The sequence below is a fragment of the Saprospira grandis DSM 2844 genome (assembly GCF_000275825.1).
Classification (GTDB): Bacteria; Bacteroidota; Bacteroidia; order Chitinophagales; family Saprospiraceae; genus Saprospira; species Saprospira grandis_A.
Genome location: NZ_JH719942.1, coordinates 1486246 through 1601588 on the forward strand (window position 1 = coordinate 1486246; position 115343 = coordinate 1601588).

The window sequence follows — 115343 nt, forward strand, 5'->3', positions numbered from 1 at the left end:
GGTACCGTCTAATTTGGTAATGGCTAGCGAGCTTACATCTGTTGCTTTGGTAAACTCCTCGGCCTGAATGAAAGCATTTTGGCCTACAGAGCCATCGAGGACCAACATAACCTCATGAGGAGCATCCTCAATTTGCTTAGACAAAGAGCGCTTAATCTTAGAGAGCTCGGCCATCAACTGCTTATTGTTGTGCAAGCGCCCGGCCGTATCAATAATAGCAATATCACAATTATTTTGGATAGCGTACTGGGTAGTTTCATAGGCTACAGCGGCAGGGTCGGTATTCATGCCCTTGCTATAAAAATCGCAGCCCACTCTTTCGGCCCAAATGCCTAGCTGATCTACAGCGGCGGCACGGAAGGTATCGGCTGCACCCAAGACCACCTTATGGCCCTGATCTACAAAACGCTTGGCCAATTTGCCAATAGTGGTTGTTTTGCCCGCTCCATTTACACCTACAATAAGAATAATATAAGGACGCTTAACCTCTTGGGGGATAGAAAAGAAATTGGTCTCCTCTGTCGTGTTTTCGCCCAATAACTGAACAATCTCGTCTCGGAGAATCTCATTGAGCTCAGAAGTAGACATATACTTATCACGAGCTACTCGCTCCTCAATCCGCTCAATAATTTTAATGGTCGTTTTTAGTCCTACATCAGACTGAATCAGTACAGACTCTAATTCATCTAGTACCTCATCATCTACCTTAGTTTTACCGGCAATAGCCCTAGACATTTTATTGAAGAAGTTAGTCTTCGTCTTTTCTAGGCCTTTATCCAGGTCTTCTTTTTCTTTCTTCCCAAAAAGTTTATTAAAAAATCCCATACAAGACTGCTTAATCTAGATGAACAATAAGGAGCACCCCTAAAGAACGCAAAAAAAGGTCAAATAAAAAAACAGAAAGGGCTCATCCCTCAACAGGAAGAGCCACTTTCATAATTTGCCTTAATTACCTGATTATTTATTCTTGAAGAAGTCTTCCACTTGATCTTTGTGGACAATAACTTCCTTATAAGAATACTTTCCTGTGTTGGGGTCCTTTACAGACTTAACAACTCTCACGTGATCTTTACCACTGCCTGCATTCGCAGCACGTTGGGCTACACGCGCGTTTTTTGATACTTTCTTAGCCATGACGATTTATTTTTTGTCGAGCGGATAGTTCTCGAAAAATTACTTAATCTCCTTATGGATAGTGTAACGCTTCAAGATGGGATTGTATTTCTTCAACTCCATACGAGCAGGTGTGTTCTTACGGTTCTTCACAGTGATGTAGCGTGAAGTGCCAGAAAGACCAGAATCTTTGTGCTCTGTGCACTCCAAAATCACCTGTACGCGATTACCTTTGCTTTTCTTAGCCATAATGTGTGATGATTTTTTCTATTTACTTAATAACAGAAGAGAGACGCACTTTGCGGTTATTATCTGCGGCCTCAGGCTCAAAAGTGATGCTGTAGCTCTTGTTACCCTGAGCATCAGTCTGCTCTAGGCGGCGGTAGCCACGCTCATTACTCTTTTCAGCAGCTTTAGGATCTTCTACCCAAATAAAGGGATCGTATCCTTTAGCGATCTGACGCTTCAAGAAGTTATATACCCCCAATTTGTTCATCGTACGTAGAGCACGCATGCTCACCTTTACTTTGATCCAAACATTTGATTCGGGTACAAAAATACGCTTGGTTTTAATATTCGCATTGAAACGACGTCTGGTCTTGCGATTAGAGTGAGAAACATTATTTCCCACCATAGCTTTCTTTCCGGTCAATTGACAAATTCTCGACATGACTGCTCTTTCTAATTTAAAAAGTTCCACAATCGCTTGTGGAACCTAATCAATTCTTTAAAACAATAAAGATGTGACCCTGAAGGGAGTCGAACCCCTAACCTTCTGATCCGTAGTCAGATGCTCTATCCAATTGAGCTACAGAGCCATTTTACAACTAGTGCATTTTCTTCGTTGCGGTTGCAAATATAAGATGGTTTTTTATATCTACAAAACTTTTTGAAGTTTTTTTCACTATTTATTTTCTTAAGCCGCTTGTGGCCTTCCCTTTTGGGCTTTGCAAAGGTATGAAAGCAATTGCTAATAGACAAACTTTTCTGTCTTTATTAAGCGGTCTTCTTCATAGAGCGAGATAAACAAAAGTTGCCGCCCCTCAAAAGGCCCTAGTTCCCAAATAGTTAACGCCCCTTCTCCCAAGGCTTTTTCTGCAAAAAAAACTTGCCGCCCCCCTATATCTGTTATCCGCAAATGGTAAATTCCCGCTCTTTTGGTCCGATAACTTAAATATATTTGATCCGAAGCCCGCCGCCACAAAAAAGAATTTTCCTCCTCTTTTGGCCCATATAAGGATTTTAATAAGCCAAAGGCCGCCCCCAAATCTAAGCGCCCCCCAGATTTTAATTCCTCCATATCGCCCTTTTTACTCACGCTGGCCAATAAGATGTCGCGCAATAAGTACATAGCCGCCTGCGGCTCGGCCTTGAGGTAGGCCTGCCAATCTGCTGCCGGATAACTCGCCAATAGGGCGATGCCCCCCGCCAAATGAGGCGCCGCCCCAGAGGTTCCCCCAAATACATTATAAGTATTGTTGGGCCGAAGCGTATAGACCGCCCCAGGCGCCGCCAAATCTAAATGCAAAGGGCCATAGGGCGCATTGCGGTCCAATGCATCATAACGATTGCTCAAACTTACAGTCATTAAGGACTCGGAGGGACAAAGACAGGGCATGTCGCCTACCTCATCTATGTTTTCTTTCCGATTCATACTGGCCGCCACACTCAAAATGCCCGCCTGCCCCAAACTATCATAAACCCCACACCAAAGCGGATGATCCTCGGGCCGCCCAAAGTCTATGCCCGCCGATAAATTGCTCACAACAATATAGGCCCCCTCTTGCCCCCCACTAGCCTCATAAAGCTGCCGCATTTTCCAGATGTAGTAGTAGCTCGCCAAAATGTTGCTCTCCTCCAAAAGGCTGTTGGCCGATTGCCCCGAAATCAACATGATTTTTATGTCCCAGTTGATGCCCGACATGCCAATCCCATTGTTTCCCTTGGCCCCAATAATGCCCGCTACCGAACTAGCATGGCTGTCGGCCAGATGATCATCATCTCCACTATCCCCTCGCCAACCCCGATAATCATCGATGTAGCCGTTTTGGTCGTTGTCTATTCCATCATCCGGAACTTCCCCCCAATTGATATATATATTTTCTGCCAAATCCTCATGCTGCCAGTCTCCTCCCCCATCAATTACAGCCACAACAAGGGTATCAGAGCCCGCCAAACCGCCAGTGGTTTCTTCCCAAATTTCGGGCAAACCCAATAATTCCATGTTCCACTGCCAAAAATCATATTCGGGGTCGTTGGGCCTAGCCCGATACTGCAATTGATGCTCCCACTGCCAGTTTTGAGGCCCCAAGCTTTGGTCCAAATACTGCCGCACCTCCGCACTGTCTTCTGCCGCTATGCTGTAGCGCCAAATACCCCAATCTTTGGCCAAACAATCTTTTTTTTGCGCCAATAGGTTCAAGGATTGCCCCGGCTCTAGCCGTAAGAGCAGCTTTTTTTGCCCCCATAAACTCCCCGATAAACATATTAGGAATAGCATTATTTTTAGTCGCATATCTTTTCATTTTTTTCACTCACTAAGTTACAAAGTTTTTTGTTCTGGGGCTGCCCCGCCCTGCGGGCGGGTCGGGCTGTGTCAGGGCTCGCAGGTCTGCTCGGCCCTGCGCAAAATTTCGCTACGCTCATTTTGCTGGGTCTGCGGCTTCGCCGCCCCCTTAACCATCCCTCAGCCGGCGGCTTCGCCGCCTCTAGACGCATAAAACGAGACTGTTTAAAATTTTGTGTTTCTCCTTTTTGCTGCCTAGGAAAAAGCTAGCTCGAGCTGGTCAAATGCTAAGTCGAGCTAGGAAAAAGCTAGCTCGAGCTAGTCAAATGCTAAGTCGAGCTAAGAAAAAGCTAGCTCGAGCTAGTCAAATGCTAAGTCGAGCTAGGAAAAAGCTAGCTCGAGCTAGTCAAATGCTAAGTCGAGCTAAGAAAAAGTTAGCTCGAGCTAGTCGAATGCTAAGTCGAGCTAGGAAAAAGTTAGCTCATTAGCCTTTGGGAATAAGTTCACTAAGTCAGCATCTTAACTTATTAGTAACAATTGGGCATAAAAAAGGCGCAAAACCTAAGTTTTGCGCCTTTTAGGCGGCCAAAGCAGAATGCCCAGCCTAAAAATGGCCGTTGAGCGGTCACAACAAGGTCTTTAGACCGCAGTTCGACGACCGAAGGGAGTAACCGATGTGCAGCAGTGGCCCGAAGGGCCACAGGCCTAGCGATGTGCAGCAGTGCGGCGAAGCCGCAGACCAAGGCCGTCAGGCCGCAGGGCCGAGCGAACAGCGAGCTGCGAAACGTAGCGCCGACGAGCGAAGCGAGGCGGAGGCCCCAAAACAGCAGCGAACCCCAAAGCGACAACAAGCCCTTTAGGGCGCAGTTCGACGACCGAAGGGAGTAACCGATGCGCAGCAGTGGCCCGAAGGGCCACAGGCCTAGCGATGTGCAGCAGTGCGGCGAAGCCGCAGACCAAGGCCGTCAGGCCGCAGGGCCGAGCGAACAGCGAGCTGCGAAACGTAGCGCCGACGAGCGAAGCGAGGCGGAGGCCCCAAAAGCTACCACAATTTATAACGAACGGCCAACTGCCAGCCCCAAAACAAGCGCTGTTCCCAATCGCCTTGTTTTTTTTGCCAGAGCAACTGCTGCCCCAAAGCCTGGCTAGCTTCTATATTTTGCTGAACAAAATTGAGTTCGGGCCCCGTGAGCAGCTCCAGCCCTGGCCCCAAAGAATGAGAAAAAAGGGCTCGTAACTGCAACAAATGCCCCTGTCTATTGGTCCAATCGGGCCCCTCTTGTAAGCTATAAGCCAGTAATTCGGGCTGCAAATAATAGCCTTTTTCCATGGGCAGGCGGCAGCCCAAGCCAAAGCCCCAGAGCCAAATCGGTTGATCTAGGCGCTGGCCAATTTCATAAATTGTATAAAAGCGGGGGTGGCCAATTTGCAGACTTTGCTGGGCGTGCAAAGCGGCAGAGCCTCCTAGACTGATGCGGTTGTAGCCTCCTTTTTTGTAGATATTGAGCAGACCGATGCCTAGGCCAGCAGCAGCCGTATCGCAAATATTCAAGAGGCCCAACTGGCAGCCCTGCAAATGGCCCGTATAGTTGATGCTGCCTAACTGCAAGCCCTGCAGGCTATCTGTATCATTGAGGCCCAAACTGAGTTGGCAGCCCTGCAATTTGGGCGCCCGATTATAGTAGCCGCCCAGCTGCGCATGCGCATTGGACCGGCTATAATTGAAGAGGCCTGCCAACTGCAAACTATTGGCCGCATAGCCTTGGCCCAAGGCCAAATTTCCGAAAAGCGCAAACTGCGAGCCCGACAAGCTGCTATCGACTCGATTTAGGCCCAAAGAAAGCTGGCTTCCATAAAGCCTAGCCGTCTGATTGTAGAAACCAGCGGCCTGCAAGCCCATTAGTTCCCCCTTCACCTGATTGGCCAAAAGTGCAAACTGAAAGCCCATAGCAGACTCCTCGACTCGGCTAGCGCCCAAGCTCAGCTGCAGGCCCAAAAGCTGTCGGCGGCGGCCCCAACCAATATCTAGCGCTAACACCTGCGCCTTGACGGCCTGCTCCTCGGCTGTACCAAAAAAAGACAGCTGAAAAATGGACAACTCCTCTAAAAACTGACGTTCTAGGGCCTCCTTCCAAAGCGCTCCCCAGTCGACCAAAATGCCTTGGGCTTGAGGTTGGGCATCTAAAGAAATCAGTAAGCCCTCGCTATAAAGAGGCGGTAAAACCACCGAACTCAGGCGGATTTTGGGAGGCAGTGGGCGGCTATAAGGTAGAGGCGACTGTGGGGCTAGGGCTTGTTGTTTTGGGGCCAAAACGGGGGCGGCCAAGCTCCATTGTTCCTTGGGCGTACTATCCTTAAGGGCCCAGAGCTGACCTAGCTTTTGGTAGGCCAAATTATTCTTCCCCAATAAATCGACTAGGGCCGTATCTAAGGGCAAATTATTGGCCCTATGAAAAATAGCTTTGGCCAAAGTCAAGCGACCTTGGCCATAGGCAAAGCGCAATCCATAAGACTGCTCCAATTCAACTAAGACTTCCTTTAAAGTTTCTCCCTTAAAGTCCCATTGAGCTCGCTGCCCCAAAATAAAAAGCGGCAGACTGCCCAAGAAAAACAGCAAAAGGAAGCGGGCAAATAAACGCATGACAATACATTAAAAGGCTTTAATCTAAAGCAGAAGTACAGGCTGCTCCAGAGAGCAAATAGGTTTTATCGGCTACTTTTTTCACTGATAAATTGAGGGTAAAGCTAACTGCTTGTAGGACCTCCTCCACCTTAGGTGACTTAAAGCTGCCATTAAAAAGGCATTGGCCCAAAGCTTCGTCTTCAAACTCTAGATGCACTCCATATTTTTGTTCTACATCTTGGCGCAAATCGGCTAGGGCAAAATCCTTATAATTTAGGAGGCCATCTCGCCAATAGGTAGGATTGACAGGGCTTTTCAGTTTGGCCCTTTTGTCTTTATAATTATAATAAACGGCCTCTCCTTTTTCCAGAACGTACTCCTCTCCTTCTGGGCTGCGGTAGCGGACCTTTCCTGTGCTTACCGACAGGCACATTTCGCTTTCATTTTCATAGGCCCGAACATTAAAGCTAGTGCCCAGCACTTCTAATTGTCCAGCTTTGGCAATTTGCAAAACGAAGGGATGTTCTAGATCTCGGTTAATCTCAAAAAAGGCCTCTCCGGCCAAAAGCTCTACCTCTCTACGATCTTGGAAGCGATCGGGATAGCGGAGTTTACTCTTTTTATTGAGGAAAATGATGCTACCATCGGGCATTTGCAAATTGCGGCTATCTTGGGCCTCTAGTTCTAGCCAATTGAGCTCGGCCACCGCTTCTGATTTCCAGTTAAAGCTACCGGTTCCATAAAGGACAAAAACCACCAGCAGCAAGCTAGCGGCTACAGCCGTCAGATTGGTATAGCGTTGCCAAAAGGTTTTTTTCGGTCTTCTTTGCTGTAGCTTTTGCTGTAGCTGCAGCCAAACCTCTGCTTGGCTGCTGGGGGGCAAGTCTGCTTCTGGCAGGCTCCAAATGCGCCCTAGCTCGGCTTGTAGGGCCTGATGTTCTTTTGAAGCGGCCAGCCATTCGGCCAGGGCTTCTTCCTCTTCTTTTGCTAAGCAATTTTGGACGTCCTTGGCTAGTAAGGACCATGGAATATCTTCGCCATTGTATAATGTTGCCATATTATTCTTGAATCTAATTTGGGGCTCTGCCTTTGGTTTATTGCTGGATGTCTTAGAAGAACTTAGCCCCTATGCTAGAACAAACTTTAACAATAAAGAGCGCCAAAGGCAAGTAGGGGCTCAATAATTTGCGCATTACCTTTAGGGCCTTGCCCATTTGGTTCTCTACGGTTTTTACCGAGATATTCATGCTCTCTCCAATTTCCTTATAAGAGAGTCCATCAAATCGGCTAAGAACAAAGACAGAGCGACAGCGAGGCGGCAAACTCTTAATCGCTTTATTTAGGGCCTGCTTCAATTCTTTTTCTGCATAAACTGCTTCTGCATCGGCAGTTGGGGCTGCGGCCAGATCGTGTTGGTCCTCTATATCTTCTATAAAGTACTTTTTGTGCTTGCGCAAATGGCCCAAGGCCTCATTTACCGCCATCCGACGCAAATAAGGCCCTATTGGTCCACGTATATTCAGCTTTTCTCGCTTTTCCCAAAGTTTGAGGAAGACCTCTTGAGAGAGGTCTTCAGCCGTAGCTTTATTTTGCAACATCCGATAAATAATGCGGTATATCGACTGATAATGCTGCTCAAAAATGGCCTTGAGGGCCAGCTCTTGGCCCATACTCAATTGCTCTAGCAAAAGTATTTCGCGATCTGTATTCATGCTCGCTCCCTAAATGGTTTGGCCTAGGATAATTTCTCCATGGCCTTCAAAATCTGCTCTGTGTGTTCTGCAGTTTTGGGGCGCTTAAATACTTTTAAAATGACGCCCTCTCCATCTATGATGAAGGTGGTCCGCAATACCCCTAGTTTGATTTTGCCATACATGTTTTTCTCGCCCCAGGTCCCATAAGCTTCCATAATGACTTTTTCCTCATCGGCAATCAATGGAAAGGGCAGGCTATATTTTTCAATAAACTTCTGATGCGAGGCTTCGCCATCGGGGCTTACGCCAACTACCGCATAGCCTTGTTCCAATAAAGCCTCATAGTTATCTCGGAGGTTGCAGGCTTCTTTGGTACAACCAGGGGTGTCGTCTTTGGGATAAAAGTATAAAATCAGGGTTTTGCCCGAAAAATCGGCCAAGCTGATGCTTTTCCCACTCTGATCTTTGCCCTCAAAGTTAGGGGCCTTATCTCCTGCTTTTAATGTAACAGCCATTTTGTTTCTTGTTTTTGTTTTCCAAAATAAACGTAGATTCCTTACTCCTCTGCTGCGGCCAAGCGCACCAGCAAGCCCTCTAGATTGGGCCGCAACTGGATTTGACAGCCCAAACGACTATTGTCCTCCACAAAAAAGGCTTGGTCCAGCATATCTTCTTCATCATCAGAGGGCTCATTCAATTCATGATCGCTCTCTATATACATATGGCAGCTTGCACAAAGCGCCATCCCCCCACAGGTCCCTTCTACAGGCAATTCATAGGCCTTGCAAAGCTCCATCATGTTCATATTCATATCGGTGGGGGCATCCAGTTCATGGGCCTGCCCATTTCGGTCAATCACCGTTACTTTGATTGTATCTGACATTTCTTTTTATTTTTTTGGGGCCTCCTGCCTGCGGCAGGCGCTACGCTTTGGGGCTCGCAGGTCTGCTCGGCCCTGCGGGCTCCACTTCGTTCCGCCCTGGGTCTGGCCTGACGGCCACCCCGCCGCATCGCTAGGCCAACAGCCGCAAAGTTAGGCTTTTGTTCGCATTCTAAAAATCTAGCTTCAGCTTTTATGCTTTTACTAGGAGTTTGCCTTTCTCCATTGGTAGTAAAATAGCAGCCCTAAAGAGATAATGGCCCAGGCGGCTAGTCCCCAAATATAGCTCCCCAAAGGAAAGAGGAAATAAAGGGCCAAGGGAGTAGCGAGCAGCCGTAAATACTCGGAGGGCAAGCCCCATTTTTTGAGGTCCAATAAGCCGCCCAAATTGCCTAGTGCCCAAAGTATGACAACATTTAAAGCCAAAAGTTTAGGCCAATCCAACTGACTTTCAACCATCAGAAAGACCGTGGCCCCCAAAAGGATAATGACATATTGTATGAGCACATAAATGGGTAAAAAGGGCGGCAGGGGGGGATTATATTTCTCGGTCTTTTGTCGGTCTACTGCGGGCACCTTTTGCTGCCCGCCCATATCTTCAGGTAGCCAGCCCGGCCGCTCTACCCAAAGCCGCAGACGGTCTTTCCAACGAGGCATTTGCCCCGCCGCCGCCCATAAATCGGCATAATAATCAAAATTGGCCCAAATGGGATTATATGTAGCTAAGGGCTTAGTTACGCCATAGACCACCTCGGCTTTTTCGGGCTCAAAGGTGCCAAACCAACGGTCAAATAAAATGAGGGTGCCCCCATGGTTTTTATCAATATACTCTGGATTGCGGCCATGATGCGCCCGATGATGAGAAGGCGTATTAAAGACATACTCAAACCAAGCGGGCATTTTGCGAATGGCCTCCGTATGAATCCAAAATTGGTATAAGGTCTGAAAGGTCCCAATGATAAAAAAGGGAACAGGATCAAAACCCAAAAAGGCCAAGGGCCAGTAAAAAACGGTCGAAAAAACGCCCTGAAATGCACTTTGGCGCAAAGCCACCGACAAATTATAGTCCTCACTTTGATGATGCACCACATGCGCCCCCCAAAAGCTATTGATTTCATGTGAATAGCGATGAAACCAATAATAAAAGAAGTCGATCAAAATAAATAGTAGGATATAGCTGGCCCAATGATTTGGTACCGATAATAAGCGCCAGTGCTCATAAATATAAACATAGCTGCCCAGGCCAATAATTTTGATAAACACCCCAGTGACCTGTTGTCCTACTCCACAACTAATATTGGCTACAGTATCGCCCAAGCGATACAACTGTTGTTGACTAAAATAGCCAATCAATAGCTCTATTCCAATAAGCAAGAAAAATACTGGAATTGCATAAATCATGATGTCCATAAGGCAATAGTTTAGCGATGAGGATAACTATGGGTTCCTACAGGCGGCAAAGCCGCCGCAGGCCCAGCGCTGCGGAGCGGGTGGCCCGCAGGGCCAGACCCAGCGGGCGAAGCCCGCGCAGGGCCGAACAGACCTGTGAGCCCCGCAGCATAGCGGCGGCCAGCTTGCTGGCCGCGGGCCCCAAATTATCTTACTGCATGATAAATATGGCCGCAGAAACCTCAAAAATGAGGTTATAGACCTTTTGTTCTTGGCTCATAATGGCATTTCCGTTTTGGTCTACCGTGCCCGTAGAGTAGCCAGCGGGCACAAAAACCTGCCGTGTAATATCGGGGCTAATGCTGGCCTCTAAGCGCAGGCCCAGGCCAGAATCGGGCAAGCGCAAATCATAGCCGCCCGCCAATTTCACGCCCAAAAGCGCTCTGTTAACGCCCTCTACCCCAAAGCCCACTAATTGGTAGTCCATGGTGTATTCGGCCCGCAAACCGAGGAGAAAATAAAGACGATCTCGCTCTTCGGGGCCAGTTAGATAATTCTTTTTGAAGGCGCCTAAAAGGGTTAAATTGTGAAACTCATTGGCGGGGACCTTGCTGCCGCCCACAAACATATTGCGGAAACTACTGCCCTTTTTATGGTAGCCCAGGGCAAAGAGATAAGAAGTTTGTTGGCCATTTTCTGCGGCCCCCAAACTTTCGATAAACAGGCCCGTATGATAAGCCATCAAGGCATTTCGCTGAAAGTTATTCCAGTTTTGGGTGGCTACCGTTCCGCCCCCATAAAGGCCATAATAAAAGCCTCCGCTCTGCTGCTCCTCCTCTTCTTCTTGGGCCAAAAGCGCTGAGGAACTGCCCAAAAGGGCAAACAATAATAATAGATATTGGGCAAAGGCTAGCCCTATAATTGATCTTCTCATTGGCTAATTTTTTTTACAAAATAAGCCTTTTTTGTGGAGCAGCAAAAATAGAAAAGGCCCGAGGATGCTCCTCGGACCTTAAAGAAAACTTATTGCTCGATATGCAAAAAGAGCGTCAACTTGTTGGCTAGGGTCCAACTGCTGCCCCCCACCTCAAAATCTCTGCGGTTAATTTGCAGCTCGGTATCAAAAACCGTTTTGCCGTTCTTTTCACTAACCTTCACCTCAAAAACGACCTTTTTGCTCACATTCTTAATTTTCAGATTGCCCGCAATCTTTAGGCGGTTGGCCGAGACCTCGCTAACCGCCGTCGACTGAAAGCTCATTTCTGGATAAGTATCCACCTCAAAAAAGTCTTCATTGCGCAAATGCTTATCTCTGGCGTTGTTGTCGGTGTCTATAGATTTGACCTGAATGCTGCCATTAAAATAGCTTTGCCTAGGCACTTTTTTATCATATTTGATCTCGGTCTTGAAATCGGAAAAAGAGCCCGGCACCGTAAAGCCCGCATTCTTAATTTTAAATGTAACAGTCGATTGAGCTGTTAGGCTTGTAGCGAAGAGCAGCATGCTCAAACTTATCCATAGTTGTTTCATAGTCAATTAAATTTGGAAGGGAAAAAATCTTAGAAGGGACGATAATAGAAGGCCAAAAAGCCTAAAATCGCCTTATGCCGAAAGCGGTCGTTGTCTTCAGTTAGTTTTTCATCTGACTGAAATTCGACAAAAGTCATATTCAGGCCGCCACGAACACCCAGTTTTTCAGTGATGTCATAGGCAACATAAAACTCCGAAACCAATTGCCCAATGTCATTATCGCCAATGAGCAAAACAGAAGGGGTAGTAGGGCGGCCAGTTTGGTTAATGGCATACTGACCATTATTATCAGTACTTGTAAAAACGCCTGTTGTTTCTTTGCCAAAACCAAAGCCCAAAACATCAATATTAAAGCCCGCCTTGAGCTTGGGCGTAATCAAGTAGCCAACATGCAAAGAGGCGGCCAAAGCGGCACTAAAGGGCTTGTCCACCAACATACTATCAATCAAATCATCTTTGGTCAGTTTGTAGGGAGCCGTCGTATAGAGCAATTGATCGCTGGCCCCAAAGGCCGAAAACCGAAGGCCATAGCCCAATAATAATCGACGGTTTTTGAGCAGGGCATGCTCTCGCTGAAAAGAAAGGGCGTTAATATAAAGCGTACTCTCCGAGGCAGAGCCCGCCCCTATGGCAAGGTCCAAGCTGTTATAGATCTTGGGCAGCTCTTCGGCTTGCCCCCAGCTTTTTGGGCCGATAAAAAGGGCCATTAACAGGCCCAAGGCCATCATCCAGTTTTTCATAAGGTATTGATTTAGATAAGAAGCTGTTGATTAGAACGACAATATATACAATCAAAGTAAAAAATTGTTGTATATACATCAAAAAAAGCCTAACTCCTTTCATATAAAAAGAGTTAGGTCCAATAAACCAATGAAGATCTAGTACTTTTGCTTAGCCTAAGGCTTGTTTTTCCCAATGCAACGCCCCATTTAAAAAGACGGCCTCAATGAGGTCCGAACCAAAGCTATAGGGCAAATAAGCCAAGCTAGGCAGGGCTTCCGTTAGGAAGAAATTGGCCCTAGCGCCTGGGCGAATACAGCCCAGTTCTTGCTCTAGGTCCATGGCATAGGCCCCATGCAAAGAGGCGGCATTAATGGCCTCTTCGGGCAGCATCCGCAGCTGGATACAGGCCAAGGAGCAGACAAAGGGCATTCGGCCCGAGGGGGTGGTACCCGGATTATAATCACTGGCCAAAACAACAGCGGCTCCCGCCTCAATTAATGCCCTGGCTGGCGTCCGATGATCATCATTCAAAAAGAAGGGGGCCGTTGGCAAGAGGCAAGCTAGGGTATCGGCTTGGCCCAAGGCCTTCATTTCATCGGCATTGAGGACCTCTAGATGGTCCACAGAGCGAGCCCCAGCCGCTATCGCCGCCTCAATAGCGCCCATAGAATTGAACTGATTGCAATGTATTTTGGCCGGCAAGCCATAGGCCTTGCCCGCTTCCATAATCCGCTGCGCTTCCTCCAATGAGAAAAAGCCTTTCTCACAAAATACATCGATATAATCGGCCAGTTCTTCTTCGGCAATTTTGGGCAATAGCTGCTCTATTAATAGGTCCATATAGGCCGCTCGGTCTTCTTTGTATTCGGGCGGCAAAGCATGCGCCCCCAAAAAAGTCGCCTTGATGGGAATGGGTGCCCAGGCTTTGAGCGCCTTAATGACTCGCAGCATTTTGAGCTCGGCCTCATAGCTCAATCCATATCCACTTTTGATTTCCAAGGCGCCTGTCCCCAAACGCAAAAGGGCCAATAAGCGCTTTTTGGCCTCGGCCAACAACTGCTCCTCGGGCATGGCTTGCAAGCGCTTGGCCGAGTTGAGGATGCCGCCCCCCTTGGCCGCTATTTCATGGTAGCTCAATCCCTGAATCCGATAGACAAATTCCTCCTGCCGAGGGGCGGCAAACACCAAATGGCTATGCGAGTCGCAAAAGCTCGGAAATAGGTCTCTTCCTTGGGCATCATAAACGCTATACCCTTCTTTTTCGGGACAGTTATGCATGGGACCAAATTCTACAATTCGGTCGCCTTCCAATAGCATGTAGGCATCTTTCAAATAGGGTAATTGGGCCAATTCGGCGCCTCTGCGCAAGGCGGGTAGCTCTTGCGCCTGCTGCCAAATGCAGCCAATGTTTGTTAGTAATTGCATCTCGTTTTTATTGCTGTTTATCTTGTTTCTTTTGGGGCCCGCGGCCGCCCTGTTCAGGGGGGCGGCCGCCGCTAGGCTTCGCCGCTCGCAGGGCTGCTCGGCCCTGCAGCCCTGCGGGCTTTGGTCTGGCGCTTCGCGCCACGGCTGCGCAGCGCTGGGCCATTTAGGGCCTGCGGCCCTAGGCTACGCCCCAGCTAAAAAAAAACTCCCCCGCAGCCCATGGGCTGCGGGGGAGAAGATATTGAACTCTGGGCGGTATTACTTAAAATATCGCAAATCTTTAATCAATCCTTTGCGTATTTTCTTTTGCTGCAACACATTCTGAAAGCGTCTGGCGGCTGCCTGGCTCTCAAATTCACCCAGCAACAGCTGGTAGACCGTTTTGCCTCGCAGCTCATCGACATGCATGAGGATTTTGTGGCCAGGCAGCTGCTTTTGCAGGGCTTCCGCCTCTAGGGTCCAGTAATTGACTTCTTTATAGACGCCCATCTGCAAAGAAAAGCCTTCTGATTTTTGCCGTTTGAGCTCCACCTCATACAAACCTTTTCCGCTGGCCGGTATGCCCTGCTCAAAAATAGATAGGTTGCCCGATAAACGAGGCGACTCATTAGTTTTGGCTGGCGATTTTGCAGGCGGCAAAATGGGTTCTTCTGCAAGTGGTTGCGGGCTTTGCTTGGGCGTTGTGCTGCTGGGCACCGAAGGGCTGCCCTTGGGGCTGCGCACTTCCTCAAAAGCCTTGAGCAAATCTGCCGAAGACTGATAGCCCACTAAACGCTTAACCAATTTGCCTTCTTCATTAAAGATGAGTAGGGTCGGCAAGGCTTCTATCTCATATTTTTGGGACCACATGACGCCATCAAAATCTTGGACATCCAAGCGCAGGCCCACTACATTTTGGCCCATATAACTGGCCAAGCGGCTATCCTGATAGGTCGAGATATCCATATTGCGACAGGCGGCACAATAACTGGCGTCAAAGTCGACAAAATAGAGTTTGTTTTCTGTTTTTGCTTGTTGCTTGGCTGCCGTCCACTCCATTTCAGAAAAGCTCACTTTAAGCGATTCGGGCTTAAAGAAGGCCAACAAAGGCAGTAGGGCAAAAATAGCCAATAGACTTAGGGCAGTAAGGGTGTATCGTTTCATAAAAAAGGGTCTGTGCAGAGAAAAATTGTTCTTCCTTAAAGATACAAGTTCAAGAGAAAAAAACAACTACCGACTCCACAAATAGACATGACTGACCGCCAACTCTTCTACTGTAAACTGCGAGAAGTTCTGATCTATGGCCACTGTTTTTACTTCTTCGGGCCGGCCAGGGCGATGCTCTTCAGCCAAAAGGGCCAAGCCCAACTCTTGATAAAGGCCTAAGTATTGGGGCAGGCGCCAGCGGTTCTGTGGCTGCACCTCATTGTCTATGCGGGCCCATTGTTTGGGCGTAAATTGCAAGAAATTATAGATAGTAATATTGGGATCGGCATGCGCAAAATGGTCTGACATATCGACAAAGTGGGACATCAGGCCCTTGGGGTCCAGCAATTGCTGAAAACGCTGCAAAATCTGTCGTAAGGCCGCAGGATGCACATGCTCAAAGGTGTTATTGGAGTGGATCAGCTGTATAGATTGCTCCTTAAGTTCTCTCAATTCTCGAGCATCGCCCAAGAGGAAGGACAGCCTTAGTTGGGCCAAAAATGCGGCATCATCTAAATGGCTACTCTCCTTCGCCAAGGCTTGAAGAATGGCCCAGCGCTCTTCTAAAATGGGCAAACGTGCCCGAACCTCCCCTTCTTTCTCCAGAAATACTTGCAGGCAGCGCTCCCAATGCGCTCGATGCGTCAAGGGATTGAGGTCTAGGCTACGGACCTGCTCCGCCCCGACCAAAAACAAACTAATGGGCACCACCGGATACCAGCCCGTTCCCAATTCTAAGCTGTGTATACCCTGCAAACTGCCCGCATATTGCTGATAGGCAGCTATATGTTTTTGTGCATGCTCCAAACGGTCTAGAAAATAAGCATCAGAGAGCTGCACGCCCTTGGTCACATATTTTTGCATAAGGTAATTGACTTTGTGATCAAAGGGGGCGGGTAAAAAGGAGATCCCTTTTTGGACTACAGCTTTTAGCTTCCAGTTCATTTTTATGACTTTAGTTTTCGGGCCAAAGATAAGATAAGATAGAACAGAGACGTACAAAAAGCTATAGAAGATGGAAATTTTGCCCAGATTTAAACCTTGCTATGGGCCTAGCGTCTTTAGGGCAGATGAAGCAACTTGAGCTTGCTTTTATCTTCTTTGTTTTGGAAGCAAGGAGTTGGTTGTGGAGGCCAGCTCCTTTTTTTTTGGGGGGACTGTTCAACGTTTTGATGGGCTGTTTGATCTCTGTCAAATAGGGCATAAAAGTTTTGATGAGGTGTTTGATCTCTATCAAATAGGGCATAAAAGTTTTGATGGGCTGTTTGATATCTGTCAAATAGGGCATAAAAGTTTTGATGGGGTATTTTGCATCTGCAGAATAGGGCATAAAAGTTTTGATAGGCTGTTTTGCATCTGCAGAATAGGGCATAAAGGTTTTGATGGGCTGTTTTGCATCTGCAGAATAGGACATAAAGGTTTTGATGAGGTGTTTTGCATCTGCAGAATAGGGCATAAAGGTTTTGATGAGGTGTTTTGCATCTGCAGAATAGGACATAAAGGTTTTGATGAGGTGTTTTGCATCTGCAGAATAGGGCATAAAGGTTTTGATGAGGTGTTTTGCATCTGCAGAATAGGGCATAAAGGTTTTGATGAGGTGTTTTGCATCTGCAGAATAGGGCATAAAGGTTTTGATGGGCTATTTGATCTTTGGCCATGGCGGCTTTTAAGCTGCAGGCCAAGGGGTGGCCAAAATCTAGCTTAGTGGTTCCGAAATTGGCTGCGGGTTTCAACCTGCAGCTATGGCCGAAGGCCAAACGGCCTAGCGATGCGGCGGGGTGGCCGTCAGGCCAGACCGAGCCAGCTTGCTGGCGACAACAAGGCTGAAAGCCGCAGTTCGATGACCGAAGGGAATAACGGCCGAGCAGACCTGCGAGCCCCAAAGCGACAACAAGCCCTTTAGGGCGCAGTTCGACGACCAAAGGGAGTAACCGCCGCAGCTTTGCTGCGGAGGCCCCAAAAAAAAAGCCCCTATTCTTAGGCAGAATAGAGGCTATAAAATATATGTGTCAGGAGACTAGAAATCGAAATCTAGTCGTAGAGTAAAGTTGGCGGGAGCGGCTACTAGAGCTGGGCGCAGGGTATACTCTTGGTTGAGCAAGTTTTTGCCTACGACTGAGATCTTAGCGCCCCATTTTTCTTCACCTTCAGCATTTTTGAAAGCGTGGCGGTAGCCAATACGGGCGCTGAGGTTCACATATTCGCCACTATTAACGTGTTCACGGTAGCGGCCAATACCGAAGACATCAGCGGGGCCATAGCGTTCATAATCATTATCCGAGAAAACGAGATCTTGGAAAACGCGGTCGATAGCGAGCATACTACTGCTAGCGTTTACAGAGAGTCCGACTGAGAGGTTATTTTCTTTGAGGAAAAAGGCTTCGGCATCGAACTTAATAGTATGGCGGGCGCGGTACTTAAGGATATTGGTGGTATCGTTAGAGCTGAGGAGTTGTTGGCGTTCGTCAAAATCTTGGAAGCGGGGATCGAGGAACGTATAGCCAGCGAGGAGGTTCATATCTACGCCAGCGATTTTTCCGGTACCCATTACGCTAAATTCTGCACCACGGATGCTCGTATTTCCGATATTGGCTGATTGGAAAAAGACGGGAGTTGATCCGTCATTTGCCCCTCCTAATGTAATTCTGTTAATAGCCGCAGTATCTCCGCCACCAAAAGAGAACTCCATCATATTCTGGTATTGGGTCCAGAAGAAAGAGACATCAACAAAGCCCTTCCAGTTAGAAGTAATCATGAATCCTTGTTTGATCCCGAGTTCGGCAGACCAGCCAGTTTCAGATTCTAGTTCTGGGTTGGCGCGGATTTCGAGGCCTAGGCCTGCGGGGTCACCGACAAAAGTAGTGATATATCGTTCGGCGATTGTGGGATAGCGGTAACCTTGTCCCCAAGAGGCGCGAAGGAAAGTAAAGGGAGTCAGCTCATAGTTTACTCCAGCGCGGAAAACGGGTTTAGCTTCCACAGAACTAGGTTCGGGGTTCTCAATTTTGGGTTGAGAGACCGAAACTAGGATAGAGTCGGGGCTTGTAATGGCATTGCGTTCGATACGGGCGCCGAAAGAGAAATTGAGTTTACTATCGCCAAACTCATCGGTAAGGAAGCCCTTATCGAGTTGGACATAGGCGGCATAATTAGAGATATCGTATTCGGCATTACCATAGAGTTGAGATTGGGCGGCAGAATACTGGCCAACTAGGCCAGCCACCATTTTGAGGCCTTGTAATTGTTTGAACTCTCTTTGGAACTGGTACTCGCCATAGTAGAGCGTAGAGCTATTACTTTGGTTATTGCCATTCTCATTATTGATATAATAGATACGAGTTTGTAGGCGGTGGCGATTTCCTTTGCGATCAAAATAAGTGAGGTAGGGATCGACATTTATCCGAGAGGTTACTGATTCGGTCACAGAACCTGGGTAAGTAACTAAAGAGGCATTATCTATATATCGTCTTTCTCTGGCTAGGAGATAATAATTCGAGTTATTCCAGAGGAAGAAAGAAGAAGAGTTTCCAAAATTCACATTGATATTTGCGCCAACATTGAGGCTATCGGTAAAGCGGTAGCGGATATTAGCGTTGGCTCTGAGTTTGCGTTCATATTCTCCAGCTAGGTAAGAATCTTTATAGAAACCGTTGGCCCCTAGCGTCAGGTCGAGTTTACCAATTTTGCGGCGGTGGGCCAAAGAGGCGCCAAACTCGATCGGTTTGCGGTAGCCACGGGGGCCGGCTAGCCATTGGGGGGTAAAAGTTGTATCATAATAAGACGCTCCACCATCATCGGTAAGGCTAGCAGAGATAGAATCTTGGGCCCACCAAGCTTGGCCAGAGACTTCCACCATTGTGTCTGGATTATATACAGAAGGAATTTTTCTGCTGCTAGGTTGAACAAAAGAAGTTTGGAAGAGCGAGAACTTCGTCATGGGTTTAGCTTTGGCGTAGGCCGTGCGGATATTGATAATTCCGTTTAGGGCCGAAGAGCCATAGAGGGCAGAGGCGGCTCCTTTGAGGACCTCAATTTGCTCAATATTTTCTACGGGGATATCTCTCCAGTTGGCAAAGCCGGCATCGGCAGACATAAAGGGGAGATCATCTACGAGGATAAGCACGCGGCTACCGGCTCCATAAGAATAGCCAGAGCCCCCGCGGATATTGGCTTGGCCGTCTACTACCGTAACGCCAGGCACCTTATCGACCACCTCATCTACCTTTGTAGCGTTGGTATTATCGACCAAAGTGGGTTTTACCACATCAATAGAGACGGTATTTTTGGCCAGTTGCGTTCCGGCCTTAGAGCCCGTTACGGTAACCGTTTTCATGATATTATCCTCCTCTTTCATTTCCACATTGATCTCTTTAGTTTCGCCAGCGGCTAATTCCAGATCAAAAGCCTGATCGGCTAGGCCGATATAAGAGACCGTCATTTTATAGGTTCCGGCATCTACAGAGATCATATATTCTCCAGAAAGCACATTGGCCCCGGCGCCGGTAACTAACTTACCCTCAGTATCGAGGATCCGGAGGGTAGCTGGAAGGGGTTCTTTAGAGTTGGCATCAGTAACAACGCCCTTTACCGTGGCTTTTTGCCCATAGGCCCAGCTAGTCAGCAAACTGAGTAGCAGGCAAAGGCCCAATACGTTAAAGTTTTTCATTTCATCAAGTTTTAAAGTATATTTTGGATGTTCTGCATTTAGCGAAATGCCGACAAATTTAAGGCAAATAAACTAATTTCTAGGTAGATGTATAACTTTCTTCTATTTGGCGCTTCTCTTCTTATTTATTTTGGATAGGCATAGGCTGGCCAAACAAAAGTAGGGGAACGGATAAAAAAACCTTTGCTTCTAAAATTAAATGGGTAAAAAGGGGGGGAACTTCTGCCAAAATGAGCCATTTAGCCTCATTTTCCTTAGCTTGCTCTAGTTGCGGGCTTAAAAAAACTAAGGAAAAAGATTTTGTTTGCCGATAATCTTTAACTTTGTAGGCCTAACAAGCATTCTGACACCAAAATTATGAACCTTTAAATTTCATCTAATGAAAGGACTACAACTCACTCTTTTTTTGGCCCTATCACTTTTTGTTGGCCAACAACTTTTTGCTCAAGCGACTACTACTTGTAATAACAGAACTGCTCCCGAGGTACAAACTGGTATGAATAGTTATGAGGTGGGCGGTACGGTTTGGACCCCGGCTCCTCCTATGAGTGTACAGGGCGTTGGTTTTGCCAATGTAGAGTACCTCATCGTGAAGAAGGGAACCTGTGCCCTAGATAGCGCTCGTACAACCTGCGATACCACCAATGGCGGTGGCGATGTGATCATTGGTACCGATGCTGATGGTATCTTGGATCCTGCAACTCTTGGCCGCTATGGCGTAACGGTTGCTCCTGGCGATACCTTTGGTATGATTGCTATTGGATATGATATGGGGCAAGTACAAACACTCCTAGATAGTATTCTAAATGGACAATCTGCCCCCCCCTTCGTCAACCCTTGTTGTGATATTTTTAACCTTAGTGACGCTACAAGAGGTTTTTGCGATACACTTAGTAATCTAGGTATTACCTCTGTGAATGATATCAACACTCTTAGTGACGTATTGACTGTTTTTGACGCCTTTACTGATGCGCAGCTTTCTGCTCCTGCTTTGATTTCTTATATGAACCTTGTGAACAGCTATGCTACTACAGTAAATGATGTTGAATGTGGCGACCTTACAGACAACGTACTTATCTGCTACGGCCTGAATCCTTCTCAGGCCCACTACTACCGCACATCTACTACTGTAGCCACTACGCATATTGATGGCCTCAATGCCTTTAGCGTATTCCCTAATCCTGCCGCTGGCGATGTACAATTGTTCCTCGACCTTCAGGAAGAACAGGATCTACAGATCAATATCTACAATAGCTTGGGCCAACGCCTACACAGCCAAAACCTAGGCCAGCAAATGGGCCAACAGCAATTCCAATTGCCTACTGCTCAGTTTGCTGCAGGAATCTACCTCATCGAAATCAACAATGGCAGCGCTTCTAGCACACAGAAAGTTATCTTGCGCTAATTTGCCGCTATTAGGAATATTATCATAAAAGACTATTTGAGAAGGCTAGCTAATTAGCTTCTTTAATAGTCTTTTTTTTTGGGGCCTCCGCTGCGGCTTCGCCTTGCGGCGCTACGTTACAGGGCTCGCAGGTCTGCTCGGCCCTTCAGCGCTAAAGCGCTTCGGTCTGGCCTGCGGCCCCCCTTCCACATCGCTAGGCCGATTAGCTCCCGGCCCATATATTTAGCTAATCAATTAAACTATTATAATTATGCGTCAATTTTCTTTTTTCGCACTCTTGCTACTCCTTTGTAGCCAATACAGCTGGGCCCAATGCCCCAACTGTACCGTCAACCTACCACAAATGCCCGCCGATACGGTCTATTTGGACAGCATCCCCAACGCGATGCAAAATAGCGCTTATCAGGAAGTCATTAACTTCCGTTTGCCTTATACCACCACGCCCCTAGTGGCCCTAGATTCTACGATTCCTTCTGGAATCAACCTCTCTGGTTTTCAGATTGTAGGCGTTTCTGGCCTTCCTCTGGGCATGAATTTCTTATTTGACCGCCCACTTCCTGCCGTTTATGATGAGGATAGCCCCGATACCCGCGATGGTTGTGTTACGCTTTGTGGTACGCCCCTACAAGCCGATACCTTTACTGTGGTTATTTCGGTATTGGCCGAAACAGGCATCTTGCCTCCCCAACCCGCAGATATTCCCCTTACTTTTGTGGTAGACCCCGACACTTCTGCAGGCTTTACGCTTACGCCTAATATGGGTTGTGCCCCTCTAGAGGTCAATTTTACCAATAGTGTTCAAGTAGACCCCAACTTTAACCAAGCCGCTACTTATAGCTGGGACTTTGGCAATGGCCAAAGCAGCACAGATGAAAACCCTGCGGCAATCACTTATGCCGATAGTGGTACTTATGCCATTACTCAAGAGGCTATTATTAGTACAACAGAGTACTTTACCTACCTTAGCGGAATCACAATTACCGCCGCTAGTTGTCAAGATGCACTTGGCGATCCTGAAATCTTTTTAACGGTACAGGGCAGCCAGTCAGGTATTGATACCATTACAGGCGGCGGAGCGACCAATGTTCCCTCTAGTCAATTGCCTTTGGCTTTTAGCTTTGGGCAAGATATTCCCTTAATTTCTGGGACTCGCTACACCATTGATGTAGATGAGGATGACTCTTTTACTGCTCAGTTTCCCTCTATTCAGGATTGTGGCCTAGTTGACTTTGCGGCAGATACTGCGGCTAGTGTATTCAGCCTAACAGATGGTGCTCTTGAATTGACCGTTAACTTGAGCTACGACACCTTGGTAACTTATGATACGGTGAGCACAACAGAATATGTAGTGGTTCAGAACTGTACTTCTGTAGAGGAGGTAGAGCAAATTTTGGCTAGCTTTAAGGTCTATCCCAACCCCAGCCAAGGTCTACTTCATGTAGCCTTTGAGGTGCCTGGCCAAGAACAGGCGAGCAGCAGCCTTCGTTTGGTAGATCTATTGGGCCGTGAGCTCTTGTTCCTGCCCTTGGGCCAAAGAACTGGCGCACAAACGCAAAGCCTAGATCTTTCTGCTTATCCAGCGGGCATCTATAACCTACAATTGCAAATTGGCGATCGTCAGGTATATCGCAAAATCCAGTTGATGGACTAAGCGATAGCAAGATGTAAAAAGAGAAGGCCCAAACTAGTTATTCTAGTTTGGGCCTTTTTGCGTTGGGCAGGCGGCGAAGCCGCCGCAAAGGAGCGCAGCGACGCGGCTGAGGGGCTGTAGCAGGGCCGCCGAAGGCGGCAGACCAAAGCGCCTTTGGCGCTGCAGGGCCGAGCAGACCTGCGAGCTGCGCAATGGCCCGACCCGACCAAAGGGAGGGGCAGCCCCAAAATAACAGCTGTAAAAAAATGTACCCAAATGTTGGATTTTATTTGCGGCCCTGAAAACTTATCCTTATAATTGTATAAATAACAGTTATAAAACTACGTATTTTAGCTTAAAATAGGCTAAACTGCATTAAAGTCATCAGCCAATTATGAATCCAAAAGAAAGAAAGCGGCTTATTGCCAAGCTAAAGCAGATGCTGGATCATTTTAAGGAAAATCCATTTTTAGCGCTTATGTATCCTGGCTTAAAGGAGCAAATCAAGGAATTGGAGCAGGAGCTAGTCTATAGCCAAGTAGAGAAAAAGGACAAAGGAGGATTGTTTAACGGTAAAGCCTTGGCTCGTTTTCGGGAGTATGTCTCTGCGATTGAGGGTTTAGTTTTGAGTTTTAAGGAAGCTGGAACGGATTTCGGCTCGGAAGATTTTTTGCCTGCCAGATCTTGGGAAGATGGAAAAAGCCAGATCATGGCCAACATTCCCGCTGATGTAGACAGGGCATTTCAGCCTGCGAGAGAGGCCATTCAGCAGACCGTTGATCGTTTATCGGGGCCGGTTAATTTGGCAGATCTAAGCTCATCGATAAAGCAGGCGGTAGAAGCGGCTTATTCGGATCTAGATTTTTCGAATCTTAAGAATACGACGAGTTTGAAGGCGGTTCGCAAATTGGATATTCCGGTCTTAACTCATTTTCTAGACAACAAGAGTCGTTATAAGGTAGCGCCTAGCTGCGGCTTAAATGCCCAAGCCCTATTTGGTAGTCTTAAAGCTTTGCTTAAGGATAATAATGCTATGACGGTTACGGAACTGCATGCAGACTTGCGTACAGTAGTTCAAAACTGGTGGGGAGAGCTAACAAATTTAAAGTCTTCTCAATATGCCAAAGTGCCTGTAGATGGGCCAAAGATCATTACTGCACTATGCGCTGCGGTGACCTCCTTGGGGAATCACCCTATAGCAAACAATTTTGCCGAGGACTTGGGCAGCCTACTTCAGGCCGCTAATCAGCAATCACCTTTAATTTGGGAGAACTTCATTGCTGCGATTCTCTCTTCTTCTACAGATGAGTTGGTGTATCAAATGGCGAGTCCAGAGGAATTGCAAGATATCCAACAAACTACCTTTTTTAGTGACCGATTGGGCCGCCTGCAATTAGCAGATATTTTTGAGCAGGCCATAGATAAGAGCTCGCCTTATTATACTGCTGCGCAGTCTGGTTTTGACTCAAGCTTAAGTGTAAAATTAAATCACTGGAAAACTACTTTAGAACTAGCCTTGGGAAGTAGTGCAGATGCGGTCTTGCTATTGGATGGGGCTGATTTCAGTGCAAATTTATTCAAGACCTTTATTGCAAACAAGGTAGATAAGCGTTTTGAGGCTATTCGGCAGCAAATCATGGCTATCCCTATTGAGGACATTGTATTGAGTGGGCATAAGGATCTGGGGATTTTTAATGCTCAATGGATAAGCGTTTGGAGCAACAGCATTAAGAATTTGGACCTAAGCAGCATTAGTAGTTTGGAGGATATTCCCAAGAAAGTGGCTCTTTTTGAAAACTGGCAGCAATTTTTGCCCAATGATCAGGTTGTGGCGACAGCTTTATACTCGGCTATTTCCAACAAGCAAGATCTGGCTTTAGAAGCTGTAGGCAAGGTGAACCAAAAGGTGAATCATCTGCAGCAGAACCAGCAGCAAATGAAGGCCAAGCAAGATGCAATTTTGCAAAAGCAAGAAGACATTGCAGCACAACAGCGGCAAACAGCCGAAGATATTCAGGGCATCAAGAAAGAGATCAAGGAAATCAAGGGGAGCATTAAGGAAATGCAAGCTCAGATTGGCAGCCTACTCGATCAATCGATTGAAGCGGCCAAGGCCGAGAGAGTTGACATTGATAAATTGGTAAATCCGGAAGAGCTATTTAAGAACATAGCGCGGCCAGACTCGGCGATAGAAGCCAAACTCAAGGAGGTGGTCAATGAATACCTTGCGACAAAAACAGCCGATTTAGCGTACAAGCAAAATCTAGGAGAGGTGGGGACGCCTCCTATTAGCTACATGGGGCTTGTTACGGGAAACATCAGCGTTGAGGGATGCTTTTCGGCCAAGCTGAAGGCTGCCATGGCCAAAAACAGTCCATTAAACATAACGCTTTCGGGCCAGGCTGAATCTGAGCTCAGTCTTAACCTCAATCTGAATGTGGCCCAAATACCACTTACCAAATACAGTCTGGCAAAAGCTACACTCTCTGGCCATTTAAATCTGGCGGGCAAAGTCATTGCGGGTTTAACGATCACGGAAGTGACCCAAATGGTTGGGCGCGTCCAGGCGGGTTTGGTCTTATCAACCAATGCGACCTTGACCTTTTCCATTGCCGACAAGTGGCAGGTTTACGAATATACCAGCAGCAGTTTGAATCTACTGGTAGCTCGTACCCCTGTTTATCAGGCGAGTTTTAACATCAAAAATCTGAAGTTTAGCTGTAGCAGCCCAGAAGGGGGCTATCAGCTTAAGATGCACCCTGACTTAAAAGTCGCACTCAGCACAGCGGCCAATGCCCTTAAGCAGGCATCTACCTATGTCGGACATAGCATGCTTAATTTTGCCAAAAAGAAAATTAAGGCCTATGGGGATCTCATTGTAAGTGCTTGGAACAAGCTCCCCTCTTTTAGCTAAAAAAATTAATCAAGAGTTAGGGCTTGGCCCCTTCGCATTAGTTTTCAATCTCCTATTTGGGTTATTGACTAGCGGACTAATGTCTGTGGCCAGGCTACTTCCTCCTTTTTTATTCATTATTTAAACCCTACCCATGACAAAAGTAGAATTAGAATTGGCCTTGGCCCAAGCCATGATGAGCCAACCGCCTCAGTTATCTTTGGCGGAAGAGCTGGCCCAACAGGCCCTTAATGACTTCCCCAATGAGCCCTTTGGCTATCAGTATCTTATTGAGCTGGGGCAAAATCGCAAATATCCGCCCTATCAGATGTTAGAAGACTGTCGGATTAAGCTATATCAGTTGGAGCTAGAGCCTTTGGAGCAGCTTTTTCAGTTGGCTGCGCTTAAATGGCAACAATCGGACTTTGATGCGGCCCTCTTGATTTACCAGCAAATTTTGGAAAAAGACCCTCAGTATGTTGCGGCTCTATTGGGAGCGGGACAATACTTTTTGCAGATTAAGGAGGAGGCTCAAAAGGCCCTACACTTCTTTTATTTGGCCCTAGAAATAGAACTGAGCTACGAGGCTATGCGGGCCACGGCTCAGGCTCATTTTGCATTAGAGGAATATCAACGAGTGATTTTGTTTTTAGAAAAACTCCCGCTTCGAGAAGAAATAGATGCGGAAGTCCTGCGTCTACTAGCAGAGAGTCATGAAGCTTTGTCTCAATTTGACAAGGCCCTAGAACAATGGAAAGCGCTCTGCTTGGCTTTTCCGGAAGATGGCCGCTACTATCAGAGTGCTGCTTGTTTATTGATTCAGGAAAAGCGATATGTCTCTGCCCTACAGCATAGTCAGCAAGCGATGGACTTGCTTGGAGAAGAGCAGCTAAGCGATACTTTTCTGGAGGCTGCTTATCGACTTTATATGACTACGGGATTGCCTGCCAAGGCCATTGAGGTCATGCAGCAGCTTTTGCTGCGTTTTGAGGGGGCTCTGATTTATGAGCTGCAGTTATTGCAGGCCGAGCGAGCCGATAATCATGCTCGTTTTCCTAGCCATTTGGCAAAGCTCAAGCAGCTAGACAATCCTTGGATTTTTAACAACTGCTTGTTAGAAGAGGCGCTTTACCTCTTGCAGCAGGGCAAAATGGCCGAAGCGGAAGCGCAGCTATTTGGCATGCTAGAGCAAGAAGGGCAGGGCAGTTTGGCCAGCTATGGCTTGGGCATTTTGGAGCAAAAGCGAGAAAACTGGGATGCGGCTTTTTATTATTTGCATCAGGCGCAGGAGCATGAAGAAGAGCGGGCGGCAGAGCAGATTGCCTACTACTTTGGGAGCTACTTAAAGGAGAAAGCCCAAAAGATCATGGCGGAAAGAGCGGAGGAGATGAAAGCACTTTTGTCTTTAGATCGCTTTGCTGGCGTTCCTCGAAAAGCCTGGCAATTTAGCCGATTGAAGGAGGAGCCCCAAGAAGAGGGACATCCTACAGAAGAGCGCCTTGAACGTTTGGAAAAGCAACAACTCTATTTTGGTCCAAAGGCTGGTATCTGGAGAAATGAACAGGGCCATTACATTCGCTTTGCCTATGCTTTGGTTGCGCAGCAAGCGCCCGATGTTTTGGATATTCAGCTCTATCCGCTTAATGGCTTAACGCCTTTAAATTGCCGCCTAGCCTTGAGAGAGGGCGAGCTACTTTGTTGTATAGAGCTACAACCCATTATGGTTTACCGGGAAGAAGACTCTCTAAAACCTAGGCTAATTGATGCTTTGAGCCAAATTGGCTCGGCAAATTAGTCCTTTTTGGAGTTAGAAGGCGCGAAGCGCCTTGGCTGAGGGATGGTAGGGGGTGGCCGCAGGCCAGACCGAGCTTTTTTGAGCAAAGCGAAAAAAGCGATGGGCCGAGCGAAGAGCGAGCCCCCGCACAGCCCGACCCGGCCAAAGGCCGGGGCAGCCCCAAACTAATAAATTTACCTACAATCAAAATAACCCAAGATGAATAAGATTTTTTTGTTTAACCTATTGATCAGTTTACTATTTATGCAAGCCGCAGAGGCCCAATTGCTCAATCGGGTAAAGCGGGGCGAAAAGGCGGCTATTGTTCCAGATGCGCCCACAGTAGCAGAAGCTCGTTTGATGAGCAAAGAAGAGCGCTCGGATTTATATGCCAAGATATACCCTTTGCGGACAGATAGTGCGGCCTACTTTATAGAGGGGCTTGATTTGGGGGTACATATGGCGAATGGGAGTAAAGTAAAGCTAGCGGCGGCTGTTGCTAGCGGCAATCGTTTTGTACTACCCTTAGAGGGCTTTGCGATCTTTCATTTGACCGAAATTGGGTCGATAAAAGGCGATGAATATGTAGAATTTTATAGTCAGGCCAAGGATATTATTCCAGAAGGCAGCCTCCTTTTATCGGTAAACTGTCCTAAAACCAGCGTGTATAAAAATGGGCAAGAAGCCTATAGCTTATATGATGAAAAAGTGGAGCGTCGGATGTTGCAACTGGCCGATGGGCAATATATTTTATATAGTTTTAAGGAAGATGAGCAGGATTATAGCGAGGCGTTAAATGTGCTGGCGGTATTGGGTAAGGACAAGGCGGCGGCGCAGCAATTTTATGCTGATGGTCGGGCCGAGGCTATTGTTAAAGAAATTCTGGAAAAGAGAGACCAAAAAGTAAAAGCCTACCATGATGAGGTAGCGGCTCGGCATGCAGCGGCCAAAAAAGAGCGTTTTGAGCGGGCTAGTTCGGTTCGTTTTCCGGCCAAAGGGAAAGGCCAGCTACCGAAATCGGTTCGGGAGAAATGTTTGAACCAACTAATTTCCATTAGCAATAATGGCGGCTACGATATTGGCCCCCTACTCTACTTTCATATTACCGATGATGATTTTAGTGTTCAGCGACATAAAAACGGATACATTCTCTATCGTTATTGGCGGGGGGCAATGGCCACCGATGAAAAAGAGGAAGGCCTGGCTCGAATTATCAAGTTTGAGCTTAGACAGCAGTATTTGGGCGATGGAAACTATAGTAAAGAAGTGGGTATAGCCTTGATTCGTTACTATGAGCGCAATTATATGCTGGAGAAAAATATCCCTTTTCGGCGATAATCGATAGCTAAAAAAGCCCAATTTACCGAATAAGATTCTCCTAAAAAGGAAGCAGCCTCCTGAATTACGTATAGAATTCCCTATCTTTGCAGCCAATTTATAGTCTGAAAGAACGTATAGGTCCTATTGACCTACAATTGAATAACTTACAATTAAAATAATGGGAAATTCTAGGAGTACAGTCATTGGTTTTGCGCTGCTCTTTCTGCTTTGGATGGGTTATGTTTGGGTAAACAGCCCTTCTCAGGCCGAAATAGAAGCGGCTGCACAGGAGAAGAAGCGCCTTGATGATAGCACCGCCATGGCTGACAGTCTACAATTGGTACAGGCACAAGCTATGCAAGCCGCCAAAGCGCAAGCTAGCAGCAAAAAGGATGAAATTCTGGCCGATAGCAGCCTGAGCCAAACGAAAAAGGATAGCTTAATTGCTCAACTACCAACGGCCCCTCAGGCTAGCTCTTTGGAAAAAGAGCTTTTTGGTCCTTTTGCCGCTGCGGCTAGCTGCCAAGGCGAATTGCAAACCCTTGAAAATGACAAAATCAAAGTTACTTTCAATACCAAAGGGGGGCGCATTGTAGATGTAGAGCTAAAAGAGTTTAAGGGCTACGACCATGAAACAGCCGATAGCCGCGATAAAAAAGCCCTACACCTACTCAATAATGCCAAAGATCGCTTTAGCTATTTTATTCCTTTGGCCAATGTAGGCAAAGGCGGTATTGAAACCCAAGATCTCTGCTTTCAGGCAGAAGCAAAGGGGAATGTGCTCATTTTTAGAGCTTATGCCACCAACGATAAGGAGTTTATTGAACAACGCTACGAAATTGGCGAATCGGGCTATTTGCTCAATTATGATTTTGCCCTTCAAGGACTCGATCGCTATATCCCTAAAACGGCCAATAGCATCCCCTTTAGCTGGCAAAGTAACCTCAATAAAATTGAGAAAAACCCCAGCTACGAACGCCGTATGTCTTCTATCCACTTTAAGGAGGCAGAAAGCAGCCCTAGCTATTGTACCTGCGGTTCTGATGCCGAGGAAACCCTAGAAAATGACATTCAGTGGGTGAGCCATGCACAACAGTTCTTTAGTAGCTCACTCATTATTGACGGCAGCAACAAACCCAAAAGTGGCCAATTGCAAACCTTCATGATGCCCGATGATTCGGCGCATTTGAAAAGCTTGACCACTCGCCTAAACTTCCCCCTCGCCAATGCCAATGACCTAGTCTATAATATGCGCATCTATCTTGGCCCCAACGATTATGACGGCCTAAGTAGCATTGATGTAGGATTGGAGCGAATTATTCCCTTCGGCTGGAGCATCTTCGGCTTTATTAGCCGACATGTCATCCGCCCCCTATTTAATTTCCTCGCCTCTTTTATTCCTAGCTACGGACTCATTATCATCATCCTGACGCTACTCATCAGAGGCCTGATGTTCCCACTTCAATACAAAATGCTCAAGTCGAGCGTGAAAATGAGTATCCTCCGCCCTCGCCTGAGTAAGCTCAAAGAGAAGTATAAGGATGATGCACAAGGCATGCAGATGGAACAAATGAAAATCTATCAGCAATATGGCGTTAGCCCCTTGGGCGGATGCTTGCCGATGGTCCTCACTATGCCAATCTGGATCGCCCTCTACCGCTTTTTCCCGGCCTCTATCGAGTTCCGCCAAAAAAGCTTCCTCTGGGCCGATGACCTCGTTAGCTACGACTCGATTTTCGACTTTGGCTACATCCCCTTCATCTATGACTTTTATGGCGATCACGTGAGCCTCTTCACCCTCCTTTGGTGTGTGTCTATGTTTGCTTACCTCACCTACAATGGCCGCCAACAAATGGACATGATGGCAGATAACCCCAATGCCAAAATGATGAAGTATATGCAGTATGCCTTCCCCGTCATCTTCTTCTTTGCCCTCAATAGCTGGGCAGCAGGCCTTACTTGCTACATGCTCTTCTCTAACCTCTTTAACATTGGCCAAACCTTCTTGGTGAAATCCGTCCTTCTCGATAAGGATAAACTAGCCGCCGAAATGGAACAGCAACGCCAAGATCGCGAAGCTAACCCCAAAAAGAAATCCGGCTGGCAAGCTCGCTATCAAGATATGATGGAGCAACAACGCCAAATGCTAGAAGAACAAAAGAAGAATAAAAAGAAGAAATAATTTATTTTTGCCCCTGAATCCTTTTTCAGGGGCTTTTTTTGTCCCTTTCCCTCCTGTTTTTCGTCCAATTAGATACTGAGCTGCTGTATCTTTTGGGGCCTCCGCTGCGGCTTCGCCTTGCGGCGCTACGCTACAGGGCTCGCAGGTCTGCTCGGCCCTTCGCAGGCTTCGCCTGCTCGGTCTGGCCTAACGGCCACCCCTCCGCATCGCTAGGCCTGCGGCCCTATCGGGCCTGCAAACCGCAAAAAGGACCTCTTTTCGTCTTGCACTTAACTTTGCCACTGTGAAAAAACTCGATAAACTCTTAGTCATTAGCTTTCTCCCCCCTCTAATCATTTGGTTTTTGGTGGCCGTCTTTATCTTCAATATGCAGTTCCTCTGGAAGTATGTAGATGATATTGTCGGTAAGGGACTAGAGGTGTACATTATTCTCGAACTGCTCTTTTATCAAGCCCTCGCTATGGTCCCTCAAGCCCTCGTCTTTGGAGTGGTCATTGCCTCGGTCATGACCATGGGCAACCTCTCTGAACACTATGAGCTGGCCAGCATGAAATCCGCAGGAATTTCTCTTATGAGAATCCTTAGACCTCTCTTTTTCTTTGTGCTACTGCTCGGAGGCGCCTCCTACTTTTTCTCCAATGTGATTATTCCCGTTACCGCCCTGCAATTTAAAACTCGGCTCTACGATATCCGAAAACAACGACCCGCCCTCGATCTGCAAGTGGGCCAATTCAATAATGATTTTCGGAATATGACGATTTATATTGGCGGAAAAAATGGCAACCAGCTCGAAAATATGCGCATCTACGACCATAGCGAGCAAAGAGGAAATAGCAGCCAAACCAATGCCCACTTTGGCCAACTTAGCCTCTCTAAAGATAAACGCTACCTGCTCCTAGAACTAGAAGACGGCAAACGCTTTGAAGAAATGCAACAGGGCCTCGATAAAAAGACCAGCTTCTACCCTTTTATGCGGATGAATTTTAAAAGCTATCGCTCTGTTTTTGACCTCTCCGAATTTGATTTTTCTGAAACCGATAAGGACCTTTTTAAAAATCATTATTCCCTGCTCAATAGTAAACAACTCCTCAATGGAATTGACTCTATTCTAAGTAAAAGAGCCCGACGCCTGCAGGAGCTACAACGCAATACCGATAACTTCTTTTACTTCCGAAAAATGGGCGGCTCAACAGTGGATAGCCTAGGCAAACGGCCCGATAAACAATATATTCCCTTTACTCATTTGGCCCAAGCGCAGCCCTTGGCAGGCTCCAAAAACTGGAAAAGCATTGTGGAGCAAACTCCAAAAATGGACCGACATGCCATTTACCAGAGGGCCCAAAGTTTTGCCCGAAATATTAAAACGCAGGCTCAAAATATTAACCGGGGCCTCCCTCACTATGAAGAAGATGTGGCCGAGCATGAAAATGAACTGCATAAAAAAATCATTTTTGCCCTAGCCTGTGTACTCTTTCTCTTTGTCGGCGCTCCAATGGGGGCCATTATCAAAAAAGGAGGCTTTGGTTGGCCCATTTTTGTGGCCTTTGTCTTTTTTATGACCTTTTTTGTCCTCCATCTCACCGGAGAACGCTTGGCCAAAAAACTCGTTTGGCCCTGTTGGGCCGGCTCTTGGCTGCCTATTTTGGTTTTACTACCTCTAGCTATTTTACTCTCTAGAGCCGCATTAAGAGATGCTCAACTGATTAGCTTCTCTAGCATTTGGAACAGTATTAAACGTTTTTTACCACAAAAGAAAAAGGCCTAATATGCAAGGATTTTGGACCTTTTGGCAAAAGCATCAGCTTTATCTTCATCTGATGCTTTGGCCCATTTTATTGGGCTGGATTCCGGCCCTACTCTTTGATAAAGGAGATGGCGTTCACTTCTTTTTAGATTTTAGAGGACCAAAACTCAACCTCTTTTTTAGACTCTTCACACAAGCCACCGAAGGCTTTACCCTCCTCTTTTGTTTTGGCGCCCTGCTGTTTATTCGTCTGCGCTACAGCCTACTTTTTGTATTGGGGACCGGCCTAAGTTTGGTCCTGAGTCAGGGACTTAAACTCTTTTTTCAGTTTCCTCGCCCTCAACCCTATTTCCTACATTTTAGGGGCGAACTACTAGCTGCTATAGAACATCTACCTCAAAAAACGAGCTGGGTATCGAGCTTTCCTTCTGGCCATAGCATGGTTTCGGCCTGCTTGTTTGGCTTATTGGCCCTTTGGAGCCCTCGGCCCATTATGCAGGTGTTTTTTGCCCTAATTGCCTTAGGGGTCGCCTTTTCTAGAGTATATTTGGGCCAGCATTTTTTGCAAGATATATTAAGCGGTTGTGCTTGGGGGAGTTTACTGGCGGGCCTGATTCACTACTTTAGCCAAGATTGGTCAAAAACAGGAGGCCCAATGATCCAACTCCGATTTCCTTTTAGAAAAAACTAAGCAACAGCCTTCAGTTAAAAAAATGATTCATGGACCTTTTAGCAGAAATTAAAGCGCTAGAGCAACAAGCTCGGCAGCTAGAGCCCAATGCCCAAGAGCGGCAGAAATACTGGACCGCCGTACAAGATTATGCAGAAGATTTCCTGGAGCAAATAGAGGAGATTCCAGCCTATGTAGAAAGCGAAAAAAAGGGCCAGGAGCTGCTTGATGCAGAGATTGGTCCGGCCCGTTCGCTAAAAGAGCTTTTGGCCCTTATGGGGCAAGCCCTAGATAAGCCGGGGCTGAATCCAGCTTCGGGCGGGCACCTAGGTTATATTCCGGGCGGGGGGCTCTACCCATCGGCCCTAGGCGACTTTCTAGCTGCGGTTTTCAACCGTTATGCGGGGGTGTTCTATGGCTCGCCGGGGGCCGTGCGCATGGAAAACCAGCTATTAAAGTGGTTGGCTAAACGCCTTAACTTTCCGGATACCGCCGCTGGAAACCTTTGTTCGGGAGGGTCTATTGCCAACCAAATTGCCATTGGTTGTGCTCGGGATGCGGCCCAACTAAAAGCGAGAGACTTTGAGCGGGCCGTAATTTACAGCAGCAAGCAGGTGCACCATTGCGTGCATAAATCCATCAATATGGTGGGTTTGCGAGAGGCGCAAATCCGTTATATTCCGATGGATGAGCGTTTTCGGATGCGGGCCGATATTTTGGTCCAACAAATTGCGAAAGATAGAGCGGAGGGCCTTATTCCCTTTATGGTGATTTGTTCGGCGGGGACCACCGACAGCGGAGCGATAGACCCATTGGAGCAAATTGCCGACTGCTGTGCGGCTGAAGACATCTGGATGCATGTAGATGCTGCTTATGGTGGTTTTTTCTACTTAGTCGATGAGCTTCGCCCTAGTTTTAAGGGCTTGGAGCGGGCCGATTCTTTGGCCATAGACCCGCATAAAGGATTATTTTTGCCTTATGGCACGGGGGCGGTCTTGGTTCGGGATGGGCAACAACTCTTTGCGTCGCAGCATTTAGAGGCCAGTTATTTACAGGATGCCTATTTAGATACCGAAGAAGTATCGCCTGCGGATCTATCGCCAGAGCTGACCAAACACTTTAGGGGCTTGCGGATGTGGTTGCCCTTACAACTTTTTGGCCTTGCCCCTTTTGTTGCGGCCTTGACAGAAAAGCGGCGATTGACCCAATATTTTTATCAGAAGATACAGGAATTGGGCTTTGAAGTAGGTCCTCCTCCCCAGCTCAGCGTTATGTTATACCGTTATTGTCCCAAAAGCGGGGAGCACAACAGCTTTAATTTAGCTTTGGTCAAAAAAGTGCGGCAAGATGGTCGAGTTTTCTTATCTTCCACAACGATAGAGGGGCAAGTATACCTTCGTTTGGCGGTCCTTTCTTTTAGGACCCATTTGCAGACCATAGACAACTGTTTGCAAGTATTAGCAGAGGCCAAGGTCGCCTTATTGGCTAGTGGAGAATGGTCCGATTAGGCGGCGAAGCCGCCCTGGCCCGCAGGGGCAGAACGGCCTAGCGATGTGTAGGGGTGGCCCTTAGGCCAGACCGAGCTGGCAAAGCCAGCGAAGGGCCGAGCGAATAGCGAGCCCCGAAACGTAGCGCCCGCCGCAGGCGGGAGGCCCCAAAAGAACAACAGCATAAAACAACAGCTATGATAGAAAGAGATTTTTGGCTCCTGATAGATGCCGTCAAGCAGGCAGCGGGAGATGATCAGCAGAAGTATGTCACTTTATTGGAAAAGCGATTGGAGGCGATGACCTCGGATAGTATTCGGCGGCATGCGGTTTATTTGATGCAGCTTTTGCAGCAGAGCAGTACTGAAGAAGTTTGGGCGGCGCATTACTTAATCAATGGAGGATATGAAGAGTGGGGATTTGAGGATTTTCGGTATTGGTTAGTGGCCCAAGGGAAGCAATATTTTTATGATTGTTTGGCCAATCCGGCAGAATTTCTTTGCGAGCGGGTCAATATTGAGGAAGGCGAGAACCCAGAGCTCAGTTTTTATGAATTTTGGTCGGCCTTTAAGACCGCCTATGAGCGGAAGAGTCAGCGCAACCTCTGCCACACCCATGACTGGCTTAGAGAGTATGAAAAAGTGCAGCAAGCTGAATTTAGCTTAGAAGAGAAAATGCGTCCATTGGCGCAAGAATATAAACTACGGAGGCGTTACCCTGCTTTATTTAAGAAGTTTTTTCAGCACTTCTACTATCGTTTACAGAAGTACCAAGAGCAGCAATCTCCATCTACAGAACCCGCTTAATTGTTCCATCTATGCTTAGTCGATACGAACTTCAGTTGGCCGAACTCCTGGCCCAAAAGAGCCTTAAAAAACTAGATGCCAGCCGAAAAGGCTTGCAAGAGCTGCCCAGAGAGATTGGGCGTTCTAAGGGCATGAAACAGCTCAATATAGAAGACAACCGCTTGAAAGACCTTCCTGACAGCCTTGCTAATTTGGGGCAATTGGAGTGGTTAGACATTTCGGACAATCGTCTATCGCCCTTACCCAAGGTGCTATTTCAGCTTCGGAAACTGAATTGGTTGGACCTATCGAACAATGGCTTGAGCGAGTTGGGGGAAGAATTGGCGGCTTGGGAAGAGCTCATGCGTTTGGATCTAAAAAACAATCAATTGCAAGAACTGCCTAATAACTTTGGGCAACTCAAGGCCCTGCGCAAACTGCTATTGGAGCGCAACCAATTATCGGCCTTGCCGGCTAGTTTTGGGCAATTGCAGCAACTGCAGCAGCTTGATTTATCGGAAAATGCCTTCACTCAACTGCCAGAAGAAATTGGGCAGCTCAAGGCCCTCAAGCAGCTCAGCATTAGTGCCAACCCCATGCCTCAGTTAGCTAAAGTATTGGGCCAGCTCTCCAATTTGGAAGAGCTACAGGCCGAAGGCTTGGGCCTAGAAGAAGTTCCTGAGGAAATTGGGCAACTCAATAACTTGCAGAGCCTATTTTTGGGCTACAATCGCTTAAAAAGCTTAGCCGCCAACTTGGGCAGTTGTTCGGCTTTGGAGCAGCTTGATTTGGGGAACAACCGCTTAGAAAAGCTGCCCCTGAACCTGGCCCGTTGTCAGCAGCTTAAAGTCTTGAACTTAGAAGACAACCCCTTGGGAGAACTGCCCTTATTTTTGCAGGAAATTCAGGCCCTAGAGGAATTGGATATGAGCAACTGTAATTTGGTCAATTTGGGGGCAGGTTTAAGCTTGCCCGCCCTACATTGGTTAGACCTATCGGCTAATCAGCTGCGGGATTTGCCTAGTAACTTTGGGCAATTGACGGCCTTGAGTTGGTTAGACCTTAGAGACAACCAACTGCAAAAATGGCCCAAGGCCTTGGAAGAGCTCAGCCAGATTCGGCAGCTTCTTTTGGCGGGGAACTTCCTTCGTCAGATTAACCTCAGTGAGCTAGATTGGCCAGAACTGGAGGAATTGGACCTTAGTAAAAATGAATTGACCGAATTATCGGGGCAATGGGATAAGCTGCCTCAATTGCGCCAACTCAATCTAGAAAAGAATCAATTGGCCCAATTGCCAGAAGACTGGCAGCCCTTGAGTAATTTGGAAGAACTGGATCTATCAGACAATCAGCTAGATAGCTTGCCCCAGAGCTTGGGAAAATTGGATCAGATTCAGTGGCTAGACCTTAGAAACAACCAGTTTACTGAGTTTCCTCAGGCCCTGCTGCCTTTAGTGGGCCAGTTGCAGGCCCTTTACTTGAGCGAAAACAACTGGAGTGAGTCGGCCTTGGCCCTTTGGAAAACTCATTTTGAGGAAGTCATTGTAGACCTAGAGCTATAGGCCTTTTGCCTAATTTGGCCCTTTAGGCCTTTCACTAGTAAAAAAAGGATGCCCTTGCCCTATCTTTGTTATGCAATCGGGAGGGAACACCTCCTTAAATTGCACTTCAATTAAGTTTGGGGTAAATCATGGGGATTACAGAGCAGCAGCCTTGGGGAAGGTTGCTGCTCATTTTTTATGCCTATACCAAAGCAACCCCTAGGCGTTTGGCCAATTCTTGTTCCTTGATGCCAAATTCGGCAGCTAATGTCTGAAGCTCGACCAAAATGCGGTCCTGCTCCTCCCTTTCTATTCCCTGCGGGCGTTTTTGGGCCGCCAACATCAGGTTTTTGGCGGTATGCTGGCCCGAAATAAACTCAAAGGCCTTAGCCTGATAGCCCTGATGCTCTAATAATAAGGCCCGGATGCTATCGGTTAATAACTCGGCTTGCCGCTCCTGAAAAATGCCCTGTTTGAGCGGAAAGCGCCATTGTGGAGCCACCGCCTGAATCTGTTGGCGAACCTCTTTATGGCAACAGGGTGCCACCACTAATAGCTCGGCCCCTTGCAAAAGACCCTTATGCAGCGCATAATCTGTAGCGAGATTACAAGCATGCAAGGCAATTAAAACATCTATTTTTAGCTCCTTGGGAAAATCGGCAATATCCATAGCCATAAAGCGGATATTTTGCTGCCAGCCTAGTGTATGGCTCAACTGCTGGCAAAACTCCACTAGTTCGGGCCGAAGCTCTACCCCCAACAGCTCCACGTCTTGGCCTTGCTGCATCAAAAAATCGACTAAGGCAAAACTGAGGTAGCCCTTACCGCTGCCCATATCAACAATGCGCAAGCTTTCTTTTTGGCCCAGTAGCTTAGTTTGTTCCAATTGGGCCTGCATGATTTCTACATACTTATTGATCTGCCGAAACTTATCTTGCTGCTTGTCCTTCACCCGCCCCTTAGCATCCGTAATGCCCAAGGCCTGCAAAAAAGGCCGATCGGCAGTAATGAGATATTGCTTTTTGCGGTTGTGGCTGAGCGGAGCGGGAGCGGCCTCTTTGGCCATTTTTTTCCGTTGCAAACGGGCCTTTCCTCTGCGGTTAAAGAGCAGTTGAACCTCTTCAGTGGTCGTTTTCATATAGGCGGCTTTATAATCTTTTAGCCAAGCTTGCAACTTCGGCTCTAGTTCTGCCAATAGATAATTTTGCACCTTATCTTGCCTGGCGTAACGGTAGGTGGCTTGCAAGGCCAAACCTTTTTTTAGGGCAATCGGGCGGCCCAAAATCTTCTGGGCGCAGCCTTCTGGCCCCTTACTTAAGCTCAGTTTGATTAGGTTTTTTTGGGCCAAAGCCGCTGAGAGCAATTGTATAAATTGCTGGATGGCAGTATCTTTTTCAGACATAAATTTTCCTCTGATGCAAAAACTAAAGAATAACAGACTACCCAATTTGAGCAGCGGCCTCAAAATACTAATTTTATTAGTGGTTTTTTGACCCTTTTGTTTTGGGGCTGCCCCGCCCTGCGGGCGGGTCGGGCTGTGTCGGGGCTCGCAGGTCTGCTCGGCCCTGCGGGGCTTTCGCTTCGCTTCAGCCCCTTGGTCTGCGGCTGCGCCGCCCCCCTATCCATCCCTCAGCCTGCGGCCCTAACGGGCCTGTAGACCGCAGAAAGAAAGAACGGCCTCAAACTATAAACTACGGCCTAATTGCTAGTGGCCCAGAGTTGAGCCAGCCAATCCTCGGCAATAGTAAGATGCTTGGCCTGTTTTTCTGGGCTCATTTTATCCCAAAGGCGGACCATCATCGCCATCCGATAATTTTTTAAGAAGACCGCTCTATGCTTTTGAATGAAGCGCCAGTAGAGGCCGTCCCAAATGGCCATCCAATCCCCTTTGGGAAAGTCGCTCATTTTACGGATATAATTGGAGCCCGAAATATAGGGTTTGCTACAAATGAGGCCTCCATCGGCAAACTGGCTCATACCGTAAATATTGGGGACCATCACCCAATCGTAGGCATCTATATAGTGTTCCATAAACCAGCGATAGACCTCATCGGGATGAATTTCGCAGAGGAGAAAGCAGTTGCCCAAAAGCATAAGGCGTTCTATATGGTGGTTGTAGGCCCTAGATTTCAGCTTTTGAATAGCATGGTCCAAGGGCAGCAGGCCGGTTTTTCCGCTATAAAAAACAGCGGGCATAGGGCGTTTGGGAAAGCCCCAAAAGTTGGCCGTTCGCTCTTTGCGGCCTTCTCGCTCATAGATGCCTCGCATATATTCTCTCCAGCCCATTATTTGCCGAATGAAACCCTCTAAGGAGTTGAGTGGGAAATTTTCTTCTTCATGGGCGGAGAGTGCCGCCGAAACTACCTCTTGGGGAGAAAGCAGGCCCAAATTGATATAAGGGCTTAGCATAGAATGAAAGAGTTGGCTACCTCTTCGGCTGATGGCATCTTCATAGGGACCAAAAAGGGCCATGCGATCTTTTAGGAAAAGGGCCAGGGCTCGTCTGGCCTCGCTCCTTGTTGTGGCATAGCAAAAGGGCTCGGCCTTCCCTAGGTTTTGACCAAAATATTGCTTCACATAAGCTTTGGCCTCGGCCAGATAGTTGTCTTCTAGGGCTTGGTACTCTGGGGGAAGGGTTTGTTTGGCGGGCAGTTTTTTTCTATTCTCTGCATCAAGGTTCCATTTTTCGCCCCAGGGCTTGCCCTCGGCATCCAACATGATGTTCCATTCTTTGCGCAAATTGATATAGAAATCATTCATAAAATAGCGCTTTCCGAAGGCGGTATCTAGAGCCTTGAGCGAGAGCATAAAATTGGGGTTTTCAAATATCTTGAGCTGAACACCTGCGGTTTTGGCCCCTTCTTTTAGCCTTTGCAGCAGCCAGTCGTCGCTAGGGTGGCTAAATTGGAGCTGGCTGCCTTTGGGCCAATTTTGCTTGCTCAGCCAGTCTCCAATATGGTCCAACTCAAAGGCTTGGATATAGTGGAGCTGATGCCCCTGCGCCCGAAGCTCATCGGCATAGGCGCGCATACTGGCCCGATGCAAAATGAGCTTTTGCTTATGAAAATTATACTGTTTGAAAAAGAGCGGCAGCTCTATTAGATAGACCTGCTCTACCCCAGCTAGGGCGGCGGGCTGCTCATATAGTTGGTGCGGAAAAACGAGAGCTATTTTCATCTTTTTGTTTGCCTTAACAGTTTCTCTGGGCTTTTGTTTGCCTCCTTCGGCGGCCGAAGCGGAGCGCTATGCCTTAGTAGAACCGATGAGCGGCCCAGCGCTGCGCAGCCGTGGCCCGCAGGGCCAGACCAAAGCCGCCGCAGGCGGCTGCAGGGCCGAGCAGACCTGCGAGCGGCGAAGCATAGCGGCGGCCAGCAAAGCTGGCCGCGGGCCCCAAAAAAACATCGCCTGTCTTCTGATGAAAACAGGCGATGAATAAGCATTAAGCCGACTGAATTAGCGATGAATAATCAATTTGCGGCTCTGTTGTTTTTGGTCCAATTGCAGACGCAAATAGTAGACGCCAGCGGGCAGATCGCGGAGGTCAATTTGCTGCTGCCAGTTTTGCGTTACGGTATATTGGCGCAACTGCTGGCCCAAAGTATTGACCAAAGAAAGCTGGGCCTGTTCTGCCTGCTGCTCCAACTGCAACTGCACAAAGCAAGTTTGGCTGGCGGGATTGGGGAATACCTCAAACAAGCCAAGGCCATCAATCGCCTCCACCGCCGTGGGTTGGATACAGAAAGCGCGGCTGGTAGAATCGGTAAAATTGGCGCCCATTTCGGCCAAGACGGTAGCTGCGGTATCAGTGAGCAGAAAGTTTCCAGTATTCTGCCCGTCATTCAAACCATCTCCATAACTATCATAGATAATGAAGGTATAGCAACCTTCGGGCAGACAATTGGGCAAGCTAAAGGTTTGGTTGGCCGTACCATCCTGATAAGGGCCACCGCTAGCAATAGGAAAGTTCTGAGCATTGAGGATCTCCCAAGTTGTTTCGCTACCAAAGTTATCCGTGGTAATGGCTACGGTCACATCTTGGCCCGGACTTACATAGGTAAAGCTAGTGGCAGCTGTATTATTGCTCAAATCGCCATCGGTTTGTCCGTTAGGCGCTGTTAGCTCGACACTATAACTGTGTGTTCCTGCAGCTACGCTAATCTGCGGCAGGCTCACTGTAGTTGTGGCGTTGGTGGCGAGGGTACCGCTCCAGTTGAAGCTTTGCGGGCTGCCGCCATCTAGCGTATAGTTAATCGTTAGGCTAGTTAGAGTGCTAGCGCCAAAGTTGGCAATTTCGATTTCGGGAACAAAATCGCCTTGATTACAATAGCGGCCCGAAAGGTTAGTAATGTCTAAAAGAGCGGCATCATTGGCATTGCTAGGCGCGGCTACACAAACCTGTAGTCCCCAGCTATCTAGGCTTCCGCCGTCTTGGTTGGCCCCATCCGAAACGCTGAGGGTCCAGGTTCCTGCAGGGTTTTGGCCATTGAAAACAGACAAAAGGTCCTCGGCCTGATAAGTTCCTCCTCCAACAGGCGGACAAGGCAATTGGCTGCTGGCTGCAGCATCATCAAAATTGACATCAAAGTCATCATCTCCACCACAAATTTGGGCAAAAAGCGTAGCGCTACTATTGCTCGGGCTGTTCAACACAAAGGTCAAATCAGAAACCCAAGAGTGCGTACCCGTCAAGTTCACCACATTCAAATCAATGATGCTTCCCGCATTGGGGATATTGATATTGGAGCTAATAGTGGGCGCTCCTGAAGCTGGAATAGCGATGGGTAGATCGGCGGCGGCATAAATATTACAGTCGGCTGTAGTAAACTCAAAGACCGCAGAATTTGGCGAATTGCTACAGGCATTGCTCGCCGATACTCGCCAGTAATAAGTGGTATTAGAGCTCAGGTTGCCAGAGGTATAGCTAGGGCTGCTGAGGTTGCTGGCCGACTCTACAATATTTGTAAAGTTAGCATCTGTAGCGATCTCGATGCCGAAACTTTGGCCGGCGCTACTGCTGGCGGTCCAGCTAAAGTTAGCGGGACTAATCACGCCCTGGGCTTGGTTGGCGGGCAGTTGGGGCGTAGGCGCGGCCAAACTACCATCCAAAACAGAAAGCATCAAGTTGAGGCTTTGCGTATCCGAAGCATTCTGAGCAATGAGGTTAAGGCTATAGTCTCCAGCTGCCGCATTGCCCAAAGTAATAGCTAAAGTAGTGGTATCGCTGGGCGTAATATTGGTATTTCCAAAGCTAGCCATAGCTCCTGTGGGGAGGCCCGTTAGGCTAAGTTGAACGGGGTCTGTATAGCCCAAAAGTCCAGTTACCGTAATAAAATAGCTGCCGTTGCTATTGGGGCAGCCCGCTAGGCTATCCATAGCTACCGAGAGGTTGTAGCCAAAGCTAGCGCCTGTAATTTCAAAATCATTATCTGAAATATCAAAGAAGTTCCCTCCGCTAGCTCTAACCATAATGCGGCAAGTGCTAGAGGGAGTATTGGGGACCGTAATCACTTCGGAGCCGTCATTGGGAGTAGCTGTAGCGAGTACAGTAGGATAGGTCAAGCCACCATCGGTAGACAATAAAATATCGACTAGCGTACAGTTTATGGGCGCATTATTCGTATTAGCCACATCCCATTGCACGGTTTCTGGGGTGGTGCCGATCCAGCTAATGCCAGTAGCCGAAGGGTAGTTAATGATAAAAGGGCCAGAGTTAGCATCTACATTGACCGGAAGGTCTACATGATCGGTACAGCCGCCTCCGCTTGCATTATCGCGCACTGTTAGTCGGAAATTATAGCTTCTAGATACAGAAGAAAGGACCTCCCAAGTTGGGCTGATGCCTGCGCTTAGGTCGGCCAAATTGGGAAAATAGCGAGTAGGATTACTGCTTGGCGAAATCGAACGGAAGCTAGGCCCTACCGTAGCAGTAGGTAGAGGGGGCATAGTGGCCGTTTGGTTATCCATTTGCTCCCAGCAATAGGTCAATACATCGGCGGTGTCTTGGTCCTGGGCATCTGCAGTGAGGAAGAAAGGCGTATTGGCTGGAATCACTAGGGTGTTTGTACTATTATTGACCACTGGCGAATTATTGGCCAGGGGGGTTGTTATGGGACAGCTATGTCCGCTACTTGTAATAAAGGCCCCCATTTCTTCTAAGGATACCCCATGAAAATGGTCGTCGCTGTTGTTTTGCACATTGGGTGCACAAATGCCTGCATAGCCCATAATGGTCGAGGCGCTGCCAGGCTCCATGGCCGTGGCGCCATTGCGGTTACAAGCATTGTTTTGGGTATGGTTGGCCCCAAACTGATGCCCCATTTCATGGGCCACATAGTCAATATCAAAGGGATCGCCAACAGGGTTAGCGCTACCGGTCACGCCACCAGCCTTATTATTATTACAGACCGATTGTAGGTAGGCCACTCCCCCACCGCCAGTAGAAAACACATGGCCAATATCGTAGTTGGCCGTACCAATAGAATCATCGCAGATCGTCTGGTTTTCGCCCAGCATGGCCCCACCGCTAGCATTGCTATAGGGGTCGGTATTGCCATTGGTATAAATGATTTTGTAGTTATCGGCCACAATGACCATCCGAACGGCCAAATCTCTTTCATAGACGGCATTCACACGGTTCATAGACACCAGCTGAGCGGCCAAGGCATCGGCCACGGTTCCCCCATGAAACTGGGTATATTCGCCAGTGGCGGCTAGGGCCAGGCGGTAGGTCCGTAGCTCACAGCTGCCAAAAGACTTAGGCAAAAGTGGCCGCTTATTCGTTTGGCCTTTGCTCATAGGCGTTTCGGTTTGGCAGCTAAAATTCTTGGCTACCGTAGAGCGGAAATCGCTGCGGTAATAGACCTGATAATAGCGTTTGTCTCCCTTAAAATAGACAGGGTCAATAAAGATAGTGGGCCCATCGGCCTGCAAAATCATGGCATGAAAGCCCTCGGGCGTGAGGTCAAAGCGAAGCGATTTACTGGGGTCCGTCACCCCTCGCCCATTAAAGGTTTGGATATCGGGAAAACGCTCCGATAGGGCCGCTTCCATAATCGGCGACTCCTGTATATCAAAACTCTGCATACTGCCATCGGGCATCGGCAGGCTGATGAGGGTCTGGCTCATTTGCGCAATAGGCGTAAACTCCATAGGAGCCGCATCTAGGAGCTGCTGCAATTGGTCCAAATCTAATTGATAATAAGCTGCGGCCTGCGGCTGAATATAACGAACACCCAAAACGGGAATGCTCGCCTCTGTTTGGCTTTGCCAAAGCTCTTGCCCCTGAGCCCATAAGCCCGTCAGCATCAAACAGCTAAGAAAAATAGTGGATAAAATGCGCATAATCATTGTTTTTCGGTTGATGATAGCGCAATTTACAAACAATAATTTGCCTGCTTCAAGTTTACAGATATTTTATTTTGAGTTCAAATCTGGTATTTTAGGCCTTGGGGCGTTACTCCTTTTAGTCGTCGAAGACGCCCTAAAGGGCTTGTTGTGGCCGCTCGCTGTTGTTTTGGGGCCTCAGCTGCGGCTTCGCCTTGCGGCGCTACGGTTACTCCCTTTGGTCGTCGAACTGCGGACTAAAGTCCTTGTTGTTAGGGCTCGCAGGTCTGCTCGGCCCTGCGTCGCCTTCGGCTCCTTGGTCTGGCCTGACGGCCACCCCGCCGCATCGGTAGGCCGTTTGGCCTTCGGCCATAGCTGCAGGTTGAAACCCGCAGCCAGATTAGGACCCAATCAGCTAGCTCTTTATCGCCCCTTGGCCTGCAGCTTAAAAGCCGCAGGTCCTGAAAAACCCAAGCCCCTGCCTTCTATCACCAAAGCAGGGGCTTTTAAGCTCTTGCAGCGAGAAAGATGATGGCCCAACAAGATTGGCTGCGGCCTTTAGACTGCAGATAGCGGCGAAGCCGCCATAGCCAAAGGCCAAACAGCCCATCAATACCTTTTTGCCCTATTCTGCAACTGCAGAACGACATATTCCATTTAGAGGAAGCTATTCGGGGGACTGTTCGGGGTTTTGTGTATCCGAATAAAATTTGGGCCGTTAGCTTGTTAGGATTTGGCCAATAGTCGCCTAGGGACAAGCCCCTAGGCTAATCAAATGGAGTCAGCCCTAAAGGGCCTCAAAGGTTGATATACAGGGACTGGCTAAGTAGTTCTTGCAGAGAAGGTCCTTATCCAAAGGCCCTCTTTAGAGGGCTGTCTAAAAAAGCTAGCCTAGGGGCTTGTCCCTAGGCAGCAAAAAGGAGAAACACAAAATTTTAAACAGTCTCCTATTCGGAATTTGTGAAACCGTAGATCAAGACTTTGATGGACCATTCCAAAAATTCGTCCTACAGGCCCGAAGGGCCGCAGGCCTAGGGGCCTGAAAGGGTGGCCGCAGGCCAGACCGAAGCCCGAAGGGCTGAAGGGCCGAGCAGACCTGCGAGCCCTGCAAGGGCCCGGCCGCCGAAGGCGGCAGGCCCCAAAACAAGCTCCTACAGGCATAAAAAAGGGCCCAAACCCTAAGATTTGAACCTCTAACTATTATACTTTTCGAAATGGGCTATTGCTTTCTAAACTTTTGGTAGAAAACCTCTTGCTCTTCGTTCTCTAATTGTAGGATATAGAGTCCTGCTGGCAGATTGGGGACAGCAATCTGGTAGTTTTCTTGGCTGTTGCTAAGGCTCCCTTGCTGGACCAACTGCCCATTGAGTTGATAAATGGCGTAGCGCAAAAGGGGCTGCTGGCTCTGCAGGTAAAACTGCGCTTGAGTGGGGTTGGGAAACAGTTTAACCTGCTGAGCATTTTGGGCCATAGAAGGATCGGCCAATTGCGCTACGGTAGTAATGAGGCTCTCGCAGCCCCAGTCCTCTTGCACCTCATCAATGAGTACGCCCCGTTCATCATCTTGGTAGCAGACCAAGTCCGTAGTTTGGCCCTGAATGTAAACATTAGGGTCGCAAAGGCGTAGATTGGGATAGGGAAAAAAAGTAGTTTCTCCGCCAATATTGTGAATGATTTTCCCCTTAAAATACTGGCTAGTACTATCCTCTAAAACGCTAGAAGAAATATTGTAATAAGAGCGCTTAAAGGCCCATTGGCCCAGAGTTAAGGTATCTTGCTCCAAAATGGCTAAAGTATCTTGCAGCGGGTAATTACTATTGTTTCCGCAGGCATTTCGGTGCTGCTGAATGGCTAAACTATCGCCCACTAAGGCCGAAAAATCATGTAAGAGATAAAACTGCTGGCTGTCGGCCAGATGCTCATAGAGGAACTCATCGTTCTGCCAGCTAATCGTATGGCCAGCAATATAGGGCTGCATATTTTGGTATTGATAGTCATAGGCCACTCGATCATGGCGAATCTTTTTGACCGCCTGCCCATTGACCACCGTATCTTTTTCATAGCTAAACATGCTATAATGCGGGAAATACATCTGCACCGCATGCTTATAGACCCAGATACTGCCAGTAGGACAAAAGCCGCTAGTATCTTGTTGTTGGGCCATTAGGCCTTGAGAAATAAGGAAGAGGAGGATAAATAAAACTTGTTTCATATTCTTTGCGATTTAATTTGGGATAAAGTTATGTTTTTTTTTACAACAGTAATTTCAAGGCATAAAAAAACAGCCAATACCCTAAGATATTGACTGTTTTACTGCTATATAGTTATGCTAACTAGGCCTTGAGTTGAGCAATCAGCTCTTCTAGGTTACAGCTAGACTGTTCTCCTGTTTTCATATTCTTTAGTTGGAGCTGGCCGCTTGTTCTTTCGCTTTCTCCAATAATGACCACTTTTTGCAGCCCTCTTTTGTTGGCATACTTCATCTGCTTTTTAAACTTGGCCGCTTCTGGATAAATATCGGCCTTGATGCCAGCGGCTCGGCAAGCTTGTAGGCAATTAAAGCCATACTTGAGCGAGTCCTCATCCATGCAGAGGAAAAACAGCTCGACCTCATCGGCTGGGATCTGCTCAAAGCGGCCCAATTCCTCCATCACATCAAAGATGCGGGCGGCCCCAAAAGAGCAACCTACGCCCGAGTTTCCTTCCCAACCAAAGACCGCGGTCAGCTTATCATAGCGTCCTCCGCCGCCAATGCTGCCCATCTTGACCTTTTCTTGACCGGGGGCAGTTGTATCGACCACCACCTCAAAGATGCAGCCGGTGTAGTAGCTCAGGCCACGGGCCAGGCTAAAGTCGAGGACAAGATTATTGCTAAAGCTATAGCCCTCTAGAAAAGCCAGCACCTCTTGCAGCTCGGCAATGCCCTTTTGGCCCACTTCATTAGTTGGACCAAAAAGCTCGGCTAGTTGATCTAGGCTTTTGGCCTGAATAGCGGCTTGGATTTGCTGTTGTTGCTGCTCGTCTAGGCCTAGTTTTTCTAGTTCTTGGGCCACGCCTTCCCACTCCACTTTGTCCAGCTTATCAATAGCTACGGTAATGGGCATAAAGAGTTCGGGCTGGCCAATCATTTGGGCCAAGGCCTCGAGGAGTTTGCGGTTATTGAGGCGAATATCGACCTTCACATCAAATTCGGCAAAAGCCTGATCATAAACTTGGAGGAGTTCGGCCTCATAGAGCAGAGCATCCGAGCCAATTACATCCACATCACACTGATAAAACTCTCTGTATCGGCCTTTTTGGGGGCGGTCGCCTCGCCAAACGGGTTGAATTTGATAGCGCTTAAAGGGAAAGGCAATATCGTTGCGGTTGAGGACCACAAAGCGGGCAAAGGGAACCGTCAGGTCGTAACGCAAGCCACGGCTAGCGATCAGCGGGCTGAGGGCGGCGCTATCTTTCTCGGCCAAAATCTTTTCGAGTTCCTCGGGGCTACTTTGTTTGCGCACCTCTTTGCCATTGAGGTAATCGCCATTATTGAGGATCTTAAAGAGCAGCTGGTCGCCTTCATCGCCATATTTACCCTGTAGGGTACTGAGCATTTCTAGGGCCGGCGTTTCAATTTCCTGAAAGCCAAAGCGGCTAAAAATATCGCGGAGCGTATTAAAAATATATTTGCGTTGGCGGAGCTGCAAAGGACCAAAGTCGCGGCTACCTTGTACTAATTTCGGTTTCATGATATATAATAGGTATAACGGTCAAAAATAAGATGGAAAAAAATCGATCGCCTAATGATGCGTCCAACCTTGGGCCACCAAATCCATCAACTTACCGCCCTTAGTTTGTAGGCGGATGCCATCTGCGGCGGGCACCATCTCCCCAATGATAGAAATACCCATATTGTACTTAATTTTATCGGCATCTTTGGGGTCAATACAAAACAGCAGCTCATAATCTTCGCCGCCATGCATAGCACAAACCAAGGGATCGAGATTAAAATCTAGAGCTTTGCGGTACACCTTCTCCTTAATCGGCACATGCACTTCTTCGAGCAAGAGCCCTAGGCCCGATTGCTTACAAAGATGTAGGGCCTCCGAAGAGAGCCCGTCCGAAATATCAATCATAGCGGTAGGGACCAGCTTCTGCTCCTCAAAGAAATCAATAATATCTTGGCGAGCTTCGGGCTTGAGCAGGCGGCCCACCAATTCCTCTTCTCCATCAAAATCGGGTTCCATTTCGGGCTGCTCTATAAAGATCTGCTTTTCTCTTTCTAGCAATTGGAGGCCCAAATAAGCGCCACCCAAATAGCCAGTAACACAAAGTAAGTCGCCCGCTTTGGCCCCACGGCGATAAACCACCTTATCGGCGGCTTGTTCGCCCATAATGGTCAGGCTAAGGACCAACCCTTTGAGTGAAGAAGTAGTATCTCCGCCCACCAAATCGACCCCATAGATATCGCAAGCGAGCTGAATTCCCGCATACAATTCCTCCATAGCTTCTACCGAAAAACGATTAGATAGGGCCATATTGACCAGCAACTGCTTGGGGCGAGCATTCATGGCATAGATATCTGAAAAATTGACCACAGCCGCCTTATACCCCAAATGCTTGAGGGGCGTATAGGCCAAATCAAAATGGATTCCCTCCACCAGCATATCGCTAGAGACTAGGGTTAGTGGCCCTTCCGAAGCATAACGAATAGCGGCGGCATCATCGCCCACCCCCTTAATCGTAGAAGCATGCTTATGCGCAAAGGCCTTTGTTAGATGGTCAATCAAACCAAATTCTCCCAATTCTTTCAGTTCTGTTCGCTTCATAGCTATTCAATCGTCTTAATAATTTTTAATTTTTTTTGGGGCCTCCGCCTCCCTTCGGTCGTCGGCGCTACGTTGCGGGGCTCGCTATTCGCTCGGCCCTTCGGCAGCAAGCTGCCTTGGTCTGCGGCTGCGCCGCCCCCCTTCACATCGCTAGGCCAGTCGCTGCGCTCCTTTGCGGCTCGCTTCGCTCGCCTAATTTGGACCAACCAAAAAGGGGCTTAACGCATCTCTTTAATGAAAGGGTTCATTTTGCGTTCTCGGCCCACAGTCGTTTTGGGTCCATGTCCCGAATAGACCACTGTTTCATCGGGCAAAGGTAAAATCTCCTCCTGAATAGATTGCATAAGGACCTCATAATTTCCGCCAGGCAAATCGGTTCGGCCAATGCTACCCAAAAAGAGTACATCTCCAGCGAGCAGCAGATGGTCCTTTTCCGAATAAAAGCAAAGGCTAGCGGGCGAGTGGCCAGGGCAATAGAGCAGCTTAAAGCTCGTTTGGCCAAAGCTAAAGCTCTCGCCTCCTTTGAGGAGTTTATTGGGTTTTGGAGAAGGCGTAACATTGGGGATGCCATATTGTTGGGCCACTCGAGGAAAAGCCTCGAGCATAGCGGCCTCGCCTTCGGGCACATAAAGGGGAATATCCCAAGTTTTGCAGGCAAAGGCATTTCCAAAAACATGGTCCAAATGGCAATGCGTATTGACTACAGCCTCGGGCTTTAGGCCCCTTTCCTCCATGTATAGCTTCAGGCGATTTTGTTCTTGGGCCGTATAGCAGCCAGGGTCTACAATGATACAGGATTTGCTTTGGTCATATACTATATATGTATTTTCCTGAAACATATTGAAAGTGAAAGCTTGAACCACGGCCATAATTCCTTATTTTAAGATAGTTTTAAACGGTTGTTTTGGCCTCAAAACAGCCAAAAGCGACCTTTTGCCGCAAAAATACGTTTATTTAAGCAGAGAATCGATTTTATTGAGGCCCTAAAATTGTGGGCAATGGGCCTAAGGCCCTACTTTGGGGTTCTACAGGCGAGCGCAGCGAGCCGCAGAGGAGCGCAGCGACTGGCCTACTGGCCTGTAGCCGTGCCGCCGCAGGCGGCAGACCAAAGCGCTGAAAGCGCTGCAGGGCCGAGCAGACCTGCGAGCGGCGCAAGGGCAGGGCCGCCAAAGGCGGCAGGCCCCAAAAAAACAACCTCATTGGCCTCATTTAGAAATACCATAGCAGCACCAACTTATGCGACAACATCTCTACCTCTACCTTTTCTTTATTTTTCTATGGGCGGCTCCTCAGTTTGTGGCGGCCCAATTGGTCAGTTCTGAATTTGGGCAAAACCGATTGCAGCGAGAGCAGTACCAATGGAAGCGTTATGAGACCTTAAATTTCACCTTCTATTATCATAGCCAACAAGAGGGCTTAATGAAGACGATTTTGCCCATGGCCGAGCAAGATTATCGGCAGCTCAAGAGTTTATTTGAGTATCAGATTCGGCAGCCTATCGAGGTCATTGTTTATGATGACTACAGTGATTTGCTGCAATCTAATGTGGGCATATCGGCCCCGGCTTTGTTCAATTCGGGGCAGCAGGTCTATTTAGACAAAAAGCTATTGGTTCATTTTGATGGCAACCACCAAAAGCTGCACAAAAACCTGCGGGAGGGCATTGCTCGGGCGGTGTTGAACCGCATGCTATTTGGGTCTAATTTGCAAGAAATTGTGCAGAACTCGGTCCTTTTAGAGTTGCCTGACTGGTTTACGGAGGGCCTAATTGCCCATGCCGTAGAAGAGTGGAGCACAGAAAAAGACGATCAGCTTCGGGAGGCCCTTTTATCGGGTCGTTATGCCAACTTTTTAGAATTGGCCGAGGAGCATCCGCAGTTGGCGGGCCAATCCTTGTTTCATTATATCGCCCGCAATCATGGGCAGGCCACCGTATCGAATTTGCTGTATCTCAGCCGCATCAATCATAGTATTGAGGCGGGCTTTCGCTATGCTTTTGGCAGTAGTTTTTATACGGTAGCGGGCAGCAGTTGGTACAAATACTTCATGCAGCGCTATGAGAGTGACAATTTGGGCAAATTATTTCCGAATGCGGGAGAGCTCGAAGTGAAGCTGGGCAAAAAGGCCATTAGTCAATTGGTTTTGGCGCCCAATGCTAGGCAGCTCGCCTATGTAAAGCAGAAATTGGGCAAACAGCAAGTTGTTTTGCAGCAGGCTGAAAGCCAAAAAGCCAAAGTCGTTTGGCGGCAAGGAGCCAAGGACCATAGCAACCGCAGCGACCAGCATTATCCGCTTTTGGCTTGGCGCAACGACCAAGAGCTAGCCATTGTCTTTGAGCGGGCCGATAAAGTCTACTTGCAATTTTTGAATACCGCCAAGGGCAAGCTAAGCAAGGCCCAAGAAATAAAGGACATTGAGCGGGTGGGCCATATTAGCCATTATCAGGGCAGTCAGTTTTTGCTATCGGCTCAGGCCGAGGGGCAAAGTGATTTGTTTTTATATAGTAATGGGCAGGCCAAAAACCTGAGTCAGGATGCCTGGGATGATTTGAGTCCGACCGTTATGCGTTTTCAAGGCAAAAAGGGGGTATTGTTTAGCTCTAACCGCCCAGCGGCCAAGATGAAGCTCCCCTTGGGCCAGCAACTGCCCTTGCTTCAGTTTGATCTCTTTTTCTTGCCATTGGAGGAGAAAGGAGCACCCATTCGCCTGACCAACAGCTTTTTGGTCAATGAGAAAAACCCTCAGGCCTTGGGCGATGGGCAGTTTAGTTTCCTCAGTGACCAATCGGGCATTTACAACCGCTATATTGGCCAAATAGATAGTGTATTATTGGGCCAGCAAGTAGTGGGCTACCCCAAATCGGGAGAGGCGCCTATTGTTTTGCCCTTAGATAGCAGCTTTAGCGCAGCCGATAGCAGCCAACTGGATAGCTTTGGGCAGCAGCCGCTTTATGGCTGGCAGACCAAATTGATGGCCAACACCAATTATAGCCGCAACATTTTGGCCCAAAGCATTACCCCCAATGGCGAAAAAGTGGCCGATTTACTCTTCCGTGGAGGCAAGTACAAACTCTTTTTGAGAAACTTGCGCAGCGATAGAGAAATGCAAATGTCTTCTAGCCGTTATCGCCTCATCTTGGAGCGCCAAAATGGGCTGTTACAACAGCAAAAAACCCGTTCTATTGAGCCTAAGAAAAAGGAAGAGCCCAAAGAAAAAAAGGGCCCACAAACAGACAAAAGCTTAGAAGAAGAGCTCAAGGCTGTAGAGCAAGAAATAAAGTCAGATAGCCTGCCCCCCAGCCAAAGCGATACGGCCAAGGTAGATATAGACAACTACTTATTTCAGACTGAATTTGAAGAAGTAGAAACGCCAAAACTCAACAAAAAAGATAGTACGCCACCTAAAGCCATTGAGCTGGTAGAAGGACAAAATGGCCAAATTGTAGAAAAGGAAACGCCAGAGGAAAAAACCATTAAGGCCCCTAAACACAAGCTGCTCGTTTTTGATCCCCAAAAAGGCGAAAAGCAGGAAGATAACTTCTTCTTTGAGGGGGTAGAACTAAACCTAGACAATACCGTCCTCTACAATGGGCTAGACCTCTATTTAGGCGGCCCCTTCCGCCTGCCGCCTCTTGGCATCTCTGGCCAAATTAACTTTAGCGATGCCCTAGAAAACTACCGCCTAGAAGTGGGGATGCGCATCCCGATTACCTTTGATGGCATGGAGTATTTTCTTAACTTTGAAAATCGCAAGTATCGTCTGGACCAAAAATACAGCCTCTACCGCAGAGGCTTTAGCGAAGACTATATTTTGGAGGATAGCACGGGGACCATTCAAGAACAGGTAGAGGGCCGCACCCTCAAGCATTTGGCCATGGCCGAATTTAGCTACCCCCTTGGCCGCTTCCGCTCTATCCGATCTACCCTGAGTTTTCAGGCCGATAGAGTAGCCATCAGCCCCGAAGATTTGGGCAGCCTAAGCGTTCCTATCTATGATGAAAATCGCCTAGGCATTCGCCTAGAATATGTCTATGACAATAGCGTTATTTTGGGCCTCAATGCCCGCAAAGGCTCTAGAATGCGCATTTATGGCGATTATTTCCAAGGTATTCCCTTTAGCACTGGCGACCGCCTAGGGCAAGTAGCCAATACCCCCACTTTTGCCCTAGGCCTAGATGCTCGCCACTATATCTCATTGGACAATAAGAGCATTTTGGCCTTCCGCTTTGTGGGCGCTAGCTCTTTTGGCCAACAAAAGATTTTATACAATTTGGGCGGTATGGAAAACTGGCTCTTTAGTAGCCAAACCGAAACCATTCCCCTACCCGATGGTCAAGATTATGCCTACCAAACGGTGGCCGCCAATATGCGCGGCTTTGATGCCAATATCAGAAATGGAAACTCTTTTGCCCTCATCAATGCCGAATTGCGCATCCCCCTTGCCGAATATTTGGGCAACTCGAACAGCAATTCTAGCATTTTGCGCAACCTCCAACTCAGCGGTTTCTATGATGTGGGTACCGCCTGGCAGGGCAGCTCGCCTTTCTCCAAAGACAACCCCCTCAATAGTACCACCATCGACCCCGCCTCTGGGGTAAATGTGGTCTCGCCCATTCGCCTGCGAGTCAATTATTACCGCCGCCCCATTGTACAAGGCTTTGGTTTTGGCCTGCGTTCGGTGGTTTTGGGCTATTTTGTCAAGCTAGATTGTGCTTGGGGCGTAGAAACTGGCGATGTCCAACAAGCCAAAATCTACTTATCTTTGGGCAAGGATTTTTAGGGGCCTCAGCGGCGGCTACGCCTTGCTGCGCTATGTTGCGGGGCTCGCTCTCTGCTCGGCCCTGCAGCCGCCTGCGGCGGCTTGGGTCTGGCCTGCGGCCACCCCTCCACAGCGCTAGGCCAATAACAGCCCGCCCCTAGCTCCCCCCAGAAGATCAGATTAAAACAAGTTCTAAACAAGAACTTCTTTAATAATACTTAACTTAGCAGCGACTAATAAAAATGAGCAATTTATGAGGACTTACTTACTTCTCTTTCTGCTCTTTGCCTTTAGTGGGGCCAGCTTTGGGCAAGAGCGCATTAACAAACTTAGAAAAGCCAACAACCTCTTTAATGAAGAGAGTTATGTAGAAGCTCAAGAAATATATGAGCTTTTGATGGGCAGCACTTCGGGCCAAGGCGTGATGGGCGTAGATGCCCGCATCAATTTGGCCAAAAGCTATAATGAAACAGGCCATGTAGATAAGGCCGTTCCTCTTTTTGAGGACCTGCTTCCCAATGCCGATGAACGCCCCGATATTCTATTGGCCTATGGGCAATCTTTACTCTCTTTGGGCAAATTTGATGAGGCCCGCTCGCAGTTTTTGCAGTATGCCGACCAACGGCCAGAAGACCCAGCCCCAGCAGAATTACTCAAACGACTAGATGCCATTGAGTCTATTATTCCCGTTTATCCCGATGTGCAAATTAACTATCAAGCTGCGGTCAATGATAGCCTGAACGACGAATTTGGTCCCGCCTTTTATGGTACGGGCCTCGTCTTTAGCTCCGACCGTATCCAAGCCGCTGATATTAGCGCCAATTGGGGAGAGCAAGAACGCTCTTTCCTCAATCTGTACTTTGCAGAACTAAGCGCTGATGGCCAATTGGCCGCCCCAGCCGCTTTTGCCCGCCAGCTAAATGGCAACCGCCGACATGACGGTCCAGCTAGCTTTAGCCGAGACGGAAAACTCTGCTTTTATAACCGCTCGGTAAAAGAAACCCCCGATGCCGAAGCCTATACCCTACAAATTTTTGCCAGCGAATTGGTCGATGGCGACTGGAGCAAACCCTTGGTCCTAGAGTTTGTTACCCAAGGCTACCAATTTATGCACCCTAGCCTCTCCGCCGATGGCCGAGTCCTGTTTTTTGTCTCTGATATGCCGGGTGGACTTGGAGGAACGGATATTTGGATGAGCCGAAAAATGGGCGATAAATGGTCTAAACCCCTAAACTTGGGAGAGGGCGTGAATAGCCGCAGCAATGAGGCCTTTCCCTTTGCCCACCCCAATGGTACGCTCTACTATGCCTCTAAAGGCAAGGCGGGCTATGGTGGCTACGATTTGTTCCGCTCTAGACCTACGGGTAACGGAATTGACTGGACCGAGGCCGAGAACTTGGGCCAACCGCTCAACTCTGCCTTTGACGATACTTACTTCCTCTTAGATGACGACCAAACTAAGGGCTTTTTCTCTTCTTCTAGAAATGGAAGCGATGACCTTTATCAATTTATTTTGACCGGAGAAGAACCTCAGGACCTACCGCCTGGCATCGCCCCTAGAGGAAAGCTAAATTTTACCGACAGCCTCGCCGATTCTGGCATCGACGACGAAAAACTCATCGACAGCCTCATCAATGCTGGTTTCGTCGTAGAAGAACCCACCGCTAAAGAAAAGGTGGATTCTATGGACCTAGCCATGCTAGAAGATGGTGGAGAGCTAGACGGAAATGAAGGAACAGGAGGCCAGCCTACGCCCAACCCCAATAGTTCAGATAACTTTGACCCCGAAGTGGTGGTCGATAATGGCCAAATTGATGGGGACTGGAGTGACCCCAATGCGCCCAAAGAACCTTTAGATCCAGATGATCCTGACTACAATCCCTGGGCCCTTCCTGATGACCCTAATGAGGAAAATACAACAAGCGCAGAGGACCCTTACAACTATGAAAATACCGAAGGGGATCCGCCCATGTTGGAAACCCAAGAGGACGTTAAGGTAAAGCTGAGCGTAGACCTTCAGGTGGTGCAGAAAAGCAACCAAAGCGGGATTGGGCAAGCCACTATTGTCTTGACCAACCTGCTAGATGGCCGTGAAGAGCGCTTTACAAGCGATGCCAATGGTAAAATTAGTTTGCCCTTGCGGCCCGACCAAAAGTATATTATTCGGGCGGAGGCCGCTGGCTTTTATGGTGGAAACCTTCCGGTGGCGACCATGCAAGCCTATGAAGACCAAAACATTCCGGCCATTTTGCCTTTGATTGCAAAATAGGGGGAAGGCCCTAAGCGCCCCAAACTGCGGTTTGGGGCGCTTTTTTGGTCCAGATAGGCGGCGAAGCCGCCGCCAAGGCGCGCAGCGCCTCGGCTGAGGGATGGAAAGTGGTGGCCCGAAGGGCCAGACCAAGGCGGCTTTGCCGCCGCAGGGCCGAGCAGGCCTGCGAGCCACGACACAGCCCGACCCGGCCTTTGGCCGGGGCAGCCCCAAAAAAAGAAGAAAAAAGAAAAACTACCCCACCCTTTTGAAAAAGCCAGCGTTTGTAAAAGTGTAGTTGAAGTAAGGAGCAACTACAAAACAACAAGAATGAACTAGATATTTTTAGAATAGGGCAATGCTGTAAGGGGCATTGTCCTATTTTTTTTTGAACTTGCTAGCTGTAAACTTAAAATTATGCGAACGACCTTCCTTTTTTTTCTTGGGCTAATGCTAAGTTTTTCATTTCTGCAGGCGCAATCTTTGGCTCCTAAAGTGGGGATTGGGCAATGGGAATCTTTTCTGCCCTATGGGCAAACCAAAGCCTTGATAGAAACCCCAGACCATATTTATGCGGCCACGGATTACGGGCTTTTTTCGGTATTTAAGGCCAGTGGAGAATTTCTGCTTTACAATAAAATAAGTGGGCTTTCTGATGTGGGGATTAGCAGCTTGGCCTATAGTGCGGACTACCAGCGCATTTTTATTGGTTATGAAAATGGCAATCTAGATATTTTGGGCAGTGATGGCCGCATTATGAACCGGCCCGCCATTAAGCAAAATGCCAATATTAGTAGTGGGCGCAGCATTCGCCATATATTTTGCGATAGCAATCAGGTCTATTTATCTACAGAATTTGGTTTGGTTTGCTTTGAGCAAGAAAGCGGAGAATTTGCGCAGACCACCTTTACGAGCATGGAGGTTTATGCTAGTGATCGGCTGGGCCAAGAGCTCTTTATGGCCACCGCTATAGGTGTATACAAAGTGCCCGTAGAAGGCGTCAATTTGCAAGACTTTAATAATTGGGACAAGCTAGGCACTGCCGATGGTTTGGCCCTAGACTTTTATGAAAGCTTTACCTTGGGGAAAATGAATGGCCGTTTGTATGCTGATATCAACGATACCCTGATGCGCTATGATGGGCAAAGTTTTAGTCATCTGCCTCATAATGGCGAGAACTATATGTATACGGGGCGTTCTAAGTTGCGCATGCAAGTTAATGCCTTTGGTACTCGTTTAACCATGGCCACAGGGACCAACTACGTAGAGGTTCTTTTTGAGGATGAGCGTTTAGAAGGCTACTTCTTTGATGGCGATATTTCGGGAAATATTTTTGATGCTCTTTCGGACCGCAGCTCGGCCATTTGGATGGCTGGGGGGCGAGGGCTCTACCGCAACAATGCAGACGGCAGTCTTAGTCCCTACCTTCCTGAAGGGCCTTACAATGCGAATGTTTCGAGTTTGGGCGTAGATGAATATGGCGTACTTTGGGCCACTGGCGGTATGATTGATTACGTTAGTGTTTTCTTTGATGGTTTTGGGGCCTACCGCTATGAAGACTTTGATTGGCGGAGTTACCGCCCGGCCAACCGTTCTGAGCTCAATGGGGTAGATAACCTCTCTTGCTTGGCCATTAGCCCCAAAGACCGCAGCGTTTATATGGGCTCCTTTTTGGCTGGATTGGTCCAGATCACCAAGGAAGATAGCATCTATGTTTGGGACAAAGACAGCCCCAACACGGCCCTACAAGAGGCCCAAGGCGATGCCAACCGGACGCGTATCACGGGCCTCGCCTTTGATGACGATAACAACCTCTGGATGAGCAACCACAAAGCCGTGCAGCCCATTGTGGTAAAAACCGAAGAGGGCGATTGGAAGAGTTTTGCCAACCCCTACACTTCTGAAATTGGGCCGATTGCCATAGATCGCTACGGCTACAAATGGATTGTTCAGCTGAGAGGAAACAACCTGCTCGTTTTTGATAGCGGAGAGCTAGAAGTAGATGGAGACGAGCGCTATAAGGTCCTTACCCCCAGCAATAGCGAGCTGGCCTCTAGTAAGGTTAATTGTGTAGTCAGTGACCGCAGCGGAAGCATTTGGGTGGGCACAGATAATGGTGTGACTATTTTTAGCTGCTCTGTTTTTGATGATAATTGTTCTGGTCTTCGGCCCATCATCAATCCCGATGATTTTAATGGCCGTTTGTTGGAGAATGAAAACATTCGTAGCATTGCCGTAGATGGGGCCAACCGCAAATGGATCGCTAGCGATAATGGCGTCTTTTTATTAGATGAGGAAGACTACAGCCAAATTTATTATTTTACCGAGGAAAATAGTCCGCTCTTTAATAATCGGGTGGGGGCGATTGCCGTAGACCCCGAGTCTGGACAAGTATATATGGCCACAGAAAGCGGCCTACAAGGCTTTAGAGCCGAGGCCACCCAAGGCAGCAGCTTTGCCAATAAATCGGCGGTGCGGGTTTTTCCCAACCCCGTTCGCCCAAATTATGAGGGACAGATTGCCATTAGTGGCTTGGTTGAGGATGTCAATGTCAAGATTACCGATGCAAGGGGTCGCTTGGTCTTTGAACAAGATGCCTATGGTGGGCAAGCGGTTTGGAACGGCTACGATTATGAGGGACAAAAGGCTAGTCCTGGCGTTTATTTGGTCTTTACCGTCAATAGTGATGGCACAGAACGCCTCAACACTAAATTTCTTATTGTAAACTAATATATCTCATGCGATTCGCTAGATTTTTTTTCTGCTGCTTTTTGATGCTACCCCTTTTTTCTTGCCAAAATACTAGCCAAGAGGCCCAAGCACTTAAGGAGCAACTGGCCCAAGACAGTAGCGGGCAGCAAGAGCGCCCTCTTCAGTTGGCGGGCGAACGAACGGCCAAAAATGCCGGTATTGACACCCTGATTGGGCGCAATCGCTATCAGTTAATGATAAAAGGAGATAGCCTGCTGGTCCAGAAAAATAACCTGAGCCTGCCCTTGCCCCTAAAGGGCAAAAAAAATAAGCTGGCCGCCCTACTTTTTGAGGCTCCGCAAGCCGATTTTCGGGCCATGCACCAATTTAGCGACTCTCTTTTTGTTTGTGGTAGTTTTAACGGCAAACAGCAAGAGCTGCATATCTTTAAAGAAAGAGAAGGCCAACTCTTGGCCCTAAAAGAAGATGCGGCCCAAAATCCACTAGAGACTTTGGGCCAATATCTTATTTTTTTACCCTCCGAATCGGTTCTGGCGATTCCTTCCCTCCCCATTATGGGGGCCAAACCGATGGTGGTCATTCGCCGCTATAAGGTCAATGAGCTCGATATGCTCCTCCCCCTTCGCAGCGATACGATTTACCAAAATTAGGCTTCTTCTTGCAAGAGCGCATAGAGGCCTTCGGCCAATTTTGTATGGGTAGAAGCCGATAGTTGGACCCGCTTCACGGGGCTGTTCCAGCTTTTGGCTACTGCCGCATAAGCGTGATAACTGCCGTTTTCTTTGTAGCAATAGGCCCCCAAAGGCATCTGACAACCGCCATCAAAGAGCTGCAACAAGCGACGCTCTACATTGGTACAGGCCACCACCTCTTTTTTGTGCAATTTGGCTATAATTCGCTGCGTTTGTAGGTCCTCCGAGCGACATTGCCAAACCAAAACGCCCTGGGCAGGAGCTGGCACAAATTCTCTAGGATCAAACTCAAAAACCTCAAACTCATCTAAGGGAATTTCTAGGCGATTAACACCAGCCGCAGCCAACAAAATCGCATCAAACTGCCCTTCTTTGAGCTTATTGAGGCGAGTGGGCACATTTCCCCGAATATCCTTGATCTCCAAATCGGGACGAAAATCTAAAATCTGGGCCTTTCTACGGGCAGAAGAGGTCCCCACAATGGCATTGGGCGGCAAGCCCAATAGCTCCTTCGCGGCAACAACCTCCTTGCGAATCAAGAGCAAATCAGCCACCTTATCCCGATAAGATACCGCCGATAATTTTAGGCCTTTGGGCTGTGTGGTGGGCATGTCTTTCATCGAATGCACGGCCAAATCAATCTCGCCCTCCAACAAAGCGGCCTCAATTTCTTTGGTAAAAAAACCCTTGCCTTCCATCTTATCAAAGCTGAGGTGCTGAATGCGGTCTCCCTGCGTTTTGATAATCTTCAATTCAGACTCAAAGCCCAATGCCTTGAGCTGTTCTTGCGTATAATAGGCCTGCCAAAGCGCCAATTTGCTGCCTCTGGTCCCAATAATCAATTTTCTCATATTCTATTTATTCTGTTCGCCGCCAAGATACTGAAGTTTTTCTATTTCTTTTTTTGGGGCTGCCCCGGCCAATGGCCGGGTCGGGCTGTTCCGGGCTCGCTGCTCGCTCGGCCCTTCGGCAGCTTTGCTGCCTCGGTCTGGCCCTGCGGGCCACCCTCTCCATCCCTCAGCCGCGTCGCTTCGCTCCTTTGCGGGGCCTTTGGCCCCGCTCTAGACGATAATGGCTAGTCTTCTTTCAACATATTTTGTTTGGCCACTTGCAAGGGAATTGCAATGCAGCGTTTTTCCATATAGGCCATCATGCGGTCCAAAAGGGCCAAAGACTCCTCATCCAAATCGGCTAGTTCTTTCTTAAATACGTTATTGAGGGCATGTTGTCGGATGGCCTTCACCTGAATGGGCACTTCTCGGAGGGCCAGCTCAATTAGGCGTTCTTTAAAGGCCTGATAAAAGATATCTAGCTGTTCTTCTACAACTTCCTTGGCCCGCTCAAGTTCCTGCTCTCTAAAGGCCAAATTCTTTTGGGCCAATTCTCTCAGGCTCTCAATGGGAATATATTGGGCCTTGGGATACTGCTCGGCAATAGTGGGCTCAATATTATTCGGGATACTCAAATCAATCAGTAACTTGCTGCTTGTTGCAGCCTCTTGGCCCAAAAGCTGCCCATAAAGGCTGCTTGTTAATAGGGCTGATTTGGCGCCTGTGGCGGCCACCACCACATCAAAGCCCTTTCTATATTCTCCCAACTGGTTTAATAGAAGGCCCTCCCCATCAAAATCTTGGGCCAACTCCTGTGCTTTTTTTAGGCTACGGTTAAATACTGTGACCTTGTGGTAGCCGTATTTTTTTAGAAACTTGGCAAAAAGGGCGTTGGTTTGCCCTGCGCCCAACAACAAAAAGCGGGAACTGGGCGGCAATTGGGCCTGCATGAGTTTAGAGACCGCCAAAGACACCACAGAAACGGGCTTTTCGCCAATGCGCGTAGAAGAATAGACTTTTTTGGCCGTTTCTACGGTAAAGCGCATCAGTAAGCGGATGGCATCTCCCGTAAGGCCTTGCTCCAAATTATCTTGATAAGCTTCTCGGAGTTGGCGAAGAATTTCCCGTTCGCCCACCACCAAAGAATCCATAGAGGCCGAAACCCGAAAAAAGTGGTCAATTGCCTCTAGGCCCTCATACAAAAAGGCCTCTTTGAGGGCCTTAGCTTGTAGGGTCTCGCTCAAGTCTGCATATAGAGTTTGCATAAACTTTTGCTTAAAGGCCTTGCCTTTATCCTCTTTTTGGGCCAAGACAAGAAACAGAATGCGGTTGCAAGTAGATAGATAATAGATCTCTTTGGCGCCAATCTGCTGCTTAAAGGCATGCAATTGCTCCAAAACAGCTTGCTCCTCTGTTTTTGGTCGGAGTACAAATTGGCCAATCCCGTTTAAATCGGTTCGGCGATGGGTAAATGTGATAATTTTGTATTGTTCTATGGCCTTCATGGCGATATCTTTAGCAGCTGTTAAGAAAGGGGACGCCAACAAATTGTAGCGCTTTGGGGCCAGGGAGCATGGCAATCATGGCTTACTGAAGTACGGTAGATTCTGCATAATAGTTTTTACTTGGTCTTTAGGCGAAGCAATTGGGCTAGCTCATACAGAAAAGACCTATGTTTACAGTAAACAGCAAAGCACTACAAAAGTACGGTCGGAGCGTCATTTTACTGTCATATTTATGTAAGTTTAGCCCTAAGGAAACTTATTTATATTCAATCTTAACACATTTTAGCGTTAGCTTATTTTTGCGGTAGACAGGCCCGGAGGGCCGCAGGCAATAGCCAGATTTAAACGCGCTCACTTTTATAGTTTGCAGCAACTTCCTGCTAGTCGGCCCTATTTTTCTCGGCCATAGCGAAGGCTATGCCCTTAAAAAATAGCTAGCCTAGCCAAAAATTCATAGCAAAGATGGCCAAAGCAGCGCAATTAAATCTGGCTGAGGGATGGGCAGCAGGGCCGCCGAAGGCGGCAGACCAAAGCGGCTTTGCCGCTGCAGGGCCGAGCGAACAGCGAGCTGCGATACAGCCCGACCCGACCAAAGGGAGGGGCAGCCCCAAATCCTTTTATAAATGCACTATATTTGCTTAAAATTTATTGAACTGGACGACTTATGCAGGATTCACTTTTAATAGAATTGCAGCTTTTTCCTTCTTTGCAGTACCTTTCTAAATGGCTGGGATTTTCGGTTATTTTGGAGGGCGAGGAGCATTATCAGAAGGGTTCTTTTCGCAATCGTTATCATTTGGCGACGGCCCAGGGAAAGTTGGCCTTATCGGTGCCTTTAGAGAAGGGCAAGCATCAGCAATTGCCGGTTCGGGAGGTAAAAATTGACTATAAAAAGGACTGGCCCAAGCAGCATTGGCGCAGCATAGAAACGGCCTATGGCAAGGCTCCTTTTTTTGATTATTACGGGGAGGAAATTCGGGCCATTTTGGAGAGTCGGCCCAGTCATTTGTTTGCTCTCAATTGGGCGGCTTTGCAGTTTTTATTGGAGCATTTTCAGTTAGAAACGCCTAGTTTTACTGCGCAGTTTTCGCATCAATTTGAGGCGGGCATTGATTTTCGGAATCAGATTCGGCCACAGCAGGCCAAAGCCCCAGATCCCTATTTTGCGCCTCTGCCCTACCCGCAGCTTTTTGAGGACCGTTTAGGTTTTTTGCCTCATTTATCGGCTTTGGACCTCTTGTTTTGCATGGGGCCCGAGGCGCCTTACTATTTGGCTCAACAATTTAAAACCCCTTAATTTTATGCGTTTTCTTCTTTTTCCTTTGTTTGGCCTCCTTTTGCTGAGCAGCTGCCAGCAGCCGCCCCAAAAAGAGGGGCATCATGCCCTTTGCGACTATGAACTTTTATCTTTAGAAGCGGCCCAAGCTGCTATTGTTCAAGACCATAAGGAGGGTTATTTTGAGAAGGTGCAAGCCTTGGAGATGGCCATTCAGATGCAGTTAGAAAAGCCTACAAACCAGCGGTTAGATCTTTTGCCTCACTACAAAGAAATGTTGCAAAAGGATGTTCAGGAATTTAGTTCGAGCGAGCAAATTTTGCTACATAAAACCTTTCAGTCGGCCCTAGATCGCATTGCTGCTTTTGCGCCTAATATTGAGCTGCCCAAAATGCGGCTGATTAAGACTTTGGGCAGTTATTATGGGGCCTCAGTGTATTATACTCGAGAAAACTGCATTGTTATTCCAGCCGATCAATTGGCCAATAGCAGCAAGTTAGAACAAACCCTAATTCATGAGATTTTTCATGTTTATTCTCGCTATTCGCCCCAAAAAAGGAAGGCACTTTATGCGGCCATTGGCTATCAGCAAATAGACAGTTTGGTCTTATCTGATTTTCTGCAAAAGCGCATTTTCTATAATCCCGATGGCCTGGATTTAAATTATGCCATTCGGCTAAAAGATAAGAACGAACAAGAATTTTTGGCCACCCCTATTATTTTTTCTCGTTTTGGGGCCTATAAGGGCATTCCGATGCTACAAGCTATGCTTTTCCAGTTTTTTGAGCTAGAGGAGCTGCCCCAAGCGGGGCAATATCGCATAAAAAGTCCCGATTTGGGCCTAGAAGAAAAAGAGCTGAATAATTATTGGGAGCAAATTGGTCGCAATACCAATTACACCATTCATCCCGATGAGGTACTGGCCGATAATTTTACCTTTTTGGCCTATGCGGCTAGTGGTGAACCGATAAAATCATTAGGGCCCAAGGGTAAGGCTATTGCCGAGAAAATCAAGACGATTATTCAGGAATAGCGGCCAATCAAAAAGTAGCGGCCAACTCTTCTTAAAGAGTTGGCCGCTTATTTATTAACTAAGCAAAGGCTTAAAACAACTGAATGAGTTGTCGGCCCCAAGCTTGGCCCTCCTTATACAGGACCAAATAGTAGCTTCCTTTGGGCAGTTGATTCAGGCTTAGCTGCGCCTGCTGTCCTTGAATTTGACCGCTTAGAATGCTTTGGCCCAAGCTATTGAGCAGTTGGTAATCTAATTCTTGCGCTTGATCCAGCTCAATTTGAATTTGACCTTGGCTAGGATTGGGATATAGCTTGAAGCTCTGCAGTTCTGTTTGCCAAACCGAAACAGCAGGATCATATTGGCAGCTGCTGCTACCTTCATTGGTACAATAACGAGCAGAAAACTCTTGGAGGTACCAGTTGGCAATTTCGGCATCATGGATAATGAGCGTATTTTCATCATTATCGTCCTCTGCCCCCTGCGACCAGTTATGAGAACCCGTGACTACTTGAGGATCAGAGTTGGGCGTATTGGCATCAATGATTGCATATTTGTGATGAATGTCATGAGGCTGATTATCAGCATAAACATCCACACCTCCAGCATTTAAATCATTATAATCGCTACCTTGATCGCCAATATTCTCAATAATTCCAGCTACTTGCTCTCCAGACTGTTGACGGTCCAAAACGGCATCTCTCAACTCATTGTTGGTAAAGGTCAGTAGGGCAAAAGAAACATCTCCACCCGCAGAAAGAACCGCATTTTTTATAGCTGTAGTAGTATTATCTGTAGGCGAGAAATACTGCTCAACCAATTTGCCGCCAATCATAAACAAATGCGGCGTATTATCGGCTTTTTGGCTGCCTGCACGGCTAGCCACCACATCAAAGGTAGTGCTTGTGCTCCCCCACATCTCATTAAACTCTATGCTATAGGCCTTGGCCAAAGTTTGGTCTTGGACCAAAACGACATTATTAAAATCGTCATAGATATTTCCAGAAGTCAAGTTCATCGAGCCGGTCCAAACGTAGCTATCATAGACAGATCCCGCATCAAAAATAAGAAATTTGTTGTGCATTAGCCCCGTAGTATTCACTTCCTCATAAGGAAAGTTGGCATTGCTCAACGCACTGTTCGAGGTCCCATCATTAGCAATATAACGCACCACAACGCCTCTAGTTTGGGCATTGTTTAGGGCCGTTACAATGTTTGCTTGGTTGATATTATAGGCGGCCACATCAATGCTCGTTTGGGCGCTATCAATTCGCTTAATGAGCTCGGCAACAATAGCGGCTGAAGAGTTGTTAATATGCGGATAGGTTCCATTAGATACATTCACATCAATGCTCTTATTAAAGAAGATTTTGATCTGCCCAGTAGAGTTGGAGGCCGTAGCCATAATGGCCGTTTTGGTCGAGGGAATGGTGTCGCCGTTCCGAATCAAACTAGGGCGAACATAATAGACCTCGGCGGCTTGTAGGCCCGAAAGCGCTATTTGGTGGCTGCTCGCATTGGGACCAGCAGAAGAAAAGCCCATTTCTAGGCTAGGCGTTAGGCCATACTCCAAAATTCCCTCCCCCGACTGAGAGGTAGTGTAACTAACGCTAAATCCAGAATTGCTAATATTCGATTGTAGGGCCTCGCCAAAAATGACAAACTGAGCCGAAGCCCAGGGCGCAAAAGCCAGTACAAAAAGAATAGGTAGTAATGTTTTCATAAGTCGTGTTGGTTTTAAAATCAATTGGAAAGCTACAGCTATTTGTAGGGCCAAACAAAAGCCGCTCTTGTTTTTTTGTATTTTTTTGGGGCCTCAGCTGCGCTGCGCTTGCTGCGCTACGTTCCGGGGCTCGCAAGCCTGCTCGGCCCTTCGCGGGCTAAGCCCGCTCGGTCTGCGGCTGCGCCGCCCCCCTACACATCGCTAGGCCAAGCGCTCGACAAAGGCTGCCCAAGGGCAGCAAAAGCCAGTTGGACCAAAATAATGACGCTCCGCTTAGCTAAAAGGCTTGATTTTGCCAGAAGTTTACTAACTTTCATTTGTTCTTCCGTAATTTTGATGCGAAGAACTTCATTTAGGACCTAAAGATAGAAAATATGCCAACGCCTGTAGATGTTTATCGTAGAGCTTTAGATTTTGCTGCTCGCGCCCATGCCGGGCAAAAAATGTCGGGTAGTGAATTGCCATATTTACTACACCTTGCTCATGTTGGAGCAGAAATTAACTTCGCCCTAGAAAATGAAGCCGAGGGTTTTGACGAAAACCTCTGCTTGCAGGTCGGCATCCTGCATGATGTTTTAGAAGATACCGACATCCTGCCCGAGGAGCTCGCCCGGGAGTTTAGTGAGGAAATTTGCTTGGCCGTGCAAGCCCTAAGCAAAAATAAAAAGCTGCCCAAAGCGCAACAAATGGCTGACTCTCTCCACCGAATCAAAGCCAACTCTAAAGAAACTTGTTTGGTCAAATTGGCCGATCGCCTAGTCAATATGAGCCCTCCCCCTCATTACTGGAGCGCCGCAAGAAGAAAAGCCTATCAAGAAGATGCCCGAATGATTTTAGAGGTTTTGGGCGGCACTCATGCCTATTTAGAGGCCCGCTTGGCAAAAAAAATTGAAGATTATTCTAATTATATCGGAGAAGAAGATGGCGGGCAATAGTTTTGGACGAATTTTTAAAATCACTACTTACGGAGAATCTCACGGAGCTGGAATTGGCGTCATCATTGACGGCTGCCCAGCTGGCCTCTTGCTAGATTTAGACCTCATTCGCCGCGATTTGGCCCGCAGACGACCCGGCCAATCCGCTATTGTTACGCAACGCCAAGAAACCGAAGAGTTTCAGATTTTATCGGGCCTCTTTGAGGGCCATACAACAGGCACGCCCCTACACATTTTTATCCCTAACCAAAATGCTAAATCTAAGGATTATAGCGGCTGGGCCGATCTTTATCGCCCCTCTCATGCCGACTATAGCTATACCGCTAAATATGGCATCCGAGATTACCGCGGTGGGGGCCGCTCTTCTGCCAGAGAAACCGCCGCAAGGGTAGCCGCCGGAGCCATCGCTCGGCAGATTTTGGCCCAATATGATATTAAGATTTGGGCCTATGTAAAAGCAGTGGGCGAAATAAAATGTACTCGCCCCTACTGGGAACTAGACCCCTCAGAAGTAGAACGAAATCCCGTTCGAGCAGCAGATCCTAAAACAGCCCAAGCCATGGAAGCCCTCATCCGAGCCATCCGAAAAGCTGGCGATAGTATCGGGGGCCAAATTACACTGCTCATAGAGGGCGTCCCCCCCGGCCTAGGCGAACCCGTCTTTGATCGCCTCCAAGCCGATTTGGCCAAGGCTATGCTGAGCATCAATGCCTGTAAGGGCTTTGAATACGGCTCTGGCTTTGCCGGGACCAAAATGCGCGGCAGCCAACATAACGATCCCTTTGTCATGGAAGATGGAGAGGTCAAAACGACAACTAATTATTCTGGCGGAATACAAGGCGGAATTTCTAATGGAATGGATATCTATTGCAATTTGGCCTTTAAACCCGTAGCTACCCTCATGCAAGCCCAACAGACTATTAACCAAAAGGGCGAGCCAGTTACTTTAGCCGGCAAGGGACGCCACGACCCCTGTGTGCTCCCTCGGGCCGTCCCCATTGTAGAAGCTATGGCGGCTTTGGTTATCTTGGACCACTATTTTATTCATCAGTCTCGCCTTTAGCTATGCTTTTACTTATTCTCCTCCCCATTAGCCTGAATATTTATGCCCTGATACAAATGTATTGGGATAAACGACAGGCCAAAAAAGACGCTTGGCGAGTTCCCGAAAAACAGCTGTTGCGCCTAGGTTTTTTGGGCGGCAGCTTGGGTATTTTAGCAGGCATTTATTGGTTTCGACACAAAACCCGAAAACGCTCCTTTCTTTGGCGAGCTTGGACCGCCTTACTCTTGCACCTGCTTTTGTTGGGCTTCTTTTTATACTACTTCTATGGCTTAGAGTTTTAGTGTCAGGGGAGTTGTCTAATCTTTTAGTTTGTATAAAACTATTTTTTTAGAGTAGTTCAGGCCAGTTCTTCTGATCACAATTTTTCCTTTCCTGTTATTTACCTTTAGGAGCTCTATATTTGTAAGAAAACAGTAGTCCCAATGGTATATTGTTATAATTAAATCCTCCTGAGGATAGGCCCTTAAATCAATAGTAAAAGCTAGCTCTTCTGTAGAATAAGTCGAACTTACAATGAGTTTTTTTGGAGCCTCTTTTCTAAGAAAGGAAACTGTATTATTTCTTCCCACTTCAGAACTATCAGTAATCAGACGTGTACTGAGCTTACATTTAGTTACTCTTGATGTCAATTGCTCTAAAGACAGCCCATCTACTTCATAAAGAGGAATATACACCTCTGGAAGCACAAAAGACAGACGAATACTATCTGAATGCTTAGCGCTTTGAGTTGTTAATACAAAAGCTCTATTCTTCTCATGCTTAAAGCTAGCTCGCTTCTTATCTACTCTTATCGTTCCTTCTATTAAGCAAGGGTCCATAAGACCAAAACGGCAAGAAAAGCTATCATTTTCTTTTACTTCTAAAAGAGCATATGGCAGTGCATTGCTACTATAACGTCCTGGTACAGGTTTTTGATACGCACAAGAAGTTGCCAACAGACAGCAAGCAAGCAAAGCTATACTGATGCACAAATATTTCATTTAATTGCTTGTTTTATCGGAACAGCAGTCAATCTCGACCTTAAATTTATATCTATTCAGATGTTGCTTTTAAGGATTTTGGTGGAGCATGCTATCCATTTTTTTTTGGGGCCTGCCGCCTGCGGCGGCCGGGCCCTTTTTACAGTAGGTTGAAAGCTACAGCAAGCATGGTATTGCTTCGCAATGATTGATGAATGAGGGTTGAAACCCTCATAAAATTAACTTCTCGGCCATCCTTTGATAAAAATTTAAGGCTAGTCAAGGCATTTTTTATTTAAGAACGTCTTAATTAAAGCCTCATTAAGAAAATAATTGTTTTTCCAGACTTACTTCTTACACTCATTTTACCTTTTTGAAAATCAACTCTACAAACTCCTTTTTTAAAGATATCATTTAGCGCATAAACAAGAAAGAACTCATCAACTTCTCCTAAATTATCATCAGCACAAAACCACCCCCAATAATAAGAGCTAATATCAGATATAGAAGACATTCCCAACATAGATGAAGTACGATAATCACTGTACTTCCTCATTCTTTTGGCTCCAATCCATTCAAAAAAAACAGTTTGTTGTTCAGCATTAAATTTAAACGAAACATCATCTTCTTTCTCTACTATATAATAACGTCCACTTAAATATGAATACCCGAAATCTGCAATAGTTTCTCCACAACGATCAAACGAATCTACTTCAACAAATTCCAAAGTGTATAAGCCATTTTCATCAAAATTAAATATCAGATCAAATGGTAGCAGATAGATGACGTCCTCATAACTTACGGATTCTAATGTCCAAGAATCATAAAAACTAAAGGTCTCCACATCATTCTTACTCTCTTGGCCAAAAACAAGTGTAGACAACAGGCACAATAATACAACTAGTCTTCTCATCTAATAAAGTTTTTACCCCCCCCAACCCTTTAAATCTACTTTTCAACCTCCGTCCAATAATCATCAAGTATCCAGAGGTACATCTTTCCTTTTATACTCATCATACGATTGGGAAACAATTCCTTATCCAGCCCTTTAGATACAGCTGTTAATTTCCTAAAGTTATAGACTGTTACCGTATCGTATCCACTGAAATCAAATTTACTGCTATCTAAGGGAAAAACACCTTCTTTTGCTGTTTCTAAAAACGCATAAAGCGGTTCCTGCCAACAAACGGCTCTTTCATAAAGCACCGTATCTTTTCCATATATTAACTGCCCCTTCTTTATTTCGTAGCGCTTAGATTGCGCCTTTCTTAAGTCTTCTTTTGTAGACCGACCTAAATAATCTGCTCCCCACCTCAATGAGCCCAAACGAAGTCCCTCTCCCTGCTTATAAATCCCTATAAGGTCATTAAGCAAGCCCTTAGCACTATCTGTTGGAACCGTATTCGCCTCTTCCCCCCTAATCGGAGAAGGTTTCTTCTCCACAAAGTGGGTATACTCAAATTGCTCCTCTCTCTCTAACTCCATTAAATAATCCTCAATTGGGAAACTATAGTACCGGCCATTAATGACCATGATGTTGTAAAAATTGGGAGGATCTTCCTCTAAAGTCAATACATAATAATCTACGCTATCTCTCCATTTAAACCTAGATGTATCTACCGGAAATACCCCCGAGGTTCCTGTTCCAAAGAAGGTGGTAAGTGACAAGCTGACTAAAGCTACCTTTTTAAATGAAAAGGTATCCTCTCCATAAATATATCGATCCCGCTCTATAATAAGCGCTTTATCTTTTTCGGCTTCGGCTACTTCTATTGAGGTGTTCCCTAAGTGATTTCGCCCCCATTTTACCGAACCAATTTTCTCCATTTTAACCCCTTTGTAGTGTCCCAAAATATTTTGAAATAACAGATCACAACTATCGGCATCTAGTATTCGATCATTACATACACAATGAGGTTTTGGAGGCAAGTCCTCAGCAGGCTTTTCTGCTAGAACCTCCTCGCTAGGCCCTTCTTGGGTCGGCGTTTCAGAAAACTGACAGGACAATAGTACCCAAAAACAAAGGATGCTGTAGCTAATTTTTTTCATTACACTTTTTTTTAAAACAACTAAGTTTTTTTTGGGGCCTGCCGCCTGCGGCGGCCGGGCCCTTTCAGGGCTCGCAGGTCTGCTCGGCCCTGCGCCAGCAAGCTGGCTGGGTCTGCCGCTGCGCGGCCCCCTTTCAGGCCCCTAGGCCTGCGGCCCTTCGGGCCTGTAGGATGGATATATATACCTGTAGGTTGAAACCTACAGCCATGCAACAACCCCATTCTACATCTATAGTGCGGAGAGGATTAAAATCCTCTACCGCTTTGAACAAGGGTTATTTTTTTCTTCGGTAGTTTGATTTTGTTTTTTTCTCCCCCATAAATTTCATAGGAACCCTAGGGCCAAGGCCCTAGGCTATCGAAAAAATCACCATCCCCTCCTTCGAGGGGATTTTCTGTTCCACTAGGCTCCATCAGCAAAGAAGGGCTTTAGCCCGCCAGTTTGCTCAGCCCCACAACCATGGGCTTCAGCCCATGGATCCCAAACCGCCCAACCGCCAAAGAAGAAAGCCCAAAGAAAAAAGACCGCTGAGCGGCCCAGCGCTGCGAAGGGGGGGCCGAAGGCCAGACCAAGGGCGAAACGAAGTGTAGCCCGCAGGGCCGAACAGACCTGTGAGCCCCGCAGCATAGCGGCGGCCAGCTTGCTGGCCGCGGGCCCCAAAAAAAGAACAGAAAAAGCAAGAGAAGATTGGGCCATAGTATTTTGTAAAAGAAGAAAAGCCAACTGCGGGAAGGCAGTAAAACAGGGCCTTGCGCTTGTATATCTGATATTTTATCTTAAATTTGTATAGGCTCAAAAAGCTTTTTAGCAAGCAATTTGAGTCTATTCACGAATCATTTTATCAAAAGTACAAGATCATGAAAAAACTAATTGTAGGCGCTTTGAGCCTAGGCCTTATGGCCTTTTCTGTCGTTAGCTGCGGCGGCGGAGCTTCTAGCGAGGCGGATATTGCCAAGAAAGCGGAAGAAAAACTAAAAACAGAAGAAGCTACCCTAATGGAAGAAGCCACTAAAAAGTGCGACGAATTGGTAGCGACTAAAAAAGACTCTATTGCTCAGGCTATGGCTGAGCAAGCAGAAGGAGAAGCTGAGCAGTAATTTTATTTTGACTTTTATAAAACCGATATAGTTATGAAAAAGCAACTATTGTTTGCGGGTGCCTTTTGCCTAGGTTTGGGTGCCTTTGGTTTGCTATCATCTTTTGATGATGGTGAGCAGGCGAAAATTGACGCCAAATATGAAGAGCTAAAGACCAAATTCATGGAAGAGCAGATGCAGAAATGCCAAGAAACTGCTGATGAAGAGGCGATGCGCTTGTACAAAGAAGAGAATGGCGAAGCTACTCCTGAAGAGGAGCCCACAAAGAGCGGTACTACTGCTGGTGGCAGCACTCGTCCTGTTGCGCCTAATTCTGGTTCTGCTACCTCTGGTAGCGAGGGTTCATCTACAACTCCTGCTGAAGAAGCGACTTCTGGTGGAGCCACTAAAGATCCTCAGAAGGGTCGTGGTGGAGCGACTACCAAAGGAGATGCTAATGCACAGAAGCAGCGTGGTGGAGCAACGACTACCAATGATGCCTCTTCACAGAAGCGTCGTCCTGGTGCAAACTAGAACTAAGCTAGTGATATAAAAAAAGGAAGCCAATTGGCTTCCTTTTTTTATTTGTATATCTCTATTTGCCTTATTGGCTTTCGAGAGCGGCGGCACCGCCCACAATTTCTCCCAACTCGGTAGTAATTGCTTCTTGGCGGGCTTTATTGTAGTGAATTTTAAGGTCACGTAGGAGCTCATCGGCATTTTCAGAAGCTTTATCCATAGCCGTCATACGAGCACCATGCTCAGAGGCATTAGAATCTAGGATAGTTTTATGAAACTGCGTTTTGAGGATCGTAGGCGTGAGGTATTCGAGCAACTCCTCTTTGGGGGGTTCAAAGATAAAGTCTACAGAAAAGTCTTCTTGACCTTCTGAGGCTTCTGCTTTGGCGATAGGGAGGAACTGTTCTACTTCAAACTCTTGCATAGCGGCATTACGGAACTTAGCGTAGACGATATCAATAGCGTCATAGTCTTCGTCTAAGTACTGCTGCATAAGCATTTCGGCAATAGGCATAGAATCTTGAGAAGAGAAATCTTTGCCTACGATATCGAGATAATCCGTAATCAAAGTAGCCTTAGTGTAGGTCTTTTTGAGGATATCGTATGCTTTTTTACCAATAAAGAGCATAGATACATTGCCTGCTTCATATTGGTTGTGGTATTTTCCTCCTTCTTCTAGCAGGCCGATGACCTGTTTGATTACATTAGAGTTATAGGCACCACAAAGGCCACGGTTAGAGCTAATCACCACTAGGCAGATCTTATTGATTTGGCGTTCATTAGAGTAGCCAGACTCATCTGCTCCTTCTTCAACAGTGAGCATAATGTTAGACAAAATGCTATTGAGTTTTTCTGAGTAAGGGCGCAATTGCGTAATAGCTTGTTGGGCACGACGCAACTTAGAGGCCGCTACCAGCTTCATCGCTTTGGTAATTTGCTGCGTAGAGTTTACCGACTGAATGCGGTCACGTACTTCTTTAAGGTTGGCCATTTCGAGACATCTAGATGGTGAAAATAAGAAAAGAAGGGTTTGGGCTAGCGGGGCCAGCCCAAATCCTCAGAGTATATAGTTAAGCGAACTGCTGCGTCATTTCGGCGGCAAGGGCTTCGATCTTAGCGAGATCTTCTTTGTTGTACTTTTTATTGCGGAAAGCAGTAAGTACATCGGGTAGGCGGCGATCGAGTTCGAGCAAGAACAGGCGTTCAAATTCTTTAACGCGATCTACGGGTACCTTACGCAAAAGGCCCTTAGTACCACAGTAGATAATAGCTACCTGTTTCTCTACAGAAACGGGAGAATACTGAGGTTGCTTTAGGATTTCTACGTTACGGGCACCTTTATCAAGAACGAGCTTAGTAGCGGCATCGAGGTCAGAGCCAAACTTGGCAAAAGCCTCTAATTCGCGGTACTGAGCTTGGTCCAACTTAAGGGTACCAGATACCTTTTTCATGGGTTTGATCTGAGCAGAACCTCCTACGCGAGATACAGACACCCCTACGTTAATAGCGGGACGCACACCGGCGTTGAAAAGGTTAGACTCTAGGAAGATCTGGCCATCGGTAATAGAAATTACGTTCGTTGGGATATAAGCAGAAACGTCGGCTGCTTGTGTCTCGATAATAGGAAGAGCCGTAAGAGATCCACCACCTTTCACGATAGGATTACCTTGAGCATCCTTAGCGTTTTTGAGTGATTCGGGCAAATCGTTCATTTCGCGAGCGATCTCATCATTGTTGATTACTTTGGCGGCGCGTTCTAGCAAGCGAGAGTGAAGGTAGAAAACGTCACCGGGATAAGCCTCACGTCCGGGAGGGCGGCGTAGGAGTAGAGACACCTCACGGTAGGCTACCGCCTGCTTAGACAAATCATCATAGACGATAAGAGCGGGGCGTCCTGTATCGCGGAAGAACTCACCTACAGCGGCACCGGCAAAGGGAGCATAAAACTGAAGGGGGGCAGGTTCAGAAGCTGCTGCAGAAACGATTACGGTATAAGGAAGAGCGCCATTTTCTTCTAGTGTTTTAGCTACCATAGCTACAGTAGAAGCTTTTTGGCCTACGGCAACGTAGATACAGTATACGGGCTCATTGCGGTCGTAAAATTCTTTTTGGTTGAGGATTGTATCGATAGCGATAGCGGTTTTACCCGTTTGGCGGTCACCGATAATCAACTCACGTTGTCCACGTCCGATTGGAATCATGGCATCGATAGCTTTGATTCCTGTTTGGAGTGGTTCATTTACAGGCTGACGGTAAATTACACCAGGAGCCTTACGTTCTAGAGGCATAGCGTAGCGTTCTCCTTTGATAGCGCCACGTCCGTCTAGCGGTTGGCCCAAAGGATTGATTACGCGGCCAAGCATACCTTCTCCTACATCGATAGAAGCGATACGGCCAGTACGTTTTACTTTGTCTCCTTCTTTAATCTTTTCAGAAGCCCCCATAAGAACAACCCCTACGTTATCTTCTTCCAAGTTAAGGGCAATAGCTTGCACCCCTTTATCTTTGAATTCGACCAATTCACCGGCCGCTACATTTGCTAAACCATAGATACGGGCGATACCATCACCCACTTCCAATACGGTACCTTCTTCTTCGAGCGTTGCACCGGCGCCAAAACCAGTAATTTGCTCTTTCAATATTGCGGAGATTTCGTCCGGTCTTACGTCAACCATATCTTTAAATATTTTTAGTATAGAGGTTTTGACTAAATTTGGTTCTCAGCTCAGAGAGCTTTTGCGCCACAGAGGCGTTATATACTTTATCATTAAACTCGAGCACAAATCCAGCGATAAGGCTAGAATCTACAGCCACCTCTAGTTCAATATCTTTTTTGATTAGGCCTTTTTCTTGAAAGCCCGCCAAAATGTTGTCAATAGTGGCTTGGCCAACGGTAGAGGCCGTGGTCAGTTTAACGATAGAAACCTCTTTATACTCAGTGTAGAGGTTGTGGAAGAAGTGGCAGAAAGCGCTAAGGTAGCGTTCTCTTTTGTGTTCAGCCATGACCATCAGAGTATTGAGGGCCAGAGGGTGAATTTTCCCTTTGAACACGGCTTCGAAGATGTTTTCTTTTTTCTCGGTAGAGATCAGTGGGTTTTTCATGACTGCCTTAAAATCGGGCAATTCTACCACCTGCTCAATACTTTTTACATCCTCATGAATTTGATCGAGTGCTTGCTCTTGTTGGGCCAAATCAAAGAGTGATTGGGCGTAGCGAGCGGCAATACGGCTAATAGACATAATAGCTAAAAGTTAGAGGAAGAAAAAATTAGTTGAGCTTAGCGAGGTCTGTATTTTTCAACTCAGTCACTTTAGACTGGATGAAATCCTCATGTTTGTTTTCTAGTTCGCGGCCAATGAGTTGTTCTGCAAGATGTACAGAAAGTTGACCGAGTTCGTTAAAGAGCTCCACCTCCATTTCTTTGCGGCGGTTCTCAATTTCTACTTTAGCGGCCTCAATCATCTGGCGGCTGCTTTGGTCTGCTTTAGCTTTGGCTTCTTCTACAATTTGCTCACGAGCAACCTCAGCATCAGCAATAATTTTCAAGCGCTCTTCACGAGCTTTTTTCAACAATACGTCATGCTCAGATTTTAGTTGAGCCATTTCTTCACGAGCCAATTTGGCCTGATCTAGAGCCGACTGGATATCGGTTTCACGATCTTTAAGCGCATTCTTGATACTCTTGAAAAAGCGGCCGATTACCAACCATACCAAGATGAAGATGATGCTGGTCCAGAACAACAAGCCGAAGCTTGGATTCATCACAGAGAAGTCTGCTAGATAAAGCATAAGGCAGAGTATATATGTGTATTATAAGAAATAGTATAAATTCTAAAAGAAAAGAAGCTGCTCGACAACCAATCGTTGCCGAGTCAGCTTGAAGAGTTAAAATTACTCTTTGATCAAAGCTACTACAATAGCAAAGAGGGCAGCACCCTCAACAAGAGCAGCAGCGATAATCATACTTGTACGGATGTCACCAGCCGCCTTAGGTTGACGTGACATACCTTCCATGGCTTTACCGCCAATTTGTCCAATTCCAAGGCCTGCGCCGATAACAGCTAGTCCAGCTCCAAGAGGTCCCATAATAAGTAATGATTAAAGAATGAAAAAAATATAAATAATAATCGTTAGTCAAAATCTAGTGTGCTTCTTCATGATGGTGCTCTTCTACAGCTGCACCAATATAAATAGAAGAAAGCAAAGTAAAGATGAAGGCTTGCAAGAAAGCGACAAAGAGCTCCAAGAAGTTCATGGCAAATACAAAAGGAACAGCAATCGCTCCACCTCCTACAGCACCGCCTGTATCTTCGCCTCCATTAGAGAAGATGAAGATCAAGCTAACCAATGAAAGGATGATAATGTGACCGGCTGTAATGTTTGCAAACAAACGAATCAAGAGCGTAATGGGCTTAATAAACAAACCAATAACCTCAATAGGCGTCAACAAAATCAAAATGGGAAGAGGTACACCAGGCATAGCCAAAACGTGGCGCCAGTAGTGGCCATTTCCGCTGAGGTTAGTGACCAAGAAGGTAAATACGGCCAAGACCAAAGTTACCCCCAAGTTCCCCGTGATGTTGGCTCCTCCAGGAAAGAACGGAATGAGACCCAACAAGTTAGAGAACAAGATAAAGAAAAATAGCGACATCAAGAAGGGGAAGAATTTCTCCCACTTGTGGCCAATTGCTGGCTCAATCACTTCGTCGCGCATAAATACAAAGATAGGCTCAAGCAAAGACTGAAGGCCTTTGGGCGCTCTTCCTTGATTCTTTTTATAAGCTTTGGCTACTGAGCTAAAGACGACAACCAATAGCAAGAAGGCCAAAAACATAGAAAATACATTCTTCGTTACCGAGAAATCATACCAGCTAGTCATAGCTTGTAGCTTACTGGCCGACTCTAGCTCATAAGTTTTTCCCTCATGCGTAATCTGGTGCATCACATGCACTTCATCACGATCATGACCACCCTCTGTATGCACGCCATGCTCATCTACCACCTGCTTGTCGCCATGAGCATCACTATGGCCAGGCATCGGCTGATCTGAATGTGCATCGGCATGTCCATCAGTTTTTAGTTCTACAACACCAGCAGGGAAATCTCCCTTGATGTGCATCAACTCATCATGATACAAAACATAACCATCAATGGCTTTGCTGCTCATATGGTTGGCATGGCTGTACTCAAAAGCAGAAGATAGGCTAAAGAACAAACCCGCATCGCTATAAGCGATACAAGGCAAAGGCAAATACATATCGCCTACAATGTGAAATTGATGTGCGTCGCCAATGTGGTGCATGACCGCCTCAATGGGGTCATCGCCCCCAGAAGCATAAGCCTGATTCTGACCTACAAAAAGGCCCAAAATCGCAATTACTAGAAGGCTGTAAATTTTCTTAAGCATGCTGTTTAGCTTATGATGGTTTTCTTAAATTCGCTGCAAAGATATGCAGTTTCGCCACCTATGCAAAGGAATTTTATTTTTTTTGCCCCCTAGTTTCTAGCTCGCAGTTGCTTCAATTAGAAGCTTTTAGCAGTAAAATGATAGCTTTACTCTCTTTTATATAAGAAAATCCCCTTTGCCCAAAATTAAATTTCTTTTGATGGGTCTTAACTATTGTTAAATTTTGTTTAGGGGAATTCTTTTTTAGTTCCCTTTTATGGTCTTTTTGTCCTGCTTTTTTTCTGCGGTGGACAGGGCGCAAAGCGCCCGCAGGCTGAGCTGCCGGAGCAGGGCCGCCAAAGGCGGCAGACCCAAGCCCAAAGGGCTGCAGGGCCGAGCAGACCTGCGAGCTGCGAAGTGGAGCGACCCGACCAAAGGGAGGGCAGCCCCAAAAAATATACGCCCCTAAATGTTCCAACAACTTCTTAACTTAGCCCTACATTAAATCCAATTTTATGCATTTCAAGATTTTTGGGCTTAGCCTCTTGGCCTGCCTGCTGCTTTTTGCCTGCCACAAAGGCCCTAGTTGGGACCGTCTAGAATATTATAACGGCAACCCTAGCCTCCCTCCCCCCTACCAGCAGTCGCTGCGGATGAAGTTGGATAGCCAAGGCCTGCAAATTGTCCGTAAATCGGCTAACCAACAGGAGGAATTCCTGGCCAAAGGGCCCCCTAAATTGGGCCCCAAAGCCCCTAGGCCCCAAACAAAAGAACTGCCGCCCCCTATGCCAGGAGCGCCAGTTTCTTCTATGGCCTTTTATCAAGGCGATTCTCTTGTTTTTTCTGCCCATTGGCAGGCCCATCAGCTCCAAAATAAAGCCCTAAAACGCTGGGAAAAACGGCTATGGCGCTGGGCCAAAAAAGAATATCCCGGCATCGATAGCCTTTGGCAAAAACCCTAGCCTAGAGCGGCTACACCGGGGTCATTGGCGATGATGTAAGTAAAATAGCTAATGATAGCCACCAATAAAAGGGCCGCCTCCCAGCGGTCTAGGGTATAGAGGCTTTCTTTGCGCAAAGTGCCCACAAAAAAGAAGGCAAATAAGACAAAACTGACCGCCATCAGGAAGTATAAATCAAAGTTGATGGCCAGCTCGTAGTTGGTGGGCATAATGGCCGCACTGGTCCCCAAAACCAAGAGTACATTAAAGATATTCGAGCCCACCACATTACCAATCGCAATATCAGAATTGCGTTTCATGGCCGCTACCACAGAGGTCGCTAGCTCGGGCAAGGAGGTGCCTACTGCAACCACCGTTAAGCCCACCAAACGCTCGGTCATGCCAAAGGCTTTAGCAATATCTTTGGCCGAACTGACCACCCAATCGCCACCAATAATCAGAGCCGCAATACCGCCCACAATAAAGATGGCCGACTTCCATGCAGGTAAGGGATCAATCTGCTCTACCTCTTCGGGATTGTTCTTGGCCGAACGGAAAACATAGTACAAAAAGCCCACAAATAGGCCCAATAAAATAAAGCCATCGATGCGGCTGAGCGTACTTGTTTCGGCCCCCCAAAGCATGGCGTCATTAGACAAAATAAAGAGCAGGGGAATAATCAAAATCGATAAGGGCAACTCATATTTTACGGTGGTCGATTGCACCACTAAGGGCACAATTAGGCCCGCCACCCCTAAAATCAAACAGGTATTCGAGATGTTACTCCCAATCACATTGGCAAAGACCAAACCCGTAGACCCTTTCATAGCAGAGCCTACACTGACCACCAACTCGGGTGCGGAGGTCCCCATAGACACCACCGTCAGACCAATAATAATATCTGGAATCCCAAAGCGCTTGGCCACCGCCGAAGCCCCATCTACCAGATAATCGGCTCCCTTGATGAGCAATACAAAGCCAATAATGAGAAAGAAAATTGTCATGAAATCCATACAGAATAGCAGTATCAATGAGTAATTGGCCCAAAAGGACCTAATGATAAAAATTTAGTTTTTTTGGGGCCTCAGCTGCGCTGCGCTTGCTGCGCTACGTTCCGGGGCTCGCAAGCCTGCTCGGCCCTTCGCCGCCTGCAGCGGCTCGGTCTGCGGCTGCGCCGCCCCCCTACACATCGCTAGGCCGAATGGAAGTCCTAGCGCTTCGGCCATTCTTTGATAAGAATTTCAGGCTAGTCTAGGCATTTTTTAAAGGCATAGCCTTAGCTATGGCGGAGAAAAATAACGCAGAATAGCAGGAAATTAAATCAAAGGATAGAAGTAACAGGGCTTCTATTTGGCCTTTAGCCTGCGGCGGCTTCGCCGCCTGCCCGCTCCAAAGCAAGATGCTACAAAAATAACTTTTTATCTAGGCCCTTAAAGAAATGCCCCTTTTTTTTTGTTCTAGGACCAAAAAACAAAGAGCAGCTGCTCTAAAATTAGAGAAGCTGCTCTTTCCTGTAGTATCTAGTCTATGCTTATTTAGATAGCTCTTTCTTGCTGCTGCGCACAGGCAACAACCAATTAAAAGTATCTTCTACAGCACCTACTTTATAATCTTCAATTAACTTTTTGGCCATAGGCCCTACTTTTCGGCCCTCGATGGGAGACAACTCAAAGTTTTTGCCTTTGTAGCTGAAATCAGAGATATGAGAGATAACCGCTGCCGTTCCAGAACCAAACATTTCGTCTAGTTTACCTGCTTCATGCGCCTCAATTACTTCTTGGATAGAAATATTGCGTTCCTCTAGCTCAAAGCCTTTGTCTTTTAGCAAGTGAATCAAGCTATCGCGAGTAATGCCCGCCAAAATAGCATCTGTGGTAGGAGGCGTAATCACCTTACCATCAATGACCACAAAGATGTTCATGGTCCCACACTCTTGCAAATATTTAAACTCTTTACCATCCAGCCACAAAATCTGGTCAAAGCCCTGTTCTTTGGCCTCTAAGGCAGGGGCCAAAGTAGCCGCATAATTGCCAGCTGCCTTTGCAAAACCTACTCCACCAGGAAAAGCACGGACATATTTCTCGGCTACCTTAATTTTAACCGGCTTGGGGTAATAAGGCCCTACAGGGCAGCTCATAATCACAAAACGGTAAGTATCGCTAGCCCGAACACCCAAATAAGCATCTGTAGCAAACATATGCGGACGAAGATAAAGGGCCGATCCTTCTGATTGAGGAATAAAATCACGATCCAAATCAACCAAACGATGTACCCCTTCTAAGAAAATTTCGGCTGGGATTTCTGGCATGGCCAAACGCTTGGCCGAACGATTGATTCGCTCTACATGCAATTCGGGACGGAACAAAATAGGCTCCCCCGTTTTGGCCGATTTATTCGCCTTCATCCCCTCAAAAATAGCCTGGCCATAATGCAAAGCCATAATAGCAGGACTCATAGGCATTGGGCCATAAGGGAGAATTCTACAATCGGTCCACTCACCATCAATGTAGTCAGCCACAAACATATGATCTGACATCACACGACCAAAAATCAAGTTATCAAAATCGACCTCGGCCAGACGAGATTGCTTCGTCTGCTCCACTGAAATTGGATATTTCATACTATATATATATTAGATGAGGTTAAAGATGATTGCCGCAGCCTTGCAAATAGTCCAAACTCTTCGGCTTTTTCCGTACTTTTGAACCCTAACAGAAAAAGAAATCTCCACGGAATACCTTCCCACTAAAATGCTTTACTTCCTCAGGACTAGCCTATGGCTTTCGGATCGTGAAGATACAAAAAATTCTGTTAACAGAAAACTATTAACATTTGTTTAGAATAAAAAACAAATAATAAGCTATATATAGGAATAATATTCTGTATAACCTTTTTATTGCTCCTGCATTATTTTGAAGTACTTCCAATTAACTGATAATATCTTAGGCGAGCTAGGCGGTTTATTATCTTTAGTTTCTTTAGCAAAAAAGAAGACAAACAGCAATTAAAGGCCTATTTGCTTTCATAAAAGCCAATAAAATGAAGTTTAATTTAAATTTCTTTGAAACTGAACTCTATCAAATAGCCAAGCAGCCTCTAGCCCTAGAAGAAGGCCGGCGGGCTTATGTTTTTTTGGCCCAAGAACATACAGCCGAGGAGCTCGATTTTTTGGCTAAGGTCATGCAAGCAGTGGGCTTATCTTTAGAGCAAGATGTACAAGTTGTTCCCTGCCCCCCAAAGCAAAGTTTTCAGTTGCAGGAAAAGCCGCTAGCACCTTGTTTTTTCTTTGGCCTCAGCACAGCGGTTTTGGGCTTGCGGCTCGAGCTGCCGCTCTACCAATTGGTCCATTATCAGGACCTACAATTATTGCGGGGCATTGCGCTACAGAAAATTGCCCTACAAAAGCAGCACAAACTGGCCCTTTGGCGGGCCTTACAAGATATTTTCCCCTCAGAAAAATAACAACAGAAGCAATGCAAAAGAAAAAATTGGTCATGGCGACCGCCAATGCGGGCAAAATCCGTGAAATCAAGGCCCAGTTGGGCGAGCAATACGAATTTTTGTCTCTGCCTGATATTGGTTGTTTAGAAGATATTCCCGAAGAGCAAGATAGCCTGCAAGGCAATGCCCTACAAAAGGCCCAATACGTCTGGGACCACTATGGCTACCCCTGTTTTTCTGAAGATACGGGCCTAGAAGTAGCCGCCCTAAATGGCGCCCCAGGGGTATATACCGCCCGCTATGCCGGGCCACAAAAAGACCCCAATGATAATATGGATTTGCTACTAAAAGAATTGGCCCAGGCCCAAGATCGTAGCGCCCAATTTAGAACCGTCATCTGCCTCTATCTCGGTCCAGATGATATCCACTACTTTGAAGGCATCGCCCCAGGCCAAATTGCCCCCCAACGCCTAGGCGAAAAAGGCTTTGGCTATGATCCCATTTTTGTTCCCCAAGGACATCAGCGCAGCTTTGCCCAAATGAGCCTAGCAGAAAAACAGACGCTTAGCCATAGAGGCCAAGCCGTTCGCCAACTGAGCCAGTTTTTGGCCCAACTATAAGGTACTGCTGGATCTAGCAGGGCGCGAAGCGCCCCGGCTGAGGGATGGTAGGGGGTGGCCGAAGGCCAGACCGAGCTTTTTTGAGCAAAGCGAAAAAAAGCGATGGGCCGAGCAGACCTGCGAGCCCCCGCACAGCCCGACCCGCCCGCAGGGCGGGGCAGCCCCAAAACAAAACAATTACCCGCTCATTCATAATTATATCCGTATGAAACAATTGATTTCTTGGAGCCTAGCGCTCTTTATGCTCTTTAGTGCCGGCCAAAGCTGGGCACAGGGCATTAAATTCTCTGAAGGCCAATGGGCCGATATTCTGGCCAAGGCCAAAAAGGAAAAGAAAATGATATTTGTCGATGCCTATGCCGTTTGGTGTGGCCCCTGTAAATGGATGGCCAAAAATAGCTTTCCCGATGAGGCCGTAGGCGAGCTCTTTAATGCCAAATTTATCAACTATAAATTTGATATGGAAAAGGGCGAAGGGCCCGAATTTGCCAAAACCCATAAGGTACAAGCCTACCCGACCCTGCTGTTTTTCTCTGCAGAAGGAGAGCTCGTTCATAAGGTCATGGGCGCCAAAGATGCCGAGGCTTTAGTAGAAGATGGCAAGGCGGCAATCGATCCCAAAAAGCAACTCTATACCTTGCAAAAGCAGTATCAATCTAAAAAGGGCTTGGGCAAAAGCGAAATGAAAAATTATTTGGACGCTTTGATGAATGGCGGCGATTATGCCGGCGCGCAGGAAGTGGCCCAAAAACAACTAGAAGAAGCAGAGGAAGTGAACTGGCCCCAAAAGGAATACTTTAGCCTCATTGAAGAGCTTTTTGCCGACCAAAGCAGCCCGATCTATGATAAGGTATTGGCCAAAAAGGCCGACTTTGTAAAAGCTTTGGGCGAAGAGAAAGTGAATGACTACCTCAAGGCTGGACTAGAGGCGGGCATGCGCAAAATTGCCCAAGAACAACAAGAAAAACCCTACCTCCTCTATAAGGATCGGATTAAAAGCATTTTGAGCGAGAAAGAAGCAGCAGCCAGCATTTCACTCTTGGACCTACAGTATTATTTCCGTACCCCCAAACGCGATAAATACCTACATGCCTACCTCAATGAGCATTGCGAAAATGCCCAAATGCTCAATAGCTACGCTTGGAGCTATTTTGAGCAAAAGGAAGAAGAAAAACTCTTGAGCATGGCCCATAGCTGGGCCAAAAAATCGGTGGCCCTAGCCCCTAGCTTTGCCAATACCGATACAGAGGCTAATCTCGCCTTTAAACTCAAGCGCTACGGAGAGGCCAAAAAAGCCGCCGAGAAATCTATTGCCCTAGGCAAGGAAAATGGCGATGATGTCAGCGAAACCGAGGCCCTGCTCAAAAAGATTGAAGAGAAAATGCCCAAATCTGCCAACGGCATCAACTTCACCAAAGGAAGCTGGGAGGAAATCAAGGCCCTGGCCCTCAAAGAAAACAAAATGATCTTTGTGGATGCCTATGCCGTTTGGTGCGGCCCCTGCAAATGGTTGAGCAAAAAGATATTTAGCCAACCGCAAGTAGGCCAACACTTCGAGGCCAACTATATTAGCTATAAATTTGATATGGAAAAAGGCGAGGGCCCTGCCTTTGCCGAAAAACATGGGGTGCAAGCCTACCCCACCCTCCTATTCTTCTCTGCCGATGGCGAGCTGCTTCATAAAACAGTGGGTGCCCCCGATGCCCCACAGCTCCTTGCCGAAAGCCAGAAAGCCCTAGACCCCAACAAACAGCTCTTTAGCCTGAAAAAACGCTATGAAAAAGGCGACCGCCAGCCCGAATTTCTACGAAATTATATTAAGGCTCTAGACGCCGCCTATGAAAGCAATGTAGAGGAGACTAAGCTTTATCTCGGTCTTATTCCAGAAGCCGAATGGAAGCAAAGCGAGCATTTTGAGATCATGATGCTTACTGAAGTGGGCTTTGAGCAAAAGTACTTTGACTATATTTTGGCCCACAAAGAAGCGTTTGTAGCAGAAAATGGCAAAGAAGCCGTTGAAGAATACATGAAGGGCGCCTTCATGAGCCAGATCCATTTGGTTGGAGAGGCCCAAAACGGCAAAGGCACTAAAAGCGAGGAGTATAAGCAGCTGGTCAAACAACTCAATACTACCCTTTCTAAGGATTTGGCCGATTATTATACCGCTATGCTCAATACCATGATTTACAATGGGACCAAAAAAGAGTTTAAGTACCTGAATATCCTCTTGCTCGAACATTCTGATAACTGGCAGGAGCTTAATGAGGTGGCTTGGAGCTACTTTCAGACAGAAAACAGCAAAAAGAAACTCAAAGCAGCCCTCAAATGGATCGATAAGTCTATTGAACTAGAGGAAAGCTACTATAATTTAGATACCAAAGCCAACTTGCTCCACAAATTGGGCAAGAAGAAAGAGGCCCTAGCCACTGCCGAAAAGGCCCTGGAATTGGCCAAGGCGCAAGCTGTGGAAGCCGAGGAAACTAAGGCCTTGATTGAAAAAATTAAGGGCTAGATCATCTGCCTTTTGATCTACTGAGCAGCTTCTCCATTATGGGAGAGCTGCTTTTTTTATGTTTTTTCTGATGGTTTGGGGCTGCCCCGCCCTGCGGGCGGGTCGGGCTGTGTCGGGGCTCGCTGTTCGCTCGGCCCTGCGCTTTTTCGCTGCGCTCAAAAGCTGGGTCTGCGGCTTCGCCGCCCCCCTATCCATCCCTCAGCCTGCGGCGGCTCCGCCGCCTGCTTGACCTAGCTCTACTTTTGGGCAGTATGGACCAAACTGCTCCAACAGCCTAGGTTTTTTATCTTTTTATACCCAATTTAAGCATGAAGTACCCCACTATAGATTATATATTACTCACTCCTTGATAATTACTCTTAATATGAAACGATTACCCTTTTGGAGCTTAGCTCTCTTTATGCTTCTTACAACTGTCCCCAACTGGGCGCAGGTTATTCAGTTTGAAGAAGGCCAATGGGCCGATATTCTGGATCAGGCCCAAAAAGAAAAAAAGATGGTCTTTGTCGATGCCTATAGCGATTGTTGCGACTCCTGCAAATGGCTGAACAAAACTGTTTTTAGCCATCCTAAGGAAGGCAAAGATTTTAATGCCCATTTTATTAGCTATAAAGTAGATATAGCAAATACCAATGAACCCGCTTTTATTGAGAAAGCCGGGGACTGCATCAACCCTAGCTTCTTGTTCTTTTCTGCCCATGGCGAATTGCTTCACAAAATAGTGGGTATTACCGACCTAAAGACACTGATTGCCGAAAGCCAGAAGGCCCTGGACCCCAACAAACAGCTCTTTAGCCTCAAAAAACGCTATGAAAAAGGCGACCGCCAAGCCGAATTTCTACGCAATTATATCTTAGCCCTAAATGCTGCCCATGAAGAGTGTAGCAATGAAGCCCATACCTACCTAGACCTTATTCCAGAGAAAGAATGGCTGCAAAACGAACATTTCGACATTATGATGCTGAGCATACGGGCTTTTGAGCAAAAGTACTTGGACTATGTTTTGGCCCACAAAGAAGAGTTTGTAGCAGAAAATGGCAAAGAAGCCGTCGAAGAGTATATGAAGGACGCTCTACTCAATCAGATGCATATCATCGGAGAGGCCCAAAACGGCAAAGGCACTAAAAGCCAAGAGTATAAGCAGCTGGTCAAAAAGTTTAAGCAAAACCTCCCTAAGGACTTGAGCAATTACTATACAGATATGCTCAATATGATGATCCATGAGGGAACAGAAAAAGAGTTTAAGTATCTCAATATCATGCTGCTAGAACATACTGATAGCTGGGAGGAGCTTAATGAAGCCGCTTGGGACGGTCTTTATGAAGAAAAAAATAAAAAACAACTCAAAGCAGCCCTCAAATGGATCGATAAGTCTATTGAACTAGAGGAAAACTACTATAATTTAGATACCAAAGCCAATTTGCTCCATAAATTGGGCAAGAAGAAAGAGGCCCTAGCCACTGCCGAAAAGGCCCTGGAATTGGCCAAGGCGCAAGCTGTGGAAGCCGAGGAAACTAAGGCCTTGATTGAAAAAATTAAGGGCTAGATCATCTGCCTTTTGATCTACTGAGCAGCTTCTCCATTATGGGAGAGCTGCTTTTTTTATGTTTTTTCTGATGGTTTGGGGCTGCCCCGCCCTGCGGGCGGGTCGGGCTGTGTCGGGGCTCGCTGTTCGCTCGGCCCTGCGCTTTTTCGCTGCGCTCAAAAGCTGGGTCTGCGGCTTCGCCGCCCCCCTATCCATCCCTCAGCCGCGGGGCCTCCGGCCCTTTCTAGACGAATTTCTGCTTCATGCGCCTAGAGAGATGCTCTAGGCGCTTGTTGGTCCAAGGCGGCAGCTAAACGCTAGTTTAGCTAGCTGCGGATGATGCAAATACAGCCAAAACAGCCGCATCTTATTTATTTGCAGTTGCAGAATGGCTCTAAACGATGCCCGGAGCTAATCTGCAGTTGCAAAACAGCTCTAAACGATGCCCGGAGCTAATTTGCAGTTGCAAAACAGCTCTGGCGTGACGCCAGCCTCAATCTGCATTTGCAAAACAGCTCTGGCGTGACGCCAGCCTCAATCTGCATTTGCAAAACGCCTCTGGCGTGACGCCAGCCTCAATCTGCATTTGCAAAACGCCTCTGGCGTGACGCCAGCCTCAATCTGCATTTGCAAAACGCCTCTGGCGCCACGCCAGCCTCAATCTGCATTTGCAAAACGCCTCTGGCGCCACGCCAGAGCTAATCTGCAGTTTACAAATCCCTCCGGGCGTATCTATAATCTCCTATCTTTTTTTTCTGGACCGACCCTACTACAGTTTAGGGATAGGTGCTTAAAATCGAAATATGGAAGGCGCTTGTATTTTTGGGTCAAGAATCCTGCAGCCTAAAGGCCGCAGCCAATCCAAGGGGCCTTGAAATTTCTCGCCGCAGGAGCTTAAAAGCCCCTGCTTCATTGGAGATAGGCGAAGGCATTCGGTTTTCAGGTCCTGCGGCTTTTAAGCTGCAGGCCATGGGGCCGCTAAAAGCTTGCCTCGTTGTTCCGAAATTGGCTGCGGGTTTCAACCCGCAGGTCTATATATCCATCCTACAGGCCCGAAGGGCCGCAGGCCTAGCGATGTGCAGCAGTGGCCGTCAGGCCAGACCAAGCAGGCTTTGCCTGCGAAGGGCCGAGCGAATAGCGAGCTGCGAAACGTAGCGCCCGCCGAAGGCGGGAGGCCCCAAAAAAACACTAAACTACCTGCTCTTGTAATTTGGGTTTCCTCTTCTTATAAGAGATCAGGAAGAGGCCAGAGAAAATGAAGGCGGCAGAGATAAAAAGAGCGGGCCGCAGCTCGTCGGCAGCGAGGAGAATAGCGACCAAAGCGGCCAGTAGGGGCTGCAAATAGATATAGCTACTGACCACCGAGGCGGGCAGGCGTTGCAGGGCCCAAGCATTGAGCAGATAGGCCAGAAAAGTTACGCCAATGAGGACAAAAGCCAGCACCGCCCATATTTCTGCAGACAACTGACTGTAGGGAATGGCCAGTGCGCCGGGGCCGCCAAAGGGCAAAACATAAAAACAGCCAAACAGAAAGACCCATTTGAGCAGCGTAATAGCTTGATACTTTTGGGTGAGGGGTTTAATCATAATCAGATAAATCGAGTAGGCCACCGCATTGCCCCCGATCAACAAATTGCCCAGCAGGGGGTTTCTAGCCTTAAAGGCGGCAGAGCTGCCCGTATTGAGAATCAGGTAAGCAGCACCGATAACACCTAGAATAATTCCGATAATCTTCAGGCTATTGAGCTGCTCGCCGAGGAAGAACACCGAAAACAAAAGGACCACAATGGGGGCCGTCAGCATAATAAGTGAGGCGCTAATCGGGCTAGTCATTTCTAATCCCTTAAAAAAGAGTAATTGGTTGCAGGCCACCCCAAAAGCGGAGGCAATAGCTAGGCGGAGAATATCGGGCTTAGCGACCTTTTCCCTAAGCCAAAAGCTAGCGAACCAAAACAGCAGGCTAGCGGCCAGGACCCTAAGCATAATGAAAGCGGCGGGGGGAATTGGATCGGGCATAGCGATCTTGGCGATAGAATAGTTTGCGCCATACAAAAGGGCTACGGTAAAGAGAGCCAAATGGGCGGTGAGAAGGCGAGTAGGCATAAACAAAGGTTTTGGATGCGGCAAAAAATTGCGCAAAGCTAGATTTTTTTTCTGCTATCTTTGTCCTTCCTCTTCTTATCAAAATGTTAGTTTATGTGGAGTAAAATCAAGCAACAAATTCCGAATTCGGTCACTTTATTGAATGCCTGGGCGGGGGCGGCGGCTATTATCAGTCTATTTTCTGGGCAATGGGAGGTTTTGCCCTACTGTCTCTTGCTCTCCCTAATTGCTGACTTTGGAGATGGTTTATTGGCTCGTTTGCTCAAGGCCCAATCGCCATTGGGCAAAGAGCTAGACTCCTTGGCGGATCTGATTTCCTTTGGTTTTTTTCCGGCCGCCATGCTTTATCAGCTCTTCATGCAAGCCTTGGGGCTGCCGGAGGGATTGCAATGGGGGCAGCGGGAAAGCTACCTGCTCTTATTGCCTTTTTTGTTGCTCTTATTTTCGGCCCTGCGTTTGGCCAAATTCAATACGGATAGTCGGCAATCGGAAAGCTTTATTGGTTTGAACACCCCGGCCACCACCCTCTTTGTCTTCGGTTACTTTTGGACCGTACAGCAGCAGCTCTATGGATTGGAGCAATACCTACTTTGGCCCCCCTTGCTCTATGGCTTGTTGGCCTTGCTTTGCTACCTCCTCATTGCAGAGATTCCCTTGCTCAGCTTCAAGTTTAAGTCTTTGGCTTGGCGGCCCAACCGTTGGCGTTTTCTGCTCATCTTGGGTCTTTTGCCATTACTCATCTTTTTGCCCTTGGGCTTGGCCCTGCCTGCGGGGATTCTGCTCTACTTGTTGTTGTCGGTGGTGGCTATTGGGGTTGGGGATTTGCGTTTGGGGGAGTAGGGCTGTGAAGGTAGGTAGGTTTTTAAACATAAATGCTCCGCAAGTTTAGTTGTCGGAGCATTCCTATTTGGTTATCTTGAAAGCCTAAATAAAAGACCAAAATGACCAAACCCCTTATAGAAACAAAGAAGCCCAAAAAGAGAAACGATAATAGAACATTCAATAATCTCTATCAATGCTGGCTTAGAAACAGAAAGTACCTTTTTTACCCTAGCCTTACTGGCTTGAGCATTATCTTCTCTGAACCTATTAGTCAGATAATTATAGCATTGCATTTAGAGTTAATCATAGATCCTATAGAGATTAACTGGCCATTATCTATTGCTTTAGGAGCTGTATTTTTAATCTCCTATCTTGTTTACGCTATAAAAATATCTGCAGAGCACAGGACAAAGTCTCCTATGAAGCTTTTGTTCTGGCTTTCTTTAACAGTTAGTCTGAGTTATTATCAGCTAGCAATAGATGAGCTTATATTTTTCCCTAAAAAAGGCAATAGTTCTTACATCGCAATTGTATATATACTGGCTGCGCTCTACAGCTTATACTATATAGTTTCGAGCTTCAATTTTCCGAGGCAAAAAAATAGCAAACTAATAGCTGAAGACAGCATTGTACTTCAAAAAGGTATTGAAGGAAGTCTAAGAAAAGGCTATGCAGAACAACTAGCCAAAGAGTTACTCAATATAAATAGTAAGCAAGCCTTTGCTATTGCCATAACTGGAGGCTGGGGAACAGGAAAGTCTACTTTTATAAGTTTTATCACAGAAAAAGTAAAAGCTGATACTGCTGCAATTATCGTTGAGTTCCATCCTTGGAAAAACAAAGGGGAAGAGGCCGTCATTAAAGACTTTTTCTATACGCTTCGAAAGCAGCTCTCGCCTTATGATGATCGTCTTGGGCCACAGATTAACAATTATCTGAATAGTCTTTTTAATATTTCAGCAGTAGCAACAAATACAAGTCTTTCAACTTTTAGTAAGCTAGCGCTAAAAAGCATTAACCTACTTGAAGAGCCTCAAGGCACAGAGGAAGAATACAATAAGCTTCGGAAAATCATTAAGGAAATTCCTCTTCCTATTTTAATTATTATAGATGATTTAGATCGGCTGGATAGTCCCGAAATTATTGCGGTCCTAAAACTCATACGAAATGTCGCTAACTTTGAGGGACTTAGCTTTATTACAGCCTATGATAAAGACTATGTTCACCATGCTATTAAAAGTAACTTGAATGAGCATGGGAGCCACTACTTTTTAGAGAAAATTGTTCAGATGGAGGTCAGTTTGCCTGTAATGACGAAAGAAGAATTATTTGATATTTTAAAAACAGTACTACAGAAAAGTCAAGAAAAAACACTAGAAGAACTAGTCCCCACTCTTGAAAAAGAGGCTGAAGATCGCGATAACCACTGGTTTAAATCAACCAACCCTATTCTTTGGCATTTCATCTCTAATGTTCGGGACATTGTACGATTTCATAATAGTTTAGTGCTTGACTATCCAAAGCTATCAAAATATATTGATAGCCAAGATATTTTTTACATCTACCTCATTAAACTAAAGTTTCCTAGAGTTTACAAGGCACTTTGGCAGTCCCAAGGGGAAATATTTGATGATTCAGGAGATAAACTTACGTTTATCACTCTTCCTAGTCCTGAAGAAGATACGAACGAAAAAAATGAGGAAGACAAACACCTTATAAAAGAGCTACTTAAGAATATGGGGCAAGAAAAATTTATAGTCCCCCTTATAGAAACGCTTAATGTGCTTTTCCCTCAAGCAGTAACTAAAGAAAATCAAATGCCGCTTTTTCCAAATAAATACAGCTTCAATAGAAATAGAGACTCTCGTATATACCACAAAGACCTTTTCAACATAATGTACTCCCAATTTGTACCTGAGAGTTACATTGACTATGAGTTTTTTGATAAAATTAGACATTATTCATTCAAAGAAATTGATGAATTATTGGCAGATGAGCGTCATGACCATAATGATATAATAATGGAATTAAACAGGCGTCTTGATCCTCGAATTATTGATTCCATCCAAACACCACCTGAGCTAAAAAACTACTTATACTTTTGCATAAACATTAAAACAAAAAATTTCTATACCATTAATAACTACCTACAACTAATCATTGAGAACAAAGCTCTTCAGGAGCGTGTAACAGAAAAAAACATGCGTTTTACACATATACTGAAAGAGGTTGTAGAAGGTGAAGAATTTATCGATAGTACTCTTATTTTTTATAATAGCCTTTATCAAAAATATGATAATGAAGAGCTTGGTCAAATACTAGCTGAAGCGCTTGTCTCTAGTCTTACTTTTTATAGTAAAAAAGAAAATTCTATGACAATAGACGAGTTTTATAATGCAGCCATAATGTGGCTAAGGCTAAGGGATAGTTATAGAGAGACAACTAATAAGTTTTACCTTGGATATAAGTTGCCTGATGTAGATGATAAGATGAAGCTTATTTTTAGCAAAAATATAGATAGGTTTATACATAATCTTATTAAGATAAACAATAATAGTTATCAAAGGGTATCTGTACAGTTCAATTCCAACATAACTGTTCTTTTCAAAACTATTAGAGATTTGGAAAGATTTGTTCATCAATATTACCCTGAGCATAATACCCCTCAATATGTAAGTCTCTCCACAGCTTTTGAGGCTTTTAAAACTGAACACTCAGATACTCTAACAAGGCAAAGTTTCTCATATAAAAACCTAGGCAGACACTTCAATAAAGACATTCAACACGCCCCTCTTATTTTTTTAATTTTGAAATCTAAACCAGTTGCTCCCATCGACAAATTCATCAACCAAGTCAACACAGATTCTAATAACGTACAAAAGTGTTACATTTCAGAATTCCCACATCAGAATATAATCCACGATATAAATATTCACTTAGAAAAAGACGACATCCTTATTTTTGCAATTCCTAAGGAGTCCATTCCAAAAGTTATTACTGAACTAATTAAAGGACAACCCATAAAAACTAATTCAGATCAACTCTACAGTGAACATATCGATATAACAACTCTTGAGTTAGAAAAAACAGTCAAAAAATATGGCTACGACATACTCCAATACGAAGCGAGAGAAGATGATACTATAATAGGTTTAGAACTCCATTTTTAAATGCTCAGCCCCACCAGCCAAAAGCAGTAGTTTAGCGTTATCTTAAAGAACACCAAAACGCCATACTTTTGCGCTTACTGCTTTTCTTCTCTGGTCTTTTCTTTTTTGGGCAGCTTGGGGCGCAGACATTGCCCCAGCTAGACAGTTTGCAACAGCAGCAGTTGCGGCAGTCGGATTGTTATGTCTTGGCGGATAGTATACTGCTTGATAGTTTATGGGTCTTGCCGGGCAGTTTGCATTGGCGGGGGCAGCCTTTGGCGGATAGTTTATATCGGCTGCAGGGCAGTTATTTTTTCCCTAAGGGAGCATTATTGCAGCAAGACAGTCTGTGTTTGAGCTATAAGCGCTTGCCCTTGCCCATTCATAGAAAGCGGCAAAAAAAAGATCGGCGATTATTGCAGCCTAAAATGCAGTTGGGGGAAGATATCGTTTTGGGCCAATCCTATGGCTATCAGGTACAGCGGCAGGGGGACAAAGAAGGCGATCTGAAGGGCTTGGATTATAATGGCAGCTTTGCGAGGGGGATTTCCTTGGGGAATCAGCAAGACCTCATCCTTAATTCTAGCTTCAATCTACAATTGGCGGGAGAAGTTGGGGGCGTAGAGATTACGGGTGCTTTATCAGATAATAATATTCCGGTCCAAGCTGAGGGCAATAGCCAAGAGCTGCAAGATTTTGATCGGGTATTCATCCAATTCAAGGTAGATAAGCATTATCTTTTGGCTGGGGATTATGATTTAGAGCGGCCCAAAAACAGCTACTTCCTCAATCATTACAAGCGCTTGCAGGGGGGGCAAATTGGCAGTTCGGGCCAACTAAAATCTGGGGCAAAATGGGGGGGACAAGGGAGCTTTGCCATTTCTAGAGGAACCTTTGCCCGCAATAGTTTTATGGGCCAAGAGGGCAACCAAGGTCCCTATCGTTTAGAGGGCAATGATGGCGAGCAATTACTGATTATTCTGGCGGGAAGTGAGCGCGTATTTATTGATGGGCAGCAACTAGAAAGGGGCTCCGATCAAGATTATACGATTGATTATAATTTGGGTGAAATCCAATTTACCAATAAGATCCTGATTACAAAAGATAAGCGCATACAGGTCGAATTTAGCTATTCGGATTTGGAGTACCTCCGCAGTATTTCTGCCATTAATGGCCATTATGAAGATAAAAAGTGGGGGCTGCGCTTTTTTCACTATCAAGAGCAGGATGCCAAAAACCAACCGACCAATCCCCTAAGTGATTCGGCCCAAGCCAGCTTGAGTCGAGCCGGGGATCAAACGGCCCAAATATGGGGCGGCCAAAGCATTAATGAAGCAGATGGATTATCGGGCTTGGTCGCTTACCAGCTCATAGATACAGTTGTCCATGGGATCAGCTATGATTCAGTTTTGGTCTATGCTAGCAGCAATAGTAGTGATAGTAGTTTCTATTCGGTTAGCTTTCGAGCAGTGAGCCAGGGCGGCGATTATATTCGGGAAGAGGGACAAATTAATGGGAGCGTATATATTTGGATTGCTCCTGATCCCATCACGGGGCAGAGCCGCGGACAATATGCGCCCCTCAGGCTACTCAAAGCGCCAGAGAAGAAGCAGCTATCAGAAATTAGTAGCTATTATAATATTGGGAAAACTGGGCAATTAATGGCCAATCTAGCGATTAGTCAAGAAGACCTCAACCGCTTTTCTAATATAGACAATGAAGATAATCAGGGCTTGGCTTTGCGGCTAAGCTATCAGCAAGAATTGAGTTTGGGCTATCGGTTAAAAATAGATAGCCAGGGCGTGGATACGCTCCGCAGGAGCCTAGGCATCAACGCCCATTACGAACAGCTAAGCGCTAATTTTAAAACGATAGAGCCCTATCGGAATCGGGAGTTTAGTCGAGATTGGGGACTAGATAGCAGCAGCAGCCAAGAACAACTCTTTTGGCTGGACCTAAATGCCCAACAGCAGGGACTAGGACGTATTAGCTATAGGCTTAGTGGCCTGCTTAGAGATAGTAGCCAAAACTGGCAACAGAGCGCAAGCCTACAGCTTCAGCATAAGGGCTGGGAGCTGACTGGCCAAGGCAGTTACCTCTCTCAATCCAATAGCCAGTTTTGGCGCCCTCGCCTGCAGTTGGCCTACCGCTTCCAAAAAGGCTTGCGCATTTCGGCTTACTATGAAGAGGAAAATAAACAACAACAAATTGATGGAGACAGCTTAGCGGCCAGTAGTTTTCAGTATCAGCTCTACCGCTTTAGTGCCGAACTCCCTACTACAGAGCAGTTCTCGCTTAAGCTTTCTGCTAGTCAGCGGCTAGACCGCCTGCCTTTGGGAGAAAACCTACTGGATGTAACCTTAGCCAAAGAGGCCCAACTACAGGGCCATTGGCAGTTGGGGCCCAAGCAAAACCTCAGCTTCAACCTCAATTATCGGCAGTTGATGGTCTTAGATAGCAGCCTGAGCAGCCAAGACCCCAAAAATACTTATTTGGGCCGCATTGCCTATGATGCCCAATGGAAAAAAGGCCTAGTTAAATGGCAAACGATTTATGAACTAGGGGCCGGCCAAGAGCAAAAATATGCCTACAATTATTTAGAAGTAGATATTGGACAAGGTACACATATTTGGATCGACCGCAACGAAAATAGTATCCAAGAACAAGACGAATTTGAACAAGCCCCCTTTCAAGATCAAGCTAATTTTATTCAATTGCGTGTGCTCACTGGCGAGTTTGTCCGCGCCAACCAATTGGCCTTTAACCAAAGTATAGATATTGACCCCGCCCGCCTTTGGCGGGCGGCCAAAACAGGCCCCAAAAGCTGGCTCAAAAAACTATCTAGCCGCTCTATTTATAAGATGGAACGCAAAACCCTGGCCCAAGAAGAACTGGCCGCCTTCAATCCCTTTGAACTCGATATTGCCGATAGTAGCCTACTCTCGATCTCTTCCAATATGAGTAATGCCCTCTATTGGGACCGAAGAGGACGCAAGTTTCGCCTCATCTTACAACAAAGCGATAGCCGAAGCAAACGCTTCCTAAATCTTGGTTTCGATAGCCAACGAAAAACCAGCTATAGCTTTTCAAGCTGGTGGCAAATTAAGCCTTTTATCCGCCTAGAAACAGCCTCCCAGCTGGCCCAAAATGAAAATCGCTCCGATTTTTATAGCCAACGCAATTATTTACTCGATTCTTGGGAAGTTACCCCAAAATTGAGCTACCTAAAAGGTAGCGATCTCCGCCTGAGCCTCTATTATCGCCAAAAGAATAGCGAAAACCGCCTAGACATAGAAAAGGCCCAGCTCCAAGAGCTGGGCCTAGAAGGCAAATGGTTTAGCAGCAAAGGAAAACGCAGAAATATCCGCCTGAAACTCAGTTGGGTCGAGCTCCAATATGAGGGCGAAGAAAATAGCCCTAGCCAATTTGCCCTGACAGAAGGCCTGCAAACGGGAAGTAATTTTTTATGGACCCTAGAACTCCAACAAGCCCTAAGCAAGTTTTTACAACTTTCTATTAGCTATGAAGGCCGAAAAACAGGCGAAGCCAAAATGGTCCACCTCGGTAGAATGCAACTCCGAGCTATTTTCTAAAGTATCCGCCGATTGACCCGACGCATGGCCGCCGCCATCTCCCGACGCAAACGCTCCTTGGCCGCCTCTCTGGCCGTTTTGCGTAGCTTGCGCCCCAGCCGCCGCTTTTGTCGCCTCGATTTGGCCCAGTTTAATAAAACCCGCTTGGGCGGAATAAGCAAACGCCGCCCCACCGGCAACTCATACAAACTACTCAAACCATTGTACTGCGCCAACAATAAATAAAACGCCAAACTCCCAAAATAACGCATCGAAATCTTGCCCAAATTATCCCCCTGCTGAATGTCGTGATACTCATATTTGACCAATTCTTGCCGCACCGCCGACTGATCCCAGTTTTGCTGCTGCCGAAATGGAGAACGCCCCCAAAATGATAAACTCAACTCGGCCCGAATAGGCAAACCCTCAAAGGAAAATAAAGAATAATTGATGTCCATAGACGAAATAATACAGTTGAAGGTGTGCGCACTGGCATCCTGCCGAGAATCATTGCTGGGCAAAATCTCCCCCCACTCCAATTTTAAGTAGGCCGGCCCATTGGCCCAGTCATGATAATCATAAATCAAAGCTTTTAAGGCCTTAATATATGGCGCCACCGAGGGCTTGTTGTCCTTGTTCTGCAAAAGCACCTTGTCCTGCTGACTCCCCTGATGATAAGCCCCCGTAGCATCTACCAAAATATTCGAAAACTTAATCTCCGGAATCATATACTCCGGACTATTCCCCACAGCTTCCTTGGCCGCCTCGGCCTTCCCATCTGCCGAAGAAGCTGCCGTAGAAAGCTCTTCCGTGCTCTTTACCTTATAAGAAATATCAAAACTAGATGGATTGATCGACAAATAAATTTGCCCAATATAACTGCTCTCATCATAATCAGCCAAAGCGTAGGCCTTTATGCAAAGCTTGCTCATAGCGGTCCCCGCCGGAAATGGTCGCTGCATATATCTTGTCTTTAAATACAAAGTTGTTTACACTAAAGATATAACTACAGATTTACAAAAACAACTTTATGCGTATGTTTTTTTCTTTTCTTATTTTGGGGCGTTACTCCTTTCAGTCGTCGAACTGCGGCTTGCAGCCTTGTTGTCGCCTCGCTGCGCTCGTCGGCGCTACGTTTCGCAGCTCGCTGTCCGCTCGGCCCTGCGCAAAAAAACAAGTTTTTTGCTGGGTCTGGCTTGCGGCCACTGCTGCACATCGGTTACTCCCTTCAGTCGTCGAACTGCGCCCTAAAGGGCTTGTTGTGGCCAGGCGGGCTGCGCCCGCCTTCTGGACCTAAAATTGCGTTTTTTGCCAAAACCTTTATCTATGAATCATTATGCTTTTTTTCTTCTTGTCTTTTTTTCTTTGGGCCTTTTTAGTTGCTCAGACCAATTGGCCAAAAGCTATACGGTAGCCGAATTGCTAGACAATCAGCAGAATCATTTGCAGTTGCCCCTAGAGCAAAACCCCGATCTGCTTTTGCTTTGCCAAGAACTAGACGAAACGGATATTCCAGGCATTAAAAACCGCTTAGAGCGGCCCGGCATTCAGGAGCTAGAGGCTAGTTTTGCCCTTTATTTTTTGGGCCAAAAATATTTTCAGCAAGATTCTTTTGAGCAAGGACTTGCTATTATGGAAAAAGTGGCCGAAAATTACCTCAACCCGCTGGCTTTTACTCGTCTTATGCTACTTCATAAAACAGCTCCTAGTCGTTTTGCCCAATTGCCTGCCGGCCAGGGCCAGGGATTCCAACCCGATATGGCCAAGGCCTATTATTATTTACATGCCGCCCTCAATTCGGCCATTTTCATGATGGAGCGCTTTAATGACCGTGGTCCAGTAGATGATGTCAATCGCTATGCCCAGGGCTTTATCCAAATTTTGGAAGAAGGCGATAGCAGCCAGCTCCGTGGCCTAGACCTAAAAGCCGCGGAGGCCAAAATGAAAGCCGAACTCCCTCAATTAGAAGCTAAATTTGAAGCCCTCTACCCTGCTCCACCTCCTAGCTAACTGCGGCCTTAGCCGCAGCTTTGTCGAGCCGGCCTAGCGATGTGCAGCAGTGGCCCGCAGGGCCAGACCGAGGCGGCAAAGCCGCCGAAGGGCCGAGCAGACCTGCGAGCTGCGAAACGTAGCGCCTGCCGAAGGCAGGAGGCCCCTAAACAGCAGCGAGCTGCGACAACAAGGACTTCAGTCCGCAGTTCGACGACCAACGGGAGTAAACGTAGCGCCTGCCGAAGGCAGGAGGCCCCTAAAAAAAATCATTAGAAAAACAGAAGCGTGAAATACAACAAAACCACCTTAAAAAAATTGGAAGAGCTGCTCAAGGCGGCGGATTATCGGATTCGCTATGAAAAGGGCCAGTTTCAGTCGGGCTATTGCCTGGTTAAGCAGCAGCGGCAAATTGTGATGAATAAATTTTACACCACCGAGGCCCGCATTCAGTCTTTGCTAGATATTTTGGCCAAAGTTGGTTTGTCTGAAGAGGTAGCGCTTTCGGAAAATTTGCAAAAATTCTGGACCCAATTGCTGCCCATTTTAGCGCAGCAAAGAGAACAAATAGAGGCCAAAGAGGAGCAGGAGGAAGCGCCCAAGCTTTAGATAGATTTTGCATAAAATAGAGCGGAATATCAAAATAAAAGGGGGAAGATACTTATTTTTGACTGATTCAGACAAGCCTTCTACTCGCCAAACCAATGCAAGAGCTCAAAGAATTTCGCCGTTACTACAACAATCATCTGCATACTGATTTGCAAGCATTTGAGCGGCAGCGCTGGGCCCTCATCATTAGTATTGGGCTGGCGATATTGCTTGCTTTGGGCTTGGTTTTGGCGGTTTTGGCCTTTGAGCTTTTTCCCATTATTTTCCTACTCATTTTGCCCTATTGGTTTATTTACAACTTTTTTCTGCGTTGGATAGAGCGCTTCAAGGCTCGTTTTAAGCCCTTGGTGGTGCAGTCTATTTTGCAATTTATAGACCCTCGTTTGCGCTACTATCATAAGGATTTTATTCCCAAGGATAGTTTTAATCGGGCGCATATCTTCCCTTTCAATCCTCATATTTATAGTGGCGAGGATTATATTATGGGCAAAATTGGGGAGGTTTATTTTGAGATGTGCGAGCTCAAAGTGATGCACACTTCAGATGTGACGGATCGTCTAGAAACCTGGCTCAATGGGGTCTTTTTTCACACCAAATTCAACTTTCGGGCAGAGGGGCAGATGGTCATTATTCCGAGGGTGCAGGCCCAAAAATTCATTCGGACCTTCAAGCGGCTTACTCGTTATGGCGGCTATGAGCTCAAGGATACGGGCAATCCTCGTTTTGATGAGGATTTTCTGGTCTATATTGATCGAAAGATGAAGTATGAGGACATTTTGACGCCCGAGCTGCTCAACACCCTCAATAGCTATCATGAGCGTTCTGGCCAAGAGATTTATGCCTCTTTTATGGGCAGTCATTTTTATTTGGCCGTGGCCGAGCCCTATGAACTACTAGATGCGCATCTGTTTAGCACCAATGTCGATTTTGAGTTAATTTCGGCCTATTATGAAGAGCTGTTTGTCTTCACCCAATTGGTAGAAGACTTTGATTTGCGTCACTAATTTTAGTTTGGGGCTGCCCGCTCGCTACGCTCGGGTCGGGCTATGTCGTGGCTCGCAGGTCTGCTCGGCCCTGCAGTTTTTTCGCTGCGCTCAAAAACTTGGGTCTGCGACTTCGCCGCCCCACTTTCTATCCCTCAGCCGATGCAGGCTAAAGCCTGCAAAGCGGTAGGCTAGCGCCTCTTTTTATTTGGCGGCTTTGCCGCCTATATGGAGCAAAAAAGCGCCTTTCTAAAAGAAGAAAGGCGCTTTTTTGCTATTGGGCCAATTATTTTTTGGCTCCGCCTCCACCAAAGAGGTCTACATTGGGTTGTCGTTCTCCTACTTGATAAGGATTGGCACCTCTTAGGGCGGGTTTATTATCGCAGGTTTCATTCAGGAAAATAAACTCATTCACGGCGGGTTCTTCTCCTTCTTCTAGGCGGTTTCGTTTATACAGTTTAGACAACTTAATTCCGTAAAGCTGAGAAATGGTATACATGCTTTCGCCCTCATTTACTTTATGGGGTCCTTTTTCATCTTCCACCATATTGCCCTTTGCTTCTAAATAGATATAGCAATTGGGGGGCAGATTATCCTCTTCCCCCATAGAGAGGTCATTATAGCGGCGCAGGCTCTTGAGCTCCAATTGATGTTCTTGAGCAATATCGTCTAGAGTCATACCTTTGCGTAAGGTAGTTGCTCGGCGGCTATTTTTGTAGAAAACCCCTTTTTGGTTATGATGTTGGGTAGGGAAAATCACCAGCTGTTTTTTCAGACCTGTTTCAGGATCAAAATAATCGCGGAAGGGGTCTAGGGTAAGCATTTGGCGTTGGATACTACTGACCGTATTCAATTCGAGCTGCAACTCATCAATCACCTCTTTTTGCTCTTCTAGGGCTGTACCTACATAGTTAATTTTACCATTCAGGCGATCATCACGCTTAGCCATTTGGCCAATTTGGCGGTTCATTTCTTTTAGTTGGACCTGTAGTTCTACTTGGTGGGCCAAAGCTTGTTGCAAGCTATTTTCTAGGCGTTCTACACGATTTCGGACGGCAGACAGGTCTTCGTCCATATCTAGGTTAGGGTCAGCACGGTAGGCGTTTAATTCGGTATTAGAAGGAAGTTGATACTGTGTAGAGACTCTATCATATTGGGCGAGGTCAAATTTTTCAATTACCTCAATTAATTTATTGGCATAATTGACATCTGTTGCATAATTGGCTTCTTTTAGGCCCTTGGCCCAAAAGCGGTAATCCATATTTCTGGCGGCAAAAAGCGTTCGGTATGGTTTGCGAGAATAAAGGAAGTTGGTATGGTCCTTATAAGAGTCCTCAACAGATTCGTAGGCACGGAAACAGGCCATTTCGGTTCTTTGGGTACCGTAGGCTGTTTGTTCTTGGGTATTTTTATAGTAAGTAATGCCCGACCAGTCTTTACCGCATTTAATTCCAAAGTGATTATTGGCTTGGCGAGCGAGTTCGCTGCGGCCATAGTTAGATTCCAGCATCCCTTGCGCCAAAGTAATACTAGCAGGAATACCACTGCGGTTCATTTCCTCAATGGCAATAGCTAAATAGCTACGGATATAGGCTTGGGCTTTTAAATTCTCCTCCTCTTGTAGTTCTAAGGGCAAAAGAGGGGCTACACCCTCTTCGGCAGAGAGTGGCGCTCCGGCACAAAGTAAGCCTAAACCAAGTAGTAAGGGTCTGAAAATCATATACAAAACTTTGAGAAAGGGCCTAATTTATAAACGATTAGGTTACTTTCTAGCGTTAGAGAGTGGGGTCATCACGGAGTGACGACTGTGATCTTGCGATTTGAGGTAGGTAGTTGATTTTTCTGTCTGGACCTCGTAAAAGTAGCATTTTTTTGCTGCTTCTTAAAAATATAGTTAGTTTAATTTTAGTCACTTAGCTTTGGTAAAGAGGATTTTCCACTTCAAAAATTTTTGTTAAATTTGGTATAAGCTTTGCCCAATGGGGGGCACACTATAAAACTTTTCGATTATGCAGTACATCAAAATTATCTTTTTCTTTTTTGTAGTCCAGTTGACACTACAAGCCCAAACTGCAGAACAACTTGAATTTAAGATCAATCTGGCTCAAAAGAGCATTGAGGTGGTAGACAAAGGGAGCAAGCAAACCTTAACTGATCAATTGGAGCTTATTTCTGCCCAAATTGATATTTTTGATGCTAATGGGGAGTATGCTGGTTCTATTGAGGCAAAGAGCTGGAGTATTCCAGTAGATGAATTTGCACCCAATGAGCAGCTCAAGATTAGCCAAGCTAAAATAAAAGTAAAGGCTTCTGGCGAAACCTTGGCCATTAGTAATGCTCCTTTGGGAAGGTAGGGCCTTTGGTATAAATAAGTAATAATAAAAATGTGCTATATCGCCTGTATAGCGCATTTTTTTGTCTATTGGGGTCCTATTGGCTGGCCTAGCCAGCCTTGGCCCCTAGGGCCAAAACGGCCCAGCGCTGCGCAGCCGTGGCCCGCAGGGCCAGACCTAGGAGCAAAGCGACGCAGGGCCGAGCAGACCTGCGAGCGGCGCAGCATAGCGGCGGCCAGCTTTGCTGGCCGCGGGCCCCAAATCCTCTAAATAAAGGCATAAAAAAAGCCCCTATCAGAGATAGCGGCTTTCTTCATTAATGACATGTTTGGCTAAAGACTAGCGGTTGAACATATTATCTTTGCTCTTGGGAGTGGGTGCAGCTTGTCGCTTTACTTCGCCAAAGATTTTTAGGCGAGTAGTACTCTCATTTTTGGCGTTGGTGGTCAAGGTAACATATTTGGTAAAGGCACCTTGGCGGTTGGTGTCATACTTGACCTTAATCTCTGCAGTTTCGCCGGGCATGATAGGCTCTTTGGGATAAGTAGGCACCGTACAGCCGCAGCTACCTTTGGCCTTGCTAATAATCAAGGGCGCATCGCCAGAGTTGGTAAATTTGAATAAGCGGACACCATTAGCACCTTTCTCGATGCTGCCATAATTAACTTCTTTGGTCTCGAAATCAATGTTTTGTGCAAAAGAACTACTAGCAAATAGAGCAACAAAGGCGAGACAAGCGAATAAGGTTTTCATATAATTCTCGATTTTAATTTAAGATGAGCAGAATGATCAATACAATAGTAGGCTTTTTTTGGCAATTCTAGAAATTTGACTAACTAAAAGTTTAGTTAATGATTTAGAAAAGTAGGATAGCCGTTAGTTTCTAGGTTTCCAACTGCCGTGCCAAAGCCTTTTTTTTTGTAAACTCATTATTAAACTTCTTGTTTGTATAAGCGAAAAACTGTGGGGAATAGCTGCCTGCCTCCTTTTTTTTGTATTTTAAGGCCCAAACAACATCTTAACACAGCGGTCCTATTGCTTAGTTATTCAAGGCTTTAGGATGTCACAAAACGAGCAGAAAATTGCGATAAACTCATCAAATTTAGCTGCTTGATTTTAGCATATTAAATAGACAACTATATATGACTGAAGTTCATTTGAAAACGCCCCCTAGCAAGGAGTTCATGCAAGAGGCCTTGCAAGATTTCCGACTGGCTTGCATGAGCCGCGAAGCCAGCCTTAATGGCCGCCGCGAAGTGCTGTCTGGTAAGGCCAAATTTGGTATTTTTGGTGCTGGCAAGGAGTTGGCCCAGTTGGCCATGGCCCGAGTTTTCCGGCAGGGAGACTTTCGTTCGGGTTATTACCGAGACCAAACCTTTGTATTAGCTACGGGTTTAGCAACGGTAGAGCAGCTTTATGCGCAGCTCTATGCTGATCCGGAGAATGATCCTTTTTCTGCTGGTCGACAAATGAACTCGCATTTTGCTTCTCCATTAATTAATGCGCAGGGAGAATGGCTCAATCATACTACACTCAAAAATATTAGTGCTGATATTTCGCCTACAGGCGGCCAAATGGCTAGAGCCTTAGGTTTGGCTTTGGCCTCTAAGAAATATCGCGAATGCGCCGATCAGATTGGCGATTTGGCCAATAATTTCTCGGTCAATGGAAATGAGGTTAGCTTTTGTACTATTGGCGATGCTTCTACCTCTGAAGGTGTTTTTTGGGAGACCCTAAATGCTGCTGGCGTGCAGCAGCTCCCCTTAGCGGTTTTTGTTTGGGATGATGGCTATGGTATTTCGGTGCCTAGAGAGTACCAAACGACCAAAGGCAGCATTTCTGAGGCTCTCAAGGGCTTTCATCCCACAGAAGAAGGCCAAAATGGCGTACGCATTATTAAAGTAAAGGGCTGGGATTATTTGGGCATGCGCCAAGCTTTTGCCGAAGCGATTGCGCTTTGCCGTCAGGCACATAGCCCCTGCCTGATCCATGTAGAAGAATGTACACAGCCCCAGGGGCACTCTACTTCGGGCTCTCATGAGCGCTATAAAGATGAAGATCGCCTAATTTGGGAGAAAGAGCAGGATGGCATCGAGAAACTACAGGCTTGGTTGATCGAGATGGGTGTAGCCACAGCAGAGGAGCTCAAAGCAATTCGAAAGGAGATTAAAAAGGAAGTGAAAGCTGCAATTCGCAAGGCTTGGAGCAACTTTAATGATCCTATTCAACAGGAGCTTAAGCATACCCAAGAGCTACTGCGCCAAGCCGCTGCTGCTTCTCCCCAACAGGCCCAACTAGAGGCCCTAGCGACCGCTTTGGGCTCGGCCTATAATCCCGTTCGAAAAGATATGTTGCAGGCCATGCGCAAGGCGCTCCGCCTCATGCGTGGCGAGCAATCTGCTGCAAAAAATAGCCTGGCTCAGGCTTTGGAGGAAAAAATGGCGCTGCAAAACGAACGCTATGCCTCTAAGCTCTATAGTGAAGGACCAAAATCAGCCCTCAAGCAAGCTGGCGTTCCCGCTCAATATGCCGAGGATGCCGAGCTCAAAAGTGGCTATGAAATCCTCAATGCCTGCTTTGATTTACAGCTCCAAAATAATCCTCAATTCTTTGCTTTTGGCGAGGATGTAGGCCAAATTGGCGATGTAAACCAGGGCTTCATGAATATGCAGGAGAAGTATGGAGAAGCCCGTGTTTTTGATACGGGGATCCGGGAGTGGACCATTATCGGCCAAGCGATCGGTATGGCCATGCGCGGCCTTCGCCCCTTAGCCGAAATCCAATATCTCGATTACCTCATTTATGCTATCTCGGCCCTTTCCGATGATTTGGCTACCCTGCAATATCGCTCCAATGGCCAACAAAAAGCCCCCGCCATTATCCGTACTCGTGGCCACCGCCTAGAGGGAATCTGGCACTCGGGCTCGCCTATTGGCCTCTTGCTCAATAGCCTCAGAGGAATCTATATTCTTACGCCACGCAATATGACGCAGGCCGTAGGTTTCTATAATACAATGCTCAATAGCGATGACCCCTGCCTAGTGATCGAATGCCTTAATGGCTACCGCCTCAAGGAGAAAATGCCAAGCAATTTGGCCGAATTTAAGCTGCCTTTGGGTATCCCCGAGGTCCTTGAAACAGGCCAAGATGTTACGCTGCTCACCTATGGCTCATCGGTCCGCATTGCCCAAGAAGCCATGGAGGAGCTCAAAGAAATGGGCATTTCTGTAGAGTTAATCGATGCCCAAACCTTACTGCCTTTCGATATTAACCATCTGGTCGCCGAGTCTGTAAAGAAAACTAATCGCCTGGTCATTCTAGATGAAGATCTGCCCGGCGGCGCTTCTGCTTATTTGTTGCAACAACTTATGGTAGAGCAAAAAGCCTATTATCACTTAGATTCTGAACCCCTGACTATTAGCGCTAAGGCCATGCGCCCAGGCTATGGCTCAGATGCCGATTATAGCATCAAACCCTCTGCCGATGATGTGATAGAGCAAATTTATGCCCTCATGCGCGAAGCTCGCCCCACAGACTTCCCGCCTATTTATTAGGGCCAAATACTTTAGTTTAATGCCATACAGGAAGAGCGATGATAGGTCGTTCTTCCTGTTTTTATTTGGGGGCTGCCCCGCCCTGCAGGCGGGTCGGGCTGTCTCGCAGCTCGCTGTTCGCTCGGCCCTGCAGGCTTTTTCGCTTCGCTTCAAAAGCCTTGGGTCTGCCGCCTTCGGCGGCCCTGCTGCCCATCCCTCAGCCGCGTCGCTTCGCTCCTTTGCGGCGGCTTCGCCGCCTGTCAACCGCATAAAAAAAAGGTCCACTCCTCAAAGAAGTGGACCCCTATATGGCCTTAAGTAGTCAAAATCTTGCCTACTTTTCTTTTACAATCATATCATCATAGATACGGAGACCAGTACCCGCAGGAATGCGTTTACCTACAATTACGTTCTCTTTCAAGCCCTTAAGGTTATCACTAGAAGCCGAAATAGCCGCCGTGCTCAATACCTTAGTGGTTTCTTGGAAAGACGCAGCTGAAATCCAGCTATCCGTACCCAAAGAAGATTTAGTAATCCCCTGCAAAACAGGTTTAGACGTAGCTGCAATAGAAGGACGAGCCGACATAATTTTCTTGTCGTCACGACGAAGCGTCGAGTTTTCTTCACGCAATTGGCGCTCAGTAATGAACTGCCCCGCGAAATACTTGCTAGACTCTCCAGCATCTTCAACCAACAACTTATCATAGATACGGTCATTCTCTTCTAGGAAGTCAAACTTATTGACCGCCTCTTTTTCCAAGAACTTAGTATCTCCAGCATCCATAATTTGGACCTTACGCATCATTTGACGAACGATTACCTCAATATGCTTGTCGTTAATCGTAATCCCCTGCGCACGATATACCTCTTGAATACCATTGAGCACGTACTGCTGTACCGCTCCAGTTCCCATAATAGAGAGAATATCTTGTGGAGAAGTAGCTCCATTAGAGAGTTGAGTACCGGCACGAACAAAGTCACCTTCTTGTACAAGGATATGCTTAGATAGACCAATGAGGTAGCGACGTTTCTGCCCATCTTTGGCCTCTACAATCACCTCACGGTTACCCCGCTTGATTCGTCCATAGCTTACAATACCGTCAATCTCGGCAACAACAGCAGGATTAGAAGGACGACGAGCCTCGAAAAGCTCTGTTACACGAGGGAGACCCCCGGTAATATCCTGAATCTTACCCATTGTACGAGGAATCTTCACTAGGGTTGTACCCTTGGTCACTTCCTGCTCGTCATTTACACTAATGTAAGCGCCCACCGGAATAGAGTAGGCACGAAGCACCTCTCCTTTGTTGTCTACTACCTTAATGGTAGGTACTTGTTTTTTATTCTTAGACTCTACAACTACCTTTTGCTCGAAACCAGTTTGTTCGTCACGCTCAATGCGGTAAGTAAAGCCCTCCTCAATGTTTTCAAATTCTAGTGTACCGGCAAATTCGGTAATAATTGAGGCGTTATAGGCATCCCATTCAGAGATTTTATCTCCTTTCTTGATTTCTTGGCCATCCTGCACAAAGAGAGAAGAACCATACATCAAGTGGGCAGTAGAAAGTACGCGGTTCGTTTTGTCGTCAATGATACGAAGCTCACCAGTACGAGAAATTACGATATCGCGTTTTTCATTTTTCTCCTTGTCATGAAGTTCAACGGTGGTTACAGAGTCAAACTCTAGACGACCATCAAATTTAGAGCGAAGTTCAGATTCTTCTGCAGTATATGAAGCCACACCCCCTACGTGGAAGGTACGCAGTGTGAGCTGAGTACCAGGTTCACCAATAGATTGGGCAGCAATAATACCCACGGCATCCCCTTGCTCAGAAGCACGGCCAGTGGCAGTATTTTTACCATAACACATAGCACAGCAACCTCGGCGAGCTTCACAGGTAAGTACCGAGCGAACCTCTACGGTTTCTACTTCTGCTTCTTCAATTTCTATAGCCAATTCAGGAGTAATCACTTCTTCAGCCGAAGCGATCAACTCTTCTGTTTCAGGGTGGAAAATATCATAAAGCGGGAAGCGGCCTTCAATGCGCTCAGAGAGCGGTTGAACGATCTTATCATTTTCAATCAAAGCAGTTACCTCAACCCCACGAAGTGTTCCACAGTCATAGATATTAACCACTACATCTTGGGCCACATCTACCAAACGACGAGTCAAGTAACCAGCATCCGCCGTTTTAAGGGCCGTATCCGCCAAACCTTTACGAGCACCGTGGGTAGAGATAAAGTACTCTAGTACCGAAAGTCCCGCAACGAAGTTTGAAAGAATCGGGTTTTCGATAATTGCCCCTCCAGTATCACCAGATTTACGAGGCTTGGCCATTAGACCACGAAGACCACAAAGCTGCTTAATCTGTTGTTTAGAACCACGAGCTCCAGAATCAAGCATCATGTATACTGAGTTAAACCCTTGCTTGTGTTCTGCCATCTCCTTCATCAAAGTGTTGGTGATGTAGTTATCCGCCTGGGTCCATTCATCAATGATCTGGTTATAGCGCTCGTTATTGGTGATCAATCCCATGTTGTAGTTATCCCAAATGCCATCTACTACTCCATGAGCAGCATCTAGGCGTTCGGCACGAACAGTAGGCGTGATCAAATCGGGAAGGTTAAAAGACAAACCACCACGATAAGCCCAATAGAATCCCATATCCTTGATATCATCCAAGAACTTGGCAGCTGTAGGCACGTTGGTTCTTTTCAAGATCCCCGCAATTACACGCTTAAGATTCTTCTTAGAGAGGAGCTCATCCATATAGGGCAAGCTCTTAGGACGCACTTGGTTAAAGAGTACACGCCCCGTTGTGGTTTCTGTAAGGCGGATAACCAAGTTACCCTCTTCATCCTCTACAGGAACACGAACTTTAATAATTGCGTGTAGGTCCAAACGACCTTCATTGTAAGCAATGATCACCTCTTCTGGAGAATAGAATCGGCGCCCCTCCCCTTTTACGGGATTTTCTGGAATATGCGCACGTTCTTTAGTAATATAATAGAGGCCCAAAACCATATCCTGAGAAGGTAGCGTAATTGGCGTGCCATTCTGAGGGTTGAGCATATTGTGTGCAGAAAGCATCAAAATTTGGGCTTCCAAAATAGCTTGATTACTCAAGGGTACGTGTACCGCCATTTGGTCACCATCAAAATCCGCATTAAATGCCGAACAAACAAGAGGGTGAAGCTGAATCGCCTTACCTTCAATTAGGGTAGGCTGAAACGACTGAATAGACAAACGGTGAAGTGTAGGAGCCCGGTTGAGTAGAACAGGATGCCCTTTGAGCACATTCTCCAAAATATCCCAAATGATAGGATCTTTACGGTCTACCAGTTTCTTAGCTGATTTTACCGTTTTTACGATACCTCGCTCAATCAATTTGCGAATGACAAAAGGCTTGAAGAGCTCGGCAGCCATATTTTTAGGCAAACCACACTCATGCAATTTGAGGGTAGGTCCTACCACAATAACCGAACGACCAGAGTAATCTACACGCTTACCCAAAAGGTTCTGACGGAAACGTCCTTGCTTACCTTTGAGTACATCACTCAAAGACTTAAGTGCGCGGCCACCTTCTGCCTTAACGGCATTAGACTTACGAGAGTTATCAAAGAGAGAATCCACAGCCTCTTGCAACATCCGCTTTTCGTTACGGAGAATCACCTCGGGCGCCTTAATTTCAAGGAGGCGCTTTAGGCGGTTGTTACGAATGATCACACGACGATAAAGGTCATTGAGATCTGAAGAGGCAAAACGACCACCATCTAGAGGCACTAGGGGGCGGAGTTCTGGTGGAATAACGGGCAGATAGTCAATGACCATCCACTCCGGCTTGTTTTCAATATTTTTTTGGCCCTCACGGAAAGCCTCTACCACGCGCAGGCGCTTAAGCGCTTCTGATTTACGTTGCTGAGAGTTTTCTGTGGCGGCTTTATGGCGAAGATCATAAGATAATTTCTCTAGATCTACACGAGAAAGAAGGTGGCGAACCCCTTCTGCGCCCATTTTAGCGATGAACTTATTGGGATCATCATCGGGCAACATTTGATTTTCGCGAGGAAGTGATTCTAGGATATCGAGATACTCTTCTTCAGAAAGAAGATCTCTTTGTTCACTACCTGTAATTCCTCTTTCGGCTACGGCACCGGGTTGGATCACCACATAGCGCTCATAGTAAATAATAGACTCTAGTTTCTTAGAAGAGAAACCGAGTAGGTAACCAATTTTATTGGGCAAAGACTTAAAGTACCAGATGTGTACCACAGGGACCACTAGGCGGATATGCCCCATACGTTCGCGGCGCACCTTCTTTTCGGTCACTTCAACTCCACAGCGGTCACAAACGATCCCCTTATAGCGGATGCGTTTATATTTTCCACAAAAACATTCATAATCCTTGACTGGGCCAAAGATACGTTCGCAGAAAAGGCCATCGCGCTCGGGTTTATACGAGCGGTAGTTGATAGTTTCTGGCTTGAGGACTTCGCCGTAAGAGCGCTCCAAGATCAAATCTGGAGAGGCCAAACTGAGCGTAATGCTATCGAAGTCGTTTTTAATTTTGTTGGTACTATTTTTCTTAAATGGCATAAGAAGACAAATTTAGGCTGGCTGGGGGCCAGCAAGAGGCATTTAATAGGATAGGCTTTTATATTCTTTTGGGGCCTCCGCTGCGGCTAGGCCTTGCGGCGCTATGTTGCGGGGCTCGCAGGTCTGCTCGGCCCTGCGCCGCCTTCGGCGGCTGGGTCTGGCCTTCGGCCACCCCTTCACAGCGCTAGGCCAAGGGGCGTTTGGCCCATTAGCTAGCTCTTGGCGAGAACAGTTGCAATTAAAAGAAGACAAAAGCAAGGCTCTGCTTTTTATGAGGAGGCCGAGCGAGGCGCAGCCGAGCTGGGCCGTTGTTTGGCCCTGGCCTAGCGATGCGCAGCAGTGGCCCAAAGGGCCAGACCGAGGCCGCAGGCCGAAGGGCCGAGCGAACAGCGAGCTGTGGAGCGTAGCGCCTGCCCGTCTTGGCCAAAGGCCAAGTTGGGCAGGAGGCCCCAAATAAAAAGCAGAGTGAACAAAAAGGAAGGCTTAGTCAAACTTGACTTCTAGGGCCAAACCTCTAAGTTCGTGTACCAGTACATTGAATGATTCCGGAATACCGGGAGTAGGTAAGTTATCGCCTTTAACGATAGTTTCGTACGCTTTGGCGCGTCCGATAATATCATCAGATTTGATCGTCAAGATTTCTTGCAGGATATGCGAGGCGCCGAATGCTTCTAGGGCCCAAACCTCCATTTCACCAAAACGCTGACCACCAAACTGGGCTTTACCACCGAGGGGTTGCTGCGTAATGAGTGAGTAAGGACCGATAGAACGGGCGTGCATCTTATCGTCTACCATGTGAGAGAGTTTCAGCATGTAGATCACACCGACAGTTGCTTTTTGGTGGAAGCGGTCGCCAGTTTCTCCGTCATAGAGATAAGTTTCGCCATAGCTAGGCAAGCCAGCGGTTTGTACATATTCCTCAATTTGGTGCACCTTAGCCTCATCGAATACGGGAGTAGCGAAAGTCATATTGAGTTTTTCGCCTGCCCAACCGAGAACAGTTTCAAAGATCTGTCCGAGGTTCATACGAGAGGGTACCCCTAGGGGGTTGAGGACGATGTCCATGGGTGTTCCATCTTTGAGGAAAGGCATATCTTCATCGCGAACGATGCGGGCCACAATACCTTTATTACCGTGACGGCCGGCCAACTTATCGCCTACTTTCAGCTTACGCTTTTTGGCCATATATACTTTGGCCAATTTGAGTACGCCGGCGGGCAATTCGTCGCCGATATTGATTGCAAACTTCTTACGTTTATACACACTAATCTTCTTATTGAGTTTAATGGTATAATTGTGCAAGAGTGTGCGGACCTGTTTGTTTAGGGTATCGTCTTCTGTCCAGTTCGAGTAATCTACTGCGCTATAATCGATATCCTTAAGGGCTCTTTGTGTAAAGGGGGCACCTTGAGGGATAAGCAACTCGGCATAGATACTACGGACGCCGGCAGAATTTTGGCCTTCGAGGACCTTCATCAGTTTTTCGACGAGTACTTGTGTATGCTCTTTTATCTCTTGGCTATGCTCCTGCTCTAGTTTATCGAGCATTTGCTTGTCTTTAGCCTTTTGGACCTTATCCTTTTTGGCGCGGACAAAGAGGCGAGAGCCAATAATTACTCCTTTAGCAGAGGGTGACATTTTGAGAGAGGCATCTTTTACATCTCCGGCCTTGTCGCCAAAAATTGCGCGGAGCAATTTTTCTTCTGGGGTAGGGTCAGATTCGCCTTTGGGCGTAATTTTACCGATAATAATATCGCCATCGCGGACCCATGCGCCGGTGCGCACGATACCGTTTTCGTCCAAGTCTTTAGTAGCCTCTTCAGAAACGTTGGGAATATCGTTAGTAAATTCTTCTTCACCTAATTTAGTATCTCGGACATCTAGTTCGAACTCCTCGATATGAAGAGAGGTAAAGATATCTTCACGGACTACACGTTGAGAGAGCACGATTGCATCCTCAAAGTTGTACCCTTTCCAGGGCATAAAGGCCACCTTAAGGTTTTGGCCGAGGGCGAGTTCGCCATTATCGGTAGCATAGCCTTCACAAAGGATTTTGCCTTTATGGACCTTTTCGCCTTTACGGACGATAGGTTTGATATTGATACAAGTACTTTGGTTAGTTCTGCGGAACTTCACCAAATTGTAGGTTGTCAGATCGTCATCGAAAGAAGTGAGGCGTTGCTCATCGGTTCTATCGTATCGGATAACAATTTTGCGTGCATCTACATATTCGACCACACCAGATCCTTCTGCGTTGATGAGCATACGAGAATCTTGGGCTACTTTAGCTTCTAGGCCGGTGCCCACAGTAGGGGCTGAGGGGCGAAGAAGGGGTACAGCTTGGCGCTGCATATTAGAGCCCATGAGTGCACGGTTTGCATCATCATGAGAGAGGAAAGGAATCATAGAGGCAGAGACCCCTACAATTTGGTTAGGAGCGATATCGATAAATTCGATTTCGTCTTCATTAGGGTCGAGAACGGGAAAGTCGCCATGATTACGGCACTTCACGCGATCGGTATCGAAAACGCCTTTTTTACTGAGGGTAGTATTGGCTTGGGCGATCGTTTTAAAATCCTCTTCTTCTGCAGAGAGATAGACGGGATCATTTTTGAGATCGACCTTACCGCCTTTAGTTACGCTACGGTAGGGAGTTTCGATAAAGCCCATTTTATTAATCTTAGCGTGTACACAGAGTGTAGAGATCAGACCAATATTGGGACCTTCAGGAGTTTCGATAGTACAAAGGCGGCCATAGTGAGAATAGTGAACATCACGTACCTCAAAGCCTGCTCTTTCTCTAGAGAGACCACCTGGCCCGAGGGCAGAAATTCTACGTTTGTGTGTAATTTCTGAGAGCGGGTTAGTTTGGTCGAGGAACTGAGAAAGTTGGCTAGTACCAAAGAAAGAGTTGATCACAGAAGAGAGTGTTCTTGCGTTGATGAGGTCTACGGGAGTAAACACTTCATTATCGCGCACATTCATTCTTTCGCGGATCGTGCGGGCCATACGGGCTAGGCCTACGCCAAACTGGGCATAGAGTTGTTCGCCAACGGTACGGACACGGCGGTTGCTGAGGTGGTCGATATCATCGATCTCAGCTTTTTGGTTAATCAATTTGACTAGATACTTAACGATAGCGATAATATCCTCTTTAGTAAGGACAGAAGTATCGTTACTTTCGTCGAGTTCTAGTTTGCGGTTAATTTTATATCGGCCAACTTCACCGAGGCTATAGCGTTTATCGGAGAAGAAGAGTTTATCGATAATACCGCGAGCGGTTTCGTCATCGGGTGGATCAGATCCACGCAATTGGCGATAGATATGTTGAACGGCTTCGATTTCAGAGTTAGAAGTATCCTTTTGGAGGGTATTGTAGATAATGCTATAATCATCTTCTACATTTTCTCTTTGGAGGATTACCTTATCTACTCCGATATCGATCACCTCTTGAATATTATCTTCATCAAGGATTACGTCACGTTCGAGGATCACCTCATTACGTTCGATAGACACCACCTCACCGGTATCCTCATCGACAAAGTCCTCTACCCAAGAGCGGAGAACGCGGGCGGCGAGTTTACGGCCTAGGTGTTGTTCTAGGGCTTCCTGTGTAGCTTCCACTTCATCGGCGAGGCCAAATAGGCCAAGGATATCGCGGTCTCCGTCGTATCCGATGGCACGGAGGAGCGTAGTCACGGGAAACTTCTTTTTGCGGTCGATGTAGGCATACATCACCGAGTTAATATCGGTAGCAAATTCCATCCAAGCGCCTTTAAAAGGGATCACTCGGGCAGAATAAATTTTTGTACCGTTGGGGTGGCGGCTTTGGCCAAAAAACACACCGGGAGATCGGTGCAGTTGAGAAACGATTACACGTTCGGCGCCATTGACTACGAATGTACCTTTAGGCGTCATATAAGGGATATTGCCTAAGAATACATCTTGTACAGTTTGCTCAAAGTCGACATGCTCTTCATCATTACAAGACAGGCGAAGTTTTGCTTTGAGTGGGACGCTATAGGTAAGCCCTCTCTCCATACATTCATCGATAGTATAGCGAGGCGGGTCTATAAAATAGTTAAGGAATTCCAGGACAAAGATGTTTCGGGCATCAGTGATTGGAAAATTTTCTTGGAACACCTGATAGAGTCCCTCATTGAAGCGACTTTCAGGGGTGGTCTCTAACTGAAAAAACTCCTCAAAAGACTTAACTTGAATTTCGAGAAAATCCGGATAATGGTTATCGTGTTGGATTTTACCGAAACTAAAGCGTTCTGGTCTTTTGGGAGTAAGAGTTGTACTTTTTGCCATTTAGCCTTTTAAATTTAGGTCGACTACTTATTGTCTGATTGTGAGCAAAGTAGCAAGATTTATAGAAGGTAGTATAATAGCTGAATAGGCTTAGTTACAGCAAGCTGTAACTAAGCCTTAGATATAGGTACGAGCGCATGCTAATTATGCGAACGCGGTATGTACTTACTTCACTTCTACTTCAGCACCGGCGCCTTCTAGTTCAGCCTTAATTTGCTCAGCTTCGTCTTTAGAAACTTTTTCTTTGATAGGAG

At 46.8% G+C, this 115343-nt stretch carries 82 protein-coding genes and 1 tRNA gene (2 of these 83 only partly in view); 35 read left to right on the plus strand and 48 right to left on the minus strand.

Annotated features, from left to right (window positions below; all coding sequences use genetic code 11):
* From ftsY to SAPGRDRAFT_RS06870, 20 genes are all read right to left on the minus strand, one after another.
* Positions 1–825: the 5' portion of a signal recognition particle-docking protein FtsY gene (gene ftsY / locus SAPGRDRAFT_RS06765; RefSeq protein WP_002658230.1), read on the minus strand. 144 nt of this gene lie to the left of the window's left edge; the window shows 825 of its 969 coding nt (coding positions 1–825); it begins with the start codon at positions 823–825; its stop codon lies off the left edge, out of view.
* Positions 826–957: 132 nt separating this feature from the next.
* Positions 958–1134: a DUF4295 domain-containing protein gene (locus tag SAPGRDRAFT_RS20335; protein ID WP_002658232.1), complete on the minus strand. Its 177-nt coding sequence runs from the start codon at positions 1132–1134 to the stop codon at positions 958–960.
* A gap of 39 nt (positions 1135–1173) precedes the next feature.
* A complete protein-coding gene (gene rpmG / locus SAPGRDRAFT_RS06770) occupies positions 1174–1362 on the minus strand; it encodes a 50S ribosomal protein L33 (RefSeq protein ID WP_002658233.1) in 189 nt (62 codons plus the stop codon).
* A gap of 22 nt (positions 1363–1384) precedes the next feature.
* Positions 1385–1783, minus strand: coding sequence for a 50S ribosomal protein L28 (gene rpmB, locus SAPGRDRAFT_RS23795; RefSeq protein ID WP_002658234.1), 399 nt, complete (start codon positions 1781–1783; stop codon positions 1385–1387).
* Between the two features lie 74 nt (positions 1784–1857).
* A tRNA-Arg gene (locus SAPGRDRAFT_RS06780) sits at positions 1858–1931 on the minus strand.
* 152 nt (positions 1932–2083) lie between these two features.
* Complete coding sequence (locus tag SAPGRDRAFT_RS06785) at positions 2084–3628, minus strand: S8 family serine peptidase (protein WP_002658235.1); 1545 nt, start codon at positions 3626–3628, stop codon at positions 2084–2086.
* Positions 3629–4661: 1033 nt separating this feature from the next.
* Entirely contained in the window at positions 4662–6260 is a 1599-nt protein-coding gene (locus SAPGRDRAFT_RS06805) for a hypothetical protein (RefSeq protein ID WP_002658237.1), read from the minus strand.
* Between the two features lie 19 nt (positions 6261–6279).
* A complete protein-coding gene (locus SAPGRDRAFT_RS06810; protein ID WP_002658239.1) occupies positions 6280–7299 on the minus strand; it encodes a FecR family protein in 1020 nt (339 codons plus the stop codon).
* A 52-nt stretch (positions 7300–7351) separates the two neighbouring features.
* Positions 7352–7954: an RNA polymerase sigma factor gene (locus SAPGRDRAFT_RS06815; RefSeq protein WP_002658240.1), complete on the minus strand. Its 603-nt coding sequence runs from the start codon at positions 7952–7954 to the stop codon at positions 7352–7354.
* A gap of 23 nt (positions 7955–7977) precedes the next feature.
* The gene (bcp, locus tag SAPGRDRAFT_RS06820; RefSeq protein WP_002658242.1) at positions 7978–8451 is read right to left on the minus strand and encodes a thioredoxin-dependent thiol peroxidase; all 474 of its coding nucleotides are present in this window, start codon (positions 8449–8451) and stop codon (positions 7978–7980) included.
* A gap of 41 nt (positions 8452–8492) precedes the next feature.
* Positions 8493–8819 carry a 2Fe-2S iron-sulfur cluster-binding protein gene (locus SAPGRDRAFT_RS06825; protein ID WP_002658244.1) on the minus strand — a complete coding sequence of 109 codons (327 nt, stop codon included), beginning with the start codon at positions 8817–8819 and terminating at the stop codon, positions 8493–8495.
* A gap of 201 nt (positions 8820–9020) precedes the next feature.
* A complete protein-coding gene (locus SAPGRDRAFT_RS06830) occupies positions 9021–10226 on the minus strand; it encodes a sterol desaturase family protein (protein ID WP_002658245.1) in 1206 nt (401 codons plus the stop codon).
* A 190-nt stretch (positions 10227–10416) separates the two neighbouring features.
* On the minus strand, positions 10417–11139 hold the full coding sequence (locus SAPGRDRAFT_RS06835) for a hypothetical protein (protein WP_002658248.1): 723 nt from the start codon (positions 11137–11139) through the stop codon (positions 10417–10419).
* An 89-nt stretch (positions 11140–11228) separates the two neighbouring features.
* Positions 11229–11735, minus strand: a complete 507-nt coding sequence (locus SAPGRDRAFT_RS06840) for a YceI family protein (protein ID WP_002658250.1) — start codon at positions 11733–11735, stop codon at positions 11229–11231.
* A 29-nt stretch (positions 11736–11764) separates the two neighbouring features.
* Positions 11765–12475, minus strand: coding sequence for a hypothetical protein (locus SAPGRDRAFT_RS06845; protein ID WP_253271284.1), 711 nt, complete (start codon positions 12473–12475; stop codon positions 11765–11767).
* 151 nt (positions 12476–12626) lie between these two features.
* On the minus strand, positions 12627–13883 hold the full coding sequence (gene hutI / locus SAPGRDRAFT_RS06850; RefSeq protein ID WP_002658253.1) for an imidazolonepropionase: 1257 nt from the start codon (positions 13881–13883) through the stop codon (positions 12627–12629).
* Between the two features lie 258 nt (positions 13884–14141).
* Positions 14142–15026 carry a thioredoxin fold domain-containing protein gene (locus tag SAPGRDRAFT_RS06855; RefSeq protein WP_002658255.1) on the minus strand — a complete coding sequence of 295 codons (885 nt, stop codon included), beginning with the start codon at positions 15024–15026 and terminating at the stop codon, positions 14142–14144.
* A 66-nt stretch (positions 15027–15092) separates the two neighbouring features.
* On the minus strand, positions 15093–16013 hold the full coding sequence (locus SAPGRDRAFT_RS06860) for a class I SAM-dependent methyltransferase (RefSeq protein WP_002658256.1): 921 nt from the start codon (positions 16011–16013) through the stop codon (positions 15093–15095).
* Between the two features lie 61 nt (positions 16014–16074).
* A complete protein-coding gene (locus tag SAPGRDRAFT_RS23425) occupies positions 16075–16692 on the minus strand; it encodes a hypothetical protein (RefSeq protein ID WP_002658258.1) in 618 nt (205 codons plus the stop codon).
* A 393-nt stretch (positions 16693–17085) separates the two neighbouring features.
* Positions 17086–19734, minus strand: a complete 2649-nt coding sequence (locus SAPGRDRAFT_RS06870; RefSeq protein WP_002658261.1) for a TonB-dependent receptor — start codon at positions 19732–19734, stop codon at positions 17086–17088.
* 379 nt (positions 19735–20113) lie between these two features.
* On the opposite strand from SAPGRDRAFT_RS06870, the gene SAPGRDRAFT_RS06875 reads away from it, so the two are divergent.
* From SAPGRDRAFT_RS06875 to SAPGRDRAFT_RS06930, 11 genes are all read left to right on the plus strand, one after another.
* The gene (locus SAPGRDRAFT_RS06875) at positions 20114–21139 is read left to right on the plus strand and encodes a T9SS type A sorting domain-containing protein (protein WP_002658262.1); all 1026 of its coding nucleotides are present in this window, start codon (positions 20114–20116) and stop codon (positions 21137–21139) included.
* 250 nt (positions 21140–21389) lie between these two features.
* Entirely contained in the window at positions 21390–22790 is a 1401-nt protein-coding gene (locus SAPGRDRAFT_RS06880; RefSeq protein WP_002658264.1) for a T9SS type A sorting domain-containing protein, read from the plus strand.
* A 373-nt stretch (positions 22791–23163) separates the two neighbouring features.
* Entirely contained in the window at positions 23164–25683 is a 2520-nt protein-coding gene (locus SAPGRDRAFT_RS06890) for a hypothetical protein (protein ID WP_002658265.1), read from the plus strand.
* A 133-nt stretch (positions 25684–25816) separates the two neighbouring features.
* Entirely contained in the window at positions 25817–27457 is a 1641-nt protein-coding gene (locus tag SAPGRDRAFT_RS06895) for a tetratricopeptide repeat protein (protein ID WP_002658267.1), read from the plus strand.
* Between the two features lie 198 nt (positions 27458–27655).
* Positions 27656–28774 carry a hypothetical protein gene (locus SAPGRDRAFT_RS06900; RefSeq protein ID WP_002658269.1) on the plus strand — a complete coding sequence of 373 codons (1119 nt, stop codon included), beginning with the start codon at positions 27656–27658 and terminating at the stop codon, positions 28772–28774.
* Between the two features lie 160 nt (positions 28775–28934).
* Positions 28935–30938: a membrane protein insertase YidC gene (gene yidC / locus SAPGRDRAFT_RS06905; protein WP_002658271.1), complete on the plus strand. Its 2004-nt coding sequence runs from the start codon at positions 28935–28937 to the stop codon at positions 30936–30938.
* Positions 30939–31221: 283 nt separating this feature from the next.
* Positions 31222–32703: an LptF/LptG family permease gene (locus tag SAPGRDRAFT_RS06910; RefSeq protein ID WP_002658273.1), complete on the plus strand. Its 1482-nt coding sequence runs from the start codon at positions 31222–31224 to the stop codon at positions 32701–32703.
* Position 32704: 1 nt separating this feature from the next.
* Positions 32705–33373, plus strand: coding sequence for a phosphatase PAP2 family protein (locus SAPGRDRAFT_RS06915; RefSeq protein ID WP_002658274.1), 669 nt, complete (start codon positions 32705–32707; stop codon positions 33371–33373).
* 29 nt (positions 33374–33402) lie between these two features.
* Entirely contained in the window at positions 33403–34860 is a 1458-nt protein-coding gene (locus tag SAPGRDRAFT_RS06920) for a pyridoxal phosphate-dependent decarboxylase family protein (protein ID WP_002658275.1), read from the plus strand.
* 176 nt (positions 34861–35036) lie between these two features.
* Positions 35037–35645, plus strand: a complete 609-nt coding sequence (locus SAPGRDRAFT_RS06925; RefSeq protein ID WP_002658277.1) for a DUF4240 domain-containing protein — start codon at positions 35037–35039, stop codon at positions 35643–35645.
* 11 nt (positions 35646–35656) lie between these two features.
* Positions 35657–37186, plus strand: coding sequence for a leucine-rich repeat domain-containing protein (locus SAPGRDRAFT_RS06930; RefSeq protein ID WP_002658278.1), 1530 nt, complete (start codon positions 35657–35659; stop codon positions 37184–37186).
* 181 nt (positions 37187–37367) lie between these two features.
* Here SAPGRDRAFT_RS06930 and SAPGRDRAFT_RS06935 read toward each other — a convergent pair whose 3' ends face one another.
* From SAPGRDRAFT_RS06935 to SAPGRDRAFT_RS06980, 7 genes are all read right to left on the minus strand, one after another.
* A complete protein-coding gene (locus tag SAPGRDRAFT_RS06935; protein WP_002658280.1) occupies positions 37368–38567 on the minus strand; it encodes a class I SAM-dependent methyltransferase in 1200 nt (399 codons plus the stop codon).
* 296 nt (positions 38568–38863) lie between these two features.
* Positions 38864–40342, minus strand: coding sequence for a cryptochrome/photolyase family protein (locus tag SAPGRDRAFT_RS06940; protein ID WP_002658283.1), 1479 nt, complete (start codon positions 40340–40342; stop codon positions 38864–38866).
* A 276-nt stretch (positions 40343–40618) separates the two neighbouring features.
* Positions 40619–44506 (minus strand): reprolysin-like metallopeptidase, encoded by a 3888-nt coding sequence (locus SAPGRDRAFT_RS06950; RefSeq protein WP_037349915.1) that lies wholly within the window; start codon positions 44504–44506, stop codon positions 40619–40621.
* Between the two features lie 1201 nt (positions 44507–45707).
* Positions 45708–46700, minus strand: a complete 993-nt coding sequence (locus tag SAPGRDRAFT_RS06960; protein WP_002658289.1) for a T9SS type A sorting domain-containing protein — start codon at positions 46698–46700, stop codon at positions 45708–45710.
* A gap of 121 nt (positions 46701–46821) precedes the next feature.
* Positions 46822–48219: a histidine--tRNA ligase gene (hisS, locus tag SAPGRDRAFT_RS06965; RefSeq protein WP_002658291.1), complete on the minus strand. Its 1398-nt coding sequence runs from the start codon at positions 48217–48219 to the stop codon at positions 46822–46824.
* 51 nt (positions 48220–48270) lie between these two features.
* A complete protein-coding gene (gene thiL / locus SAPGRDRAFT_RS06970) occupies positions 48271–49299 on the minus strand; it encodes a thiamine-phosphate kinase (protein ID WP_002658293.1) in 1029 nt (342 codons plus the stop codon).
* 218 nt (positions 49300–49517) lie between these two features.
* The gene (locus SAPGRDRAFT_RS06980; protein WP_002658294.1) at positions 49518–50168 is read right to left on the minus strand and encodes an MBL fold metallo-hydrolase; all 651 of its coding nucleotides are present in this window, start codon (positions 50166–50168) and stop codon (positions 49518–49520) included.
* Positions 50169–50535: 367 nt separating this feature from the next.
* Between SAPGRDRAFT_RS06980 and SAPGRDRAFT_RS06990 the strand changes: the two genes are divergently transcribed.
* From SAPGRDRAFT_RS06990 to SAPGRDRAFT_RS07010, 4 genes are all read left to right on the plus strand, one after another.
* The gene (locus SAPGRDRAFT_RS06990; RefSeq protein ID WP_002658296.1) at positions 50536–54078 is read left to right on the plus strand and encodes a hypothetical protein; all 3543 of its coding nucleotides are present in this window, start codon (positions 50536–50538) and stop codon (positions 54076–54078) included.
* A gap of 232 nt (positions 54079–54310) precedes the next feature.
* The gene (locus SAPGRDRAFT_RS06995; protein ID WP_002658298.1) at positions 54311–56326 is read left to right on the plus strand and encodes a tetratricopeptide repeat protein; all 2016 of its coding nucleotides are present in this window, start codon (positions 54311–54313) and stop codon (positions 56324–56326) included.
* 396 nt (positions 56327–56722) lie between these two features.
* Entirely contained in the window at positions 56723–59035 is a 2313-nt protein-coding gene (locus SAPGRDRAFT_RS07005) for a two-component regulator propeller domain-containing protein (protein ID WP_002658300.1), read from the plus strand.
* A gap of 44 nt (positions 59036–59079) precedes the next feature.
* Positions 59080–59667, plus strand: coding sequence for a hypothetical protein (locus SAPGRDRAFT_RS07010; RefSeq protein WP_253271387.1), 588 nt, complete (start codon positions 59080–59082; stop codon positions 59665–59667).
* Here SAPGRDRAFT_RS07010 and hemC read toward each other — a convergent pair.
* Together hemC and hemA are read right to left on the minus strand one after the other, a co-directional pair.
* Positions 59664–60560, minus strand: a complete 897-nt coding sequence (gene hemC, locus SAPGRDRAFT_RS07015) for a hydroxymethylbilane synthase (protein WP_002658304.1) — start codon at positions 60558–60560, stop codon at positions 59664–59666. The two genes, SAPGRDRAFT_RS07010 and hemC, sit on opposite strands and share 4 nt — an antisense overlap.
* A 224-nt stretch (positions 60561–60784) precedes the next feature.
* Positions 60785–62044 (minus strand): glutamyl-tRNA reductase, encoded by a 1260-nt coding sequence (gene hemA / locus SAPGRDRAFT_RS07020; RefSeq protein WP_002658306.1) that lies wholly within the window; start codon positions 62042–62044, stop codon positions 60785–60787.
* A 664-nt stretch (positions 62045–62708) separates the two neighbouring features.
* Between hemA and SAPGRDRAFT_RS07030 the strand changes: the two genes are divergently transcribed.
* Both SAPGRDRAFT_RS07030 and SAPGRDRAFT_RS07035 read left to right on the plus strand, forming a co-directional pair.
* Complete coding sequence (locus SAPGRDRAFT_RS07030; RefSeq protein WP_002658308.1) at positions 62709–63341, plus strand: WbqC family protein; 633 nt, start codon at positions 62709–62711, stop codon at positions 63339–63341.
* A 4-nt stretch (positions 63342–63345) separates the two neighbouring features.
* Positions 63346–64353 (plus strand): hypothetical protein, encoded by a 1008-nt coding sequence (locus SAPGRDRAFT_RS07035; RefSeq protein ID WP_002658310.1) that lies wholly within the window; start codon positions 63346–63348, stop codon positions 64351–64353.
* A 70-nt stretch (positions 64354–64423) separates the two neighbouring features.
* On the opposite strand, the gene SAPGRDRAFT_RS07040 is transcribed toward SAPGRDRAFT_RS07035, so the two are convergent.
* A complete protein-coding gene (locus SAPGRDRAFT_RS07040; protein WP_002658312.1) occupies positions 64424–66055 on the minus strand; it encodes a phospholipase D-like domain-containing protein in 1632 nt (543 codons plus the stop codon).
* Positions 66056–66429: 374 nt separating this feature from the next.
* Between SAPGRDRAFT_RS07040 and SAPGRDRAFT_RS07045 the strand changes: the two genes are divergently transcribed.
* The 3 genes from SAPGRDRAFT_RS07045 to SAPGRDRAFT_RS07055 are packed head-to-tail and all read left to right on the plus strand — an operon-like array spanning position 66430 to position 68337.
* Entirely contained in the window at positions 66430–66990 is a 561-nt protein-coding gene (locus SAPGRDRAFT_RS07045) for an HD domain-containing protein (protein ID WP_002658314.1), read from the plus strand.
* The gene (gene aroC / locus SAPGRDRAFT_RS07050; RefSeq protein ID WP_002658315.1) at positions 66977–68053 is read left to right on the plus strand and encodes a chorismate synthase; all 1077 of its coding nucleotides are present in this window, start codon (positions 66977–66979) and stop codon (positions 68051–68053) included. Before SAPGRDRAFT_RS07045 ends, aroC begins: the two co-directional genes overlap by 14 nt.
* Positions 68054–68055: 2 nt before the next feature.
* Entirely contained in the window at positions 68056–68337 is a 282-nt protein-coding gene (locus SAPGRDRAFT_RS07055) for a DUF1294 domain-containing protein (protein WP_002658316.1), read from the plus strand.
* Positions 68338–68352: 15 nt separating this feature from the next.
* Here the strand turns inward: SAPGRDRAFT_RS07055 and SAPGRDRAFT_RS07060 are convergent, their stop codons facing one another.
* From SAPGRDRAFT_RS07060 to SAPGRDRAFT_RS07070, 3 genes are all read right to left on the minus strand, one after another.
* On the minus strand, positions 68353–69036 hold the full coding sequence (locus SAPGRDRAFT_RS07060) for a hypothetical protein (RefSeq protein ID WP_002658318.1): 684 nt from the start codon (positions 69034–69036) through the stop codon (positions 68353–68355).
* Between the two features lie 289 nt (positions 69037–69325).
* Positions 69326–69928 carry a hypothetical protein gene (locus SAPGRDRAFT_RS07065; protein ID WP_002658320.1) on the minus strand — a complete coding sequence of 201 codons (603 nt, stop codon included), beginning with the start codon at positions 69926–69928 and terminating at the stop codon, positions 69326–69328.
* Positions 69929–69963: 35 nt separating this feature from the next.
* Entirely contained in the window at positions 69964–71064 is a 1101-nt protein-coding gene (locus SAPGRDRAFT_RS07070; RefSeq protein ID WP_002658322.1) for a hypothetical protein, read from the minus strand.
* An 857-nt stretch (positions 71065–71921) separates the two neighbouring features.
* Between SAPGRDRAFT_RS07070 and SAPGRDRAFT_RS07085 the strand changes: the two genes are divergently transcribed.
* Complete coding sequence (locus tag SAPGRDRAFT_RS07085) at positions 71922–72161, plus strand: hypothetical protein (protein WP_002658326.1); 240 nt, start codon at positions 71922–71924, stop codon at positions 72159–72161.
* Positions 72162–72194: 33 nt separating this feature from the next.
* Positions 72195–72674: a hypothetical protein gene (locus SAPGRDRAFT_RS07090; RefSeq protein WP_002658327.1), complete on the plus strand. Its 480-nt coding sequence runs from the start codon at positions 72195–72197 to the stop codon at positions 72672–72674.
* Between the two features lie 70 nt (positions 72675–72744).
* Here the strand turns inward: SAPGRDRAFT_RS07090 and atpG are convergent, their stop codons facing one another.
* From atpG to atpB, 6 genes are all read right to left on the minus strand, one after another.
* On the minus strand, positions 72745–73650 hold the full coding sequence (atpG, locus tag SAPGRDRAFT_RS07095; protein WP_002658330.1) for an ATP synthase F1 subunit gamma: 906 nt from the start codon (positions 73648–73650) through the stop codon (positions 72745–72747).
* A gap of 79 nt (positions 73651–73729) precedes the next feature.
* Positions 73730–75334, minus strand: a complete 1605-nt coding sequence (atpA, locus tag SAPGRDRAFT_RS07100) for a F0F1 ATP synthase subunit alpha (RefSeq protein ID WP_002658332.1) — start codon at positions 75332–75334, stop codon at positions 73730–73732.
* A gap of 4 nt (positions 75335–75338) precedes the next feature.
* Positions 75339–75899 (minus strand): ATP synthase F1 subunit delta, encoded by a 561-nt coding sequence (gene atpH / locus SAPGRDRAFT_RS07105; RefSeq protein ID WP_002658334.1) that lies wholly within the window; start codon positions 75897–75899, stop codon positions 75339–75341.
* Positions 75900–75927: 28 nt separating this feature from the next.
* Positions 75928–76449: a F0F1 ATP synthase subunit B gene (gene atpF / locus SAPGRDRAFT_RS07110; RefSeq protein ID WP_002658336.1), complete on the minus strand. Its 522-nt coding sequence runs from the start codon at positions 76447–76449 to the stop codon at positions 75928–75930.
* Between the two features lie 102 nt (positions 76450–76551).
* Positions 76552–76746: an ATP synthase F0 subunit C gene (gene atpE / locus SAPGRDRAFT_RS07115; RefSeq protein WP_002658338.1), complete on the minus strand. Its 195-nt coding sequence runs from the start codon at positions 76744–76746 to the stop codon at positions 76552–76554.
* Between the two features lie 55 nt (positions 76747–76801).
* Entirely contained in the window at positions 76802–78067 is a 1266-nt protein-coding gene (atpB, locus tag SAPGRDRAFT_RS07120; RefSeq protein ID WP_002658340.1) for a F0F1 ATP synthase subunit A, read from the minus strand.
* A gap of 494 nt (positions 78068–78561) precedes the next feature.
* Between atpB and SAPGRDRAFT_RS07130 the strand changes: the two genes are divergently transcribed.
* Complete coding sequence (locus SAPGRDRAFT_RS07130; protein WP_002658341.1) at positions 78562–79008, plus strand: hypothetical protein; 447 nt, start codon at positions 78562–78564, stop codon at positions 79006–79008.
* Here SAPGRDRAFT_RS07130 and SAPGRDRAFT_RS07135 read toward each other — a convergent pair.
* Positions 79005–80000, minus strand: a complete 996-nt coding sequence (locus tag SAPGRDRAFT_RS07135; RefSeq protein WP_051018612.1) for a calcium/sodium antiporter — start codon at positions 79998–80000, stop codon at positions 79005–79007. The two genes, SAPGRDRAFT_RS07130 and SAPGRDRAFT_RS07135, sit on opposite strands and share 4 nt — an antisense overlap.
* A gap of 518 nt (positions 80001–80518) precedes the next feature.
* Entirely contained in the window at positions 80519–81607 is a 1089-nt protein-coding gene (locus SAPGRDRAFT_RS07140; RefSeq protein ID WP_037349923.1) for a branched-chain amino acid aminotransferase, read from the minus strand.
* Positions 81608–82026: 419 nt separating this feature from the next.
* On the opposite strand from SAPGRDRAFT_RS07140, the gene SAPGRDRAFT_RS07145 reads away from it, so the two are divergent.
* The 4 genes from SAPGRDRAFT_RS07145 to SAPGRDRAFT_RS07160 all read left to right on the plus strand — a co-directional run bounded on the left by SAPGRDRAFT_RS07145 (position 82027) and on the right by SAPGRDRAFT_RS07160 (position 87106).
* Positions 82027–82449 carry a DNA polymerase III subunit psi gene (locus tag SAPGRDRAFT_RS07145; RefSeq protein ID WP_002658347.1) on the plus strand — a complete coding sequence of 141 codons (423 nt, stop codon included), beginning with the start codon at positions 82027–82029 and terminating at the stop codon, positions 82447–82449.
* 11 nt (positions 82450–82460) lie between these two features.
* A complete protein-coding gene (gene rdgB, locus SAPGRDRAFT_RS07150; protein WP_002658350.1) occupies positions 82461–83048 on the plus strand; it encodes an RdgB/HAM1 family non-canonical purine NTP pyrophosphatase in 588 nt (195 codons plus the stop codon).
* Between the two features lie 205 nt (positions 83049–83253).
* Positions 83254–85560: a thioredoxin domain-containing protein gene (locus tag SAPGRDRAFT_RS07155; RefSeq protein WP_002658352.1), complete on the plus strand. Its 2307-nt coding sequence runs from the start codon at positions 83254–83256 to the stop codon at positions 85558–85560.
* A 364-nt stretch (positions 85561–85924) separates the two neighbouring features.
* Entirely contained in the window at positions 85925–87106 is a 1182-nt protein-coding gene (locus tag SAPGRDRAFT_RS07160; protein WP_002658354.1) for a thioredoxin family protein, read from the plus strand.
* Between the two features lie 1167 nt (positions 87107–88273).
* Here the strand turns inward: SAPGRDRAFT_RS07160 and SAPGRDRAFT_RS07175 are convergent.
* Positions 88274–89188 carry a DMT family transporter gene (locus tag SAPGRDRAFT_RS07175; protein WP_002658355.1) on the minus strand — a complete coding sequence of 305 codons (915 nt, stop codon included), beginning with the start codon at positions 89186–89188 and terminating at the stop codon, positions 88274–88276.
* Positions 89189–89281: 93 nt separating this feature from the next.
* Here SAPGRDRAFT_RS07175 and SAPGRDRAFT_RS07180 point away from each other — a divergent pair, with 93 nt between their 5' ends.
* From SAPGRDRAFT_RS07180 to SAPGRDRAFT_RS07190, 3 genes are all read left to right on the plus strand, one after another.
* On the plus strand, positions 89282–90028 hold the full coding sequence (locus SAPGRDRAFT_RS07180; RefSeq protein ID WP_002658357.1) for a CDP-alcohol phosphatidyltransferase family protein: 747 nt from the start codon (positions 89282–89284) through the stop codon (positions 90026–90028).
* 101 nt (positions 90029–90129) lie between these two features.
* On the plus strand, positions 90130–93180 hold the full coding sequence (locus SAPGRDRAFT_RS07185) for a KAP family P-loop NTPase fold protein (RefSeq protein WP_002658358.1): 3051 nt from the start codon (positions 90130–90132) through the stop codon (positions 93178–93180).
* A 68-nt stretch (positions 93181–93248) separates the two neighbouring features.
* On the plus strand, positions 93249–96752 hold the full coding sequence (locus SAPGRDRAFT_RS07190; RefSeq protein WP_002658360.1) for a hypothetical protein: 3504 nt from the start codon (positions 93249–93251) through the stop codon (positions 96750–96752).
* Here SAPGRDRAFT_RS07190 and SAPGRDRAFT_RS07195 read toward each other — a convergent pair.
* Positions 96749–97693, minus strand: a complete 945-nt coding sequence (locus SAPGRDRAFT_RS07195; RefSeq protein WP_002658361.1) for a CIS tube protein — start codon at positions 97691–97693, stop codon at positions 96749–96751. The genes SAPGRDRAFT_RS07190 and SAPGRDRAFT_RS07195 overlap by 4 nt on opposite strands.
* 364 nt (positions 97694–98057) lie before the next feature.
* Between SAPGRDRAFT_RS07195 and SAPGRDRAFT_RS07200 the strand changes: the two genes are divergently transcribed.
* The 3 genes from SAPGRDRAFT_RS07200 to SAPGRDRAFT_RS07210 all read left to right on the plus strand — a co-directional run bounded on the left by SAPGRDRAFT_RS07200 (position 98058) and on the right by SAPGRDRAFT_RS07210 (position 100333).
* Positions 98058–98741, plus strand: a complete 684-nt coding sequence (locus SAPGRDRAFT_RS07200) for a hypothetical protein (RefSeq protein WP_002658366.1) — start codon at positions 98058–98060, stop codon at positions 98739–98741.
* Between the two features lie 267 nt (positions 98742–99008).
* Complete coding sequence (locus SAPGRDRAFT_RS07205) at positions 99009–99329, plus strand: hypothetical protein (RefSeq protein ID WP_002658368.1); 321 nt, start codon at positions 99009–99011, stop codon at positions 99327–99329.
* A gap of 95 nt (positions 99330–99424) precedes the next feature.
* Entirely contained in the window at positions 99425–100333 is a 909-nt protein-coding gene (locus SAPGRDRAFT_RS07210) for a DUF3137 domain-containing protein (RefSeq protein ID WP_002658370.1), read from the plus strand.
* 265 nt (positions 100334–100598) lie between these two features.
* Here the strand turns inward: SAPGRDRAFT_RS07210 and SAPGRDRAFT_RS07215 are convergent, their stop codons facing one another.
* A complete protein-coding gene (locus tag SAPGRDRAFT_RS07215; protein ID WP_002658371.1) occupies positions 100599–102032 on the minus strand; it encodes a glucosaminidase domain-containing protein in 1434 nt (477 codons plus the stop codon).
* Between the two features lie 289 nt (positions 102033–102321).
* Here SAPGRDRAFT_RS07215 and SAPGRDRAFT_RS07220 point away from each other — a divergent pair, with 289 nt between their 5' ends.
* Positions 102322–102666, plus strand: a complete 345-nt coding sequence (locus SAPGRDRAFT_RS07220; protein ID WP_002658372.1) for a hypothetical protein — start codon at positions 102322–102324, stop codon at positions 102664–102666.
* A 318-nt stretch (positions 102667–102984) separates the two neighbouring features.
* Here the strand turns inward: SAPGRDRAFT_RS07220 and SAPGRDRAFT_RS07230 are convergent, their stop codons facing one another.
* Positions 102985–103398: a DUF1573 domain-containing protein gene (locus tag SAPGRDRAFT_RS07230; protein WP_002658374.1), complete on the minus strand. Its 414-nt coding sequence runs from the start codon at positions 103396–103398 to the stop codon at positions 102985–102987.
* A gap of 389 nt (positions 103399–103787) precedes the next feature.
* Here SAPGRDRAFT_RS07230 and SAPGRDRAFT_RS07235 point away from each other — a divergent pair, with 389 nt between their 5' ends.
* Positions 103788–106199, plus strand: a complete 2412-nt coding sequence (locus SAPGRDRAFT_RS07235) for an alpha-ketoacid dehydrogenase subunit alpha/beta (RefSeq protein WP_002658376.1) — start codon at positions 103788–103790, stop codon at positions 106197–106199.
* A 313-nt stretch (positions 106200–106512) separates the two neighbouring features.
* On the opposite strand, the gene rpoC is transcribed toward SAPGRDRAFT_RS07235, so the two are convergent.
* The 3 genes from rpoC to rplL all read right to left on the minus strand — a co-directional run.
* Positions 106513–110775, minus strand: a complete 4263-nt coding sequence (gene rpoC, locus SAPGRDRAFT_RS07240) for a DNA-directed RNA polymerase subunit beta' (protein WP_002658377.1) — start codon at positions 110773–110775, stop codon at positions 106513–106515.
* Positions 110776–111258: 483 nt separating this feature from the next.
* Positions 111259–115089, minus strand: a complete 3831-nt coding sequence (gene rpoB, locus SAPGRDRAFT_RS07250) for a DNA-directed RNA polymerase subunit beta (protein WP_002658379.1) — start codon at positions 115087–115089, stop codon at positions 111259–111261.
* A gap of 165 nt (positions 115090–115254) precedes the next feature.
* A protein-coding gene (gene rplL / locus SAPGRDRAFT_RS07255) for a 50S ribosomal protein L7/L12 (RefSeq protein ID WP_002658380.1) crosses the window boundary here: on the minus strand, positions 115255–115343 show its final stretch. 286 nt of this gene lie beyond the right edge of the window; the window shows 89 of its 375 coding nt (coding positions 287–375); its start codon lies beyond the right edge, outside the window — the gene reads right to left on this strand; the stop codon is at positions 115255–115257.

Coding starts and splice junctions, on each gene's coding strand:
- hemA (WP_002658306.1), bottom strand. CDS start 62,044: ATGAAGGCCATAGAACAATACAAAATTATCACATTTACCCATCGCCGA.
- SAPGRDRAFT_RS06855 (WP_002658255.1), bottom strand. CDS start 15,026: ATGAAACGATACACCCTTACTGCCCTAAGTCTATTGGCTATTTTTGCC.
- SAPGRDRAFT_RS07085 (WP_002658326.1), top strand. CDS start 71,922: ATGAAAAAACTAATTGTAGGCGCTTTGAGCCTAGGCCTTATGGCCTTT.
- SAPGRDRAFT_RS07175 (WP_002658355.1), bottom strand. CDS start 89,188: ATGCCTACTCGCCTTCTCACCGCCCATTTGGCTCTCTTTACCGTAGCC.
- SAPGRDRAFT_RS06860 (WP_002658256.1), bottom strand. CDS start 16,013: ATGAACTGGAAGCTAAAAGCTGTAGTCCAAAAAGGGATCTCCTTTTTA.
- SAPGRDRAFT_RS07005 (WP_002658300.1), top strand. CDS start 56,723: ATGCGAACGACCTTCCTTTTTTTTCTTGGGCTAATGCTAAGTTTTTCA.
- SAPGRDRAFT_RS06930 (WP_002658278.1), top strand. CDS start 35,657: ATGCTTAGTCGATACGAACTTCAGTTGGCCGAACTCCTGGCCCAAAAG.
- atpA (WP_002658332.1), bottom strand. CDS start 75,334: ATGGTTGACGTAAGACCGGACGAAATCTCCGCAATATTGAAAGAGCAA.
- rpmG (WP_002658233.1), bottom strand. CDS start 1,362: ATGGCTAAGAAAAGCAAAGGTAATCGCGTACAGGTGATTTTGGAGTGC.
- SAPGRDRAFT_RS06950 (WP_037349915.1), bottom strand. CDS start 44,506: ATGCGCATTTTATCCACTATTTTTCTTAGCTGTTTGATGCTGACGGGC.
- SAPGRDRAFT_RS06875 (WP_002658262.1), top strand. CDS start 20,114: ATGAAAGGACTACAACTCACTCTTTTTTTGGCCCTATCACTTTTTGTT.
- SAPGRDRAFT_RS06935 (WP_002658280.1), bottom strand. CDS start 38,567: ATGTCTGAAAAAGATACTGCCATCCAGCAATTTATACAATTGCTCTCA.
- SAPGRDRAFT_RS06810 (WP_002658239.1), bottom strand. CDS start 7,299: ATGGCAACATTATACAATGGCGAAGATATTCCATGGTCCTTACTAGCC.
- hemC (WP_002658304.1), bottom strand. CDS start 60,560: ATGAGAAAATTGATTATTGGGACCAGAGGCAGCAAATTGGCGCTTTGG.
- SAPGRDRAFT_RS07230 (WP_002658374.1), bottom strand. CDS start 103,398: ATGAAAACCTTATTCGCTTGTCTCGCCTTTGTTGCTCTATTTGCTAGT.
- rpoB (WP_002658379.1), bottom strand. CDS start 115,089: ATGGCAAAAAGTACAACTCTTACTCCCAAAAGACCAGAACGCTTTAGT.
- aroC (WP_002658315.1), top strand. CDS start 66,977: ATGGCGGGCAATAGTTTTGGACGAATTTTTAAAATCACTACTTACGGA.
- SAPGRDRAFT_RS06785 (WP_002658235.1), bottom strand. CDS start 3,628: ATGCGACTAAAAATAATGCTATTCCTAATATGTTTATCGGGGAGTTTA.
- SAPGRDRAFT_RS07065 (WP_002658320.1), bottom strand. CDS start 69,928: ATGAGAAGACTAGTTGTATTATTGTGCCTGTTGTCTACACTTGTTTTT.
- SAPGRDRAFT_RS06890 (WP_002658265.1), top strand. CDS start 23,164: ATGAATCCAAAAGAAAGAAAGCGGCTTATTGCCAAGCTAAAGCAGATG.
- SAPGRDRAFT_RS07090 (WP_002658327.1), top strand. CDS start 72,195: ATGAAAAAGCAACTATTGTTTGCGGGTGCCTTTTGCCTAGGTTTGGGT.
- SAPGRDRAFT_RS06895 (WP_002658267.1), top strand. CDS start 25,817: ATGACAAAAGTAGAATTAGAATTGGCCTTGGCCCAAGCCATGATGAGC.
- SAPGRDRAFT_RS07155 (WP_002658352.1), top strand. CDS start 83,254: ATGAAACAATTGATTTCTTGGAGCCTAGCGCTCTTTATGCTCTTTAGT.
- rpoC (WP_002658377.1), bottom strand. CDS start 110,775: ATGCCATTTAAGAAAAATAGTACCAACAAAATTAAAAACGACTTCGAT.
- SAPGRDRAFT_RS07010 (WP_253271387.1), top strand. CDS start 59,080: ATGCTACCCCTTTTTTCTTGCCAAAATACTAGCCAAGAGGCCCAAGCA.
- SAPGRDRAFT_RS07235 (WP_002658376.1), top strand. CDS start 103,788: ATGACTGAAGTTCATTTGAAAACGCCCCCTAGCAAGGAGTTCATGCAA.
- SAPGRDRAFT_RS06990 (WP_002658296.1), top strand. CDS start 50,536: ATGCGACAACATCTCTACCTCTACCTTTTCTTTATTTTTCTATGGGCG.
- yidC (WP_002658271.1), top strand. CDS start 28,935: ATGGGAAATTCTAGGAGTACAGTCATTGGTTTTGCGCTGCTCTTTCTG.
- SAPGRDRAFT_RS07145 (WP_002658347.1), top strand. CDS start 82,027: ATGAAGTTTAATTTAAATTTCTTTGAAACTGAACTCTATCAAATAGCC.
- SAPGRDRAFT_RS06815 (WP_002658240.1), bottom strand. CDS start 7,954: ATGAATACAGATCGCGAAATACTTTTGCTAGAGCAATTGAGTATGGGC.
- SAPGRDRAFT_RS07030 (WP_002658308.1), top strand. CDS start 62,709: ATGCAGGATTCACTTTTAATAGAATTGCAGCTTTTTCCTTCTTTGCAG.
- SAPGRDRAFT_RS23425 (WP_002658258.1), bottom strand. CDS start 16,692: ATGCCCTATTCTGCAGATGCAAAACACCTCATCAAAACCTTTATGCCC.
- atpE (WP_002658338.1), bottom strand. CDS start 76,746: ATGGGACCTCTTGGAGCTGGACTAGCTGTTATCGGCGCAGGCCTTGGA.
- SAPGRDRAFT_RS06840 (WP_002658250.1), bottom strand. CDS start 11,735: ATGAAACAACTATGGATAAGTTTGAGCATGCTGCTCTTCGCTACAAGC.
- SAPGRDRAFT_RS07140 (WP_037349923.1), bottom strand. CDS start 81,607: ATGAAATATCCAATTTCAGTGGAGCAGACGAAGCAATCTCGTCTGGCC.
- bcp (WP_002658242.1), bottom strand. CDS start 8,451: ATGGCTGTTACATTAAAAGCAGGAGATAAGGCCCCTAACTTTGAGGGC.
- SAPGRDRAFT_RS06940 (WP_002658283.1), bottom strand. CDS start 40,342: ATGAAAATAGCTCTCGTTTTTCCGCACCAACTATATGAGCAGCCCGCC.
- SAPGRDRAFT_RS06995 (WP_002658298.1), top strand. CDS start 54,311: ATGAGGACTTACTTACTTCTCTTTCTGCTCTTTGCCTTTAGTGGGGCC.
- SAPGRDRAFT_RS06980 (WP_002658294.1), bottom strand. CDS start 50,168: ATGGCCGTGGTTCAAGCTTTCACTTTCAATATGTTTCAGGAAAATACA.
- SAPGRDRAFT_RS07040 (WP_002658312.1), bottom strand. CDS start 66,055: ATGAAAACATTACTACCTATTCTTTTTGTACTGGCTTTTGCGCCCTGG.
- SAPGRDRAFT_RS07210 (WP_002658370.1), top strand. CDS start 99,425: ATGCAAGAGCTCAAAGAATTTCGCCGTTACTACAACAATCATCTGCAT.
- SAPGRDRAFT_RS07035 (WP_002658310.1), top strand. CDS start 63,346: ATGCGTTTTCTTCTTTTTCCTTTGTTTGGCCTCCTTTTGCTGAGCAGC.
- hutI (WP_002658253.1), bottom strand. CDS start 13,883: ATGCAATTACTAACAAACATTGGCTGCATTTGGCAGCAGGCGCAAGAG.
- SAPGRDRAFT_RS07160 (WP_002658354.1), top strand. CDS start 85,925: ATGAAACGATTACCCTTTTGGAGCTTAGCTCTCTTTATGCTTCTTACA.
- SAPGRDRAFT_RS07195 (WP_002658361.1), bottom strand. CDS start 97,693: ATGCAGCGACCATTTCCGGCGGGGACCGCTATGAGCAAGCTTTGCATA.
- SAPGRDRAFT_RS07185 (WP_002658358.1), top strand. CDS start 90,130: ATGACCAAACCCCTTATAGAAACAAAGAAGCCCAAAAAGAGAAACGAT.
- SAPGRDRAFT_RS07070 (WP_002658322.1), bottom strand. CDS start 71,064: ATGAAAAAAATTAGCTACAGCATCCTTTGTTTTTGGGTACTATTGTCC.
- atpF (WP_002658336.1), bottom strand. CDS start 76,449: ATGCTTTATCTAGCAGACTTCTCTGTGATGAATCCAAGCTTCGGCTTG.
- SAPGRDRAFT_RS07130 (WP_002658341.1), top strand. CDS start 78,562: ATGCATTTCAAGATTTTTGGGCTTAGCCTCTTGGCCTGCCTGCTGCTT.
- SAPGRDRAFT_RS06805 (WP_002658237.1), bottom strand. CDS start 6,260: ATGCGTTTATTTGCCCGCTTCCTTTTGCTGTTTTTCTTGGGCAGTCTG.
- rdgB (WP_002658350.1), top strand. CDS start 82,461: ATGCAAAAGAAAAAATTGGTCATGGCGACCGCCAATGCGGGCAAAATC.
- atpB (WP_002658340.1), bottom strand. CDS start 78,067: ATGCTTAAGAAAATTTACAGCCTTCTAGTAATTGCGATTTTGGGCCTT.
- SAPGRDRAFT_RS06880 (WP_002658264.1), top strand. CDS start 21,390: ATGCGTCAATTTTCTTTTTTCGCACTCTTGCTACTCCTTTGTAGCCAA.
- SAPGRDRAFT_RS07060 (WP_002658318.1), bottom strand. CDS start 69,036: ATGAAATATTTGTGCATCAGTATAGCTTTGCTTGCTTGCTGTCTGTTG.
- SAPGRDRAFT_RS20335 (WP_002658232.1), bottom strand. CDS start 1,134: ATGGCTAAGAAAGTATCAAAAAACGCGCGTGTAGCCCAACGTGCTGCG.
- SAPGRDRAFT_RS06915 (WP_002658274.1), top strand. CDS start 32,705: ATGCAAGGATTTTGGACCTTTTGGCAAAAGCATCAGCTTTATCTTCAT.
- SAPGRDRAFT_RS06835 (WP_002658248.1), bottom strand. CDS start 11,139: ATGAGAAGATCAATTATAGGGCTAGCCTTTGCCCAATATCTATTATTA.
- SAPGRDRAFT_RS07055 (WP_002658316.1), top strand. CDS start 68,056: ATGCTTTTACTTATTCTCCTCCCCATTAGCCTGAATATTTATGCCCTG.
- thiL (WP_002658293.1), bottom strand. CDS start 49,299: ATGAAGCGAACAGAACTGAAAGAATTGGGAGAATTTGGTTTGATTGAC.
- atpH (WP_002658334.1), bottom strand. CDS start 75,899: ATGTCTATTAGCCGTATTGCCGCTCGCTACGCCCAATCACTCTTTGAT.
- SAPGRDRAFT_RS07180 (WP_002658357.1), top strand. CDS start 89,282: ATGTGGAGTAAAATCAAGCAACAAATTCCGAATTCGGTCACTTTATTG.
- SAPGRDRAFT_RS06845 (WP_253271284.1), bottom strand. CDS start 12,475: ATGAAAAACTGGATGATGGCCTTGGGCCTGTTAATGGCCCTTTTTATC.
- SAPGRDRAFT_RS07045 (WP_002658314.1), top strand. CDS start 66,430: ATGCCAACGCCTGTAGATGTTTATCGTAGAGCTTTAGATTTTGCTGCT.
- hisS (WP_002658291.1), bottom strand. CDS start 48,219: ATGAAACCGAAATTAGTACAAGGTAGCCGCGACTTTGGTCCTTTGCAG.
- SAPGRDRAFT_RS07220 (WP_002658372.1), top strand. CDS start 102,322: ATGCAGTACATCAAAATTATCTTTTTCTTTTTTGTAGTCCAGTTGACA.
- SAPGRDRAFT_RS06920 (WP_002658275.1), top strand. CDS start 33,403: ATGGACCTTTTAGCAGAAATTAAAGCGCTAGAGCAACAAGCTCGGCAG.
- rpmB (WP_002658234.1), bottom strand. CDS start 1,783: ATGTCGAGAATTTGTCAATTGACCGGAAAGAAAGCTATGGTGGGAAAT.
- SAPGRDRAFT_RS07135 (WP_051018612.1), bottom strand. CDS start 80,000: ATGGATTTCATGACAATTTTCTTTCTCATTATTGGCTTTGTATTGCTC.
- atpG (WP_002658330.1), bottom strand. CDS start 73,650: ATGGCCAACCTTAAAGAAGTACGTGACCGCATTCAGTCGGTAAACTCT.
- SAPGRDRAFT_RS06870 (WP_002658261.1), bottom strand. CDS start 19,734: ATGAAAAACTTTAACGTATTGGGCCTTTGCCTGCTACTCAGTTTGCTG.
- SAPGRDRAFT_RS06830 (WP_002658245.1), bottom strand. CDS start 10,226: ATGGACATCATGATTTATGCAATTCCAGTATTTTTCTTGCTTATTGGA.
- SAPGRDRAFT_RS06900 (WP_002658269.1), top strand. CDS start 27,656: ATGAATAAGATTTTTTTGTTTAACCTATTGATCAGTTTACTATTTATG.
- SAPGRDRAFT_RS07200 (WP_002658366.1), top strand. CDS start 98,058: ATGAATCATTATGCTTTTTTTCTTCTTGTCTTTTTTTCTTTGGGCCTT.
- SAPGRDRAFT_RS06925 (WP_002658277.1), top strand. CDS start 35,037: ATGATAGAAAGAGATTTTTGGCTCCTGATAGATGCCGTCAAGCAGGCA.
- SAPGRDRAFT_RS06825 (WP_002658244.1), bottom strand. CDS start 8,819: ATGTCAGATACAATCAAAGTAACGGTGATTGACCGAAATGGGCAGGCC.
- SAPGRDRAFT_RS07215 (WP_002658371.1), bottom strand. CDS start 102,032: ATGATTTTCAGACCCTTACTACTTGGTTTAGGCTTACTTTGTGCCGGA.
- SAPGRDRAFT_RS06960 (WP_002658289.1), bottom strand. CDS start 46,700: ATGAAACAAGTTTTATTTATCCTCCTCTTCCTTATTTCTCAAGGCCTA.